This window comes from Ectopseudomonas guguanensis (assembly GCF_900104265.1).
Lineage (GTDB): Bacteria > Pseudomonadota > Gammaproteobacteria > Pseudomonadales > Pseudomonadaceae > Aquipseudomonas > Aquipseudomonas guguanensis.
Genome location: NZ_FNJJ01000002.1, coordinates 49370 through 163853, shown reverse-complemented (window position 1 = coordinate 163853; position 114484 = coordinate 49370). Strand labels below are relative to the sequence as shown.

The following is a 114484-nucleotide window of genomic DNA, read 5'->3' as shown; positions in this document are numbered from 1 at the left end:
ACTTGGAGGGCGGCCTGGCCTGGGGTGAGGCGAAGAACCGCCTGTACCAACTGCTTGAGGACACCCTGGGCGAGGCACGCGAGCGCTACAATGCGCTGATCGCCCGGCCGGCCGATCTGGAAGACATCCTCCTCGCCGGTGCGGCCAAGGCGCGCAAGATCGCCACGCCATTCCTCGGCGAGCTGCGTGAGGCCGTGGGCCTGCGCTCGTTCCGTGAGCAGGTGCAGGTGGCTGCCGGCGAGAAGAAGAAGGCCAGCAAGAGCGCACGCTTCGTCAGCTTCCGCGACGACGACGGTAGCTTTCGCTTCCGCCTGCTGGACGCCGATGGCGAGCAACTGCTGCTGTCGAAATCCTTCGCCGATGGCAAGTCGGCCGGGATGATCAACAAACGCCTGCAATCCGGCGAGCCGCTGGATGTGCGCGCCGAAGGTCTGGCGTTCTCGGTATGGATCGATGGCGAGAACGTGGCCAGCAGCCCGGAATTCGCTGATGGTCAGGCGCTGGAAGATGCCATCGCCCGTCTGCGTGAGGCGCTGGCGCCACAGGGGTGAAGAGGCTTTTGCTCCCCTCTCCCGCTTGCGGGAGAGGGGCTGGGGGAGAGGGTTGTCCGGTGCACCGCGTCGTCGGCCTGCCCTCTCCCCGACCCTCTCCCATAAATGGGAGAGGGAGTGTGCCTAGCTTGCACCGATTGCCAACCAACGGGGGCGTCGCTAAAGTGACGCCCCCGTTTTTACTTGCCCGGCTAACGAATCATGACCCCCTTAGAGCGTTATCAGGCCGACCTCAAACGGCCCGACTTCTTCCATGATGCGGCCCAGGAAAATGCCGTCCGCCACCTGCAGCGTCTGTACGACGATCTGATCGCGCGCGACCAGGGCAAGTCCGGGCTGATGGGCAAGCTGTTCGGCAAGAAGCCGCAAGGGCCGGTCAAGGGCCTGTACTTCTGGGGCGGCGTCGGGCGCGGCAAGACCTATCTGGTCGACACCTTCTTCGATGCGCTGCCGTTCGAGCAGAAGATGCGCACCCATTTCCACCGCTTCATGAAGCGCGTGCACGAGGAGATGAAGACCCTCAAGGGCGAGAAGAACCCGCTGACCATCATCGGCAAGCGCTTCGCCGACGAGGCACGGGTGATCTGCTTCGACGAGTTCTTCGTCAGCGACATTACCGACGCGATGATCCTCGCCACGCTGCTCGAGGAGCTGTTCAAGAACGGCGTGTCGCTGGTCGCCACCTCCAACATCGTGCCGGACGGCCTGTACAAGGACGGCCTGCAACGCGCCCGCTTCCTGCCGGCTATCGCCCTGCTCAAGCAGCACACCGACATCGTCAACGTCGACAGCGGCGTCGACTACCGCCTGCGTGCGCTGGAGCAGGCCGAGCTGTTCCATTTCCCGCTCGGCCCGGCGGCCGAGGACAGCCTGCGCAAGAGCTTCCAGAGCCTGCTGCCGGACTGCACCCATATGGTGGAGAACGAGGCGCTGATGATCGAGAACCGCGCGATCAATGCCGTGCGCGTGTGCGAAGACGTGGCCTGGTTCGAGTTCCGCGAACTCTGCGACGGCCCGCGTAGCCAGAATGACTACATCGAGCTGGGCAAGATCTTCCACGCGGTGATCCTGGCCAATGTCGAACAGATGGGCGTGGCCAAGGACGACATGGCGCGTCGCTTCATCAACCTGGTGGACGAGTTCTACGACCGCAACGTCAAGCTGATCATCTCTGCCGAGGTGGAGCTCAAGGACCTGTATACCGGTGGCCGCCTGAGCTTCGAATTCCAGCGCACCCTGAGCCGCCTGCTGGAGATGCAGTCGCACGAGTTTCTCTCGCGTCCGCACCGGCCCTGACCATTGCCGAACCGGAAAAAGGCGACCCGCGAGGTCGCCTTTTTCCTGTCCTGGGTGGTGCGTGCTTCACGTAAGGTGCGCCGCGCGCACCAAAGCCCCCCTTATCAAGGCCCTGCGTCGGCGCCTGTTTGTTGGTGCGCACGGCGCACGCTGCGCTATCTAGTTCTTCGCCAGCTTCTGCCGATACTGCGCCAGCATCTTCTGCGCATGAGCCACTTCCAGGGCCTCCATGGCATTGATCGGCTTGATCGCCACGGCACGCTCGAGGTGCTCGATGACCTTCTGTTCTTCATCGTCGCCATACACGTAGGTCAGCGCGTTGGCGTATTCGTAATGGCCGATGGGCAGGTCGTCGCGGGCCTGGAAGCTGCGCTGGAAGTACTTCTCCATGTTGTCGGCGCTGACCCCGTAGGTCATCTTGCCCACCAGCTTGCCCACCTTGCGGATCACGCCCGCTTCATAACCGCCATACAGCGCCAGGGCGAACGGCTGCTGCGGCTGCTTGGCCAGCAGGGCCTTGAGCTCGTTGGGAATCTGCGTGGTGTAGCCGCGCTTGAGCACCACCGGCACCGACAGCTCCTCGCCCAGGCGCGCCTTGGCGTAGACGCGGCCGAACTGCGCGACGGTATCGGCCTGCACCAGTTCGCCGGCTTCGTCGGTGTAGGCGATCACTTCCTCCAGCAGCCGGTGCTTCTCGGCCTGGTCCGGCACCAGGAACATGGCGTAGATGACCTGGGCGAACATCGCCGGTATCTGTCCGCCGATGCCCAGCGCCAGGCCCTGTTCCTTGGCCTGGGCGAAATCGCCGCGGAACATCAGGCGCCAGACGTCCTGCAGCTTCTGGGCGTAGAGCTCGGCCTCTTCGGGCTGGCCGGTAAAGCCGGTGCCCGCTGTTACGGTCTTTTCCAAAGCCTGCGGATGCTGGCTGGCCATGCGCACCACCCAGTCGGCGTCGGGGAAGGGGTAGTCGCCGAAACCGCGGGTCAGCTGCGGCCAGGCCTGGCGCAGCCTGTCGCCGCTGTAGTCGTAGGCGCTCTGGTCGAGTGGGAAGGGTTTCCAGTTATCGGCGGCTGCAGCGCTGAGGCTGCAGGTGGCAAGCAGGGCAATCAATAAGCGGCGCATGGCGGTGAACCTGTTGTTGTTATGTTCACCCTCGATCATAGGGCGCGCAGGTGATGCGCCAACCTAACCAAGGGTGGGCTGGCGTTTTGCTGCCGTGGCTGGTGCGTTCAGCCCTGCTGGTCCTTCTGCTGGAATTGTCGGCGGTACTGGTTCGGCGACAGCTCGGTGTGCTGGCGGAACAGGCGGGCGAAGAAGCTGGCGTCGTCGTAGCCGACCTCGTAGCTGATGGTCTTGATGCTCTTGCGCGTGGAGGAGAGCAGGCTCTTGGCGGTTTCGATGCGCAGGCGCTGCAGGTAGTGCAGCGGTTTGTCGCCGGTGGCGCCCTGGAAGCGGCGCATGAAGTTGCGGATACTCATGCCGTGCTCGCGGGCCACGTCCTCGAAGCGGAACTTGTCGGCGTAGTGTTCCTCCAGCCAGTGCTGAATCTGCAGCACGGTGACGTCCTGATGCAGCTTCTGCCCGCCAAAGCCGATACGCCCTGGCGTATAGCTGCGCTGCACCTCGTAGAGGATGTCGCGGGCCACACCCTGGGCCACGCCAGCGCCGCAGTAACGCTCGATCAGGTAGATGTAGAGATCGCAGGCCGAGGTGACGCCGCCGGCGCAATACAGGTTGTCGGCATCGGACAGGTGCTTGTCCTGGTTCAGCAGCACCTTGGGGAAGCGCTCGGCGAACTCGCGGAAGAAGCGCCAGTAGGTGGTCGCCTCCTTGCCGTCGAGCAGGCCGGCTTCGGCCATCCAGAACACCCCGCTGGCTTCGCCGCAGATCGCCGTACCGCTGGCATGCTGGAGCCTGAGCCAGTCCAGCACCTGCGGGTAACGACGGCTGAGCGCATCGAAGTTGTCCCAGAAGGCCGGCAGGATGATCACGTCGCAGGCTTCCAGGCCGCCATCGACCGGGACGCGGACGTTGCTGAAGCTGTTCACCGGTTGGCCGTCGGGGCTGACCAGCCGAATCTCGAACGGAGGTTGATCGCCAAGGCCCTGCTGCCTGGCGTAACGGATGCCGGCCATGTGGAAGAAATCCTTGGCCTGCATGAGGGTGGAAGCGAACACGCCGTCGGTGGCGAGAATGCTGACGCGCCGTAAGGCGCCTGACTGATGATTAACCATATGTTGTTTTTATAAAGGCTAAGTGGTCACTAGGCGGCTGGATCGTCTTATTTTTTGGCGCTTGTGTCCAGTGTAACCAAGCGTTTGCTTGGCTAAAGTCGAGGCCACTTTTCACGCAGTGACAGATGCAGGTGAGGCCATGATCCCCAGAACGATATTCAGCTCCGACCATGAACTGTTCCGCGACAGCGTGCGCAAGTTTCTCGAACAGGAAGCCGTGCCCTTCCATGCGCAGTGGGAGAAGGACGGCCATGTAGATCGCGCGCTGTGGACCAAGGCCGGCGAGGCTGGCCTGCTCTGTTCGCACATTCCCGAGGAGTACGGCGGCATGGCGGCCGACTTCCTCTACAGCACCGTGGTGATCGAGGAGATCGGTCGCCTGGGGCTGACCGGCATCGGTTTCTCGCTGCATTCGGACATCGTCGCGCCCTACATCCTGCATTACGGCAGCGAGGCGCAGAAACAGTACTACCTGCCCAAGCTGGTGAGCGGCGAGATGGTCACCGCCATTGCCATGACCGAGCCGGGTGCCGGCTCCGACCTGCAGGGGGTGAAGACCACTGCGGTGCTCGATGGCGATGAGTACGTGATCAATGGCTCGAAGACCTTCATCACCAACGGCTGGCTGGCCGATCTGGTGATAGTCGTGGCCAAGACCGACCCCAAGGCGGGTGCCAAGGGCACCAGCCTGTTCCTGGTGGAGGCCAACACGCCGGGCTTCTCCAAGGGCAAGCGCCTGGAGAAGGTCGGCATGAAGGCGCAGGACACCTCCGAGCTGTTCTTCCAGGACGTGCGCGTACCCAAGGAAAACCTGCTGGGCCAGGCCGGCATGGGCTTCGCCTACCTGATGCAGGAGCTGCCGCAGGAGCGTCTGACCGTCGGCGTTGGTGCGCTGGCCTCGGCCGAAGCGGCGCTGCAGTGGACGCTGGACTACACCCGCGAGCGCAAGGCATTCGGCAAGGCCGTGGCGGACTTCCAGAACACCCGCTTCAAGCTCGCCGAGATGGCCACGGAAATCCAGGTTGGGCGGGTATTCATCGACCGCTGCCTGGAGCTGCACCTGCAGGGCAAACTCGACGTGCCGACTGCGGCGATGCTCAAGTACTGGACCACCGATCTGCAGTGCAAGGTGCTCGACGAATGCGTGCAGCTGCACGGCGGCTACGGCTTCATGTGGGAGTATCCGATCGCACGCGCCTGGGCCGACGCGCGGGTGCAGCGCATCTACGCCGGTACCAACGAGATCATGAAGGAGATCATTTCCCGCTCGCTGGTGTAGTGGGGGGAGTGGTGCACGGGGCGAACTCAGACGTCGCCCCGCGGCTCCAAGGCAGAAATGCCTGGAGAGCCTCATGACTCGATTGAGCGATCTGGCTGCCACCCCGTTCGCCGATTGGGACGGCAGCCCGGCGGCCGCCCGCGAACTGCAGACGCACCTGGCCCGGCAAGTACGGCTGGAGGACGATTATCCGCCGCTGCGGCGTCTGGCGGGCGTGGATGTCGGCTTCGAGGAGGGCGGCGCCATCACCCGCGCGGCGGCAGTGCTACTGGATGCCGATACGCTGCAGCCGCTGGCCGAATGCGTGGCGCGTATCCCCACCAGCATGCCCTACGTGCCGGGGTTGCTCTCCTTTCGTGAATTGCCCGCCTTGCTTCGAGCCTTGGCTGATCTGCCGCAGGAGCCGGATCTGGTCTTCGTCGACGGACACGGCATCGCCCACCCGCGCGGCCTGGGTATTGCCGCGCACCTGGGCGTGGTCAGCGGTTTGCCGACCATTGGCGTGGCCAAGAAGATTCTGACCGGGCATCACGCCGAGCTGGATGAGGTGCGGGGTGCACGTGTGGAGCTGCTGAGCAGGAGGGGCGAGCGGATCGGCTGGGTGCTGCGCAGCAAGGATCACGTACGGCCACTGATCGTTTCGCCGGGCAATCGGGTCAGCCTCGAGCGTGCGCCGGAGCTGGTGATGGCCTGCGTCAGGCGTCACCGCCTGCCCGAGCCAACCCGGCTGGCCGATCGCCTGGCCTCGCGACGCGATGCCAGGAGCGATCAGCACTCTCTTTTTTAGGGCGCGGGGTTGGGCTGCGCCTTGTGAATCGCCTCGATGCCGGCGAGCACTTCCTCGGACAGCTTCAGCTCGGCGCTGGCCAGGTTGCTGTCCAGTTGCTCCAGGCTGGTGGCGCCGATGATGTTGCTGGTCACGAAGGGCTGCGCGGTGACGAAGGCCAGGGCCATCTGCGCAGGGTCCAGACCGTGCTCACGGGCCAGCGCCACGTAGCGTGAGCAAGCCGCTTCGGCCTGCGGGTTGGTGTAGCGGGCGAAGCGGCTGAACAGGCTGATACGTGCACCGGTCGGGCGGGCGCCGCCCTCGTACTTGCCGCTGAGCATGCCGAATGCCAGGGGCGAATAGGCCAGCAGGCCGCACTGTTCGCGAATCGCCACCTCAGCCAGGCCCACCTCGAAGCTGCGGTTGAGCAGGTTGTAGGGGTTCTGGATCGATACTGCGCGTGGCCAGCCGCGGCTCTCGGCCAGCTGCAGGAACTTCATGGTGCCCCACGGGGTTTCGTTGGACAGGCCGATATGACGAATCTTGCCGGCCTTGACCTGCTCGTCGAGCACTTCCAGGGTTTCTTCCAGCGGCGTGAAGTCCGCGTCGCGATGCTGGTAGCCAAGCTGGCCGAAGAAATTGGTCGGTCGCTCCGGCCAGTGCAGCTGGTACAGGTCGATCCAGTCGGTCTGCAGCCGCTTGAGGCTGGCATCCAGCGCCGCGACTATGTGCTCGCGGTTGAATTTCAGCTGGCCGTCGCGAATGTGGCTGATGCCGTTGCCGGGGCCGGCGATCTTGCTGGCCAGAATCCAGTCGGCGCGGTCGCCTTGGCGCTTGAAGTAGCTGCCGATGATCTGCTCGGTCCTGCTATAGGTTTCGGCGCGCGGCGGCACCGGGTACATCTCGGCGGTATCGATGAAATTGATGCCGCTGGCCTTGGCTCGCTCGATCTGGGCATGGCCTTCGCTCTCGCTGTTCTGCTCGCCCCAGGTCATGCTGCCCAGGCACAGGGCGCTGACGTCGAGATCGGTTCGGCCCAGTTTGCGGTATTCCATGGAGTGCTCCTTGGCTAAAAGAGTCATACAAGCAGGTTGATATTTTTTTCGCAATCAGGATAATCCGGCACCTCTTTCTGCGGTGGAAGTGATGCGCCGCCTGCCGAAGAATCTTGCCGTACTCTGGACGCGCTGACCCGAGCCCCCGATAGCGTCCGTATGCGGCTGCCTTTGACTTGTCAAAGTACGCACTATCCAGTAAGATCCGCCGTCTATTTTTTGCTGGGCGGCCCCTGAGGCTATAAAGAATGAAAACTTTTACTGCTAAACCGGAAACAGTAAAACGCGATTGGTTCGTCGTTGATGCTGCTGGTCAGACCCTGGGTCGTCTGGCCACCGAAATCGCGAGCCGTCTGCGTGGCAAGCACAAGCCTGAGTACACCCCGCACGTTGACACCGGTGACTACATCGTCGTCATCAACGCCGAGCAGGTGCGTGTAACTGGTGCCAAGGCCAGCGACAAGAAGTACTACTCCCACTCCGGTTTCCCGGGCGGCATCAAAGAGATCAACTTCGAGAAGCTGATCGCTCGTGCTCCTGAGCGCGTGATCGAGACCGCGGTCAAAGGCATGCTGCCGAAGAACCCGCTGGGTCGCGACATGTACCGTAAGCTGAAGGTGTACAAGGGTGCCGCTCACCCGCACACCGCTCAGCAGCCCCAAGAACTGAAGATTTAACGGAATAGTTCATTATGTCGGCGACTCAAAACTACGGCACTGGCCGTCGCAAGACCGCAACCGCGCGCGTATTCCTGCGTCCGGGCACTGGCAACATCTCGATCAACAACCGCAGCCTGGATACCTTCTTCGGCCGTGAAACCGCTCGCATGGTCGTGCGTCAGCCGCTGGAGCTGACCGAGACCGTCGAGAAGTTCGACATCTTTGTCACCGTAGCCGGTGGTGGTGTCAGTGGTCAGGCCGGTGCCATCCGTCATGGCATCACCCGCGCTCTGATCGAGTACGACGAGACCCTGCGCAGCCCGCTGCGTAAAGCCGGTTACGTCACTCGTGACGCCCGTGAGGTCGAGCGTAAGAAAGTCGGTCTGCGTAAAGCGCGCAAGCGTCCGCAGTACTCGAAGCGTTAATCGCGTCTACGCTTCCAAAAGCGCCCAGTTTCCTTACGGAGCTGGGCGTTTTTTATGGGCGTGGCAAAGTGCTGCGACAACGTGCCGCAGACGCGCAGGCCGCACGCGCCAAGGCTTTCGCCCGTCTCTTCGGGGGTAATTACCTTGTCAGAAAAGGGGCTTTTCTTTACCATTTGGCGAATTTTTTGCGCGGCCCGATTTTTACTTAGTAGAGGCCTGAACAACAGGCCACAAAGCTGATGGGAGACGACTGAATGAGCAATGACGGCGTGAATGCAGGCCGGCGTCGCTTCCTGGTTGCAGCCACCTCCGTGGTGGGTGCTGCAGGGGCGGTAGGTGCTGCGACTCCGTTCGTGGGGTCATGGTTCCCCAGTGCCAAGGCCAAGGCGGCCGGTGCACCGGTGAAGGTGAACGTCAGCAAGATCGAAGCAGGTCAGCAGATGGTTGCTGAGTGGCGCGGTCAGCCGGTGTTCATCGTGCGCCGTACCGAGGAGATCCTGGCCAACCTGAGCAAGATCGAAGGCAGCGTAGCCGATCCCGAGTCCGCTGCATCCGTGCAGCCGGAGTACGTGGACAAGAAAACCCGTTCCATCAAGCCCGAGCTGCTGGTTCTGGTCGGTCTGTGCACTCACCTGGGCTGCTCGCCGTCCTTCCGTCCGGAAGTGGCACCGGCCGACATGGGGCCTGATTGGGTAGGCGGTTACTTCTGCCCCTGCCACGGTTCGCGTTACGACCTCGCCGGCCGCGTTTACAAGGCCCAGCCTGCGCCGCTGAACCTGCCGGTACCGCCGCACACCTACGAGACGGATGATGTGATCATCATCGGTGTGGACCAGGAGAACGCCTGATGAGCAAATTCATGGAATGGGTGGATGCGCGCTTCCCCGCTACCAAGATGTGGGAAGACCATCTCTCCAAGTACTACGCCCCGAAGAATTTCAACTTCTTCTACTTCTTCGGCTCGCTGGCGCTGCTGGTGCTGGTCAACCAGATCGTGACCGGTATCTGGCTGACCATGAGCTTCGAGCCTTCGGCCGAAGGCGCCTTCGCCTCCGTCGAATACATCATGCGTGACGTCGAGTACGGCTGGATCCTGCGCTACCTGCACTCCACCGGCGCTTCGGCGTTCTTCGTGGTGGTCTACCTGCACATGTTCCGCGGTCTGCTCTACGGTTCCTACCAGAAGCCGCGCGAGCTGGTGTGGATCTTCGGCATGCTGATCTACCTGGTGCTGATGGCCGAAGCCTTCATGGGCTACCTGCTGCCCTGGGGCCAGATGTCCTACTGGGGCGCCCAGGTGATCATCTCGCTGTTCGGTGCCATCCCGGTCATCGGCGACGACCTGACCCAGTGGATCCGTGGTGACTACCTGATCTCCGGCATCACCCTGAACCGCTTCTTCGCCCTGCACGTGATCGCACTGCCGATCGTCCTGCTCGGCCTGGTCGTGCTGCACATCCTGGCGCTGCACGAAGTCGGTTCGAACAACCCGGACGGCGTCGACATCAAGAAGCTGAAGGACGAGAACGGTGTGCCGCTGGACGGTATCGCGTTCCACCCGTACTACACCGTCAAGGACATCGTCGGTGTGGTGGTCTTCCTCTTCGTGTTCTGCTTCGTGGTGTTCTTCTTCCCGGAGATGGGTGGTTACTTCCTCGAGAAGCCGAACTTCGAAGCGGCCAACCCGTTCAAGACCCCTGAGCACATCGCACCGGTCTGGTACTTCACCCCGTTCTACGCGATTCTGCGCGCGGTACCGGACAAGCTGCTGGGCGTAATCGCCATGGGCGCTGCCATTGCCGTGCTGTTCGTGCTGCCCTGGCTCGACCGCAGCCCGGTCAAGTCCATGCGCTACAAGGGTTGGCTGAGCAAGATCTGGCTGGTGATCTTCTGCATCTCCTTCGTCATCCTGGGCGTGCTGGGTGTGCTGGCACCGACCCCGGGTCGTACTCTGCTGTCGCAGGTGTGCACCTTCCTGTACTTCGCGTACTTCATCCTGATGCCGTTCTACACCAGGATGGAGAAGACCAAACCGGTTCCGGAAAGGGTGACTGGCTGATGAAAAAGCTCTTCGCTGCATTTGTTTTCGCTGCGCTGCCGGCTCTGGCCATGGGCGCTTCCAGCAACTACCCGCTGGACAAGGTCAACATCGACCTGACCGACAAGGCTGCCATGCAGGACGGCGCGCGTACCTTCGCCAACTACTGCATGGGCTGCCATTCGGCCCAGTATCAGCGTTACGAGCGCGTTGCCGATGACCTCGGCATTCCGCACGAGATCATGCTGGACAACCTGGTGTTCAACGACGCCAAGATCGGCGACCACATGAAGATCGGCATGAAGCCGGACGATGCCAAGGCCTGGTTCGGTGCGGCGCCGCCCGATCTGACCCTGGTCGCTCGTGTGCGTGGCAACGACTGGCTGTACACCTACCTGCGCACCTTCTACGCCGACCCTTCGCGTCCGCTGGGCTCCAACAACAAGGTCTTCCCGAACGTCGGTATGCCTAACGTGCTGGTCAGCCTGCAGGGCAATCAGGTCATCGGTTGCAAGCAGGTTCAGGTCGTCACCGACGGCAAGAAGCAGTTCGACCCGCTGACCGGTGCGCCGATCACGCACGAGGCCTGCGACCAGCTCACTGTCGAGCCGAACACCGGCAAGCTGAGCGAGGCCGAGTTCGACGAGAAGATCAAGAACCTGGTGACCTTCCTGGCCTACTCGGCCAACCCGGTCAAGCTGAAGTCACAGCGCATCGGCACCTACGTGCTGCTGTACCTGGCGTTCTTCTTCGTGTTCGCCTACCTGCTCAAGCGTGAGTACTGGAAGGACGTTCACTAAGGCGTTCGAGCTGTAGCAGATCTGCGCGCCCTGATGGGCGCGCAGGTTTTTCTACCCCGCCATTTCTGCGGTCACCTCCGGGTGCCGTCGTCTGCGACGAAGAAATTGCTCCGGCAATTTTTTCCTGTTTCTGGAAAACCAAAAAAAGCGAGGAGGATCGCCATGGCGGTGACCAACAGGTTGACCTGCTACTCCGACCCCGCCGACCACTATTGCCATCGCGTGCGTCTGGTGCTCGCCGAGAAGGGTGTCAGCGTCGAGATCGTCGATGTCGAGCAGGGCCGTTGCCCGCCCAAGCTCGCGGAGATCAATCCCTACGGCAGCGTGCCGACCCTGGTCGATCGTGACCTGGCGTTGTACGAATCGTCCGTGGTGATGGAGTATCTCGACGAGCGCTATCCGCATCCGCCGCTGTTGCCGGTCTATCCGGTGGCGCGCGCCAACAGTCGTCTGCTGATGCACCGCATTCAGCGTGACTGGTGCGTGCTGGTCGACCGGATTCTCGACAGGCGCAGCAAGGAGGCCGAGCGTCAGCTGGCGCGCAAGGAATTGCGCGAGAGCCTGACGGGGGTATCGCCGCTGTTCGCGGACAAGGCATTCTTCCTCAGTGAGGAGCTGAGCCTGGTGGATTGTTGTCTACTGCCCATTCTCTGGCGCCTGCCGGTTCTGGGTATCGAGTTGCCGCGTCCGGCCAAACCGCTGCTCGACTACATGGAGCGCCAGTTCGCCCGTGAGGCCTTTCAGGCCAGTCTTTCCGCTGCCGAGCGCGCGATGCGCTGAGAAGGAGGAAACCATGAATTCCAGTCGTCCCTATCTGGTTCGCGCCCTGTACGAATGGATCGTCGATAACGACTGCACGCCGCACCTGCTGGTCAATGCCGAGTACCCGGGGGTGCAGGTGCCATCCGGTTTCGCCAGCGATGGCCAGATCGTGCTCAATGCCTCACCCAGTGCGGTGCGTCATCTGCACATGGACAACCAGGCGGTCAGCTTCGAAGGGCGTTTCGGTGGTGTGGCGCACAGCCTGTATATCCCGGCCGCGGCGATCCTGGCGATCTACGCACGGGAAAATGGCCAGGGCATGGTGTTCGACATGGAGCCGCCAATGGCCGGCGGCCCGGAGGAGCCGGGGCCGGATGACGACGGTCCGTCCGGCGGCGAGCCGCCGCGACCCAGCGGTCGGCCGAGTCTGAAGGTGGTCAAGTAAGAGGCTACAGGCTGCAGGCTTCAGGCAAGAGCGATAGCGAGAGCGAGAGCACAAAAAACGGGCGCCATTGGCGCCCGTTTTTCATGATGGCCCGCAGCCTTGGCTCCTGCTTGCGGCTTGGAGCTTGAGGCTGGCGGTTCTGTTAGTTGGTGTACTCGAACAGGCGCACTACCCGCTGTACCCCGGAGACGCTCTGCACCACGCGCGTGGCGGCGTTGGCTTCTTCGCGCGTCACCAGGCCGAGCAGGTAGACGATGCCGTTCTCGGTGACCACCTTGACTCGTGCGCTCGGTACGCTGCTGTCGGCCAGCATCTGGGTCTTGATCTTGGTGGTCAGCAGCGAATCGTTGCTGCGCGCCAGCAGGGACGCCGGTTGCTGAACCTGCAGTTCGTTGTAGACCTTCTTCACGCCCTGTACGCCGCGTGCGGTCTGTGCGGCACGGTCCTTGAGCTCGCTGCGCGGGGTCTGTCCGGCGAGCAGGATCACGCCGTTGTAGCTGGTGACCACGATGCGCGAGGTCGGGCTGGACAGGTCGGCATGCGCGTTGCTGATGCGTGAGGCGACCTCCGGGCCGAGGAACTGGTCATCGATCTTGTTGCCGATGCTGCGGCTGCCGCAGCCTGCCAGGGTCAGGGTAACGGCCAGGGCGGCCAGAATCAGGGCGGAACGCTTCATTCTTCACTCCCAAACAATTGACTGTCGATCAGGTCGCAGAGGCAGTGGATAGTCAGCAGGTGGACTTCCTGGATGCGTGCGGTGACTTTGGCTGGAACGCGGATTTCGACGTCTTCCGGCAGCAGCAGCGAGGCCATGCCGCCGCCGTCGCGGCCGGTGAGGGCGACTACGGTCATCTCGCGATCATGTGCAGCTTGAATGGCCTGGATGACATTCGCCGAGTTGCCGCTGGTGGAGATCGCCAACAGTACATCGCCCGGTTGACCAAGGGCGCGGATCTGCTTGGAGAAGATCTCGTTATAGCTGTAATCGTTGGCGATCGAGGTGATGGTCGAGCTGTCGGTGGTCAGGGCGATGGCCGGCAGGCTGGGGCGCTCGCGCTCGAAGCGGTTGAGCAGCTCGGAGGAAAAATGCTGGGCATCGCCAGCCGAGCCGCCGTTGCCGCAGGAGAGAATCTTGCCCTCGTTGAGCAGGGACTGGACCATCACCAGGCTGGCGTGCTCGATATAGGGTGTCAGGACTTCCATGGCCTGCTGCTTGGTGTCGATGCTGGCTTGGAAGAGCTGGCGGATTCGGGATTGCATGTCCATCGGTTAAACCTTGAATGTACGGCCGTCAGGCATCGAAGGCGTTCTTGATCCAGTCGAGGCGAGTGGCGCCGTCAGTGCTGATGGCGACCACGTCGAAGCGGCAGGGGTAGCGGGCCCAGCGTGAGTGTTGCTGGAGGAAGAGTTCTGCGGCGATCACCAGCTTGCCACGCTTGCGCGCATCGATGCTCTCCAGGGCGCCGCCCCAGGCGCTGTGGCGGCGGGCGCGGACTTCGACGAATACTACTGTATCGCCGTCGAGCATGACCAGATCGAGCTCGCCACGCCGACAGCTCCAGTTCTGTTCGATCAGGCGCAGGCCGTTACGTTCCAGATGCTGCCGGGCCGCCTGTTCGGCGGCCCGACCCAGCTCGTTGTGTGCGCTCAATTGAGGCTGTCGGGAAGCCGCTGGACCTGGCCGCCGCGGAATTCGGCCCAGGGCAGCTGGCGCTCGATGCGCTGCGTGGCATTGAGGCTGAGGCTGCCGGACAGGCCATCGATGCGCGAATCAGGCAGCGCCTTGAGCTGGCCCAGGCGTGGCGCCAGGCGATAGGCGTCGACGCCCATGGCGTACAGGCGGCCCAGGCTGCCGCCGGCCTGCGGCCACTGGTTGCTGACCTGCTGGCGTAGAGGGGCGTGGGCATCCAGCAGCCAGGGGGTCTCGCAGAAGCGGATGCCTTCCAGGTCCTGATACTGAGCCTGACTGTGGGCGCCTGTGAACAGGTGCGAGGTGGCATACACCGGTACGTCGCCGGCGTACTGGAAGGCCAGGGTCGGCTTGATCTGCTGCGCCTGCTGCGGGGTGGCGGCGAGGAAGATGAAGTCGACGTCCTGGCGTCGCGCCGGCTGTGCATCCAGGCTGGTGCCGAGGGTGTTCTGCAGGCGGCGGGCGCGGGCTTCGCTCTCGCGCAGCTGGAACAGGTCGGCGATCTGCCTGGCCAGCTCCACCGGCTGGTCGACGTGCTCGGCGCCGATCAGGATGCCGCCCTGGGCCTGCCAGCTCTGGCGGAAGGCATCGAGTACGCGGTCACCCCAGTCGCCACGCGGTACCAGCGCCACGGCGCGGCGCATGCCGTCGTTCCAGGCGCGGCGAGCCACTTCGCGGGCTTCGTCCTCGGCGGCCAGGCCGAACTGGAACAGCTGCGCCGGGCCTTCCTGGCCTGCGTCGCTGTAGTTCAGGGCGAGGGTGGTGATGGGCAGTTGCTGGCGCTCGCTGAGCTGCTTGACCAGGGGTTTTTCCAGCGGGCCGACCACCAGCTGCACGCCGTCGGCCTGGGCCTGCTGGTAGAAGGCATCGAGTGAGCCGATGCGCGAGCTGTCATAGAGTTTGATGTCCGGCGGATTCTGGCCGGCCTGCTGGGCTTCGTAGTGGGCGGCGAGGAAGCCGTCGCGCAGGGCGCGGGCGACGCTGGCCAGCTGGCCTTCCTGCGGCAGCAGCAGGGCGACGCGGTTCAGTGGCTGGCTGGCCAGTTCGCGCAGTTTGCCCAGGGCCTCGGGCAGTTGCTCGGCGGCCGGATGCTCAGGGTTGCGGGCAACCCACTGGTCGATGGCGGCCTGCTGCTGTTCCAGGGTGGCGCTGCTCTTGGTCAGTTGGGCCAGCTCCAGCCAGCCGGCCAGGTCGCTATCGGCGCCGGCGGAGGTTTGCGCAGGCAGGTTGGAAACCAGTGCCCAGATGTTCTCGTGGTTGTCGCGAGCGGCCTGGCCGCTCAGCAGCGGTGCGATGAACACGCGCTCGCGGGCGGCTGCCAGGGCCTGGCCATCGGCTTCCAGGGCGCGCGCACGCACCAGCTGGGTGCGGATCTGTTGCTCCACCGGCAACTCGGCCAGACGTTCGAGGCTTGGGTGCTGCAGGGCCTTGAGCGCGCTCTTGGGTTGCTTGCGGGCCATGGCCAGCTCGGCTTTCAGCGTGCTGGCGAAGATCTGTTGCGCGGGCTGCAGGCTGGCGATGTCGACCTGCTCGAGGATGCGCGTGGCGCGTGCCACATCATTCTGCCGATAGCTCTGGTCGGCCGCCGACAGGCGTAGCAGGGCGGCCTGTTCCGGTTTGCTCTCGGTGGCTTGCTGGAGTATCTGCTCGATGCTGGCTTGTGGCGTGCGCGGCAGCTGGCCCAGGTTGTTGGAGGGCGAGCTGGCGCAGGCAGCAAGCAGGCCGGCCAGGAAAAGAGCGGAAAGAGGGCGCAGGCTAGCGATCATCGGGTCATCCTGATACTTGAGCAAATCAAGCGGCGATTGTACCCAAGCCCCGAGATCGGTGCGATGCCGCAGGGGCGGAACCGGCTAGAATGAGCAGCCATTCAATTAACGAGGTGTTTCCAGTGAGTCAGCCCGCAGTCGCAAGCGTCCAGCCAGGCAGCCTTTACGTGGTCGCCACGCCGATCGGCAATCTGGACGACATCAGTACGCGGGCCTTGCGGATTCTGCGCGAGGTGGCGCTGATCGCCGCGGAGGACACCCGGCATTCGGCGCGCCTGCTGCAGCATTTCGGCATCGAAACGCCCCTGGCGGCCTGCCATGAGCACAACGAGCGCGATCAGGGTGGCCGTTTTCTGGCGCGCTTGCAGGCCGGGGAGGATGTGGCGCTGATTTCCGATGCCGGTACGCCGCTGATTTCCGATCCGGGATATCACCTGGTGCGCCAGGCGCGTGCGGCCGGCTTCGCGGTGGTGCCGGTACCGGGGGCCTGCGCGCTGATCGCCGCGCTTTCGGCCGCCGGCCTGCCCTCGGATCGCTTCATCTTCGAAGGCTTCCTGCCGGCCAAGGCGGCGGGGCGGCGGTCGCGTCTGGAGCAGGTGCGCGAGGAGCCGCGCACGCTGATCTTCTACGAGGCGCCGCACCGTATTCTCGAGTGCCTGCAGGACATGCGCGAGGTGTTCGGCGGTGAGCGCCCTGCATTGCTGGCGCGTGAGCTGACCAAGACCTTCGAGACCCTCAAGGGCCTGCCGCTGGCCGAACTGTGCGAATGGGTGGCGGCTGACAGCAATCAGCAGCGGGGCGAATGCGTGGTGCTGGTGGCGGGTTGGCAGGCACCCGAGGGGGAGGAGGCGGTCAGCGCCGAAGCCTTGCGCGTACTCGATCTGCTGCTGGCGGAAATGCCGCTCAAGCGCGCGGCGGCGCTGGCGGCGGAAATCACCGGGGTGCGCAAGAACCTGCTCTACCAGGTGGCGCTGACACGCCAGGGGTGAGGCTGTCGTAGGAGCGAGCTCTGCTCGCGAACCCCTGCAGCGCAACAGCTTCGCGAGCAGAGCTCGCTCCTGCAGGGCGGCGTACCAGGCTGCTTTTTCTCGATGCGTGTGGCTTGCGGCTTGCCGCTTTGTTACCCTTGGCGGCGGAGAGTCGATCGGACAGTCGCTGCCTTCGCAAGAGGGGGGAGGAAAGTCCGGGCTCCATAGGGCAGAGTGCCAGGTAACGCCTGGGAGGCGTGAGCCTACGGAAAGTGCCACAGAAAATAACCGCCTAAGCGTTTCGGCGCCGGTAAGGGTGAAAAGGTGCGGTAAGAGCGCACCGCACGGCTGGCAACAGTCCGTGGCTAGGTAAACCCCACTCGGAGCAAGACCAAATAGGGTTCCATCGGCGTGGCCCGCGCTGGAACCGGGTAGGTTGCTAAAGGCGTGCAGTGATGTACGTCGTAGAGGAATGGCTGTCCTCGACAGAACCCGGCTTACAGATCGACTCTCCTCCTTTCTTCCTGCGCTTCTATTCCCCGCTCGTCTGATACCGAAAAATTCTTACTCTTAACAAATTACTTTAAGTTCGAATTTCAGCTCGCTGGAATGGCTGAAATTTACCCCTCAAAAGCCGGCTCCGGCATCCCCTTTTCCCTCGTCTTTGTTCGCTAAATCTCCGTCCTGTAAGGATTTTTCCCTTTCGGCGCGCCTTGACGGTGGGGCGTACGCATTCCTATAGTGTGCGCAAGTGGTGAAAAGTGGCATGAAGTGGGTTTTTATGGGCATGGATAGCTAATTACAGGGGAAGCGCAGCCGTGTTTCGCGGAGCTAACGCCATCAGTCTCGACGCCAAGGGGCGCCTCGCGATGCCGAGTCGGTATCGTGACGAGCTCGTTTCGCGTTGCGCAGGCCAGCTCATCGTGACCATCGACATCAATGACCCCTGTCTGAACATCTATCCCCTGGTCGAGTGGGAGCGGATCGAGGAAAAGCTCAGCGTGCTGGCTTCCCTGGATGAGAAGAACCGGATCCTGCAGCGCCTGCTGGTAGGCAATGCGGTGGATCTCGAGATGGATGGCAGTGCGCGCATCCTGATCCCGCCGCGCCTGCGTGAGCACGTCAAGCTCGACAAGCACGCGATGCTGGTCGGCCACCTGAACAAGTTCCAGTTGTGGGACGAAGAAACCTGGAACGCCCAAGCTGCAAACGACCTGGCCGCGATCAAGCAGCCGGGAGCCCTTTCCGATGAACTGCGTAGCCTGATCCTGTGACCATGACCGATAGCACCCTGCGCCATATCACCGTGCTGCTCGACGAGGCCGTCGAGGGGCTCGCCGTGCGCGCTGATGGCTGCTATATGGATGGCACCTTCGGGCGCGGTGGGCACAGCCGGCTGATCCTGCAAAAGCTCGGGCCGGGTGGGCGGCTACTGGGGTTCGACAAGGATCCCCTGGCGATAGCCACCGGGGAAGCATTGGCGGCCGAAGACGGCCGCTTTGTCGTTGTGCAGCGCAGTTTTGCGGAACTCGGCGACGAGGCGGTTGTCCGCGGCATTTCCGGCCGGGTCTCCGGCATCCTGCTCGATCTCGGCGTGTCCTCGCCGCAGCTGGACGATCCCGAGCGTGGCTTCAGTTTCCTCAATGACGGCCCGCTGGACATGCGCATGAATCCCGGCGCCGGCGTCAGTGCCGCCGACTGGATCGCCACTGCGGACGAAGATGAAATTGCCCGCGTGATGAAGGATTACGGCGAGGAGCGTTTCGCCAAGCGCATGGCGCGTGCCGTGGTGCAACGCCGCGCCGAGCAGCCGTTCACCCGCACCGCCGATCTGGCGAAGGTGCTGACCGAGGCCAACCCGGCCTGGGAAAAGGGCAAGAACCCGGCGACCCGTGCCTTCCAGGGCATCCGCATTTACATCAACAACGAGCTTGGTGATCTCGAGCGCGGCCTCGAGGCGGCGCTGGAAACGCTGGAGGTGGGCGGCCGTCTGGTGGTGATCAGCTTCCACTCGCTGGAAGACCGCATCGTCAAGCAATTCATGAAGCGTCAGGCCAAGGGCGAGGCGGACAAGCTGCCACGCGACCTGCCGATCATCCCGAAAGCCTTCGAGCCGCGTCTGAAACTGATCGGCAAGCCGGTCTACGCCGGTGAGGCCGAGCTCAAGGCCAATCCGCGCTCGCGTAGCGCGGTGATGCGCATCGCGGAGAAATTGCGGTGAACCGCCGGCTGATCAAGTCCATGCCCAACGGCAGCTTCCTGATGCTGCTGTTGTTCATTGCCATCCTGGTTTCCGCGGTGGCGGTGTCCTATAGCGCGCACTGGAATCGCCTGCTGCTCAATGAGCTGTACGGCGAGCTGAGCGTGCGCGACAAGGCGCAGGCCGAGTGGGGCCGGCTGATCCTCGAGCAGAGCACCTGGACTGCGCACAACCGCATCGAAGCGCTGGCCACCGAGCAGCTGAAGATGCATATCCCCGACCCTGCCGCCGTGCGCATGGTGCGACCATGATAGGTCTTGAAGGCGCACTCTATCCCTGGCGCTTCCGCCTGGTGCTGGCATTGCTGGCGCTGATGGTCGGCGCCATCGCCTGGCGCATGCTCGATCTGCAGGTGCTCGACCATGATTTCCTCAAGGCGCATGGCGATGCCCGCAGCGTGCGGCATATCCCCATCCCTGCACACCGCGGCCTGATCACCGACCGCAACGGCGAGCCGCTGGCCGTCAGTACCCCGGTCACCACCCTGTGGGCCAACGGCAAGGAGCTGCAGGCCGCTCGTGAGCAGTGGCCGACCCTGGCAGCCGCTCTGGGGCAGGATCCGGCCAACTTCGCTGCGCGTCTGGAGCAGAACAAGGAGCGCGAGTTCATGTACCTGGTTCGTGGCCTGACTCCTGAAAAAGGTCAGAGCGTGCTGGACCTGAAGGTGCCCGGCGTATACGCCATCGAGGAATTTCGCCGGTTCTACCCGGCGGGCGAGGTCGCCGCTCATGTTGTCGGCTTCACCGATATCGACGACCGCGGTCGCGAGGGCATGGAGCTGGCCTACGAGGACTGGCTGGCGGGGGTGCCCGGCAAGCGCCAGGTGCTCAAGGATCGGCGCGGCAAGCTGATCAAGGATGTGCAGGTCGCACAGAACGCCAAGGCTGGCAAGGCCTTGGCGTTGTCCATTGATCTGCGTCTGCAGTATCTGGCCCATCGCGAACTGCGCAACGCCCTGCTGGAGCACGATGCCAAGGCCGGCAGCCTGGTGATGGTCGACGTCAAGACCGGTGAAGTGCTGGCGATGGTCAACCATCCCACCTACAACCCGAACAACCGGCGCAACCTCACCCCGGCGGCCATGCGCAACCGCGCCATGATCGATGTGTTCGAGCCCGGCTCGACCATCAAGCCGCTGTCGATGGCCGCGGCGCTGGAAACCGGCCGCTGGAAACCCAGCGATATTGTCCAGGTTGGCAACGGTACCCTGCAGATCGGCCGCTACAGCATCCGCGACGTGTCCCGCACGCAGGGGCAGGCGCTGGATCTGACCGGTATTCTGATCAACTCCAGCAACGTCGGCATGAGCAAGGTCGCTTTCGATGTTGGCGGCGCGCAGCTGTTCGAAGTATTTACCAAGCTGGGCTTCGGTCGTGACACCGGTCTAGGTTTCCCCGGTGAGCGGGTCGGCAACCTGCCCAATCATCGGCAGTGGCGTCAGGCCGAAACCGCCACCCTGTCCTATGGCTATGGCCTGTCGGTAACCGCCGTACAGCTGGCGCATGCCTACGCCGCGCTGGGCAACGGCGGGGCCATGACGCCCCTGTCGATGATTCGCGTGGACAGCAAGCCCGGCACCATGCAGGTGGTGTCGGCGAACGTGGCCAAGACCCTGCAGGGCATGTTGCAGGAAGTGACCGAGTCTCCGCGTGGTGCGGTGCGTGCTCGGGTGCCTGGTTACCACGTGGCTGGCAAGAGCGGTACGGCGCGCAAGACCAGCGTTGGTACCAAGGGCTATCAGGCCAACTCCTACCGTTCGCTGTTCGCCGGTTTCGCGCCGGCCCAGGACCCACGCATCGCCTTGGTGGTGGTGATCGACGAGCCCGGCAAGGGCGCCTACTACGGCGGCCTGATCTCCGCCCCGGTGTTCAGCCGAGTGATGGCAGGCTCGCTGCGTTTGATGAACATTGCGCCAGACAATCTGCCGCTGCCCGAGCAGAAGCTGGCTGCCGCTGGCCAGGGAGGGCGTAACTGATGCCCATGCCGCTCAACCAATTGCTGCCTGTTGCCGAAAGCAGCGTGCTGATTCGCGAACTGACCCTGGATAGCCGCAAGGTGCGTCCGGGGGATCTGTTCCTGGCCGTGCCGGGTACCCAGCAGGACGGCCGCATTCACATTGCCGATGCCATCGCCCGTGGCGCCGCAGCCGTCGCTTTCGAGGCCGAGGGCGCTCCGGCCATGCACGCCGACAGCGCCGTTCTGGTGCCGGTCAAGGAGCTGGCAGGCCAGCTTTCGGCGATCGCCGGGCGTTTCTACGGCGAGCCGAGCCGTGCGCTGCACCTGATCGGCGTCACCGGCACCAATGGCAAGACCAGTGTCAGCCAGTTGCTCGCGCAGGCGCTGGACCTGCTCGGCGAGCGCTGCGGCATCGTCGGCACCCTGGGCACCGGTTTCCATGGCGCGCTGGAGCAGGGCAAGCACACCACGCCCGATCCGGTCGGCGTGCAGGCCACCCTCGCGTTGCTCAAGCAGACCGGTGCACGCGCCGTGGCCATGGAGGTCTCGTCCCATGGCCTGGATCAGGGGCGCGTCGCGGCACTGGAATTCGACATCGCGGTGTTCACCAACCTGTCGCGCGATCACCTCGACTACCACGGCAGCATGGAGGCCTACGGTGCCGCCAAGGCCAAGCTGTTCGCCTGGCCGAATCTGCGTTGCCGGGTGATCAACCTCGACGATGCCTTCGGCCGCGAACTGGCTGCGCAGGCGCACGACTCACGCCTGATCGGCTACAGCCTGAGCGATGCCGGTGCCTTCCTTTATTGCAGCCAGGCGCAGTTCGACGATCATGGCGTGCGCGCGCGCCTGGTCACGCCGCGTGGCGAAGGCATGCTGCGCAGCAATCTGCTCGGCCGCTTCAACCTGAGCAACCTGCTGGCGGTCGTCGGTGCGCTGCTGGGCATGGACTATGGCCTGGACGAAATCCTCAAGGTGCTGCCGCAGCTGCAGGGGCCGGCCGGCCGCATGCAGCGCCTCGGTGGCGGCGACAAGCCGCTGGTGGTAGTGGACTACGCGCACACCCCCGATGCGCTGGAGAAGGTGCTGGAAGCAATGCGCCCGCATGTCGAGGGGCGCCTGCTCTGCCTGTTCGGCTGCGGCGGTGATCGTGATCGCGGCAAGCGCCCGCTGATGGCGGCGGTGGCCGAACGCCTGGCCGATGTGGTGTGGGTGACCGACGACAACCCGCGCACTGAGGATCCGGCGCAAATCGTTGCCGATATTCGCGCCGGCTTCGTTTCGCCTGAGCAGGTGCAGTTCATTCACGGTCGAGGCGACGCCATCGCCCGGCTGATCGCCCAGGCCGAGGCCGCCGATGTGCTGGTGCTGGCCGGCAAGGGGCATGAGGATTACCAGGAAATCATGGGTGAGCGGCAGCCGTTCTCCGACCTGATCGAAGCGAGCAAGGCCCTGTCGGCCTGGGAGGCTGCTCATGCTTAAGCCCTGGCTGCTCAGTGAAGTCGCTGCCCAGCTCAATGCGCGTGTGATCGGCGACGATGTCGCCTTTTCCGCCGTGGGCACCGACAGTCGCACCATCACGTCCGGCCAACTGTTCGTGGCGCTGGCCGGGCCGCGTTTCGACGGTCATGACTACCTCGCCGAGGTCGCTGCCAAGGGCGCGGTTGCCGCGCTGGTCGAGCGTGAAGTGTCGAATGCGACGCTGCCGCAGCTGCTGGTGGCCGATACCCGCCTGGCCCTGGGTCAGCTGGGCGCTTTGAATCGTCAGGCCTTCACCGGCCCGCTGGCTGCGGTGACCGGCTCCAGTGGCAAGACCAGCGTCAAGGAAATGCTCGCCGCCATTCTCCGCGCCGGCCTCAGCGGTGCGGTGCTGGCCACCCGGGGCAACCTCAACAACGATCTGGGCGCGCCGCTGACGCTGCTGGAGCTGGCGCCGGAACACCGCGCCGGAGTGATCGAGCTGGGCGCCAACCATGTCGGCGAGATCGCCTACACAGTCAATCTGACCCGGCCGCAGGTGGCGATCATCACCAATGCCGGCAATGCCCACGTCGGCGAGTTCGGCGGCCCGGAAAAGATCGTCCAGGCCAAGGGTGAAATTCTCGAAGGCCTGCCGACCGATGGTGTGGCCGTGCTCAATCTGGATGACAAGGCCTTCATGACCTGGCAGCGCCGTGCCGCAGGCCGTCAGCTGGTGAGCTTCGCCCTGCGCGATACCCGCGCCGACTTCCACGGCAGCGACCTGGCCCGTGACGAGCGCGGCTGCCAGGGCTTCACCCTGCGCAGCCCTGCGGGCAGCGTACGCATTCAGCTCAACCTGCTGGGCGAGCACAACGTGGCCAATGCCCTGGCTGCCTGCGCCGCAGCCCATGCCCTGGGCATGCCGTTGGTCGCCATGGCCCAGGGGCTGGAAAGCCTGCAGCCGGTCAAGGGCCGCGCCGTAGCGCAGCTGGCGCCGAACGGCGTGCGGGTGATCGATGACAGTTACAACGCCAACCCCGTGTCTATGTGTGCGGCGGTGGATATACTCGCCGGCTTCTCCGGTCGCACCGTTCTGGTGCTGGGAGACATGGGCGAGCTGGGCGAGTGGGCCGAACAGGGTCATCGCGATGTCGGTCGCCATGCCGCCGGCAAGGTCGACGCGCTGTATGCGGTCGGCCCGCTGATGCATTTTGCGGTCGAGGAGTTCGGCTCAAAAGGCCGTCACTTCGTCGATCAGGCCGAGCTGATCGAAGCGCTTCGCGCCGAACAGGCCGGCAGCACACTACTAATCAAGGGATCACGCAGCGCAGCCATGGACAAGGTCGTGGCGGCGCTGTGTGACGTATCTGGGGAGAATCACTAAATGCTGCTGCTGCTGGCGGAGTACCTGCAACAGTTTCACAAGGGCTTCGCGGTCTTTCAGTACCTGACTCTGCGCGGCATCCTCGGCGTGCTCACCGCTCTGGGGCTGTCGCTGTGGCTGGGCCCCTGGATGATCCGCACCCTGCAGGTGCGTCAGATCGGCCAGGCGGTGCGCAACGATGGCCCGCAGTCGCATTTGTCGAAGAAGGGCACGCCGACCATGGGCGGCGCGCTGATCCTCACCGCCATCGCCGTCAGCACCCTGCTCTGGGCCGACCTGTCCAACCGTTACGTGTGGGTGGTGCTGGCCGTGACCCTGGCGTTCGGCGCCATCGGCTGGGTCGATGACTACCGCAAGGTGATCGAGAAGAACTCGCGTGGCCTGCCGAGCCGCTGGAAGTATTTCTGGCAGTCGGTGTTCGGCCTGGCTGCAGCGGCCTTCCTTTATATGACCGCGCAGAGCCCGGTGGAAACCACCCTGATCCTGCCGCTGCTCAAGGATGTCGCCATTCCCCTGGGCGTCGGCTTCGTGGTGCTGACCTACTTCGTCATCGTCGGCACCAGCAATGCGGTGAACCTGACCGACGGTCTCGACGGCCTGGCCATTCTGCCCACCGTGATGGTCGGCGGCGCCCTGGGCATCTTCTGCTATCTGTCGGGCAACGTGAATTTCGCCGAGTACCTGCTGATCCCCTACGTGCCGGGCTCGGGCGAGCTGATCGTGTTCTGCGCCGCGCTGGTCGGCGCCGGCCTGGGCTTTCTGTGGTTCAACACCTACCCGGCGCAGGTGTTCATGGGCGACGTCGGCGCGCTGGCGCTCGGCGCCGCGCTGGGCACCATCGCCGTGATCGTTCGCCAGGAAATCGTGCTGTTCATCATGGGCGGCGTGTTCGTGATGGAAACCCTGTCGGTGATCATCCAGGTCGCCAGCTTCAAGCTGACCGGCAAGCGTGTGTTCCGCATGGCGCCGATCCACCACCATTTCGAACTCAAGGGCTGGCCCGAACCACGCGTGATCGTCCGCTTCTGGATCATCACCGTGATTCTCGTGCTGATCGGCCTGGCCACCCTGAAACTGAGGTAATTGAGCGTGACCCTGATCGCTTCCGACCAGTTCCGCATCGTTGTCGGTCTCGGCAAGAGCGGCATGTCCCTGGTGCGCTTCCTGGCGCAGCAGGGCGTGCGCTTTGCCGTGGCCGACACGCGCGCGAACCCGCCGGAGCTGGAAACGCTCAAGCGTGACTACCCGCAGGTGGAAGTGCGCTGTGGCGAGCTGGACGTGGAGTTCCTCTGCCGCGCCTCGGAGCTGTATGTGAGCCCGGGCCTGGCCATTTCCAAACCGGCGCTGGCCGCAGCCGCCGCGCGCGGGGTCAAGCTGTCCGGCGACATCGATCTGTTCGCCCGTCATGCCAAGGCGCCTATCGTCGCCATCACCGGCTCCAACGCCAAGAGCACCGTCACCACCCTGGTCGGCGAGATGGCGGCGGCAGCCGGCAAGCGCGTTGCCGTTGGCGGCAACCTGGGCACGCCGGCACTGGATCTGCTGGCTGACGATGTCGAGCTGTACGTAATGGAACTGTCCAGCTTCCAGCTGGAAACCACCGATCAGCTCAACGCCGAAGTGGCTACCTGCCTGAACATCAGCGAAGACCACATGGATCGTTACAGTGGTCTGCCGGCCTATCACCTGGCCAAGCACCGCATCTTCCGCGGTGCCCGACAGGTGGTGGTCAACCGCGACGACGCGTTGTCGCGTCCGCTGATCGCCGATCAGGTGCCCTGCTGGGAGTTCGGCCTGGGCAAGCCGGACTTCAAGCGCTTCGGTCTGCTCGAAGAGAACGGCGAGAAGTGCCTGGCGTTTCGCTTCGAGGCGCTGCTGCCGGTGAGCGAACTGAAGATCCGCGGTGCGCACAATCAGTCCAACGCCCTGGCGGCGCTGGCGCTCGGCCATGCCGTCGGCCTGCCGATGGAGGCCATGCTCGCCACCCTGCGCCAGTTCGCCGGTTTGCCGCACCGCTGCCAGTGGGTCGGTGAGCGCGCTGGCGTGAACTACTACGACGATTCCAAGGCGACCAATGTCGGTGCCGCGCTGGCGGCCATCGAAGGCCTCGGCGCGGATATCGCCGGCAAGCTGGTGCTGATCGCCGGTGGTGATGGCAAGGGCGCCGACTTCTCCGCGCTGAAGGCGCCGGTGGCGCGCTTCTGCCGCGCGGTGGTGCTGCTGGGGCGTGATGCCGAACTGCTCGCCGCCGCCTTGGGCGATGCCGCGCCGCTGGTGCGGGTGGCCACTCTTGACGAAGCGGTACAGCGCAGCAGCGAACTGGCCGAGGCCGGCGACGCCGTGCTGCTGTCGCCGGCCTGCGCCAGCCTGGACATGTTCAAGAACTTCGAGGAGCGCGGGCGCCTGTTCGCCCAGGCCGTGGGAGGGCTCGTCTGATGCTGGCCTTCCTGCGCGTTCGCCCCTCGCCGCTGCTCGGTCGCGGCTTCGACGTCGATTTCCCGATGCTGGCCGGCTGTCTCGGCCTGCTCGGTCTGGGGTTGGTGATGATCACCTCGGCCTCTTCGGAAGTCGCTGCGGCGCTGTCCGGCAACCCGATGTATCACATGATTCGCCATCTGGTGTATCTGGTCATCGGCCTCGGCTCCGCCGGTATCGTGCTGATGATCCCGATGAGCTTCTGGCAGCGTTACGGCTGGATGCTGTTGCTGGCCGCCTTCGGTCTGCTGGTGCTGGTGCTGATCCCGGGTATCGGCCGCGAGGTCAACGGTGCGCGGCGCTGGATCGGCTTCGGCGCCTTCAACGTGCAGCCCTCGGAAATCGCCAAGGTCTTCGTCGTGGTCTACCTGGCCGGCTATCTGGTGCGTCGCCAGGAAGAGGTGCGCGAGAGCTGGATGGGCTTCTTCAAACCCTTCGTGGTGCTGCTGCCGATGGCCGGCCTGCTGCTGCTGGAGCCGGACTTTGGCGCCACCGTGGTGATGATGGGTTCGGCCATGGCCATGCTGTTCCTCGGTGGCGTCGGCCTGCTGCGCTTCGGCCTGATGGTGGCCCTGGCGGTCGGCGCCGTGTTCGTCCTGGTACAGACTCAGGAATACCGCCTGCAGCGCCTGATCACCTTCACCGATCCCTGGGCCGACCAGTATGGCTCCGGCTATCAGCTGACCCAGGCGCTGATCGCCTTCGGTCGCGGCGAGTGGTTCGGCGTCGGCCTGGGCAACAGCATCCAGAAGCAGTTCTACCTGCCGGAAGCGCATACCGACTTCGTCTTCTCGGTACTGGCCGAGGAGCTGGGCTTCGTCGGCGCGCTGGCGACCCTGGCGCTGTTCGTCTTCGTCTGCGTGCGCGGCCTGTACATCGGCCTGTGGGCAGAGAAGGCCAAGCAGTTCTTCTCGGCCTATGTGGCCTATGGCCTGTCCTTCCTGTGGATCGGCCAGTTCCTGATCAACATCGGGGTGAACACCGGTCTGCTACCGACCAAGGGCCTGACCCTGCCGTTCCTCAGCTACGGCGGTTCGTCGCTGGTGATCTGCTGCGTCAGCCTGGCGGTCCTGCTGCGTATCGAATGGGAGCGGCGCAACGTTCTGGGCAACGAGGATATCGAGTTCAGCGAAGAGGATTTCGCCGAGCCGAACAAGGAGGTCGCCCATGCGCGGTAATGTGCTGATCATGGCCGGCGGCACCGGCGGCCACGTGTTCCCGGCGCTGGCCTGCGCACGCGAGTTCCAGACCCGCGGCTACAGCGTGCACTGGCTGGGTACGCCGCGTGGCATCGAGAACGAGCTGGTGCCGCAAGCCGGCTTGCCGCTGCACCTGATCAACGTCAGCGGTCTGCGCGGCAAGGGCAAGCTGTCGCTGCTCAAGGCGCCGTTCCAGCTGCTGCGCTCGCTGTTGCAGGCGCGCCGCATCGTGCGTGAGCTGCAGCCGGTCTGCGTGCTGGGCATGGGCGGCTACGTCACCGGGCCCGGTGGTCTGGCCGCGCGCCTGGCCGGCGTGCCGCTGGTGATCCATGAGCAGAACGCCGTGGCCGGTACCGCCAACCGCCTGCTGTCGCGTATCGCCACGCGCATCTGCGAGGCCTTCCCGAATACCTTCGGCGCTTCCGACAAACGGCGTACCACCGGCAACCCGGTGCGTGAGGAGCTGTTCCTGGAAACGCCGCGCGAGCCGCTGGTCGGGCGCAAGCCGAAATTGCTGGTCCTCGGCGGTAGCCTGGGCGCCGAGCCTTTGAACAAGCTGCTGCCAGCGGCGCTGGGGCAGATTCCTGCCGACGTGCGTCCGCAGGTGTTCCATCAGGCCGGCAAGCAGCATGCAGAGGTCACCGCGGAGCGTTATCGCGATGCCGCGGTCGAAGCCGAGGTCGCGCCCTTCATCAAGGACATGGCGCGCGCCTATGGCTGGGCCGATCTGGTGGTCTGCCGCGCCGGCGCGCTCACCGTCAGCGAACTGGCCGCCGCCGGCCTGCCGTCGTTTCTCGTGCCGCTGCCGCACGCCATCGACGACCACCAGAGCCGCAACGCCGAATACCTGGCGAAGGAGGGCGCCGCCGTCCTTCTCCCGCAACATGCCACTGACGCGGCCAAGCTCGCCGCGCAGCTCACCGAGGTTCTGATGCACCTGGAAAAACTCAACGTCATGGGCGCCACCGCGCGTCGTCTGGCCAAGCCCGATGCCACCCGCACGGTGGTGGACATCTGTCAGGAGGTGATGCGTGGCTAAGTCGCCTGCCGCTGTCAAGGCCGAAGTCCGGCGCATGCGCCGCATCCGCCGCATCCATTTCGTCGGTATCGGCGGCGTGGGCATGTGCGGTATCGCCGAGGTGCTGCTGAACCTGGGTTACGAAGTGTCCGGCTCCGACCTCAAGGCTTCGGCGGTGACCGAGCGCCTGGAAAGCTTCGGCGCGAAGATCTTCATCGGCCACGCTGCCGAGAATGCCGAGCAGGCCGACGTGCTGGTGGTGTCCAGCGCGGTCAACACCAGCAACCCGGAAGTCGCCACCGCCCTGGAGCGCCGCATTCCGGTGGTGCCGCGTGCCGAGATGCTCGCCGAGCTGATGCGCTACCGCCACGGCATCGCCGTGGCCGGCACCCATGGCAAGACCACCACCACCAGCCTGCTGGCCTCGGTGTTCGCCGCTGGCGGTCTGGATCCGACCTTCGTCATCGGTGGCCGTCTGAACGCCGCCGGCACCAATGCCCAGCTCGGCTCCAGCCGCTTCCTGATCGCCGAAGCCGACGAGAGCGACGCCAGCTTCCTGCACCTGCAGCCGATGGTCTCGGTGGTCACCAATATCGACGCCGACCACATGAGTACCTATGGCGGCGACTTCAACAGGCTGAAGAAGACCTTCATCGAGTTCCTGCACAACCTGCCGTTCTACGGCCTGGCCGTGCTCTGTGTGGATGATCCGGTGGTGCGCGAGTTGCTGCCGCAGGTCGGTCGTCCGACCGTGACCTACGGCTTTGCCGAAGACGCCGACGTGCGTGCGATCAACGTGCGTCAGGAAGGCATGCGCACCTATTTCACCGTGCTGCGCCCGGACTGCGAGCCGCTCGACGTGTCGGTGAACATGCCGGGTAATCACAACGTGCTCAATGCCCTGGCGACCATCGCCATCGCCACTGACGAAGGCATCGACGATGCCGCTATCGTCGCCGGGTTGTCGGGTTTTCAGGGTGTCGGCCGGCGCTTCCAGGTCTACGGCGAACTGCCGGTGGACGGCGGCAGCGTGATGCTGGTGGACGACTACGGTCATCACCCGCGTGAAGTGGCCGCGGTGATCAAGGCCGTACGTGGCGGTTGGCCGGAGCGTCGTCTGGTGATGGTCTACCAGCCGCACCGCTACAGCCGCACCCGCGATCTGTACGACGACTTCGTGCAGGTGCTCGGCGAAGCCAATGTGCTGCTGCTGGTGGAGGTCTACCCGGCTGGCGAGGAGCCGATTCCGGGCGCCGACAGCCGGCAGATGTGCCACAGCATTCGCCAGCGCGGCCAGCTCGATCCGATCTATGTCGAGCGCGGTGCCGACCTGGCGCCGCTGCTCAAGCCGCTGCTGCGTGCCGGCGACATCCTGCTGTGCCAGGGCGCGGGCGATATCGGCGCGGTGGCGCCGCAACTGATCAAGCACCCACTGTTCGTGGGGGAGTCGAAATGAGTTTGCACAGTAGCCTCGATCCCAGGGCTTTCGGCCGCGTCGCGGTGCTGTTCGGCGGCAAGAGCGCCGAGCGCGAGGTATCGCTGAAATCCGGCAATGCCGTACTCAGCGCCCTGCAGGCGGCCGGCGTGGACGCCTTCGGCATCGACGTGGGCGATGATTTCCTGCAGCGCCTTGCCAGCGAGAAGATCGATCGCGCCTTCATCGTGCTGCACGGCCGCGGTGGCGAGGATGGCTCCATGCAGGGCCTGCTCGAGTGCGCCGGCATTCCCTACACCGGCAGCGGCATCCTCGCCTCGGCGCTGGCCATGGACAAGTTGCGCACCAAGCAGGTCTGGCACAGCCTCGGCCTGCCGACGCCGCGTCACGCCGTGCTGACTTCGCAGGCCGACTGCGAAGCGGCGGCTACCGAACTGGGCTTCCCGCTGATCGTCAAACCGGCCCATGAAGGTTCGAGCATCGGCATGGCCAAGGTCGAGAGCGTCGAGGCGCTGATCGCGGCCTGGCAGGACGCCGCGCGCTATGACAGCCAGGTACTGGTCGAGCAGTGGATCGCCGGTCCCGAGTACACCGTGGCCGTGTTGCGCAGTGAAGTGCTGCCGCCCATTGGTCTCGGTACACCTCATACCTTCTACGACTACGACGCCAAGTACCTGGCTAATGACACCCAGTACCGCATTCCCTGCGGCCTCTCTCCCGAGAAGGAGGCGGAACTGAAAGAGCTGACCGCGCGCGCCTGCGAGGCCGTGGGCACCCAGGGCTGGGCGCGCGCAGACGTGATGCAGGACGCCAGTGGCCAGTTCTGGCTGCTGGAAGTGAACACCGTACCGGGCATGACCGATCACAGCCTGGTGCCGATGGCCGCGCGCGCCGCCGGCCTGGATTTCCAGCAGCTGGTGCTGGCGATCCTGGCTGACAGCGTCGAGGCGAGGGGTTAAGTCATGACAGTGGCTTTGCGTCACCAGGACACGCTGAGGGCTCCGCTGCGCGGCAAGCCCGCGCCGCGTGGCGCCAGCCGTCTGGTGGCCAAGGAGCCGATGCGCCTGCGTCTGCCCAAGCCGGATTTCTCCTGGGTCGGGCGTCTGCTCTGGCCGCTGCTGCTGGTCGGACTGGGTTTTGGCGCCTACGAAGGCGCGCAGCGTCTGCTGCCCTACGCCGACCGGCCGATTGCGCGTATCAGCGTGCAGGGTGATCTGGCTTACGTCAGCCAGCAGGCGGTGCAGCGGCGGATCGCGCCGTTCATCGAGGCGAGCTTCTTCAGCGCCGATCTGCGCGGCATGCGCGAGGAGCTCGAGCGCATGCCCTGGATCGCCCATGCCGAGGTGCGCCGCGTCTGGCCGGACCAGATCGACGTGAGTCTGGAAGAACAACTGCCCATCGCCCGCTGGGGCGACGAGGCGCTACTCAACAACCAGGGGCAGGCATTCGCGCCGCAGGAGCTGGACAACTATCAGCATCTGCCGCAGCTGTCCGGCCCGAAACGGGCGCAGCCCAAGGTGATGCAGCAGTACCAGATGCTCAGCCAGCTGCTGCGGCCGATGGGCTTCACCGTGGTCGGGCTGCAGCTGCGCGAGCGCGGCAGCTGGTTCCTCTCGGCCACCGAGAACGCCAGCGGTCAGCGCATCGACATCCTGCTTGGGCGCGATCACGTGGTGGAAAAAATGCGTCGGTTCGCCGCCATCTACGAGCGGGAACTGAAAGAACAGAGCGCGAACATCGCGCGCATCGACCTGCGTTACGCCAACGGCCTGGCCGTGGCCTGGCGCGAGCCGGTGGAGCCGGCCGCGGCCGAGCAGAAAGTGAATTGAGGAGAGGCAGGACTAATGAGTAGCGCGCAGAGCGGCAAGATGATCGTTGGCCTGGACATCGGCACCTCCAAGGTGGTGGCGCTGGTGGGCGAGGTGACGGCCGACGGCCAGCTGGAAATCGTCGGTATCGGCACTCATCCTTCGCGCGGGCTGAAGAAGGGCGTGGTAGTCAATATCGAGTCCACCGTGGCCTCGATCCAGCGCGCCGTGGAAGAGGCCCAGCTGATGGCCGGTTGCCGCATCCACTCGGCCTTCGTCGGCGTGGCCGGCAATCACATCCGCAGCCTCAACAGCCATGGCATCGTCGCCATTCGTGATCGCGAAGTGAGCCCCGCCGACATCGAGCGCGTGCTCGACGCTGCGCAGGCGGTGGCCATTCCGGCCGACCAGCGCGTGCTGCACACCCTGGCGCAGGACTACGTGATCGACAACCAGGAGGGCGTGCGCGAGCCGCTGGGCATGTCCGGCGTACGTCTGGAGGCCAAGGTGCATGTGGTCACCTGCGCGGTGAATGCCGCGCAGAACATCGAGAAGTGCGTGCGCCGCTGCGGCCTGGAAGTCGACGACATCATCCTCGAACAGCTCGCATCTGCTTATTCGGTGCTGACCGAAGACGAGAAGGAGCTGGGCGTGTGCCTGGTGGACATCGGTGGTGGCACCACCGATATCGCCATCTTCACCGAAGGCGCGATTCGCCACACCGCGGTGATCCCGATCGCTGGCGACCAGGTCACCAACGACATCGCCATGGCCCTGCGTACGCCGACCCAGTACGCCGAAGAGATCAAGATCCGCTATGCCTGCGCCCTGGCCAAGCTGGCCGGTGCCGGCGAGACCATCAAGGTGCCCAGCGTCGGTGATCGTCCGCCGCGCGACCTGTCGCGCCAGTCCCTGGCCGAGGTGGTCGAGCCGCGCTACGACGAGCTGTTCACTCTGGTGCAGGCCGAGCTGCGTCGCAGCGGCTACGAAGACCTGATTCCCGCCGGCATCGTCATGACCGGCGGCACGGCGAAGATGGAAGGCGCGGTCGAGCTGGCCGAGGAAATCTTCCACATGCCGGTGCGCCTCGGCGTGCCGCACAGCGTCAAGGGCATGGCCGATGTCGTGCGCAACCCGATTTATTCCACCGGTGTGGGTTTGTTGCTGTACGGGCTGCAGAAGCAGAACGACGGCACCTCCATGTCGGTGGGCAGTCCTTACCAGGACGAGAGCAAAACCCCGGTACTCGAACGCATCAAGCGTTGGGTGCAAGGCAATTTCTGAATTTGCAGTAGGCGTTACAACTAGAAAGGAAGGAGAGGGATCATGTTCGAACTAGTAGACAACATTCCACAAAGTGCGGTGATCAAGGTCATCGGTGTCGGCGGTGGCGGCGGTAACGCGGTCAACCACATGGCGGCCAGCAACATCGAGGGCGTCGAGTTCATCTGCGCCAACACCGATGCGCAGGCGCTGAAGAACATCGGTGCGCGCACCGTGCTGCAACTCGGCCCGGGCGTGACCAAGGGCCTGGGTGCCGGTGCCAATCCGGAAGTCGGTCGTCAGGCCGCGCTGGAAGATCGCGAGCGTATCGCCGAAGTGCTGGCCGGCACCGACATGGTTTTCATCACCACCGGCATGGGCGGTGGTACCGGTACCGGCGCTGCGCCGGTGATCGCCGAGGTGGCCAAGGAGCTGGGCATTCTCACCGTGGCCGTGGTCACCCGCCCGTTCCCGTTCGAAGGCAAGAAGCGCATGGTCATCGCCGATGAAGGCATCCGCGCGCTGGCCGAGAGCGTCGACTCGCTGATCACCATCCCCAACGAAAAACTGCTGACCATCCTCGGCAAGGACGCCAGCCTGCTGTCCGCCTTCGCCAAGGCTGACGACGTGCTGGCCGGCGCCGTGCGCGGTATCTCCGACATCATCAAGCGTCCGGGCATGATCAACGTCGACTTCGCCGACGTTAAGACCGTGATGAGCGAGATGGGCATGGCCATGATGGGCACCGGCTGCGCCAGCGGTCCGAACCGTGCACGTGAAGCCACCGAGGCGGCCATCCGCAACCCGCTGCTGGAAGACGTCAACCTGCAGGGCGCGCGCGGCATCCTGGTCAACATCACCGCAGGTCCCGACCTGTCGCTGGGCGAGTACTCCGACGTGGGTAACATCATCGAGCAGTTCGCCTCCGAGCAGGCCACCGTCAAGGTGGGCACCGTGATCGATCCCGACATGCGCGACGAACTGCACGTCACCGTGGTGGCCACCGGCCTCGGCGCGCGCATGGAGAAGCCGGTCAAGGTGGTCGACAACACCGTTCAGGTCGCCGTCAGCCAGCCGGTTGTCCAGCAGAGCGCCGCGCAGCCGCGCAGCGAGCAGTCGGTCAACTACAAGGACTACGAGCGCCCGACCGTACAGCGCCAGAGCCACAGCGGTGCGGCCACTGCAGCCAAGCTCAATACCCAGGACGATCTCGACTACTTGGATATTCCGGCTTTCCTGCGTCGCCAGGCTGATTGATGGAATGTATCAGGAGTATATGGGTGATTGGTGTTCAGCAAAGGTCGGTTCTGCTATCATTCCCGACCATTGTTGAAAACAGTTCGCAACTAGCGATATAGCGGCCAAGCCATGATCAGACAACGCACCCTGAAGAACATCATCCGTGCCACCGGCGTTGGCCTGCATTCGGGGGAGAAGGTTTACCTCACCCTGAAGCCGGCTCCGGTGGACACCGGTATCGTGTTTCGTCGTACCGATCTCGACCCGATCGTGGAAATCCGCGCATTGGCCGGGAATGTCGGTGAAACCACCATGTCGACCACGTTGATCAATGGTGATGTCAAGGTGGACACGGTAGAGCATCTGCTTTCGGCCATGGCAGGCCTGGGCATCGATAACGCCTACGTCGAGCTCTCCGCGTCCGAAGTGCCGATCATGGATGGCAGCGCCGGTCCCTTCGTATTCCTGATTCAATCCGCCGGCCTGCAGGAGCAGGAAGCGCCGAAGAAGTTCATCCGCATCCTGCGTGAGGTGACCGTGGAGGAGGGCGACAAGCGCGCCACCTTCGTGCCTTTCGACGGTTTCAAGGTGAGCTTCGAGATCGACTTCGATCACCCCGTGTTCCGCAATCGCACACAGAGCGCCAGTGTGGATTTCTCCAGCACGTCTTTCGTCAAGGAAGTCAGCCGGGCCCGCACCTTCGGCTTCATGCGTGACATCGAGTTCCTGCGTTCGCAGAACCTGGCGCTCGGTGGCAGCGTGGAAAACGCCATCGTGGTCGACGAATATCGCGTGCTCAACGAAGACGGCCTGCGTTACGAGGACGAATTCGTCAAACACAAGATTCTCGATGCCATCGGCGACCTGTATCTGCTGGGTAACAGCCTGATCGGCGAGTTCAAGGGCTTCAAGTCGGGCCACGCACTGAACAATCGTTTGCTGCGCACCCTGATCGAGCAGACCGATGCCTGGGAAATGGTGACCTTCGAGGACGCCAAGCTCGCGCCGATCTCTTACATGCGCCCTGTTGCGGCGGTGTAAACCTACTCTCTTTCCAGCGTTATTTGAGGCCACCTTCGGGTGGCCTTTTTTATGGTTCTTCGCATGTTTTGGGGAAAGTGCGGGTTGACGCCGGACTGGCAATAACGTGTTAGCTGTCGATGACTTGGCACTATCCCTTAGCGTGTCGTCTGATCTGCTGGGTTTCGCCCCTTACGGGCGACTCACTTTCTTTGCTTGTGCAAAGAAAGTAAGCAAAGAAACACACCCCTGCATCCGGCCCCGGCTACGCCGGGGTTCCCTCGCTCCATCACCGCTCCAGGGGCACGCTGCGAAGGGCCATCCCTGGCCCATCGCAGCTCTCGCGACATCCATGTCGCTCAACCCCTTCCACGGCGATTCCACTCGGCCTCCTGAAGGGGACTTGGGCGTCGTCTGTTCCATCGCAGTTGAGGAGCAAGGGCAAAGGCAAAGGCAAAGGCAAAGGTCAGACGCCGCCAATTTCAACTTCGCAAAGATTATGCAAGCTCGCGACCCGGTCCCCTTCAGGAGGCCGAGTGGAGGTGTTGCGTAGGGGGACGAGCCGCATGGATGCGGCGAAATACCGATGGCGGCCCCGCTTAATGGGCCAGGGATGGCCCATGTAAGCCGGCCCCCGGAGCAGCACCGGAGCGAGGAAACGCAGCGAAGCGGAGTAACAGCCACAGGCTGGCCCGAAGGGTGAGCGCAGCGAATCAAGGTGTGGCGCCCGTAAGGGGCGCAACCCAAACGCTCAGTACACGCGGTAATGGATATTGCTAAGTCAGTAAGCGGTACGCACACAAACTTGCCAGTCCGATGTCAAGCGTATCTTCCCCGCGATAACGCGAAGAACCTTTTTTATGCTGTGACGGTTTGGGGAGGGCGCGGCGCAGGAGAATTTATGGCGCCATCTACCTGGCGAGTGCGGCGAAGTGAAGCAGGCCGACGAACGGGAAGGAGGACGTTATTCGCTTTTCTGCGTATGACTGGCCAGGCGTTCCAAGGCGGCGCGCAGCCTGGGATCGCTGATGCCCTCGGCGGCCGCCTGGATGCTTTGTGCGGCGCTATTGGACAAGTGCACGGCGCGATCCGTTCCACGATTCTGGCCACCTTGAGGTTGCACCTTGAACAGGATTTTCGTTAAGGTCGCGAACTCTTCGAGCGCCTGCAGTTGTCGTTGCAGCCTTCTTTGCTGATAACGCAGGCGTGTTGCCCAGTGGCCATCGGTCACGATCAATAGCAGACAGCCGTCGCGCCAGGACGCTACATGACAGTGTTCGCGGGCGGCCGGTTGCAGCTGGCTTTCGACAAGACGCTGCAGGTTGGACAGGCGTTGCGCCTGACCGAACAGCGCTTTCAGGGGCTTGGCTTCGCGTAGCAGCGTAGCGGGTGCCTGGGCCGGCAAGGGACGAAACGTCATGGCAGGAGGCCTTTGGTTGCAGAGCCGTCATGGTAGCAGAGCGTGCTGCCGGCCTGTGTTCTGCGAAATGGGGAAGCCATGCATATCATCTTGCTCAACAGCCGTCACGGTTCGGCTCGAACCATCCATCTAGACCTGCGCTGGCTGCTGCTGTCGGCGGTTCTGGCGCTGGTCCTGAGCCTGGGCGCCGGCGCTGCTCTGGGGGCCAAGTGGTTGACTGCCGAGCCCGTGGTAGATGCCTCGCTGGTCGAAGCGCTCGATCAGCAGCGCGAGCAGGTTGGCGCCGTGCGCGAGGACGCCCAGCGCCAGCTCGATGCCTTCGCCGTGCATGTCGCCGAGTTGCAGGCGCGCCTGACCCGGCTCGATGCCCTGGGCGAACGCCTCACGGAACTGGCAGAGCTGGACGCCGGCGAGTTCGACTTCTCGCTCAGCGTTGGCCAGGGTGGTGCCGAGGATGCGCTGGGCGCCTCGGCTTATGCGCCACCGCCTTTCATGAGTGCGCTGGATGAACTGGCGCTGCGCGTGGAAAGCCGAGAACAACAGCTGGAAGTGCTGGAACAGCTGCTTGGCGAACGCCGCCTGAGCGAGGCCGAAACGCTCTCCGGGCGTCCGGTCTTGCAAGGTTATGTGTCGTCGCCGTTCGGCCGTCGCGTGCATCCGCTGACCGGTCGCGCCAGCGTGCACAAGGGCATGGATTTCGCCGCCAAGCCCGGCAGCGATGTGGTCGCAGTCGCAGCCGGCGTGGTGACCTTCTCCGGCAAGAAGAGTGGCTACGGCAACACCGTGGAGATCAGCCACGCCGACGGCTACGTCACGCTCTACGCCCACAACCAGAGCAATACCGTGCAGATCGGTGATCTGGTGCAGCGCGGCCAGACCATCGCCAAGGTCGGCCGCAGTGGCCGCTCCACCGGTTATCACGTGCATTTCGAAGTCAGCAAGGATGGCCGTCAGGTCAATCCGGCGCTGTACATCGCGCATGCCAACGGCGTCGAGTGAGTGGTCCGTTTCCGCGACGCCCTTGAATTGCCGGCATTGACCCTCATATAAGCTTTCACGCCGCGCCTCTGGCTTGTCAGGGGCGTGGCCTGCGCCATCACGCGGCAGCAATGGGCTGACAACGTCACTTTCCTCCCTGGGTTTTCCGGGTAGAATGCCCCCTTCGCCCGCAGCCATGCAGGCTGCCAGGTCGCGATTTGCGCCGACCTCCATCCATTCGCCGGAAGATCCTGTCGATATGTTTGCGCCTCTGTTTAAAAAACTTTTCGGAAGCAAGAATGAGCGTGAAGTCAAACGCATGCTCAAGGCGGTGCAGTCCGTCAACGTCCTCGAAGAGCAGATGATCGCCCTCTCGGACGAGCAGCTGCGTGGCAAGACCGAAGAGTTCAAGGCCCGTCTGGCCAAGGGCGAAACCCTCGACAAGCTGCTTCCCGAAGCCTTTGCCGTGGCCCGTGAGGCCGGCAAGCGAGTGATGGGCATGCGCCACTTCGATGTGCAGCTGATCGGTGGCATGACCCTGCACGAAGGCAAGATCGCCGAGATGCGTACCGGTGAGGGCAAGACCCTCGTGGGTACCCTGGCGGTCTACCTCAACGCACTGTCCGGCAAGGGCGTGCACGTGGTCACCGTCAACGAATACCTGGCCCGCCGCGACGCCAACTGGATGCGTCCGCTGTACGAATTCCTCGGCCTGTCCGTCGGCATCGTCACCCCCTTCCAGCCGCCGGAAGAGAAGCGCGCCGCCTACGCTGCCGACATCACCTATGGCACCAACAACGAATTCGGTTTCGACTACCTGCGCGACAACATGGCGTTCAGTCTGGAAGACAAGTTCCAGCGCGAGCTGAACTTCGCCGTGATCGACGAAGTCGACTCCATCCTCATCGACGAAGCCCGTACCCCGCTGATCATTTCCGGCCAGGCCGAAGACAGCTCCAAGCTGTACATCGAGATCAACAAGCTGATCCCGCGCCTCAAGCAGCACATCGAGGAAGAGGAGGGCGTGGTCACCCAGGAAGGCCACTTCAAGGTCGACGAGAAGACCCGCCAGGTCGAGCTGAACGAGGCCGGCCACCAGTACGTCGAGGAGATGCTCACCGCTGCCGGTCTGCTGGCCGAGGGCGAGAGCCTCTACTCCGCGCACAACCTTGGCCTGCTGACCCACGTGTATGCCGGCCTGCGCGCGCACAAGCTGTTCCACCGCAATGTCGAGTACATCGTGCAGAACGGCCAGGTGATCCTGATCGATGAACACACCGGCCGTACCATGCCGGGTCGTCGCCTGTCCGAAGGCCTGCACCAGGCCATCGAGGCCAAGGAAGGGGTGAACATCCAGGCCGAGAGCCAGACCCTGGCCTCGACCACTTTCCAGAACTACTTCCGCCTGTACAACAAGCTGTCCGGCATGACCGGTACCGCCGACACCGAGGCCTTCGAGTTCCGCCAGATCTACGGTCTGGACGTGATGGTGATCCCGACCAACAAGCCGATCGCGCGCAAGGACTTCAACGACCTGGTCTACCTGACCCAGGAAGAGAAGTACCAGGCGATCATCGCCGACATCAAGGAATGCCAGGCCCAGGGCCGGCCGATCCTGGTCGGTACCGCCACCATCGAAACCTCCGAGTACGTCAGCCAGCTGCTGAACAAGGAAGGCATCGAGCACAAGGTGCTCAACGCCAAGTTCCACGACAAGGAAGCCGAGATCATTGCCCAGGCCGGCCGTCCGGGGGCGCTGACCATCGCCACCAACATGGCCGGTCGTGGTACCGACATCCTCCTCGGTGGCAACTGGGAAGTGGAAGTCGCCGCGCTGGAAAACCCCACCGACGAGCAGATCGCGCAGATCAAGGCCGAGTGGCAGAAGCGTCACCAGCAGGTGATCGAAGCCGGCGGCCTGCACGTGATCGCCTCCGAGCGTCACGAATCGCGGCGTATCGACAACCAGCTGCGTGGCCGTGCCGGCCGCCAGGGTGACCCGGGTTCCAGCCGCTTCTACCTGTCGCTGGAAGACAACCTGATGCGTATCTTCGCTTCGGATCGGGTGAAGAACTTCATGAAGGCTCTGGGTATGCAGTCCGGCGAGGCCATCGAACACCGCATGGTCACCAATGCCATCGAGAAGGCCCAGCGCAAGGTCGAAGGTCGCAACTTCGACATGCGCAAGCAACTGCTCGAATTCGACGACGTGGCCAACGAGCAGCGCAAGGTGATCTACCACATGCGCAACAGCCTGCTGGCTGCCGAGAACGTCGGCGACACCATCGCCGAGTTCCGCGAGGAAGTGCTGACCGCCGCCATCAATAACCATATTCCGCCGCAGTCGATGCCGGAGCAGTGGGACGTCGCCGGTCTGGAGTCCACCCTGCAGAGCGATTTCGGCCTGAAATTGCCGATCCAGCAGTGGCTGGACGAAGACGACAAGCTGTACGAGGAAACCCTGCGCGAGCGCATCCTCGCCGAGTTGCTGGCGGCCTACAACGAGAAGGAAACCCAGGCCAGCGCCGAGGCCCTGCGTACCTTCGAGAAGCAGATTCTGCTGCGCGTGCTGGATGACCTGTGGAAAGACCATCTGTCGACCATGGATCACCTGCGTCACGGCATTCACCTGCGTGGCTATGCGCAGAAGAACCCCAAGCAGGAATACAAGCGCGAGTCCTTCGCCCTGTTCCAGGAACTGCTGGAGTCGATCAAGCGCGACACCATCCGCGTGCTCAGCCACGTTCAGGTGCGCCGCGAAGACCCGGCCGAAGAGGAAGCCCGTCTGCGTCGCGAAGCCGAAGCTCTGGCCGAGCGTATGCAATTCCAGCACGCCGACGCCTCGGCGCTGGCGGCTGAACAGAACAATGGCGAAGAGGGCGACGTTGCCGTGGCCGCCGCGCCGGTGCGTGCCGAGCCGAAGGTCGGCCGCAACGAGCCGTGCCCTTGTGGTTCGGGCAAGAAGTACAAGCACTGCCACGGTCAGATCAACTGATCACCGGTCCGCATGGACCGCTTGCAGTAGAGGGCGCATCAGCTATGCTGCCTGCGCCCTGACAACGCCGCGACGGCTCTGCCGCTCGCGGCGTTTTACCATTTCACCGGCCGCCGCTGCGGTCACTGCACACATGAAGGAGCGCTCTCTATGGCTGTTGGTCTTGGTCCGCTGTCTACCCTGCATCCGGTACCTGGTTTCGAGCTGGGCATCGCCTCGGCCGGCATCAAGCGACCCGGGCGCAAGGATGTGGTGGTGATGCGCTGTGCCGAGGGTTCGCGTATCGCCGGGGTGACCACCACCAACGCTTTCTGCGCAGCGCCAGTGCTGATCACTCGTGAACGCCTGGGCGGCGAGGTGCGTTACCTGCTGACCAACACCGGCAATGCCAACGCCGGCACCGGCGCTGACGGCCTGGCTCGTGCGCGCCGCGCCTGCGGCCGCCTGGCCGAACTGACCGGCGTGGCGGAAAGCGCCGTGCTGCCGTTCTCCACCGGGGTGATCGGCGAGCCGCTGCCAGTGGAGAAGATCGAATCCGCGTTGCAGGCCGCGCTGGATGATCTGAAGGAAGACAACTGGATCAATGCGGCTACCGGCATCATGACCACCGACACCCTGCCCAAGGGTGCCAGCCGCCAGTTCCAGCACGATGGCGTGACCGTCACCGTTACCGGCATCAGCAAGGGCGCCGGCATGATCCGCCCGAACATGGCCACCATGCTCGGCTATATCGCCACCGACGCCAAGGTCGCCCAGGGCGTGCTGCAGGATCTGGTGCGCGACGCGGCGAACAAGTCGTTCAACCGCATCACCATCGACGGCGATACCTCCACCAACGACTGCTGCATGCTGATCGCCACCGGCCAGGCTGCACTGCCGGAAATCATCGAGGCTTCCGGCGAGCTGTTCACCAAGCTCAAGCAGGCGGTGTTCGAGGTGTTCATGGAAGTGGCGCAGGCCATCGTGCGTGACGGCGAAGGTGCGACCAAGTTCGTTACCGTCCAGGTCAATGGCGGCGGCACCCATCAGGAGTGCCTGGACGTGGCCTATGCCGTGGCCCACTCGCCGCTGATCAAGACCGCGCTGTTCGCCTCCGACCCCAACTGGGGGCGCATCCTGGCCGCTGTGGGCTATGCCGGCGTGCCGCAGCTGGATGTGAGCAAGATCGACGTGTTCCTCGGTGAAGTCTGCATCGCCAGCAAGGGCTGCCGTGCCGCCACCTATACCGAAGAGCAGGGCGCCGCGGTGATGGCCCGCGAGGAGATCACCATCCGCATCGAACTGGGTCGCGGTGCCTGCAGCGAGACCATCTGGACCACCGACCTGTCCCACGAGTACGTCAAGATCAACGCCGAATATCGCACTTAAGCGGCGGCAGGCGGCAAGCTGCAGGCCTCAGGCTAAGAGCCTTTAGCCTTTAGCCTTTAGCCTGCAGCTGCTTTTCTCATTCCCGTGCCTCATGCCCCCATGACGCGCGGGAATTTGCTATTCGGGGTGCGCGCTTTTAACGTCGGACGACTTCTGGGCATTTCGGGAAACTAGGCGAGGAGACGCAAGATGACCCTGCAACTGGTGATTGGCGACAAGAACTATTCTTCCTGGTCGCTGCGTGCGGCGCTGGTGGTCGATCTGGCCGGCGCCCAGTGTGAAGAGCTGCTGGTACGCCTGTATCAGCCGGGCAGCCGCGCTCAGTTGCTGCGTCATTCGCCCACCGGCAAGGTGCCGGTTCTGCTGACCGAGCAGGGCGCGGTGTGGGATTCCCTGGCGATTGCCGAGTATCTGGCCGAGTGCTATCCCGAGGCCCAGCTGTGGCCGCAGGAGCGTCAGGCTCGCGCGCTGGCGCGCAGTATCTGTGCGGAAATGCACAGCGGCTTCACGGCGCTGCGCAGTCATCTGCCCATGGACCTGGCACGGGACAAGGCGCTGGCCGAGCTGCCCGACGAGGCGCAGGCCGATATCAATCGCATCTGCGCGATCTGGGCCGATTGCCGCGAGCGCTATGCCAGCTCGGGCAACTATCTGTTCGGCCAGGCCAGCATCGCCGATGCCTTCTACGCGCCGGTGGCGGCGCGCCTGCGCAGCTATCATGTGGCCCTGCCGACAACGGCAGCGGCCTATGTGGAAACCATCTACCGCTGGCCGGCGTTTCAGCGCTGGTATCAGGTGGCATTGCAGGAGGTGAAGGGGTGAAGCGTGTTCATGTCGCAGCAGCGGTGATCCGGGGTGTCGATGGACGCATCCTCATCGCCAGGCGACCCGAGGACAAACACCAGGGCGGCCTGTGGGAGTTTCCCGGCGGCAAGGTGGAGGAGGGCGAGGCAGTGCGCGTCGCCCTCGATCGCGAGCTGGAGGAGGAGCTGGGCATTCGTGCGCAGGCGGCGCGCCCGCTGATCCGGATTCGCCACGACTACCCGGACAAGCAGGTACTGCTGGACGTCTGGGAGGTCTCGGTCTTCAGTGGCGAGCCGCATGGCGCAGAAGGCCAGCCCCTGGCCTGGGCCAGCGAGCGGCAGTTGCTGGAATACCAATTCCCCGCCGCCAACAAACCCATAGTCGCCGCCGCGCGGCTGCCGGATCGCTACCTGATCACCCCCGATGGCTTGGAGCCGAGTGAATTGCTGGCCGGCATCCGCAGCGCCCTGGCGCAGGGCGTGAGGCTGATCCAGCTGCGCGCGCCGAACATGTTCGACCCGCAGTACCGCGACCTGGCCGTCGACGTGCAGGGCCTGTGTGCCGGCAAGGCCCAGCTGATGCTCAAGGGCCCGCTGGAGTGGCTGGGGGACTTTCCCGCGGCCGGCTGGCACCTGACCGCCGCGCAGCTGCGCAAGTACGCCGCTGGCGGCCGGCCGTTCCCGGAGCAACGCTGGCTGGCGGCGTCCTGCCACAGCGCAGAGGAGCTGGCGCTGGCCGCGCAGATGGGCGTGGACTTCGCCACCCTGTCGCCGGTACAGACGACCGCGACGCATCCCGAGGCGCAGCCGTTGGGCTGGGAGGCTGCAGGCGAGATGCTGAGCCATTTCAATCTGCCGGCCTATCTGCTGGGCGGCGTCGGCCCAGGCGATATCGAGCGCGCCTGGCAGATCGGCGCGCAAGGTGTGGCCGGCATCCGCGCATTCTGGCCTTCTAGCGCCCTGTAGGAGCGAGTTCTGCTCGCGAACATCGGCAATGTCCAAGAAACTTCGCGAGCAGAGCTCGCTCCTACCGTCTATATCTGAGGTATCGGACACGCTGGAGGCAAGGAATGCCCCATTACCATACGTCTCATCTGCGGAGCGGGCGCTTTTCTGAACCTGGCCGTATCTACTCGATTACAACCGTTACCCACTGTCGACATCCTTGGTTTCACGATTTTTTTGTGGGACGGCTTCTGATCGACGAATTACGTCTCGCTGAAAAACAAGGCCTCGCCACCTCGTTGTGCTGGGTTGTGATGCCGGATCACTTTCACTGGTTGCTTCAATTGGGGCAGTGCGACTTGGAGAAGCTGTTGCAGCAGGTCAAGTCACGCAGTGCCAAGGCAATCAACCAACGCTTGCAACGCAGCGGTAAGGTCTGGCAGTCCGGCTACCATGACCGGGCTTTACGCCGGGAGGACGATGTACGTGACATCGCTCGGTATATCGTCGCCAACCCTTTGCGCGCCGGCCTGGTCAAGCAGCTCACCAATTATCCTTTGTGGGACGCCGTATTCCTGTAGGAGCGAGCTCTGCTCGCGAACGTCGGCGAGTCTATGAAGCTTCGCGAGCAGAGCTCGCTCCTACCCGCTCCACATTTGAGGTTTCAGGCGTATCGGGCCATGCCTACGGCTTGTCAGCAGCCTGCCACAACACTTCGGCCACGCCCTGGCGCCTGGCGATCAGGCGGGCGGCGACGAACAGCAGGTCGGAGAGGCGGTTGACGTAGGCCAGGCCCTCGGCGCGTAGCGGCTCGACCGCGTTGAGGTGCTGGCAGCGGCGCTCGGCGCTGCGCGCCAGGCTGCGGCAGACGTGGGCCTGTGCGATCAGGCGCGAGCCGCCCGGCAGGATGAAGTTCTCCAGCGGGCCGACTTCCTCGTTCCAGCGGTCGATGGCGGCTTCCAGGCGTTCGATTTCCACCGGCTGCAGGGCCTGGTACTCGGGCATCGCCAGTTCGCCGCCCAGGTCGAACAGGCGATGCTGACAGGGGCTCAGCACCTCGCTGATTTCCTCGAGGGCTGGCCAGGTCGTGGCGGCTTCTTCCAGATCGGCAAGCAGCAGGCCGAGCTGGCTGTTGAGCGTATCCAGCTCGCCGATGGCTTCGATGCGCGGGTGGTCCTTGCCGACGCGGCGGCCGTCGGCCAGGCCGGTTTCGCCCTTGTCGCCAGTGCGGGTGTAGATCTTCGAGAGGCGCATGCCCATGACTCAGAGTCCTGTGTTTTCCGGCAGGGAGGCCAGCGGCAGGCGCAGGGTGAAACAGGTGCCCTGGCCCGGCGTGGAGTGCACTTCCATCTGCCCCTTGTGGTTGTTGGTGATGATGAAATAGGAGACCGCCAGGCCCAGGCCGGTGCCCTGACCGACCTCCTTGGTGGTGAAGAAGGGCTCGAAGATGCGCTTGCGCACCGCTTCGCTCATGCCGGTGCCATTGTCCTCCACCTGCACTTCCGCCCAGTTGCCGGCCTGCCGCGTGCGCAGGGTGATGCGGCCGGGCTCGGCCTGCGCGTCACGCTGATGGATGGCCTGCGCGGCATTCTTCAACAGGTTGAGCAGCACCTGCTCCAGCTCGTTGGCGGTGCCGGCCACCGGCCCGAGCAGCGGGTCGAACTGGCGCACGATTTCCAGCTTGCGGAAATCGAAGCTGTCGGCCAGGTCGAAGTCGTTGCCGGCGATCTCCAGTGCCTGATCGATCAGTGCCGGCAGGTCGCAGGGCGACAGCTGGCGGTCGCTGCGCCGGCTGAAGCTGAGCATGTGGCTGACGATCTTGGCGGCGCGCTGGCCGGCCTGCTGGATGCCATCGAGCAGGCGCGGTATATCGCGCGCGGCCATGTAATTCTGGATGGCGGCCAGGCTGACGCCGGCCTGCTCGGCCTGTTCGAGGTTCTTTTCCAGATCCGGCGACAGGCGCCGGCGAATGTTCTGTACGTTGTGCAGGATGGCGCCGAGCGGGTTGTTGATCTCGTGCGCCATGCCGGCAGCCAGGCCGCCAACGGAGAGCATCTTCTCCGACTGCACCATCATTTCCTCGAGTGCCAGGCGCTGGGTGATGTCGTCGATACGGATCACCACACCGCGTCCGGCGCTGCCCATCAGCGGGTAGAAGGTCAGGGCGTAATGATGGGGCTCCTCGTCCTTGTGCCAGGTCACGCGCTCGATCTTTTCCACCTTGTGCTGTTCGGCGGTGCGCTTGAGCTGTGAGAGAAACGGCTTGAGCGGCGGGAAGGCGAGAAAGATCGGCTGGTTCAGCGCCTCTTCCAGGCGCGTGCCGGACAGGGCGCTGGCCTCCTGATTCCACTGCGTCACGTAGAGCTGTTCGTCGAGGGCGATCAGCGCCGAGGGCATGGAGTCGATGATGCTGTTGAGGTAGTTCTGGAAGCCGGTGAGCTTCTTCTCGATCTTGCTGCGCACCTGCACTTCCAGCTCCAGCTTGCGGTTGGAGTGGCGGGTTTCCTCGGCCAGGCTCTGCGCCTGATCGAAGGCCTGCTGGGCGTCGTCGCGGGCGCGCTTGAGCTGCTGTTCGCGCGCCTCCATGCGCATCAGCATGGTGTTGAAGGCGTCGGCCAGGCTGCCGATTTCATCCTGGTTGCCGCGGTTGGCGCGCAGCGCATAGTTCTCTTCGCGGGTGACCTGGCGTGACAGCTCTTCCAGGCGGCGAATGGGTTTGGTCACCAGGCGTTTGATCTGTCTGGCCACCAGCAGCCAGAGCAGCACGCTGAACGCCAGAATCACCAGGCTGGCGGTCAGGGTGCCGGTATAGAAGACACTGGGCAGTTCGCTGGAGGCCACCAGCAGCAGAGCGCCGGGACGGCCGCTGGGATGGGGCAGATCGACCAGCAGGTTGGTGCGAAAGGCGGTTTCGCGCCAGTGTGACAATTGGCTGAGCTGCTGCGGCAACTGCAGTCTTTCGCCGCGCTGCAGCTGCGCCAGGCTGTTGCCGTTGCTGTCGTAGATGACCGCTGCACGCAGCGGCGCATAGTCATCCAGACGCCTGAGCAGGGCTTCGGCCGAGCTCGGCGAGTGCAGCGCCTCCTTGCTGAGCGTGGGGCTGGCGATAAGCCGGCCAAGGGTGTGCAGGGCCTGAGGCGCCATGCTTTCCTGGGTGATCCAGTAGGCCGCGCTGATGAACGCCAGATTGGCCACCAGCATCACCGCGGCGAGCAACACCAGCAGTGCAGCGAGCAGCTTGCGGCCAACCGGCAGGTTTTCGAGGCGCTGACGCAGTCTCATGGATGGATCGCTATGGCATATGGAAGCGGCAGGTTAGCGCGGCCCGCCGGCCATTGCCATGCCGGGGGCGCGCGCAATTATCCGGGCTGCGCCGGCCGTAGGGTGCGCCGTGCGCACCGCCAGCGGTGCAACGGTTCGAGACCCTCGGCTAATCCAGCGGCAAGCCGCGCGCGGCGAGGTGCGCCAGCAGGCGCTGCTGCAGGTGTTGCAGGTGCGCCAGGTGCAGGCCGTGGCGTTGCGCCGCGGCGCAGGCGTAGCCAAGCAGGTAGCTGATCTCGGTGCGGCGGCCCTGGGCCACGTCCTGATGCATGGAGGAATAGTTCGCCGCCGTGGCCTCAATCACGCGCTGCACGTCCTCGTGCAGATTGCCCGCCGCAGCCGGTTGACCACAGCGCTGCAGCAGTTCGGTGAGTTCGACGCACAGGGTGGCGACTTCGGCCGGGTGTTGGCTCAGGCCGCCGTTGCGGCAGTCGTGCAGCACGGTGAGCGGGTTGATCGCGCAATTGAGTGCCAGCTTGCGCCACAGGCGCGTGAGGATGTCCGGGCTCCACTGGTGGGCGATGCCGGCGCGCTGCAGCTCGTCCAGCCAGGTTGGTGGCCGCGGGTCGCTCGGGTCGCCCAGCCAGTTGTGGCCGTTGCCGGCGAACACCACCTGAAAGTCGGCAGGGCGAAACGCACCTTCGGTACTGGAGACGAACAGGCAGCGTTGTCCGGGCAGGGACCGGGCGACTTCGTCCTGACTGCCCAGGCCGTTTTGCAACAGCAGCAGTTCGGCACCAGGGGCCAAGCGCTCGGCGATGCTCGCCACCGCGTCCTGCGCGTCATAGGCCTTGCAGGCAAGCAGCAGGCGCCGGATCGGCGCAGGCTCCTGCGGCAGCTCCGCGGGGATGGCGTAGAGCATGGGTTGGCCCGCTTCGATCAGCGTCAGCCCCCCGGCCTGGCGATAGGCTTCGAGGCGTTGCCGGTCGCGCAGGATCAATCTGACCGGCAGGCCGGCACGGGCCAGGCGAGTGGCCCACAGACTGCCGAGGCTGCCGGCACCGAGGATGTGCCAGGTCACGGCAGGGGCAGGCGCATGGCGGCGACCCGACCGCTGCTGTGGGACTCTGCCAGGAGTTTTTCCGCATGCTGGATCAGTTGCTCGGGATCGGTGGGCAGTGCCTTGGCGTCCAGGCCGACCAGGCTGATGCCGGCCTTGAGGGTGATGAAGCCCTCGCTGGTCTTGAACGCCTTGAGATTGAGCCCCTCGTGCAGGCGCTTGAAGCTGCTCGGCGAGCATTCGTGCAGGTCTTCGAGCAGGGTGATCAGACCGAAATGGTTGTCGTCCAGGCGGGTCAGCACGTCCAGCGGCCGTACCAGTTGCTGCAGGCGGCGCGCGACGCCGTGCAGCAGCTCGTTGAAGAAGCGGTCGCCGTACTGGCTGCGCAGCTGGCTGGCGTCCTGCAGGCCGATCAGCAGGTAGCAGACGGCGCCGCCGCGCGATTCGATCTGGCGCAGGCTGTCGCCGAGCTTCTGCCGCAGGTAGCGCGGGTTGCCCAGGCCGGTGAGCGGATCGACCAGGTTGCGCCGCTCCAGGCTGGCGATGTTCTGCGTCAGCATGCGGTTTTCGTGCAGCAGGCGCTGCAGGGTATTGCACAGGCGATCGGCGGCGTAGACGCGCGGCACCAGTTGCTCGTTCATCGCCGCCTTGCTGATGAAGTCATCGACGCCGCGGTCGAAGGCTTCGCCCAGCACGTTTTCGCCTTCCTTGCCGGTGAGCAGGATGATGTAGGTGTAGTGATCGGCCGTCTCGTCCAGCTGGCGCACCCGCGCGGTCAGCTCCAGGCCGTCGATCTCGGGCATCAGCCAGTCGGCCAGCAGCACGCTGGCCGGGCGCTGCTCGAGCAGCTGCAGCGCTTCGCTGGCACTGCTGGCGAAGCGCACATCCTGATAGCCAGCCTGGCTCAGTGCACGGCCGATCATGGCGCTGGAGAACTTGGCGTCGTCCACCACCAGGATACTGAGATGGGGGTTGGGCATGGTGCAGGCTCGCAGGCAGGGAGGAAGGACGCCAAACGGCGTATATCAGTCTGGTTATAATGGGCTCGCCATAGTTATCGTCAAGTCAGGCGCGTTCACTCCGTGAAGAGTATCGCGCCGTCCATCAGGAGCCCACTCATGCCTTCGTTCGACGTCGTGTCTGAACTGGACAAACACGAACTGACCAATGCGGTCGACAATGCCATCAAGGAACTCGATCGCCGTTTCGACCTGCGCGGCAAGTGCAGCATCGAGAGCAAGGACAAGGCGCTGACCTTGACCGCCGAAGCCGAATTCATGCTCGAGCAGATGCTCGACATCGTGCGCAGCAGCCTGGTCAAGCGCAAGATCGACTGCCAGTGCATGGAAACCAAGGAACCCTACGCCTCCGGCAAGGTGATGAAGCAGGAAGTCACCTTCCGCGAGGGCATCGACAAGGAGCTGGCGAAGAAGATCGTCGCCCACATCAAGGACGCCAAGCTCAAGGTGCAGGCCGCCATTCAGGGCGAGCAGGTGCGTATCACCGGCAAGAAACGCGATGACCTCCAGGAAGCCATCGCCCTGCTGCGCGGCCACGAGTTCGGCATGCCGCTGCAGTACAACAACTTCCGCGATTGAACCTTTGCGGCGCCAGGGCGTCGCAGGCTAGGTTGATAGCACTCTGACCGCCATGGCCTGCCATGGCGGTTTCGTTTCATGTACAGGAAAACCGGAGTCCCCATGGAGATGAACGTCGACGAACTGGTCAAGCTGTCCGAGGCCTGGCTGCCTGTGGTGCTGGAGTACAGCGGCAAGCTCACCCTGGCCTTGATCACCCTGGCCCTGGGCTGGTGGCTGATCAGCAAGCTCACTGCCAGCATCGGCAGGCTGCTGGAGGCGCGCAAGGTCGATCGCGCCCTGAGCAGCTTCATCGGCAGCCTGGTCAGCATCGTGCTGCGCATCCTGCTGCTGATCAGCGTGGCGTCGATGATCGGAGTGGAAACCACCTCCTTCATCGCGATGATCGGTGCGGCGGGCCTGGCCATCGGCCTGGCGTTGCAGGGCAGCCTGGCGAATTTCGCCGGCGGTGTGCTGATCATGCTGTTTCGTCCGTTCCGTGCCGGCGACTGGATCGAGGCGCAGGGCGTATCCGGCAGCGTCGACAGCATCCAGATCTTCCACACCACGCTCAAGACGGGCGACAACAAGGTGGTGATCGTACCCAACGGCGCGCTCTCCAATGGGCATATCACCAACTTCTCGCGTGAGCCGCGCCGGCGTGCCGACATCAATATCGGTATCGACTATTCCAGCGATATCAAACGTGCCCGTGAGGTGCTGCTGGAAATCGCCCAGGACCCGCGCGTGCACCTCGAGCCTGCGCCGGTGGTGTTCGTCACCGGCCTTGGCGACAGCGCGGTGAACCTGTCGCTGCGCGTATGGGTGGCCAACGGTGACTTCTGGCCGGTGACCTTCGCCTTCACCGAGCTGGCCAAGGAGCGCCTGACCGAAGCCGGCATCGGTATTCCCTTCCCGCAGCGGGTGGTGCATCTGGCCAAGGCCGAGTAAAGGCGCGATGCAATGAAAAGCCCCGGTCGAACCGGTGCTTTTTGTTGCCTGACAATCAGGCCTTCTCGACTGTCGGTGGCGCCGTTTCGAGCGCCGGCTGGAGCTTGTCGCGGCGCCACTGGATGACGATCAGCAGCAGTGTCGGGATGCCCATCAGCGCCGTGGCGAGGAAGAAGTGGGCGTAGCCCAGGCTTTCCACCATCACCCCCGAATAGCCGCCAATCAGACGCGGCAGCAGCAGCATGATGGAGCTGAGCAGGGCGTACTGGGTGGCCGAGAACTTCAGGTTGGTCAGGCTCGACAGGTAGGCGACGAACGCCGATGTGGCGAGGCCGGCGCTGAAGTTGTCGCAGCTGATGGTGACGACCAGCATGTTCAGGTGCGGGCCCATGCCCACCAGCAACATGAACAGCAGGTTGGTCGCCGCCGATGCGGTCGCGCCGATCAGCAGGATCGGCATGATGCCGAAGCGCACGATGAGCAGGCCGCCGACACCTGCGCCGAGCAGGGTCATCACCAGGCCGAAGACCTTGCTGACGCTGGCGATCTGCTCCTTGGTGAAACCCTGGTCGATGTAGAACACGTTGGCCATCACGCCCATCACCGTATCGGACAGGCGATAGGTGGCGATCAGGCTCAGCAGCAGCAGCGCCTGCCAGCGATAACGCACGATGAAGTCGTTGATCGGCGTCAGCACTGGCGCCATGCCGCCCCAGAACAGGCTGGAGATCGACAGGCCGGTGAGCAGGGTATAGAGCAGCGCGCGCAGGAAGGCGCGGTCGTAGTACAGCAGTTCCCGCAGACTCGACTGGCCCTGGAACAGCAGCACCAGGTCACTTTCATAGAACTGGGTGACCATGGCCGGGATGGAGATCAGCAGGATGATCAGCAGCAGCACGGAAAGCAGCTGGTGGAAGAAGCCGTACTTCGCCGCGGCGGTTTTCAGCACCGGTGCCAGGCCGCCCCAGAACAGGCCGGATGCGCACACGCAGGCCAGGGTGCTGTAGAGCATGGCGCGCAGGAAGGCGCGGTCGTTGTAGAGCAGTTCCTGCATGCTGACGTCGCCCAGCAGCATGGGCACCAGGTCGCTTTGGTAGAACTGGATGAACATGGTCGGCACGGCGATGATCAGCACGATCACCGCGCTGATCGCCAGCAGCTGGTGGAAGAAGCCGTGCTTGGGCGGCGCGACATGGATATGTGGCGGGGCGGGCGGCTCGCGCATCCAGATGGAGGTAAGCAGGCCCGGCAGCATCAGCAGCGCGAACACCAGATAGGTACCGGTCCAGGCACTGAACTGGTAGTTCTTGGCGGTCGAGCCGAAACCTTCGGCGAAGTACAGCGCACCGGCGGTGGCCAGCAGCGCAGCGACGCGGTAGCCGGTCATGTAGGCTGCGGCCAGCGCGGCCTGGTGTTCGTCGCCGAGAATTTCCAGGCGGTAGGCGTCGACGGCGATGTCCTGGGTGGCCGAGGCGAAGGCCACCAGCACGGCCAGGGCGATCAGCGAGGACAGGTGCGTTTGTGGATCGAAGTTGGCCATGCCGACCAGGCCGATGGCGACCAGCCCCTGCGACAGTACCAGCCAGGAACGGCGACGACCGAGCTTGCCGAGCAACGGCAGGCGCCACTGGTCGAGCATCGGCGCCCACACCCACTTGAAGGCGTAGGCCAGGCCGATCAGGCTGGCGAAGCCGATGGTCTCGCGCGCCACACCGGCTTCGCGCAGCCATACCGAGAGGGTGGAGAACACCAGCATGTAGGGCAGGCCGGCGGCGAAACCCAGAAGCAGAAGAGCCAGTGTGGCGGGGTTGGCATAGGTGGCGAGGGCTTCTCGCCAGGATTTGCGTGGCATCAGGCTCGAATCTGGGGAGGACGAATGAATAGCGCGCACTCTAACTGCTGTGCTCCATCGGGCGCCAGCCGTGACGACGCATATCCACCCGTTCGTTCAGGATGCCGATGCCTTCCGCGCGCAGGCGCGCCCGTTGTTCGGCCCCTGAAGGGCTCCCGGCGGCCAGGCTGAGGCGGCCCCCGGCGGCGATCACCCGATGCCAGGGCAGGCTGGTGCCGTCGGGCAACTGGCTCAGGGTGCGACCGACCCAGCGCGCGGCGCGGCCCAGGCCAGCCAGTTGCGCCAGCTCGCCATAGCTGACGACCTTGCCCTCGGGTATCTGCGCCAATACCAGATACAGCGCTTCGCGACGGGCGTCGGCGCTTGCCGCTGGGGCCGCCGGCCATGCAGACTCTGACGGTTTCGTCTTGCCCATAGAGTGCGTCCTTATCATGCGCGCAGTGATCGCCCTGTTCCTTTTTACCCTGGCCGCCCCGCTCTGGGCCGACACCGTCTGGCTGGACAACGGTGATCGCCTCAGTGGCGAGATCGTCCTGCTCGACGGCGGCAAGCTGGCGCTCAAGACCAAGTATGCCGGCCAGGTACTGATCGACTGGAAGGATATCGATACCCTCAGTTCGGACAAGCCCCTACTGGTGCGCCGCAGCGGTTTCGACAGCGAGCGCGGCGAAAGGTTGGCCGCCGCCGGCAGCGGCATGGTACGGGTGCAGGGCGACCGTGAGTACCTGCTGCCGCTGGCGCAGATCACCCGCCTGGTGCCGCCGCGCCTGCTGCTGGAGGACCGCGTCTGGGAGGGCAATCTCGACGCCAAGCTGGACATGAAGCGCAACCAGAACGACATCGACGAGTGGAAGCTCAAGGGCAATACGCGAGTCGAGCATGGTCGTTGGCGCCACGTGCTCAGTGGCGAGCTGGAACGTGAAACCAAGAACGACAAGAAGGTCGAGGACAACTGGGAGCTGGAGTACGACCTCGACCGCTTCTTTACCGAGCACTGGTTCTGGCGGGTCGGGCTGGAGCAGAGCGAGGATGCGTTCGAAACCATCGAGCGCCAGCGCATCCTTGGCACGGGGCCGGGCTATCGCTTCTGGGACAACGAGCTGGGACGCTTCGACCTGATCGGCCAGTTCAACCGTGTGCGTCTGGAGTCGGACGTCGCCGATCTGGCGTTCAATACCACCTCAATCGAGTTGGACTACAAACGCCTGCTATGGGGTACACGGCTGGAGTTCTATGCCAATGCCGAATTGCAGATTCCCCATATTGACCAGATCGACTACGTGCTCGATAGCGAGATGGGGCTGCGCTATCGCCTCAATCAGTGGGCGCGCCTGTCTTTGCTTTACGAGCTGGATCAGCTGCGCGGCCAGGGCCAGACGGTTTCCGACCGCCATTACCTGCTCGGCGTCGGGATCGGTTGGTAGGCCGGTAAACCCCTTCGCCAGCCGCGCCACGCGGTGCCGCTCGGCGGAAAACGCTGAACTCCGCGCTGCGTCGTCTGTCAGCTCTTGCTCTAGTGCCGGGCTTGCGCATAATGCCCGGCTTTTCGCCCCATCAGAGCCTTACTGACTTGCCATGTTGCGTTCCACATCCCTCTCGCTGCTCGGTCTGAGCCTTGCCGCGCTCAGCTCCACCGCCGTTGCCGACACCGTCTGGCTGACCAATGGTGATCGCCTGACCGGCACCATTCGCTTCTTCGATGGCAGCAAGCTGCTGCTGGAAACCGACTACGGCGGCTCCATCCCGCTCAGCTGGAGTAAGGTCGCCACTCTGGAAAGTGACCACGAGCTGCTGGTCAAGCTCGGTCCGGTCAACGGTGAGCGGGCCAAGGCGCTGCTCGCCGCCGAACCGGGCAAGGTGACCCTGGCAAACGGCGATGTCCCGACCACCGTCGAGCTGACGCAGATCGAGCAGATCATGAAGCCCAAGCCACTGGTGGAGGACTTTACCTGGAAGGGCAATATCGACGTCGGGCTGGACTACAAGCGCGGCGAGCGTGATTCCGATGACTACGATGTGGACGTCAAGACCCAGGCGCGTCATGGCCTGTGGCGGCACAACGCGCAGGCCGATTACAACCGCGAGTTGAAGGACGACGTGGTCAGCACCGACAACTGGAGCGCCGAGTACGCGCTCGACCGCTTTCTCACCGAGCAGTGGTTCTGGCAGGGGCGTTTCGAGTACAAGCGCGATCGCATCGAAGAGGTCGAGCGCCAGCGTACCCTGGGTACCGGCCCGGGTTATCAGTTCTGGGATAACGAGCTGGGCGCTTTCTCCATTGCCACCCTGGCCAACCGCAGCGACTACCGTTACAGCAACGGCGAGCAGGACCGCTTCTATGCCATGAGCGTGAAGTGGGATTACAACCGCTACCTGATCGGCAAGACCGTCGAGCTGTTCAGCGTCGGTGAGCTTGGCAAGCCGCTGGAGGGCGTGGCGGATTACACGCTGGATGCCGAAGTGGGTCTGCGCTACAAAGTGACCGACTGGGCTTCGCTGAACATGAAGGCCGAGAAGGACGTCGTAAGCGGCGCCGAGGGTGATCTGGACGAAACCCGCTATACCCTGGGCTTCGGGGTCGGCTGGTAAGTTCCCGCGCCGCTGCCCATGCAAAAAGCCCGCGATTCACTCGCGGGCTTTTTGTTGGCGCAGGGACTCAGACTTCTTCCAGGTCCCGCTTGCGCCAACCGGAGCCACCGGGCAGCACCAGATTGAGCAGCAGGGCGCTGATCGCGCAGAGGGAAATCCCCGACAGGGCGAATTCCTTGCCGCCGATCACCATGCCGCCGATGCCGAACACCAGGGTCACCGAGACGATGATCAGGTTGCGCGCTTCGGACAGGTCGACCTGGTGGCGAATCAGGGTGTTGAGGCCGACCACGGCGATGGAGCCGAACAGCAGGCAGAGAATGCCGCCCATCACCGGTACCGGAATGCTCTGCAGGGCCACGCCGAACTTGCCGATGAAGGCCAGGGCAATGGCGAATACCGCGGCCCAGGTCATGATCTTCGGGTTGTAGCTCTTGGTCAGCATCACCGCGCCGGTCACTTCGGCGTAGGTGGTGTTGGGCGGGCCGCCGAACAGGCCGGCTGCCGAGGTGGCCAGGCCGTCGCCGAGCAGGGTGCGGTGCAGGCCGGGCTGTTTGACGAAGTTCTTGCCGGTGACGTTGCCGATGGCGACCACGCCGCCGATATGCTCGATGGCCGGCGCCAGGGCTACGGGCACCATGTACAGAATCGCGCCCCAGTGCAGCTCCGGTGCGATGAAGTTCGGTACGGCGAGCCAGGAGGCCTGGCTCACGGCGCTGGTGTCGATCACGCCGAGCATAGCAGCGATGGCGCAACCGACCGCGATGCCGGCGAGGATCGGCACCAGGCGGAAGATGCCGCGGCCCAGCACGGCCACCAGCAGGGTGGTGACCAGTGCCGGCATCGAGATCATCATCGCGGTGCCGTAGGGCACCAGCTCGACGCTGCCATCTCCGGCCTTGCCCATGGCCATGTTCACCGCCACCGGCGACAGCGCCAGGCCGATGGAGATGATCACCGGCGCAATCACTACCGGTGGCAGCAGGCGGTCGATGAAGTTGGGGCCGCGCAGTTTGACCAGTACCGAAAGCAGGATGTAGACCAGACCGGCAGCGATCACGCCGCCCATCACCGCGGGCAGGCCGAACTCGCCCTTGGCCGCCAGGATCGGCGCGATGAAGGCGAAGCTGGAGGCCAGGAACACCGGCACCTGGCGCTTGGTCACCAGCTGGAACAGCAGGGTGCCGATACCGGCGGTGAACAGCGCGACGTTGGGGTCCATGCCGGTGATCAGCGGCATCAGCACCAGGGCGCCGAAGGCCACGAACAGCATCTGAGCGCCGGAAATGCCCTGGCGCCACAGCGGGTCGTTGAATTCCGTTTGCGACATGTCAGGCGTCCTTCTGCTTGGTGCCGAAGATCTTGTCGCCAGCATCACCCAGGCCCGGAATGATGTAGCCGTGTTCGTTCAGCCGCTGATCGATGGAGGCGGTGAAGATGGTCACGTCCGGGTGCGCCTGCTCGACCGCCTTGATGCCCTCGGGGGCGGCGACCAGCACCATGGCGCGAATGTCCTTGCAACCGGCTTTCTTCAGCAGGTCGATGGTGGCGACCATCGAGCCGCCGGTGGCCAGCATCGGGTCGATGATCAGGGCCAGGCGCGAGTCGATTTCCGGCGCGAGCTTCTCCAGATAGGTGTGCGCTTCGAGGGTTTCCTCGTTGCGCGCCACACCCACGGCGCTGACCTTGGCGCCCGGAATCAGGCTGAGCACACCGTCGAGCATGCCGATGCCGGCACGCAGGATGGGCACCACGGTGATCTTCTTGCCGGCGATCTTCTCCACCTGCACGGTGCCTGCCCAGCCCTCGATCTCGTAGCTTTCCAGCGGCAGGTCGTTGGTGGCCTCATAGGTCAGCAGCGCGCCCACTTCCTGGGCCAGCTCACGGAAATTCTTGGTGCTGATATCGGCGCGGCGCATCAGGCCGATCTTGTGACGGATCAGCGGATGGCGGATCTCGCGAATGGGCATGGGCTGGGATCTCCAACGGGGCTCTGGGAAAAAATCGGGTTAGATTAAAGCATTGCTCATGCCAAGTGGTTGGTGACTGATTGGTCACGGTGTGCTGCGCCATGTATCGGCTACGCTGGTCAGTCGAGACTTGGCAAGCGCTGCGCGGGTCTGTACCTTTGCCCGCTTTTATTTGACGGGTCGATCAGTTTCCGGCTCGCCATTCATCAGCCCTTTGAGAGAGAACGCCCATGTCCGCCGATCTCGCGCATATCCGTCAAGTCATGGCGGAAGCCGATTGCCTGTTCACCGAAGCCGAGGTGGAAGCGGCCATCGACAAGGTCGCCAGCCAGATCAACGCCGAACTGGCCGAGCGCAACCCGGTGGTGTTCTGCGTGATGAACGGCGGCCTGATCTTCTCCGGCAAGCTGCTGACCAAGCTGAACTTCCCGCTGGAAGCGTCCTACCTGCACGCTACCCGTTACCGTAACGAAACCAGCGGTGGCGAACTGTTCTGGAAGGCCAAGCCGGAAGTTTCCTTCATCGACCGCGACGTGCTGATCATCGACGACATCCTCGACGAAGGGCATACGCTGGGCGCGATCATCGATTTCTGCCGCCATGCCGGCGCGCGCGCCGTGCACACGGCGGTGCTGATCGACAAGGAACACGAGCGCAAGGCGCGCCCCGACCTGAAGGCCAACTACGTGGGCCTGCAGTGCATCGACCGCTACATCTTCGGCTACGGCATGGACTACAAGGGCTACTGGCGCAACGCCGCCGGCATCTACGCGGTCAAGGGACTTTAAGCGGTCTTGACGCGTAGGGTGCGCTGCGCGCATCGGCTTTTCTGGTGCTTTCCCCGGTGCGCACGGCGCACCCTACGTGGCTGCTTTTCGTAGGAGCCCCGCCTCGGGGCGAACTTTGCGAGCTGCTGCCACCGGGTTCGCGGCGGGGCGCCGCTCCTGCATGCCCGCGCCTGTCCAGCAATCGACGCCTGACGTGTAGCCGGATGAAACGACGGTCTCAGGCCTCTCCCAACCAGCGCAGTGCCTTTTCCCGCGCTTGCGGCAGGTCCCGCACGTACGCCAGCTCGCCCTCGCGGCGCTGTACGCCGGCACGCCGCAGTTGCAGGCGGACCTGGGCGGTGGGGCCGCTGAGAATCAGTGCCACACCCTGCTGGCGATAGTCGCGCAGCACGTTGTCCAGCGCCGCCAGGGCGGTCATGTCCAGCAGCGGCACGGCGCTGATATCGACCACCACCACTTTCACGCCGGGCGTGAAGCGGCGCAGCACGCTCAGCGCCTTCTCTGCCGCGCCGAAGAACAGCGGGCCGCGAATGGCGTAGGCCAGTACGTGCTCGGGCAGGTCTTGCAGTGCTTCTCGCTGCTGGCGGTTCAGGGCGGCCGTATCGGTCAGCTCGCTCATGCGCTTGATGAACAGGCCGGCAGCCAGCAGCAGGCCGACGCCAACGGCCAGCACCATGTCGAACAGCACCGTCAGCACCAGACAGGTCAGCAACACCAGCACATCGCTGCGTGGGGCGATGCGCAGGGTGTGGGCAACATGGTGGGGTTCGCTCATGTTCCACGCCACCATCAACAGCAGCGCGGCCAGAGCCGCCATCGGCAGGTAGCTGAACAGCGGCGCGAGCAACAGGATGGCCGCCAGTACCACCCCGGCATGAACCAGAGCCGCCACTGGCGAAAACGCACCGGCGCGCACGTTGGCGGCCGTACGGGCGATGGCGGCGGTGGCGGTGATGCCGCCGAAGAAGGGCGCGGCCAGATTGCCCAGTCCTTGGCCGATCAGTTCGGCGTTGGGATCGTGCTTGCTGCCGGTCATGCCATCGGCCACCACGGCGCACAGTAGTGACTCGATGGCGCCGAGCATGGCGATGGCGAATGCAGGGGCGAGCAGTTGGCGAATCAGCTCGAAGGACAATACCAGCGGCTGGCCGTCAGGACCTGGCAGGCTCCAGGGTAGCGCGAGGTCCGGCAGGAAAGGCGGAATGCCGGGTTGATCGATACCGTCGAGCTGATAGCTGAAGCGCTCGCCCAGTGTCGCCACCGGCAGCCCCAGGCGTTCCAGAGCGAGCGCGAGCAGCGCGCCAACCGCCAGGGCTACCAGATGCGCAGGGATCTTTGGCATCAGGCGCGGCCAGATCAGCAATGTTGTCAGGCAGGCGAGGCCAACCAGTGTGTCGCCGGGTTGCAGGCCGGGCAGGGCGCGCACCAGAAGATTCACCTGCTCCAGCAGATGTTGCGGCGCGCCAGCCAGGTGCAGGCCGAACAGATCCTTAATCTGCAGAATGGCGATGACGATGCCGATGCCGGCGGTAAAGCCCAGGGTCACCGGATAGGGCACGAATTCGATCAGACGGCCGGCGCGCAGCAGGCCCAGGCTGATCAGGATCAACCCGGCCATCAGCGTGCACAGCAGCAGGCCGCCGAGTCCGTACTGCTGGGTGATCGGCAGCAGAATCACCACGAAGGCTGCGGTGGGGCCGGAGATGTTGAAGCGCGAGCCGCCGCACAGGGCGATCAGCGGTGCGGCGATCAGCACGGTGTAGAGCCCGTGCTGCGGCGCAACGCCCACGGCGATGGCCAGTGCCATGGCCAGCGGAATGGCGATGATGCCCACCGTCAGGCCGGCGCTCAGGTCTCCGCGCAGGGCCTTCCACGAATAACCGGCGCGCAGCGTCTGGCGCCAGGCGGCGAACAGCGGTAACGATGGACGTGACATGCTGGCTCCCTAATGGCTTGGCGCATTATAGGAGCACCACCATGGGCTGCGGCATGACCTAGGTCGGCTGTCGTGTCGATTGTTCGCGTGTTAGCCTGCGCGGCTGCGCGTTGAGCCGCGCGCGGCGCGGCGGTACACTGTCGGCCCTCTGTAATGCTGGCGGGAGCGGGCGATGCGTAAAGACAAGAAGCAGGTGATTGGCGAAGAAATCAGCGATGACTCGATCAAGCTGTTCCTTGCGGTGGAGCCGGCGGACGCCACGCCGCCTTCGCTGCACAAGCTGATCAAGGCTTACCGCGGTCTGCGTATCGATGATTTCGAGCGTTTCGTGGGCTTCTTCGTCGCCGAGGGCTACGACCTCTCCGCCACCGATGCCCAGGGCAACGATTTCGTCGCGCTGATTCAGGATCAGCGCAATGCAGAGCCGTACATTGAGGTGATCAAGGCCGCTCGCGGCTGACTCTCGCAGGCGGCAGAAATGCCCGCACTCCGTTGAGGAGGCGGGCATTTTTTATGGCCTGCCGTCCGTGGTGGTTACCTGCGGGCCGTAAAAAATGGCGCCCGACCATTTTTATGATCTGCGGACCTGGGCTCGGGACAATAAAAAACCGGCCTCCAGGGCCGGTTTTTTCAAGAACCTGTCGCGATTAGGCGGCAGCAGCTTCGCCCAGCGCCTTGATGTGCGCGTTCAGGCGGCTCTTGTGACGAGCGGCTTTGTTCTTGTGGATGATGCCTTTGTCAGCCATGCGGTCGATGACCGGAACGGCTGCAGTGTAAGCGGTCTTGGCAAGCTCGAGATCCTTGGCAGCAATAGCCTTGACCACGTTCTTGATGTAGGTACGAACCATCGAGCGCAGGCTGGCGTTATGGCTACGGCGCTTCTCAGCCTGTTTGGCGCGTTTTTTGGCAGAAGGTGAGTTGGCCACCGTCAAGCTCCTCGAAAACTGGGGGGTTACGACAAATAAGGCCGCGAATCATGCCGATCCATCTGCCTGCTGTCAAGTCTGATGACGCTTTCCTGTGCTGGCCTGACCAGTGGTGGCTCGCTACACTCGTCGCCTTCGTTGGGCGGCGGATTGTCCGCTACTGCACCTCTTTATGGAAGCCGAAACACCCCATGAATCTGCTCAAATCCCTGGCTGCCGTCAGCTCTCTGACCATGGTGTCGCGCGTGTTGGGGTTCGTGCGCGACACCATCATCGCCCGTACCTTCGGTGCGGGGGTGGCATCGGATGCCTTCGTGGTGGCGTTCAAGCTGCCCAACCTGCTGCGCCGGATCTTCGCCGAGGGCGCCTTCTCCCAGGCCTTCGTGCCGATTCTGGCCGAGTACAAGATGCAGCAGGGCGAGGAGGCCACGCGCACCTTCATCGCCTACGTGTCCGGTTTGCTGACCCTGGTGCTGGCGCTGGTCACGGCCATCGGCGTGCTCGCCGCGCCCTGGATCGTCTGGGCCACCGCGCCGGGGTTCGCCGATGAGGCCGAGCGTTTCGATCTGACCGTCGATCTGCTGCGGGTGACCTTCCCTTATATATTGCTGATTTCCCTGTCGTCGCTGGCTGGGGCCATTCTCAATACCTGGAACCGCTTCTCGGTGCCGGCCTTCGTGCCGACCCTGCTCAACGTCAGCATGATCGTCTTCGCGCTGTTTCTGACGCCCTATTTCGACCCGCCGATCATGGCGCTGGGCTGGGCCGTGCTGGTTGGTGGGCTGGCGCAGTTGCTCTGGCAACTGCCGCACCTGAAGAAGATCGGCATGCTGGTGCTGCCGCGCCTGAGTTTCGGCGACCTGGGCGTCTGGCGCGTGCTCAAGCAGATGGGGCCGGCGATCTTCGGCGTGTCGGTCAGCCAGATTTCCTTGATCATCAACACCGTATTCGCCTCGTTCCTGGTGGCCGGCTCGGTGTCCTGGATGTACTACGCCGACCGCCTGATGGAGCTGCCCTCCGGCGTGTTGGGTGTGGCGTTGGGTACCATCCTGCTGCCGGCGCTTTCCAAGACCTACGCGAGCAAGAACCGCGACGAGTACCGCCGCCTGCTCGACTGGGGGCTGCGTCTGTGCTTCCTGCTGGTGCTGCCCTGCACCCTGGCGCTGGCGATTCTCGCCGAGCCGCTGGTGGTGTCGCTGTTCCAGTACGGCAAGTTCACCGCTAACGACTCGCTGATGACCCAGCAGGCGCTGATGGCCTACGCGGTCGGCCTGCTGGCGCTGATCCTGGTGAAGATTCTCGCGCCGGGTTTCTACGCGCAGCAGAACATCAAGACGCCGGTACGCATCGCGGTGATCAGCCTGCTGGCGACCCAGGCGATGAACGCGCTGTTCGTCTTCGGTCTGGAGATGGCGCACGTCGGCCTGGCGCTGGCGATCAGCCTGGCGGCCTGCCTGAACGCCGGCCTGCTGTACTGGCAACTGCGCCGCGCCGATATCTTCCAGCCGCTGCCGGGCTGGGGGCTGTTCCTGTTCAAGCTGGCGGTGGCGGTGGCAGTGATGGTGGCGGTGCTGCTGGGGCTGCTGCAGATAATGCCGGCCTGGGCCGAGGGCGAAATGCCGCTGCGTCTGCTGCGCCTGGGCGCGCTGGTACTTGCCGGCGTGCTGGTCTACTTCGGCACGCTGCTGCTGTTGGGGTTTCGTCTGCGCGACTTCGCGCGCAGGGCGCTATAGCTGTTGTAGGGTGCGCCGTGCGCACCAGCAGCTCGCGGCGGGACCGGTGCGCACGGCGTACCCTACGACTCCCGGCTTCGCGATGCCTGTTGTGCATGGCCTGCTGTGCGTATAATCGGCCACTTTGTGAACAAGAAGCGTGCTATGCAGCTGGTTCGAGGTCTTCATAACCTGCAGCCCCAGGCGCGGGGCTGTGTGGTCACCATCGGTAATTTCGACGGCGTTCACCGTGGGCACCAGGCCATCCTGGCGCGCCTGCGCGAGCGTGCCGCGGAATTGGCCGTGCCCAGCTGCGTGGTGATCTTCGAGCCGCAGCCGCGTGAGTTCTTCGGCCCGGACACTGCGCCGGCGCGTCTGACCCGTCTGCGTGACAAGCTCGCCCTGCTGGCCGCCGAAGGCGTCGACCTGGTGCTGTGCCTGGCCTTCAACCGCCGCCTGCGCGAGTTGTCGGCCGCCGAGTTCGTCCAGCGTGTGCTGGTCGACGGCCTGGGCGTGAAGGATCTGGAGATTGGCGACGATTTTCGCTTCGGCTGCGACCGTGCCGGGGATTTCGAATTCCTCAAGGCCGCAGGCTTGCGTCACGGCTTCAGCGTCGATGCCTCGACCACAGTCGAAGTGCTCGGCGGCCGGGTCAGCAGCACGCGCGTGCGCCAGGCGCTGGCCGATGGCGATTTCGAACTGGCCGAAGCCTTGCTCGGCCGGCCGTTTCGCATCGCCGGGCGCGTATTGCATGGGCAGAAGCTCGGCCGCCAGCTCGATGCACCCACTGCCAACATCCAGCTCAAGCGGCGCAAGGTGCCGCTGACCGGGGTCTATCTGGTGAGCTGCGAAATCGATGGCGTGATTCAACCGGGCGTCGCCAATATCGGCGTGCGCCCCAGCGTTGCCGGTGACGGCCGCGCCCATCTGGAAGTGCACCTTCTGGATTTTGCCGGCGATCTGTATGGCCGGCGCCTCTCGGTGGCTTTCCACCACAAGCTGCGTGATGAGCAGCGTTTCGCCTCGCTGGAGGCCTTGAAGGCGGCGATTGCCGCTGATATCGCCGCTGCCCGTGAATATTGGCAGAGCCACCCGCTGATGAAGAGCCCGAAATGACCGACTACAAAGCTACGCTGAACCTGCCCGATACCCAGTTCCCGATGAAGGCCGGCCTGCCGCAACGCGAGCCGCAGACCCTGCAGCGCTGGAACGAGATTGGCCTGTATAGCAAGCTGCGCAAGATTGGCGAAGGTCGGCCGAAGTTCGTCCTGCACGACGGCCCGCCCTATGCCAACGGCAGCATCCACATCGGTCATGCGGTGAACAAGATCCTCAAGGACATCATCACCCGCTCCAAGACTCTGGCCGGCTTCGACGCGCCCTACGTGCCGGGCTGGGACTGCCACGGCCTGCCGATCGAGCACAAGGTCGAAACCACCTTCGGCAAGAACCAGCCGGCGGACCTGACCCGCGAGCGCTGCCGCACCTACGCCAGCGAGCAGATCGAAGGGCAGAAGGCCGACTTCATCCGCCTCGGTGTGCTGGGCGACTGGGACAATCCGTACAAGACCATGGATTTCGCCAACGAGGCCGGCGAGATCCGTGCCCTGGCCGAGATGGTCAAGCAGGGCTTCGTGTTCAAGGGCCTGAAGCCGGTGAACTGGTGCTTCGACTGTGGCTCGGCGCTGGCCGAGGCCGAGGTGGAGTATCAGGACAAGAAATCCGATGCCATCGACGTTGCCTTCCCCATCGAAGACGCAGACAAGCTGGCCGCCGCCTTCGGCCTTAGCGAGCTGAGCAAACCGACCGCCATCGTCATCTGGACCACCACGCCCTGGACCATCCCGGCCAACCAGGCGCTCAACGTCCATCCGGAATTCACCTACGCCCTGGTCGACACTGGCGAGCGCATCCTGCTGCTGGCCGAGGAACTGGTCGAGTCCTGCCTGCAGCGCTACGGCCTGCAGGGCCAGGTGATCGCCACCGCGCCGGGCGCGGCGCTGGAGCTGATCCGCTTCCGTCATCCGTTCTACGAGCGTTTCTCGCCGGTGTACCTGGCCGAATACGTCGAGCTGGGCGCCGGTACCGGCATCGTCCACTCGTCGCCGGCCTACGGTGAGGACGACTTCCGTACCTGCAAGGCCTACGGCATGAGCAACGACGACATCCTCAGCCCGGTGCAGAGCAATGGCGTCTACACCCCGGACCTGCCGTTCTTTGGTGGCCAGTTCATCTGGAAGGCCAACCCGGCCATCGTCGAGAAGCTGGCCGAAGTCGGTGCGCTGCTCAAGCACCAGCCGATCCAGCACAGCTACATGCATTGCTGGCGCCACAAGACCCCGCTGATCTACCGCGCCACCGCACAGTGGTTCGTCGGCATGGACACTCAGCCCAAGCAGGGCGGCCCCCTGCGTGAGCGCGCGCTGGCCGCCATCGAGCAGACCCAGTTCGTGCCGGCCTGGGGCCAGGCGCGCCTGCACAGCATGATCGCCGGCCGTCCCGACTGGTGCATCTCGCGTCAGCGCAACTGGGGCGTGCCGATCCCGTTCTTCCTGCACAAGGCCACCGGCGAGCTGCACCCGCGCACCGTCGAGCTGATGGAAGAGGTCGCCAAGCGTGTCGAGCAAGAGGGCATCGAAGCCTGGTTCAAGCTCGACGCTGCCGAGCTGCTGGGTGCTGAAGCGGCTGACTACGACAAGATCAACGACACCCTCGACGTCTGGTTCGACTCCGGTACCACCCACTGGCATGTGCTGCGTGGCTCGCACGGCCTCGGCCACACCACCGGCCCGCGCGCCGACCTTTATCTGGAAGGTTCGGACCAGCACCGCGGCTGGTTCCATTCGTCCCTGCTGACCGGCAGCGCCATCGATGGTCACGCGCCGTACAAGGCGCTGTTGACCCACGGCTTCGTGGTCGATGAGAACGGCCGCAAGATGTCCAAGTCGCTGGGTAACGTGGTTGCGCCGCAGGAGGTCAACGACAGCCTGGGCGCCGACATCATGCGCCTGTGGGTCGCCTCCACCGACTATTCCGGCGAGATGGCCGTGTCCAAGGTGATCCTGCAGCGCAGCGCCGATGCCTACCGCCGCATTCGCAACACCGCGCGCTTCATGCTGGCCAACCTCAACGGCTTCGATCCGGCCAAGGACCTGCTGCAGCCCGAGCAGATGCTTGACCTCGACCGCTGGGCCGTCGACGCAGCCCTGCGTCTGCAGGAAGAGATCATCGAGGCGTACGCCGACTACCGCTTCTGGAACGTCTACTCCAAGGTGCACAACTTCTGCGTGCAGGAGCTGGGCGGCTTCTACCTGGACATCATCAAGGACCGCCAGTACACCACCGCCGCCGACAGCGTGGCGCGTCGTTCCTGCCAGAGCGCACTGTTCCACATCAGCGAGGCGCTGGTGCGCTGGATCGCGCCGATCCTGGCGTTCACCGCCGAGGAAATCTGGCAGTTCCTGCCGGGCGAGCGCAACGAGTCGGTGATGCTCAATACCTGGTACACCGGTCTGCAGCGCCTGCCGGAGGGCTTCGAGCTGGACCGCGCCTATTGGGACCGCGTGATGGAGGTCAAGGCTGCGGTCAACAAGGAGCTGGAGAACCTGCGCACGGCCAAGGCCATCGGCGCCAGCCTGCAGGCCGAGGTCACCCTGTTCTGCGACGACGCCAAGCAGGCCGACCTGGCCAAGCTCGGCGACGAGCTGCGTTTCGCCCTGATCACCTCGGCGGCGCAGACCGCGCCGCTGGCCGATGCGCCGGCCGATGCGGTGGTGACAGAGGTCGAAGGCCTGAAGCTGAAGATCCTCAAGTCTGCCCACGCCAAGTGCGGCCGTTGCTGGCACTTCCGCGCCGATGTCGGCAGTCATGCCGCGCATCCTGAGCTGTGCGGCCGTTGCGTGAGCAACATCGAAGGCGAAGGTGAGGTGCGCAAGCATGCCTGAGTCCTCGCGTTTCGGGCATCTGCCCTGGTTGCTGCTGAGCGTGCTGATCCTGGTCGTCGACCGGGTGACCAAGGACATCTTCGAGGGCACGCTGAGCATGTACCAGCGCATCGAAGTGATCCCGGGCTACTTCGACTGGACCCTGGCCTACAACACCGGCGCGGCATTCAGCTTCCTGGCCGATGCCGCCGGCTGGCAGCGCTGGTTCTTCGCCGCCATCGCCATCGTCGTCAGCGTCGTGCTGGTGGTCTGGCTCAAGCGCCTCAAGCGTCACGAGACCCTGCTGGCCGTGGCGCTGGCCATGGTCCTGGGCGGCGCGCTGGGCAATCTGTATGACCGCGTAGTGCTCGGCCACGTGGTCGACTTCATTCTGGTGCACTGGCAGAGCCGCTGGTTCTTTCCGGCGTTCAACCTGGCCGACACCTTCATCACCATCGGCGCCATCCTGCTGGCGCTGGATATGTTCAAGAGCGACAAGTCCGCGAAGGAGGCTGCGCAATGACAGACGTACGCATCGGTCCGGACAGGGAAGTGACCCTGCATTTCGCCCTCAAGCTGGAAAACGGCGATGTGGTCGACAGCACCTTCGACAAGCAACCGGCGACCTTCAAGGTCGGCGACGGCAACCTGCTGCCCGGTTTCGAGCAGGCGCTGTACGGCTTCAAGGCTGGCGACAAGCGCAGCGTGCAGGTGCAGCCGGAGCAGGGTTTCGGCCAGCCCAATCCACAGAACGTACAGATCATGCCGCGCAGCCAGTTCGAGGGCATGGAGCTTTCCGAAGGCCTGCTGGTGATCTTCAACGACGCCGCCAACGCCGAGCTGCCGGGCGTGGTCAAGGCGTTCGACGACAAGCAGGTGACCATCGACTTCAACCATCCGCTGGCCGGCAAGACGCTGCAGTTCGACGTTGAAATCATCGAGGTCAAGGCGCTCTAGCCCGTGCTGCCGCTCTTGTAGGAGCGGCTTCAGCCGCGAAGCTCTTGTTGCAGCCTGCGCTTATCCCGAGCAGGCTGTATCTTCCGGGAACGACCCATAGTGATGGTTCGATCCCCGATCAATACCGAGACAGCCAGCATGCATATCAAACTCGCCAATCCCCGTGGCTTCTGCGCCGGCGTCGATCGCGCCATCGAAATCGTCAACCGTGCGCTGGAGGTCTTCGGCCCGCCGATCTACGTGCGCCATGAAGTGGTGCACAACAAGTTCGTGGTCGAGGACCTGCGTGCCCGCGGCGCGGTATTCGTCGAAGAGCTGGATCAGGTGCCGGACGACGTCATCGTCATCTTCAGTGCCCACGGCGTGTCCAAGGCCGTGCGCGACGAGGCGGCCCGGCGTGGCCTCAAGGTATTCGACGCCACCTGCCCGCTGGTGACCAAGGTGCATATGGAAGTGGTGCGCTACAGCCGTGAGGGCCGTGAGTGCATCCTCATCGGCCACGAAGGCCACCCGGAAGTCGAAGGCACCATGGGCCAGTACGACGCCAGCAACGGCGGCGCCATCTACCTGGTGGAAGACGAGGCGGACGTCGCCGAGCTGCAGGTGCGCAACCCCGAGAACCTGGCGTTCGTCACCCAGACCACCCTGTCCATGGACGACACCAGCAAGGTGATCGACGCCCTGCGCAGCAAGTTCCCGGCCATCGGCGGCCCGCGCAAGGACGACATCTGCTACGCCACGCAGAATCGCCAGGATGCGGTCAAGCAACTGGCCAGCGAGTGCGACGTGCTGCTGGTCGTCGGCAGCCCCAACAGCTCCAACTCCAACCGCCTGCGCGAGCTTGCCGAGCGCATGGGCACTCCGGCCTACCTGATCGACGGCGCCGAAGACCTCAAGCACGAGTGGTTCGAAGGGGTGAGCGGTATCGGCATCACCGCGGGTGCCTCTGCGCCTGAGGTGCTGGTGCGTGGGGTGGTAGAGCAATTGCGCGCCTGGGGGGCGGCAGGGGAGACGGAGCTGGATGGTCGGCCGGAAAACATTACGTTCTCGATGCCGAAGGAGTTGAGGGTCAAGGCGCTATAGCGGCTTGACGCGGATGACAAATAAAAAGGTCGGCGATTGCCGACCTTTTTATTCTAGGGATTAACGCCTCCAACAGTCCGCCATGGTGGCTCCCGTCGCTTGGCCTTTTGCCCCAGTGTTAGTCAGCGTCAGCGTGCCGCATTTGTCGCCCGCCATACTATTTTTCGGAGTTGCTTGCAGGGTGTAGCTATTTGCCGTGGGCGAGCTCGCGGCGAAGGCCAGGTCGTAAGACTTGCTCGCCCCGTCCTTGGGCGCTTCGGTGAAAGGTAGAGTAGGCGCAGCGTTGGCACTCGTCAGGTATCTACCATTGGCGGTGTAGTGGCGTTCCATGAATTGCGCCAACTCCATCAACGCGGTTTGAGCGTCGGCACGCCTGGCTTTCCGCACGTGTTCCTGATAGGAGGGGTAGCCGATAGCGGCGATGATGCCAATGATCGCTACAACGATCATGACCTCGATCAGAGTAAAGCCAGCGCTTTTAGCGCCCCAGCCTGTGCCATGGTTATTCTTGGCAAACATTATTCATTCCCTCACTTCGCGCCAGGAGTGGCGGCCAAAACGTTGCGATCCGGCAACAGGTACACATTGCGGAGTGGCGCCGCTGGAGCCAGCGAAGCACAGCCATTTGTAGAGAGGTGTTACGCCCTTGACCACCCCGTCGTTGGTGTCGGAGATACCGGACCAGGGGATATTCTGGTCGTCGCCGATCGTGGTGGTGTCGCCTGCGTTCAGAGCCCCGTCACGGTTGCTATCAAAATAGACGTAGTTCAAGCGTGAGCCGCTGGACAGGTTCATGGCCATGATGAAGCTGGAACCGCCAAATGCACAAGGATCTGCAGAGGGTGTCATGGTGGTGAAGATCACCCGGTCGGTGCGCAGGGTTGCCTTGCTGATAACACGCTCTCCCTTGGCGCCAGTTGCGTTTGTGCCCTCGAGCCAGCCGAGATCAATGTACCAGCCGTTCTGGGTAGTCAGAGCATTATTGGTGATGGCACGTACTCGATTACCGTTGACAGTATCCTCCTTGAGCACGGCCTGTTTGAGCAGCGTGCTGCGTCCATCAATAGCTGTGCCTCGATCGATAACACCATAGAAACTGTCAACTGGTGGGTTGGTGGGTATTTCATTATCGCCGTTGCGGTAGAAACTACCGGTACCAAAGAACACCATGTGCTCGTTCTTGTCGTTGAATGCCGACGAAAGAGGCGCAGTGATGGCCTGGCGGTTGCCGCTGCCGTCTTTGGCGATGAAGAGCGGACTGCTACCCAAGGTGCTGGGGGTTCCCCAGGCTGACGGTGTGCTTCCGTTCAGGTCGATGCGCCAGACGTTGCCCAGGGTATCGCCAATATAGATGCGGTCCGCGACCTGATCGTAATCGGTGTCGGCGGCCAGTGGTGAGCCCAGGTTGCCGGTGGTGGGCAACTGAAATTGACGGATGATGCTGCCGTCAGCGGCATCGAGGATCCATACCTTACCGTTTGCTGGTGCGCTATTGTGATAGCCGCTGCTGACGATTACGCCAAACTTCTGGTTGGGCAGGGCAACCAGGGCTGGTTGGCCCATGGTGTAACCCATATCAGGGTGGCTGAACTCCCACATGAAACTACTGCTGCTCATGTTGCTGGGGTTGGTGATATCGAGAGCGAAGACGCTCTTGCCACCTGCGCCTGTGGTGCCGACGGCCATCGTTTTCCACGCGTTATTTATGTAGACGTCGGAGGCACGGGGCGTGCCGTCTACATAATAAAGGTGCGAATAGGCCGGATCGGTCAAATTGATGAGGTTACTGAACACGCTGTTAGGAACGTAGGCGAAAAGCTCGTTGCCGCCATTGGTAGTATCGGTGGTGCCCACCCGGGCATCGAAGCCGTGCAGCATGCCATCGTTGGCGCCGACTAGAACCATAGGCGTGCGCGCTCTATAGGCGGCGCTGGCACGGAAGGTCGTGTAGGCGGAGCCTACTGCGCCATTGCTCCAACTAAGCCGTGAATAACCAAAGTCCTGATTATGAATGTACTGCGGGTCCGAGTTCACGATATCGCCGAGGCGGCTACCGCGCTGACGGAAGGGCTTGGTGCGGTCTTCTGTGGTGATTTCATTTCTGCGGTCGCCCCGCAGATAGGCCAGGCGATTTTCTGCGATTGTCGTTGTGGATTCACCTGTGCGCTGAAGCAGAGCTCGCTGAGCGTTGCTTAAAGCGCTCCAGGTGAAGTTGACTCCCGTAGTCGTGATCAGCTCATTCGAAGCCCCTGCGGTAGTGGCAGGAGTGGACGTGAAAATCTTGCGTGAGTCGACGGAGCTGAGACTGTCGAGCTTTTGAGCTGCACTCCAGGCTGCATTGCTCTCCACTACGCCATTACTGCCGACTCGCCGGGCCAGCAGATCACCACTCCAGAAGCGGCTATCCAGGCGAGACTGGAAGACTGCCGTATCGGTTTCCAGTCGGGTGGAGTTGGTCGCCAAAGAGGCTGTAGTGCTTTGCACCTCGTTGGAGATCTGGGCGAAGGCCTTTCTCAGACCTTCAACCATGTTGGTTGCGTCACTGGCAACGAAGAAATTATCAGGGCGCCTTTCGGTACCGCCGTTGCCATCGAGACCCAGTGCCAGCATATCGCTGGTGGTGTACCACCAGGCTTGATTCAGTGCAGAGGAACGAGACAAAGCTGCGCCAAAATCGGTAGGGACCTTGAAGCCACCATACTTGGCGGCCAACCAGTATTGGTTGTTAGCTTTGCCCTCCAAAGTTCGATCTTCACGTACGTCAACCCAATAGGTAGACACGGTCTGTTTGCCAGCGATGTTACTGCGAATATCTGTGGTATTGGCATAGTAGGCTAGGCCGGCTATATAAGCAGAGTTTCCACGCCCAGTGAATACACTGTTGGCTGTTTTGCTAACACCTTCTAGGTCGAATACTTTCTGCGTGTAAGCATTGACGTTTAGAGTGTCATCCGAATGGGGAAGGTCCCGGTCCTCGTGGGTGTTTACGTCGCCAATGCCCAGGATGACGTTTTTCTGGCAAGCATACTGGATAGGGTCCGACCAGTCGGTTATGACGGGGAATTTATCCTTCTGTGCTTCATCGGTCGTATTTGAATAGGCAGCAATGTTTCCCTGGTTCTTGAAGTAGCGGAGTGCTGCATAATAGAGCTCGCTAACCGGATCGTTTGACTTGTGAACGTTGGTTAGCTCGCCAAATTTATTGATATAGTTTATTACGCCGCTATTGCCGGTGGCATCGTTATGGGGATTTGCATAGATGATCCCGGTTGTGGGGCTCCATTCTGCGTCAGGATTGGTTGACACTCCGGATACGCCGGGAACGCGCATGTTTTGCCCGACATATTTTTGCTGGGCGCGCAATACGCCACCATTGCGGGTATTGCCGTCAATGTTCAAATAGCTGAACGCGCTGTAGCGAATGTCATTGGCATAGCGTTGGATAAGCCCTTCAGGCTTCCAGATGTTGCCATAACGAACGCAGTTGGCTTCAAGCAATGCTTCATTCTTGCAGACTTCCACCCGGACAGAGAAGTAAGCAGTATTAGTGCCGTTGGTGATTCTTAGGGTCTTATTCCTCTGATAATTTTGAACGGCGCTGCTGGCATTACTGTTGGCGCTAGTAACAGAGCTTGCCAAGGTGCCACTGGTATAGGGTGAGATATTAGTGATCGTGGCGTCCCCAGTTACCTGTCTGTTAGGGAAATAGTTGGTCCGGCCTGCGCGGGTCGCTTTTTCCAATATGGTCTGGGATGTTGTGTCCACTACCCTATAGCCACCGGTCAGGGCCATGCGGAATGGATCAATGGTCTGGGTGGTGGCCCAGTTCAGGTAGTTTCCACTCCATTCCTGAGCGCCGTTGCAAGTTCGACTCCAGCGCGTTGGGGTAAAGTAACCCCCGCCGTCATTGCCACTGATGGTTCCAAAGAAAACATGTGATATCTGCTGGCGATTATATTCGTAGCATTTTTCACTGTCGAAGTAGCCTGTATACGTAGCGCTATGGCTATAAGTGTTGCTGATGTTAGCCACGCTGATGACTGTTGGGAATTCAACCGATGGCACCAGAGCCAGGTTGCCAGGCACGTTACCGCCTCCGAGTAGCAAGGGGGCCTGAGCTACGGTGGCTTGGGCAGGTGTTGCAGCTATAGCGATGCAAAGTGTCAGTAAGAAACTGGCGTTGGTTTTCAACGTGTTCAGTGTTATTTGGCGAGAATTCATTATAGAAACTCCGTTAAATATTGTTCGAGCAGAGTGGATTACTGCTCGACCAGAAAGGTGGAGCGGAGTCGGGTTTGTGCGCTTGGGGTGTTGTCACTCTTGGTGCTGCGTCCGTAGCCGTCCGACTCAACCCTGACCAATGCACCTTCATCGTCGATGGGGGCGCCCGCCTCGGTACTGGTGCGAATCTTGGCTAGTAGCGTTATTCGGTATCCGGGAGTCTGGGCCGTATCCGTAAAGTCCGCATAGGTTCCCGTTTGTGCGGCTGTTTCCAGGGTATTCAGCGAGCCTGCGAGAAACTTGTTGACTACCACTTCTTCACCTTTTCGAAGCGCGGCCTCGGAAGCCTGCAAGGCCAAGTTGCTATCGCGCATGTTGCCGGCCATGTTTTCCTGAAGTGATGTGCCACGCATGCTGCTCAGGCCGATGATGGTAAGCAGCAGCAACATGATCAGGGCGACGATCAATATTGCGCCTCGTTGCTGTCGAGGAGAGTAATGGAAACTATTCATGGCAGACGGTTCCGGATGCCGATGGTGGTGGAGAAAACCTGAGCCAGACGGCGATTGGCAATCGTGACGTCGGCCCCGTTGAAGGCGATGACCTGATTTTCGGGTACTACGTTGGTATCTGCGCTTACCACCAGCAGGTTGATGCGAACAGCTACGACGTTGTCCCAGTTAGTGACGTTGTTGGCTGTTACATAGTCGGTAACTTGGCGATTGGCTCCGGCGATACCGTAAAGAATCTGCATGTCCTGAACGCCATCAACCAGCTCTTCCGTGACCCACTCCGGGGCGGTTGTGCTGGCGGAAAGTCTTTGCCTGACGAGCGAGTTGGGGCGTCCGGCATTGGCTCTTATGTAATAAGTAGCGTTCTGCAGGGGCAGCACCTCGGTGATACCTGTGTAGTTGTGTGTCCAGTTAACGCCGGCTGCTTTTGCAACTGATGTAGCGTTGCTAGTGGCGGTATTTTGGAATAGGTCGCAATTGATGGCATCGGATATCAGAGTGATCGCGTGCCGTGCGATGCCCGAAGGATTGGTGCCTAGGCTGATAGTATTGTTGGTTGCAGTGTTTCCGCTTGCGGCCTGAACTTCAACAGGGCCGGCCGCGAGCTTGATCCTAATGGTATCGGTATCAGTCACGGGGGTGTCTGTGAGGTGCGTAGGTTGCTTGCCGGAGACGTTATTCCAGCCCTCGATCGGATTATCCAGGCGCCAAAGTATATCGATTGTACCGTGGGTCAGCGGTTGTCCAAGACACTGACCTTTATAGCCGGTATTACGGATATCCTGTGTCAAGAAGTCCATGGCAAAGCGACCGCTTTCCTGAACCCGCGATAGGGCATTGTTGGTACTGTAGGTCTGCTTGCTGGATAGAAATATCTGCAGGACGCCAGCGATCAGCAGCAGGCTCAGGGTGATTGCGATCATCAGTTCGACCAGCGAGAGTCCCGCCTGGCGTTTGGGAAAAGTGCTGATCATATTTCTGTCCGGTAGGTGAAAATCATATCGCCATCCGCAGCTGCATCGCTCTTCGCGATGCGACCGCGATTGTCATTCCAGCGCACTTCGATGGTGACCAGATTGCCGGTTTTCTGGACCCTTCCGGTGCCATTGGGAAGGCTGCGAGCGAGGTTGTTGAGCCATTCGGCTTTGTCTTTCGCTGCTTGTGTTCCGGTTACAGCGTTACTGCTGGAGGACGTAGGGAAGGTTGAGCTCACGTAAGCGTTGGTCAGGGCTTCTGTGCGATTGGCACGCATGCGGTCAGCCATGTCGTAAGCCAGCAAGGTTGCTTGCGAACGTTGGTAGGCACTGTGATTGCTCTGCACGCTGGTGACTTGTAATCCGGCAAGCCCTAGTAAGCCTATGGACAGCACTACGATGGCTATCAGGACTTCGATCAGAGTGGCGCCCTCTTGGCGCCGGGCAATGGGCTTGGTCATTTAGCAGTCGCCTTTTGCAAGGGTGGTGCTGCCGGTCGCATTAACGGAAATGGTGCGTTTCTGCTGACCGGTGCAGGAGGAGTGGGTAACCGTCCAGCTTTGCGCGGATGCCATACCGTTGCTGCGAAAGACAATCCCGCTGTTCGGGCCGGTAACTACGGCTCCTTGGATGGGATCCCAGACTTTGAGAACCTCGGTTCCGGCGATCATCATCCAACCTCCGGTCGCCCAGTCGGTTCCATTGGAGCAGGCGGTCTGGGTCGTGTTGCTACGACACAGGGTGACGTTTGCGCGGCGCCTGACTGCTTCCGATCTGGCGAGCTGCAATGCCCCCTGCAGTTCGCTGCTCATGGCGGCTAGCCGATTTTCCTGCAACATGTTGCTGAATGATGGTGCGGCGAGACTTATGACCACTGCCAGCACGGCAAGCGTGACCATGAGCTCTATCAGGGTGAAGGCTCTCGAATAATGCATGACCGGTCCCGGAAATATCGACCAGTAAAGCATCTCAAGGCTTTTGCCCGGTAAGAAGCAAACCGTGATATCTGGTCGCTTCGTCAGGGTGAACGGCTATCCCTGACATTTGTCGGGATCGGCTTGCTGGCTGGTTATCGCTCTGCCTGTGATGTTGATCACGAGGCCTCTGATCGCCAATTGCTGGTCGCACAACGTGAAGGTGCCGTTTAGGCTATGGGTCATGCCGTCGGGGCGAAAGCTCATGTAGGGCTGTTGACGGAAATTGCTCCAGTGCCATCTATGACGGGGATTGATATCAACGGCCTTGAGCAATTGCTCGTTGTCATCCAAGACGCCATTTCGGTTTTTATCGACGAAGATCAGAATTCTGCCTTGCCAGTTGCGTGAGCCTTCGCAGGACTGCTCTCCAGCGCAGAGGCTGACCATCGTGCGCGTTTGTATTGCCATGCTACGGGCAAAATTCAGGCTTGCATGTAGCTGATTGATTTCACTGATGTGTCTGTTTTTCTGCAGTAGGGAGCCAACGGCAGGCGTAACGAAACCGATGAGGATTGCGAGTATGCTCAGCGTAACAAGTAGCTCGGGCAGAGTTTGGGCGTGCTGGTTTTGATTTCGGAGCATGGCAATTTTCCTTTTGCATGGGATAGAAGCCTTCCTGGCCCTAGATTTGTTTAGCCCAGACTGAGGCTATGTCAAACAGCCTGCATAAAATCTTTGAAAAGGATTGGTTGTGAATCGAGTGGTGATAGTGGGTGGGGGCGTGGCGGGGCTTCTTAGTTGCCACCTTCTGGCAGCTAAAGGAGTCAGCGTAGTTCTGCTCGAGTCGGCCGAACGTGTCGGCCGCGAATCCTCCTGGGCTGGTGGCGGCATCGTTTCGCCGCTCTACCCCTGGCGCTACAGCGCGGCGGTGACGGCGTTGGCGCATTGGTCGCAGGATTTCTATCCGGGGTTTGCGCGGCAGTTGCTGGAAGACACCGGCGTCGATCCCGAGGTGCATGTCACCGGGTTGTATTGGCTGGATCTGGATGACGAGGCCGAGGCGCTGGCTTGGGCAGCGCGTGAGCGGCGTCCGCTGTTTTCGGTGGATATTGCCGCGGCTTATCGGGATGTGCCGGTGCTGGGCGGCGGGTTCGGACGCGCAGTGCATATGCCGGGTGTCGCCAATGTGCGTAACCCCAGGTTGGTCAAGGCGTTGCGCGCGTCCTTGGCGGCCATGCCCAATGTGGAGTTGCGTGAGCATTGCCCGGTCACTGGTTTCATTCAGGAGAATGGGCAGATTCGTGGCGTGGTTACCGCTGGCGGTGAGATTCGCGCTGATCGCGTGGTGCTTGCTGCTGGTGCCTGGAGCGGCGAGCTGCTCAGGACGCTGGGTCTGGAGTTGCCGGTGGAGCCGGTGAAGGGGCAGATGATCCTCTACAAGTGCGCCGAGGATTTTCTACCGAGCATGGTGCTTGCCAAAGGGCGTTATGCGATCCCGCGGCGCGACGGGCATGTCCTGATCGGCAGTACGCTGGAATACGCCGGTTTCGACAAGACGCCGACCGATGTTGCCCTGGAAAGCCTCAAGGCTTCCGCGGAAGAACTGCTGCCGGCGCTCAAGGATGCCGAAGTGGTCGGACATTGGGCCGGTTTGCGGCCCGGCTCGCCGGAGGGCATTCCCTTTATCGGCGAACTGCCTGCGCATCCCGGGCTTTGGCTCAATTGCGGACATTTCCGCAATGGCTTGGTGTTGGCGCCGGCCTCCTGCCAGCTGTTGGTCGACCTGATGCTCGGGCGCGAGCCGATCATCGATCCGGCGCCTTATGCCCCGGCAGGGCGGCTGGGCTGAACTGAGCTTGGGGCGGGTGCGCACAGCGCACCCTGCCACGTCCACCAGGGTCGGGTGCCTCAGTCGATGCCCAGCTTCTTCAGCCTGTAGCGCATCGAGCGGAAGGTCAGCCCGAGGCGCTGGGCGGCGGCAGTGCGGTTCCAGCGCGTTTCCTCCAGTGCCTGCATGATCAGCTTGCGTTCGATGTCCTCGAGGTAATCCTCGAGGTTGTCGATCTGCGCCAGGCTGGCTTCGCCGCCCTCGTTGCTTGGCCCGCTGGCATCGGCCAGGCGCAGGTCGCTGGGCGTGATCTGATCGTCTTCGCAGAGGGTGTAGGCGCGTTCGAGCATGTTTTCCAGCTCGCGCACATTGCCCGGGAAACGGTAGTTCTTCAGTTTTTCCAGCGCGTCGGGGTGCAGCTTGGCAGCGGCCAGGCCAGTGCCTTCGGCCAGGCGCGCGAGCATCACCTCGGCCAGCTGGGCGATGTCCTCGCGGCGCTCGCGCAGTGGCGGCACGCGCAGTTCGATGACGTTGAGGCGATAGTAGAGATCCTGGCGGAAACGGCCGGCAGCGACTTCGGCGGCCAGGTCCTTGTGGGTGGCGCAGAGGATGCGTACATCGACCACCACTTCCTGCTGGCCGCCGACCGCGCGCACGGCTTTTTCCTGGATGGCGCGCAGCAGTTTGACCTGCATCGGCAGCGGCAGGTCGGCAACCTCGTCGAGGAACAGGGTGCCGCCATTGGCGGCCTGGAACAGGCCCTGCTTGTCTTCGATGGCGCCGGTGAAGCTGCCTTTCTTGTGACCGAAGAACTCGCTTTCCATCAGCTCCGAGGGAATCGCGCCACAGTTGACCGGAACGAAGGGCTGCTCGACGCGCGGGCCCTGTTCGTGGATCAGGCGGGCCACCAGTTCCTTGCCGCTGCCCGATTCGCCGCTGATGTAGACCGGCGCCTGGCTGCGCGAGAGTTTCTGGATCTGCTTGCGCAGCGACTTCATCGGCGGGGAGTCACCGAGCAGGCGGCTGTCGACCGGGGTTTCCTCGCCTTCGGGCGAGCGAATGCGCAGGGCGGTGGCGACCAGTTCGCGCAGCCGGCCGAGGTCCACCGGTTTGGTGAGGAAGTCGAAGGCCCCGGCCTTGAGCGAGTTGATCGCGGTATCCAGGCTGCCGTAGGCGGTGATCATCGCCACCGGAACCTGTGGATGACGCTGCTGGATGTACTGCACCAGATCCAGGCCGGTGCCGTCGGGCAGGCGCATGTCGGTCAGGCACAGGTCGAAGGGCTCGCGCGCCAGCCACTCGCGCGCTTCCTTGACGTTGCGGGCGCTGCGGGTGTCCAGCTTCATGCGTCCGAGGGTGATTTCCAGCAGTTCGCGGATATCGGGTTCGTCGTCGACGATCAGGGCTCTCTGACGGTTCATGTTCAGCTCAGTTTGCGCGGGTGGGCGAAGGTGATGCGGAAGCAGCTGCCGCCCCCTTCACGAGGTTTATAGTCGAGGCGGGCCTGGTTGCCCTGGCACAGCTCGCGGGAGATATACAGGCCGAGGCCGGTGCCCTTGTTTTCGGTGGTGTAGAAGGGCTCGAAGATGTGCTGTTCCTGCTCGGGCGGCACGCCGGGGCCGTCGTCGAGCACTTCCAGTACCGGCAGGTCGCTGACCTCGTCGCGGAACAGGCGCAGCCAGACCTGGCCGAGCCGGTGCTTCTGCGCGCTGTAGCGCAGGCCGTTCTGCACCAGGTTGGTCAGCACCTGGGTCAGCTGGTGCGGGTCCATGCGTGTTTGCAGGCTGCCGCCCTGGGTTTCCAGATGGATCTGCCGGTCAGCCGGGGCCGAGCTGCGGAACTCGCTGGCGAAACGGTGCAGCCAGTATTTCAGATCCAGCAGTTGCGGCTCGGCCTGGCGCCGGCGGGACAGCTGCAGGACGTTCTCGATCACCAGGTTCATGCGCTTGGAGTGGTCCTGGATGATCTGCGCCAGGCGCTGATCCGGGCCTTGCAGGTCTTCCGATTCCTGCAGCAGCTGGGCGGCGTGGCTGATGGCGCCGAGCGGGTTGCGGATCTCGTGGGCGATGCCGGCGGTCAGGCGGCCGAGGGAGGCTAGCTTGAGTTGCTGCGCCTGCTGGGCGATTTGCGAAATGTCGTCGAGAAATACCAGGGTATGCTGCTGCTCGCCGCGTTGCAGGGAGATGAAGCTGGGCTGCAGCATCGGACCGTCGGCCTGCGCCTGCAGGCTGTCCGGGCGCAGAGTCGGGTTGTGCAGCCACTGCTGCAGGCGTTTGACCAGCTCGGGGCAGTGCGGGTCGATGATCTTGCCGGTCAGTTCGCCGCGGCCCAGCAACTGGGTGGCGCCCTGGTTGGCCAGCAGCACGCGGTGCTGGGTATCGAGTACCAGGATGCCGGTGCGCATGCGCTGCAGGATCTGCTCGTTGAGCTCTTCCAGATTGGCCACATCGGCTGCGCGCTGTTCGGCCAGGCTCTCGCTCACCTGCAGGCGGCGCGTGATGCCCTGGATGAACAGCGCACCGGCGAAGCACAGTGCGCCAAGGGCGCCGGCCTGCACGTACTGGGCGGCAGCGGCCGGGCGGCTGAGGCTGAGGTAGAAGGTCAGGTAGATCAGCGCCATGGCGGCGATGGCGGCGATCAGCAGGCCTATGCGTCCGCGCAGCAGGATATTGGCGATGGCTACGGCGATCACCAGCAGGTTGCCGATGCCGCTGGGTGTGCCGCCGGCGGCGTAGAACAGCGCGGAGAGGAAGATCACGTCCACCAGCGCCAGGCTGAACAGCTGCATCAGGTGCTTGGGCTTTTGCACCAGCACGGCGATGAAGATGTTGAGGATCAGGTAGACCCAGCTGCCCGTTCGAAACAGGTCGATATGCACGACATCCAGCAGTTGCTCGTCGAGGTTGCTGGAGATCATCAGGATCAGCGCCAGGCCGATGCTCAGGCGATAGAAATGATAGAGCCTGAGGATGCGTCGCCCCTGGGTGCTGCCCTGCACGCTGAGATCAGCGGTCACCGGTATGCGGGCCTCGTTCGAGGTGGGGCTGGCTGCAGTACCAGTGCTGGTCCTGGTTCAGGGCCTGGGCCTTGGGAACGTGCACGCCGCAGTGCGCGCAGCGCACCATGGGCGCGGCCGCGTCTTCGGGGGGGCGAGTGCTCTTGGGTGTGCTGATGAAGCGGCGCCAGATCCAGATCGCGGCGAAGATGACGGCGACCCAGAACAGCAGGCGAAAAAGACCCATATCGTGCTCTTTTGTTCGTTCAAAGTCGGCAGTTTAGCCAAGCCGGGGGCATCGGCACAGTAGCGGCGTGACAGCCTGTGCGCTGCTTCCGGGCGGCCCGGCTCGCGCCGCTGGCCGGACAGGGGCGGCAGAAAACGCCAGGCAATAAAAAGGGAGGCCGTGGCCTCCCGTTTCGGTGACGCATCGATCAGTCGAACAGACCGAAGGTCAGGTAGCTCCAGATCGAACGCTTCTTCGCGGTTTCGCCAGTTCTGGCGTCCTGCTGCAGTTCGGCCGGGATCTGTTGCTCGGCGTCTTCGTACTGGCGGATCACATCCTGGCTGGCGCGGGTTTCGCCCGGCGGCAGCGGCGTGTCGGTTTCGATCAGGCCCAGGGTGGCCTTGGCCAGCCAGGAGCGGTTGTCGGCTTCTTCTTCGCGCGGGACGAACTCACCGTTCTCCAGGCTCGGGTGATCGGGATAGTTGAGCTTGAGGGTTTCCAGGCTGCTGGCGGCCAGGTCGTTCAGCGACAGACGCTGATAGGCCTCGGTCATGATCGCCAGGCCGTCGCCGACCGCGGGCGTCTCCTGGAAGTTTTCCACCACGTAACGGCCACGGTTGGCGGCGGCGACGTAGGCCTGACGGGTCAGGTAGTAGTGGCCGACGTGCACTTCATAGGCGGCCAGCAGGTTGCGCAGGTAGATCATGCGCTGCTTGGCGTCCGGGGCGTAGCGGCTGTTCGGGTAACGGCTGGTGAGCTGGGCGAACTCGTTGTAGGAGTCGCGCGCGGCGCCCGGGTCACGCTTGGTCATGTCCAGCGGCAGGAAGCGCGCCAGCAGGCCGCGATCCTGGTCGAACGAGGCCAGGCCCTTGAGGTAGTAGGCGTAGTCGACGTTGGCATGCTGCGGGTGCAGGCGGATGAAACGCTCGGCCGAGGACTTGGCAGCTTCCGGCTCGGCATTCTTGTAGTAGGCGTAGATCAGCTCAAGCTGTGCCTGCTCGGCGTAGCGACCGAACGGATAGCGCGATTCCAGTGCTTTCAGTTTGGCGATGGCCTGGGTGTAGCTGCGGTTGTCCAGGTCGGCCTGGGCCTGCTGGTACAGCTCCACCTCGCTGAGGTTTTCATCGACCTCCGGCTGCTTGGAGGAGCAGGCGGCGGTAAGGGCGAGGATGGCGATCAGCAGCAGGTGTTTCACTTGCATGGCGGCTTGCGTCCCTGTGACGGCCGCGCGGCCGTCCTGTTATGATGAGTGCCCCCGGAAACCCCTGGGGCAAAGACGACGTATTTAACCACAAGCCTGTCGCCGAAACCAAAGGCCAGGCTCCCGCCGTTGCCGAACATGACCTCTATAAATAAGCAGCTGATCCAACTTCAGGCCATTGTCCCCTTCGAACAGGGCGGTCAACGCCTCGACCAGGTGGCTGCGCAGCTGTTTGGCGAGTACTCCCGTTCGCGCCTTTCCACCTGGATCAAGGAAGGTCGCCTGACCGTCGATGGCGCCGTGGCCCGTCCGCGCGACACCGTGCATGCCGGCTCGACCCTGGTACTGGATGCCGAGCAGGAAGCGCAGGGCGAGTGGGTGGCGCAGGACATCGAACTCAATATCGTCTATGAGGACGAACACCTGCTGGTGATCGACAAACCCGCAGGCCTGGTCGTGCACCCGGCTGCCGGGCATGCCGACGGCACGCTGCTCAACGCCCTGCTGCACCACGTGCCGGATATCGTCAATGTGCCGCGCGCCGGCATCGTCCATCGCCTGGACAAGGACACCACCGGCCTGATGGTGGTGGCCAAGACCCTGCAGGCGCAGACCAATCTGGTCGAACAACTGCAGAAGCGCAGCGTCAGCCGCATCTATGAATGCATCTGCATCGGCGTGATCACCGCCGGCGGCACCATCGATGCGCCGATTGGCCGCAGCTCCAGCCAGCGTCAGCGTATGGCAGTGACCGATGGCGGCAAGCCGGCGATCAGTCACTACCGCGTGCTCGAACGCTACCGCTCGCACACCCATGTACGGGTCAAGCTGGAAACCGGGCGTACCCACCAGATTCGTGTGCACATGACCCACGTTGGCTACCCGCTGGTGGGCGATCCGGTCTACGCCGGCCGTTTCCGCATTCCGCCAGCCGCCAGCCCGACACTGGTGCAGAGCCTCAAGGAATTCCCGCGTCAGGCGTTGCATGCACGCTTTCTCGAGCTGGATCATCCGGCTACGGGCAAGCGCATGAAGTGGGAGTCGGAGCTGCCGGATGATCTGGTCTGGCTACTGACCCTGCTGCGCCAGGATCGTGAGGCTTTCGTCGGGTGAGTCTTCACGACTGGCTGACGCCCGACTGGCCAGCGCCGGCCAATGTACGCGCCTGCGTCACCACCCGCAGCGGCGGCGTCAGCGCGGCGCCGTTCGATACCTTCAATCTCGGTGATCATGTCGATGATGATCCGGCTGCGGTGGCGAGCAATCGTGCCCATCTGGTCGATGCGCTTGGATGTCAGCCGGCCTGGCTGCGCCAGGTGCACGGCATCGTCGTGGCAGAGGCCGACCCGGCCGTGGTCATCGAGGCCGATGGCAACTGGACGGCCACGCCCGGTATCGCCTGCACGGCGATGACGGCCGACTGCCTGCCGGCACTGTTCTGCGACCGCGCCGGTACCCGCGTGGCGGCGGCCCATGCCGGCTGGCGCGGGTTGGCCGGTGGTGTGCTGGAAGCGACCGTACAGGCGCTGGACGTGGCGCCGGAGGAACTGCTGGTGTGGCTCGGCCCGGCCATCGGCCCGGCCGCTTTCGAGGTGGGCGGCGAGGTGCGCGAGGCCTTCATAGGGCAGCACGCGGAGGCGGCCAGTGCATTCCTGCCCAGCGTCAATGCCGGCAAGTTCATGGCCGATATCTACCAGCTGGCGCGCATTCGCCTGGCCGCCATCGGCGTGACTGCGGTCAGCGGTGGCGGGCTTTGCACCTACTCCGATCCGCGTTTCTATTCCTATCGCCGCAACCCCCGCACCGGGCGCTTCGCTTCGCTGATCTGGCTGCAGTCCTGAGCTTGAGTAGGGCGGGTGCAGCCCGCCAGACCGGCTAGCGGCGGTTGCACCCGCCCTACGTTTTCTAATCCTCAATCACCATCATCAATAGTGCTGTGCCGAGCGAGACGACCGGTCATATGCTCGGCGCCATGAACAGCATTCGACTCGACAAGCGCGACCTGATCCTCAGCAAGGGCTCGGCGGTGATGACCCGGCGCGGTTATCACGGCACCGGCGTGCTGGAAATCGTTCAGGCGGCCGGGATTCCCAAGGGCAGCTTCTATCACTACTTCGCCAGCAAGGAAGACTTCGCCCTGCAGGCGCTGGCCTTCATCTATCGGCCGCGCCTGGCGCGCTATGCCCAGGCGCTGAACGATCCGGCGTTGAGTCCGCGGGCACGCATCCTCGCTTATTACCGCGACCTGCTGGCGCACTTCGCCCGGCAGGAGACGCCGCAGTACCACTGCTTCATCGGCAGCCTGAGTTTCGAGATGAGCGAGATGCTCCCGGCCATCGGCGCCGAGGTCGCGGCTATCCAGCAGGCCTCGGTGGATATCCTGCGCGACTGCCTGGAGCAGGCGCAGGCTGCCGGTGAACTGCCGGCCGACGAGGACTGCGGCAACCTCGCTACCTTCATCAGCGACGCCTGGCAGGGCGTGCTCGCCCGCCTCAAGGTGGGCCGCACTCTGCAGCCGCTGGAAGCTTTCGTCACCCGCCTGGAGCGCTTGCTGCAGGCCTGATTACCCTTCAACCCCAGAGGAAAGATGATGAGCGCTCCCGTTCAAGCCCTGTTCGCCCCGTTCCGCCTCGGTAACCTGGAGCTGCCGACACGTGTGGTCATGGCGCCGATGACCCGATCCTTCTCGCCCGGCGGCGTGCCCAACGCCAAGGTCATCGAGTATTACCGTCGCCGTGCGGCTGCGGGCGTTGGCCTGATCGTCACCGAGGGCACCACGGTCGGCCACAAGGCCGCCAACGGCTACCCGAACGTGCCGCGTTTCTACGGCGAAGACGCCCTGGCTGGCTGGAAGCAGGTGGTCGAGGCGGTGCACGCCGAAGGCGGCAAGATCGTCCCGCAGCTCTGGCACGTCGGTAACGTGCGTCGTCTGGGCACCGAGCCGGACGCCAGCGTGCCCGGCTATGGTCCGATGGAGAAGGTCAAGGACGGCGAGGTGGTGGTGCACGGCATGACCCAGGCCGATATCGATGAAGTGATCGCCGCCTTCGCCCAGGCTGCGCGCGATGCCAAGGCCATCGGCATGGATGGCGTGGAGATCCATGGCGCCCACGGCTACCTGATCGACCAGTTCTTCTGGGAAGGCAGCAACCAGCGCTCCGACCAGTACGGTGGCGACCTGGCGGCGCGTTCGCGTTTCGCCATCGAGCTGATCCAGGCGGTGCGCGCTGCGGTCGGTCCGGACTTCCCGATCATCCTGCGCTTCTCGCAGTGGAAACAGCAGGACTACAGCGCGCGCCTGGTGCAGACCCCGGAGCAGTTGGAGGCCTTCCTCAAGCCGCTGTCCGAGGCCGGCGTGGACATCTTCCATTGCTCGACCCGCCGCTTCTGGGAGCCGGAGTTCGAAGGCAGCGACCTCAACCTGGCCGGCTGGACGCGCAAGCTCACCGGCAAGCCGACCATCACCGTCGGCAGCGTCGGCCTGGATGGCGAGTTCCTGCAGTTCATGGTCAAGACCGACAAGGTGGCGGCGCCGGCCAGCATCGAGAACCTGCTCGAGCGCCTGAACAAGGAGGAGTTCGATCTGGTCGCCGTAGGTCGTGCGCTACTGGTCGACCCGGATTGGGCAGTGAAGGTGCGTGAAGGCCGCGAGCAGGACATTCTGCCGTTCAGCCGCGAGGCGCTGACCTCGCTGGTCTGAGTCTTTTCTGGCGGGCGTCGCGATCCGGCGCCCGGTTTTCAGCCCCGGCACATCGGGGCTTTTTTATGCCTGCCTGTTTTGAGCGGGGGGCTGGCGTAGGGCGGGTGAAACCCGCCGACCTTCAATGGCGGGTTTCACTCGCCCTACCGGCAAGCTCTGCTTCGACGCTCACCTGAGGCAGCATGGCGCTGCGCAGGTGCTGCTCGAACAGCGCGACGATGCCGTCCCAGCTGAGGTGGCTGGCATGGCGGCGGGCATTGAGGCGGATGCGTCGCAACACCTCTGCATCCTCCAGCAGTTCGCAGGCTGCTTCGCAGAAGCCCGCCTCGTCACCCGGGCGCGCGAGCATGCCGTTGTGGCCATGGTGGATATGCTGGGCCGCCGCAGCCTGGTCGAAGGCCACCACGCCCAGGCTCGACGCCAGGGCCTCTAGCACCACGTTGCCGAAGGTTTCCGAAAGGCTGGGAAAGAGGAACAGATCGCCCGAGGCATAGTGCCTGGCCAGCGCTTCGCCACGCTGCAGGCCGCAGAACAGAGCATCCGGTAGTTGCGCCTGGAGGCTGGCGCGCAGCGGCCCGTCGCCGACCAGGATCAGGCGCATGTGTCGTTGCGGGTGCGCCTGCTGCAGGGCGCGGAAGGCCTTGACCAGCAGGCCGAGGTTCTTTTCCGCTGCCAGGCGGCCGACATGCACCACCGCCAGATCCTCAGGACCCAGGCCCCAGCTTTCGCGCAATTCGTCGCTGCGCCTGCGCGGGTGAAACAGCTGGCTGTCGACGCCACGGGCGAGCAGGGCCAGGCGCTCGAAGTCGCGGCGTTGCAGCTCCACCTGCTGGCCGATGCTCGGCACCAGGGTCAGCTGCGTGCGGTTGTGGAACCAGCGCAGGTAGTTGGTCAGCACACGGGTCAGCAGGCCGAAGCCATAGTGCCCGGTGTACTGCTGGAAATTGGTGTGGAAGCCGCTGACCACCGGGATCGCCAGGCGCCTTGCCGCGCGCAGGGCAGAGAGCCCCAAAGGACCCTCGGTGGCGATGTAGAGCACGTCCGGGCGCTGGCGTTTCCAGCGGCGCAGCAGCTTGTGCAGCGACGACTGACCCCACTGCAGACCCGGGTAGCCGGGCAGCGGCCAGCCGCGGGTCAGCAGCAACTCGGGATCGGGCTGCGGCGCGTCGTCGTGCGCCTGCCGCGGGCGCACCAGTTGTACGCGATGGCCTCTGCTGCGCAGACCATCGACCAGGCGACCGAGGGTATTGGCCACGCCATTGATTTCCGGCGGGAAGGTTTCGCTGATCAGGGCGATATGCAGAGTGGGAGCGTTCATGTACGCAGTCTCCGCCCCGGTTATGTAGTGAAAGTGACGATTTTGTTGCGCTTATATTTCAGGCGTGCGGGCCGTGCCCCGGTTCACGCGGCCAACGGCGCTCGGGGCCTGCTGCCAGTTGGGCGATTGCCCGGTCCGCGCCTAGACTGCTGTCGATCAGAGGAGAGCGCCATGGCCTACGACAATGACAATGCCCAGGCTTTTCGCCGCGATTACCGCGCTGCCGTCCATCCACTGTACAACCCCTGGCTGCACGCCGGGTTCGTGCTGGCTTACGGCCTGCTCTGGATTGGCTGGCTGTGGCACACCCTGGAAGCCGTAGCGCCCTGGCAATGGTTGCTGGTACCGGCCACGCTGGTGTTCTTCAGTTGGGGCGAGTATCAGGTGCACAGGCGCCTTGGCCATAACCGGACGCGCCTGGGCAGGCTGTTCTACAAGCGCCACACCGGCGATCACCACAGCTTCTTCGTCGAAGCGCTGATGCCCTACGAAACGGCGCGTGACTGGCGGGTGATCCTGTTTCCGGCCTGGCTGATCGTGCTGTTCAGTCTGCCTACCTTCGCCGCCTGGTGGCTGCTGTCTCATGTCGATGGCAACCTTGCCGCGCTGTTCGCCGGCAGCATGCTGCTGGGCTACATGAGCTATGAGCTGGTGCATGCCTGTGAGCATCTGCCGGCCGAGCACCCGCTTTCGCGCTTGCCGTGGATTCGCCAGATGCGCCGCCTGCATGCGCTGCACCACCGCCGCGAGCTGATGCATTCACGCAACTTCGGCATTGTCCATCCGCTGATGGACTGGCTCCACGGTACCCTGCACTGGGAGCCTGAGGCGATTCACCTGCAGAACCGCCAGCAGCACCGCGTGCGCATCGCGCGCCCTGCCGAGCAGGTGCTGGCCTACGCCGCGGCGCCGTCCCACTGGCCCGAATGGCATCCTTCTTCGCTGCGCATCTACGGGCGCGAAGGCGCCTTGATCGCCAGCGAGCGCTTCGAGGAAGACATTCATGCCGGCGGTCGCGCCGGGCATCTGCGCTGGGACGTGCTCGATCATCAGCCGGCGCGCCGCTGGCAGGCCAGTGCAAGGGGCGAGCATGGCCTGCAGTTGCTGCTGACCTACGAGTGCGTGGCGGTCGAGGGTGGCTGCGAGTTCGTGCGTACCCTCGAATACGGTTTCGCCAGCTGGCCGATGCGTCTGGCCAACCTGCTGCTGATGCGCAGGCGTATCGAACGCGAGTCGCAGGCGTCGATGCAGGCGTTACACGATGTGCTTGTGCGTAGCTGATGGCGGGCACCGGTGTGGTTGGTCAGCGGCGCTGAATGATGGCCTTCCAGACGCAGATGCAGGTCGTGCGCTCGGATGGCCACCCCACTTGGCCCGCCAAGCGATGGATCGCGTTGCGCCAATGGTGAATTACGCCGCCGCAGTGGGTGGTGAACGATCAGTCCATGTGAAAGGCGGCTAACCCAGCCTACGAGTTCTGCTCGCCGCGCTCGCGCACCCAGAACAGCGTGGCGCCGGCCACTGCGGCCGGCATCATCAGGATGTTCAGCCCCGGCACCAGCAGGGCAGCGTAGGTGATGCCGCCGAAACTCAGGCTCTGCCAGCGCTTCTCGCGCAGCCAGGCGAGCATGTCCTGCCAGCTCATCTTGTGGTTATCCGCCGGGTAGTCGATGTACTGCACCGCCATCATCCACACGCCGAACAGCAGCCACAGCGGCGCGGCGATCAGGTTCACCACCGGGATGAAGCTGAGGATCAGCAGGGCCAGCGCACGCGGCAGAAAGTAGCCCAGCTTGCGCAGCTCGCGGCCGAGCGTGCGCGGCACCAGGGCCACCAGCTCGGCCCAGCTGAAGGCGGGAAAGTTGTCTTCGCCGCGCACCACCACCTCCACCTTCTCGGCGAGAAAGCCGTTGAACGGCGCGGCGATGATGTTGGCCAGCAGGGTGAAGGTGAAGAACACCATCAGCAGTACCAGCACCACGAACAGCGGCCAGAGGATGTACTGCAAAAAGCTCAGCCAGCTTGGCAGGCTGGGCATGAAGGTATCGACCCAGCCGCTGAACTGCTGCACGGCGAAGCCGATCATGCTGGCGAAGAGTATCAGGTTGACCGCCAGCGGCAGCAGTACGAACAGGCGCAGGCCGGGGCTGAGGACCAGTCGCAGACCTTCGCGCAGGTATTGCGGACCGGACAGGACGGGAGCGGCGGGCATTGGTGATCTCCTGGAGGGTGGTTGCGCGCGACCATACCGACTTCGCGGGCGCGACGAAAGTTCAGCGACGTGAGCATGCTTTGCCCTGGTGGCGATAGGCGGATTCTATGCGCGGAATTGGCAATGGATATTTCCGCTTCGCCGGTGGCCTGGATAGCCTTGCGCGCAGTCCCGTTTGCGGGGCTCTCATCCTTCCCAAGCCTTCCCCTAGTGCTTAGAGAGTCCCTTTTTATCCCGCCTGCCGGCCCTCTGGGCCAGTGAGGAGTTAGCCATGTCTGTCGTTCGTCATGCCCGCGTCATCATCCTGGGGTCCGGACCCGCCGGTTACAGCGCCGCTGTGTATGCCGCGCGTGCCAACCTCAAGCCGCTGCTGATCACCGGTATCCAGGCCGGCGGTCAGCTGACCACCACCACCGAGGTGGACAACTGGCCGGGCGACCCGCATGGGCTGACTGGCCCGGTGCTGATGCAGCGCATGCAGGAGCACGCCGAGCGTTTCGATACCGAGATCGTCTTCGACCACATCAACGCCGTGGACCTGGCCGGCAAGCCCTTCACCCTGGTCGGTGACAGCGCCACCTACAGTTGCGACGCGCTGATCATCGCCACCGGTGCCAGCGCGCGCTATCTCGGTCTGCCCAGCGAAGAGGCGTTCATGGGCCGCGGCGTGTCGGCGTGCGCCACTTGCGACGGCTTCTTCTATCGCGGTCGCGAGGTGGCGGTGGTCGGTGGCGGCAATACTGCTGTCGAAGAGGCGCTGTACCTGGCCAACATCGCCAGCAAGGTGACTTTGATCCATCGTCGCAACGCCTTTCGCGCCGAGAAGATCCTGCAGAACAAGCTGCAGGAGCGTATCGCCGAAGGCAGGATCGAGCTGCAGCTCAATGCCGAGGTCGATGAGGTGCTGGGCGATGCCAGCGGCGTCACCGGTGTGCGCCTGAAGCAATACGGCGGCGCTTATCGAGAGCTGAAGGTGGACGGCCTGTTCGTCGCCATCGGCCATACGCCCAATACCGCTCTGTTCGACGGCCAGCTGGCGTTGAAGGACGGTTACCTGGTGGTCAACGGCGGACGCGAGGGCAATGCCACCGCCACCAGCATCCCCGGCGTGTTCGCTGCCGGCGATGTGGCCGACTCGGTGTATCGCCAGGCCATCACCTCGGCCGGTGCCGGCTGCATGGCGGCGCTGGATGTGGAGCGCTATCTCGACGGGCTTTGAGTTCGATCTGGGCTGTGGGAGCGGCTGGGCGGCATTCCGCTTCAGCCGCGAAAGCGCTGATAAACCTCCCCCGGATTTGATCCGGGCTACGCTGCAGCAGGGGTAGGGGGCGCTGTGCGCACCGCGCTCTTCCGGACCGTAGCGGATAGCGAGCAGAAGCCGGTGCGCGCGGCGCACCCTACGTGCGTCCGTATCAATCCACAGGTTTCAATCCGGCCAATGCCAGGGCGGCTCGTCCAGCATGCCCTGGCCGCGGATGCTGGTCTGGCCGAGCTGCTTGTCCAGTTCCAGTGTGTTGCACTGCGGGCTTTCCCTGAGCGTGGCGATCAGCCGGCTGGCGTGCGACACCACCCATACCTGGGTCTGCTTCGAGGCGGCCATGATCAGGCGGCCGAGTGCCGGCAGCAGGTCCGGGTGCAGGCTGGTTTCCGGTTCGTTGAGCACCATCAGTGACGGCGGCCGCGGCGTGAGCAATGCAGCCACCAGCAGCAGGTAGCGCAGGGTGCCGTCGGACAGTTCGGCGGCGCTCAGGGGGCGCAGCAAGCCTTCCTGGCGCAGCTCGACGGCAAAGCGTCCGCCGGCCTGGAAATCGATATGCAGGCGGCTGCCGGGAAAGGCGTCGTCGATGGCGACGTCCAGCGCGGCGCGGTCGCCGATCTCGCGGATGGTCTGCAGCGCCGCGGCCAGGTCGCGGCCATCGTGGTGCAGCACTGGCGTGCGTGTGCCCAGTTGCGGCTGGCGTGCCGGCGCTTCGGCATCGCTGCGAAAGTGATCGTAGAAGCGCCAGCGGCGGATGGTTTCGCGCAGCTGGAACACCTCCGGGCAGTTCGGATCGTTGCCGATCTGGTCGAACAGGCTGTCGTAGCTCGGCACGTGCTGGGCCAGCACCTGCCAGCTGCGGCCTTCGCGCAGGCGCACCAGCGGCCCGGCACGATCCACCAGCAGCGAGGCGGGGCGATAGCTGGCGCCGGCCCAGATGCACTCGCGCTTGATCTCCGGGTCGAGGGAAAAGGCCGAGTTGCTCGGCTCGGGCAGACCAAGGGAAATCGCATAGCCGAAATCCTCACCGGCAAAGCCCAGGCGCAGGCGCATGACGTTCTGCCGTGGGCCGCCCTGCACCGGCACCTCACCCTTGAGCATGCGCCGGGAAATCTTTTCCGGCCCGGCCCAGAAGCTCGATTCCAGCCCACCTTCGCGGGCCAGGGCGTTGACCACGCCGCCCTGGGCGGTTTCCGCCAGCAGGCGCAGGGCGCGGTAGAGATTGGACTTGCCGCTGCCGTTGGCGCCAGTGATCAGATTGAGCCGGCCCAGCGGCAGGATCAGGTTGTTGATCGAGCGGTAGTTGGCGACGGCGAGGGTATGCAGCACGGCGAAGTCATCCTGACGAAACGATCAGCGGCCATGGCGTGGCGACAATGCCAGCCAGGCCAGCACGGGGTAGCACAGGTAATGCAGGCTGAAGAGAAACAGGCCCATGGGGCTGGGCGTGTCCTGCAGGACCATCATGCCCAGCAAGCCCAGATAGAGCAGGCCGAGCATGCCGCCATAGAGCAGGGTGAGGCGCCAGCGTTCGGCGTTGCTCGGCGCGCGCCCGGTGCGCCAGTAAAACGCCAGCGCCAGGCAGGCGGCGATGGCGGCAGCGATCAGCAGGGTGGTGAACACGCCGCCCAGGCGCACGAAGGTGCGCAGCAGCAGGTTCAGTACGATGGCCGCGATTACCCCGGCAGCCGCGTAGTAGCGCAGTTGCACGTCCTGGCTCACAGGCTTTGCACCAGGCCGAAGCGTTTGCGCAGCACGCGCTCGAGTAGCGCCTTGGGCAGCAGCGTGGCGAGCAATGGCAGGGCGCGACTGCCGTTGCCCAGGCGTAGCAGGCGCGGGCGTTTGTCGCGCTGCACGGCGGCCAGCAGTTGCGTGGCGAAGTCGCTGGCCGGCGTCGGGTTGTCCTGCGAGGCATTGGCGCGGGCGCGGATGCCGTCGCGCAGCGGCCACCAGGGCGAGTCCTGGCGGATCAGCGCCTCGGCCTGCTGGCTGGCGTTGGCGCCGAAGCTGGAGGCGATGGCACCGGGCTGCACTTCCATCACCTCGATGGAGAAGGGCGCCAGCTCCATGCGCAGGGCATCGCTCAGGGCATGCACCGCGGCCTTGGAGGCGCAGTAGGCACCGGCGAAGGGCGTCACCAGCAAGGCGGATACGCTGCCGATATTCACCACCAGGCCGCGGCTGCGGCGCAGCAGCGGGAAGAAGGCACTGGTCACACCGACGATGGAGAACACGTTGGTTTCGAACTGCCTGCGCATGGCCTCCACGCCGCCATCGAGCAGCGGGCCCATGGCGCCGTAACCGGCGTTGTTGATCAGCACGTCGAGGCCGCCGAGCTCTTCGTTCAGGCGCGTGGCCAGTCGCTCCAGAGCTGCATTGTCGTTGACGTCCAGTTGCACGGCATGGAACCCGGCCTGTTCGAGCGCGGCCAGGTCGCTGTCCTTGCGCGCGGTGGCCCACACCGCGAAGCCGCCAGCCTTGAAGGCATCGGCCAGGGCGCGGCCGATGCCGCTGGAGCAACCGGTGATCAGAACGCTGGGTTGTGGCATGCGCGGGACTCCCTGAGACGCGAATGGGATTGCAGCTTAGCAGGCTTGGCTTGAAGTGATGGCGGACTGTTCGCCTGGGCTCCTGAGTCCGCCCTACGCGCTTGATCCCGTAGCCCGGATGCAATCCGGGAACAGTCACAGGCAGATGCCCCGGATTGCATCCGGGCTACGAAGCTGACCAGGCCGAGCGCACCGCCGTGTCGATTCAGCGGTGCGCACGGCGCACCCTACCATCAGCGGATGAACTTGCCCTGCAGACGCTCGGCGCGAAACTCCAGCGTGGCCGGGCGATAGCCGCTACGCAGGTCGGGCAGGGGCATGCAGTCGTTCCAGTTGGCGCCCGGCAGCAGTTCACCCGGGCCGCTGTAGCGTGGCGATTCGTACAGGCGCTGGGCCAGGTTGGTGGCATTGCCGGGGCGGTAGGCGGCGACTTCCCAGCGCAGCTCCAGCAGGGCGGCGTCGCTGCCGTTCTTCAGGTCGATGGCCAGCGGGCGGTCGGCGGGGCAGCGCTGCGGGTCGTAGCTCAGGCGCAGTTCGAGATGGGCGAGGTAGCGCTCGTCCTGGCTTTCCTGCCAGAGCACCCAGCTGGCGACCAGGCCGAGGCCGACTAGCGCGGCCATGGACACCGGTAGCGCCTTGGTCGGGTAGCGGATCAGCAGAATCAGCCAGGTGATGACGAGTACGATACCGAACAGCATGCGGGCAGCCCTTGTGGAAGTCTGCATTCATCCTACACAAGGTGTCAGTTGAGGGTAACCGCGTGGGCTGTCGCAGGGTGTGACAGCTTCCCTGGCGGGAAAGGGGAGGGGAAGGCAGAGCCTTCAATGGCGTGGGCGTATTCTGCCCTCTCCCGCAACCCCTCTCCCATGAATGGGAGAGGGGAGCTCACGGCGTGCGCCCCGGATGAACAAGGGCGTAGCCCGGATGCAATCCGGGGCTGGGCTCGGCCCTGATTGCATCGCTCAGTGGGCGGCGCCGGCGGCTACTGCATCGCTGCGGCCGTACACGTCTTCCAGGCGCTCGATATCGTCCTCGCCGAGGTAGGTGCCGGACTGCACCTCGATAATTTCCAGCGGGATCTTGCCCGGGTTGGCCAGGCGGTGCACCGAGGTCATCGGGATGTAGCAGGACTGGTTCTCGGTGAGCAGGAACTCTTTATCGTCGCAGGTCACCTTGGCCGTGCCGGACACCACGATCCAGTGCTCGGCGCGGTGGTGGTGCATCTGCAGGGAGAGCTGCGCGCCCGGCTTGACGGTGATGTGCTTGACCTGGAAACGGCCGCCCATGTCCACCGAGTCGTACGAGCCCCACGGGCGGTACACCTCGCAGTGGTTCTGGGTTTCGCAGCGGCCCTGCTCGTCGAGCTTGCTGACCAGCTTCTTGACGTCCTGCACACGGTCCTTGTGCGCCACCATCATGGCGTCCTTGGTTTCCACCACGACTATGTCGTCCAGGCCGAGCACCGAGACCAGCTTGCCGTTGCCGTGGATCAGGCAGTTGCGGCTGTCCTCGACCACCACGTCGCCCTTGGTGACGTTGCCGGCCTCGTCCTTGTCGTGCACTTCCCAGATCGACGACCAGCTGCCCACGTCGTTCCAGCCGGCGGCCAGCGGGACCACGCAGGCACGACTGGTCTTCTCCATCACGGCATAGTCGATGGAGTTGTCCGGGCAGCAGGCGAAGGTGGCCGGGTCGATGGCGATCTGCATGCCGTCGCGCTGGCTGCGCTCGAGGGCCAGCAGGCAGGTGTCGTAGATGTCCACGTCGTGGTGCTTGAGCTCCTCGAGGAAGCGACTGGCGCGGAACAGGAACATGCCGCTGTTCCAGTAGTAGTCGCCGCTCTTCACGTACTCGGTGGCGCGCTGGGCATCGGGCTTCTCGACGAAGTTGGCGACGCGGGCCACGCCATCGGGCAGGTTGCCGTCGACCTGGCCGCGGATATAGCCGTAGCCGGTTTCCGGGCGGTCGGCCGGTACGCCGAACAGCACCATCTCGCCCTTTTCGGCGGCCACGGTGGCCAGCGCGAGGGCCTGGCGGAACGCCTGCTGATCGTCCAGCACGTGATCGGCCGGCAGCACCAGCATCAGCTCGTCACGACCTTCGGCGAGCAGTTGCAGGGCGGCCATGGCCACAGCCGGGGCGGTGTTGCGACCGAAGGGTTCGAGCAGCAGCATCTGCGCCTGCTGGCCGATCTGCTCCAGCTGCTCGAGGACGATGAAGCGGTGCTCCTGGTTGGCCACCAGCACCGGCGGCTGCATGCCCTCGATGGAGAGGCGCTGCAGGGTCTGCTGGAACAGGGTTCGCTCGCCGGTCAGGGCGAGGAACTGCTTGGGATACAGCTTGCGCGAAAGAGGCCAGAGTCGGGAGCCGCTGCCACCGGAAAGGATGATGGGGGTCATGATGTGTCTCTCCTTAACGTTCATTTGCGAGATGGATGCCCGTGTCGTGTCGGTGCGGCGTGTGCCCGCCGTTTCCTTGTTCTAGAAGCTCAACTGCATCAACCGTCGATGGGGCGCTTGACCCACACCGGCGAAAACTTGCCCTGACCGCCAGTGACGAACAGGCTGACCACTTCGCCGCGTTCCAGCGTCACCGGTTTCAGATCGGCGACCTTGCGTTCACCGTCGAACAGCGCCAGGCCCACCTTGACCGGGTTGATCTCGCGATCGCCGCGGCCGTCCGGCTTCACGTCGGCGACCACCGCGGTCTTGCCGTCGGCGGTCTTCAGGCTGAGGGTGCTGTCGGTCAGGTTCTGCACGCGCAGCAGGGCCTTCTGCCGGCTGGTGAAGGGCGGCTCCTCGACCAGGCGCGGCTCGGCGCCGGTCTGGCTGACCAGGGTGTAGTAGTGCTCGGCCTCCAGCTGCACCGGCATCTGCGTGTTGCCGACCTGGGCCTGATAACTGCCGGCCGGCAGGAACTTGAAGTCGCTCGAAGCCAGCGGCGAGATCTGCTTGAGGTGGGTCTGGCCGACGCTGACATCGAGTTCGGTGCTGCTGGCGTTGTAGGCGCGAACGAAGGCCGAGCCCTTGGGCGCCTTGGGCCCGTAGAGGGCCGCGTCGTTGGCATGCGCCTGGAGCATGCCGAGGCCCAGGGCCAGGGCGCAGGCGCCAAGCGTGAAGCGGCGAAGGGTGGTTTGAGTGCTCATCGGTTGGTCCTCCTTGGGGGATGAATCAGTGGCTGGCAGCCGCCAGCCCCTGGCGCTCGCCGCTGTCTTTGAGGGCGGCGAGCCATTGCGGGTCGAAATCGGTGAAATCGCTGGTCATCGGCAGGTAGCGCTCGGGGAACTCCCAGATCACCAGCTGTGGCGGGTTGTTCTCGAAGTCCTCGCTCTGCAGGTACTTGAGCATGGGCACCAGCGGGCCGCCGCCTTCCTCGGCGTGGTTGGCCAGGTCGCGCTGCAGGTGCTCACGCAGGGCGCCGGCGAAGTTCCAGGCCGGGTTGGCGCTGTAGCTGGTGCCGACCAGCGTCACCGGCAGGTCGCGGTCGCCGAACAGGTCGTCGCTGTCCGCGTCGGCGGCGCGGGTTTCGCGCTGTTGCAGGCGGTCGGCCTGCGGCATCAGGCTGGCGAACAACGGCGCCAGCGGCAGGAAGCGGGTCAGGTCGCCTTCGTGCGCGCGGGTTTCCACGGTTTCGGTGACGAACTGCTGCGGCTCGCCGCGCAGCTGCATGGCGCTGCGCACCACCTCGCTCAGGGCGCGGGCAGTGACGTCGGCGCCGTCCGGGGTCCAGTGGGTGTCGGTACGCAGGAACATCGGCGCCTGGTTCTTGGCCGCCTGCAGCGGCTCGAGCAGGTCCGGTGCGGCGATCCCGGCGTTGCGCACCGCGCGGTGAAAGCGCGGGTACAGGCTGCGCTGCAGGGCGCTGGGGCGATGGCTGCCGGTGTGCTCCGGGTACAGGCGGGTCTTGGCCGGGACGATGGCCAGCAGCAGCTGGATGTCGCGTTCCTGCAACTGGCGCTGCACGCCGCGGATCAACGCCAGGTTGTCGCGCATCTGGCGCTGGCCGTCGGCCAGCGGGGCGAATTCCTCGTCCGAGTACAGCCAGCCGTCCTGGCCGATCACCAGGCCGCTGCGGCCTTCGCCGAACAGCAGGTATTCCACCGCCGCCCAGAGGTTGATGCCGGCCTGCTTGAGCGGGAAGTTCTCGTCGTAGTGACGCTCGATGCTCTTGGCCAGGCCGCCGTCGAGCACGCTCGGCTGTTCCGGCACGCGGTAGTCGGCGAGCCTGGTCAGGGCGAGCAGGCTGATCGGCAACAGCAGCAGGGCGAACAGCACGACGTACAGGGTCTTGATGGGGCGGGTCATGGTCGGCCTCCGCTCAGAACTGGAAGTAGAGGAAGGGGGAGTAGCTCTGCGCCGAGAGCTTGAGCAGCGACACGCAGAACAACAGCAGCAGGGCGCCACGCAGGGCCACCATGCGCAGGTCGATGGCCTGCAGGGCGACGCCGGCGCTGGCCAGGGTCAGCCCCGGCTCGTGGTGGCGGCTGGCGAGGAACTGGCGGGCGCCGTTGACGGCGATCACTACCCAGGCCAGCGCCAGGGTCGCCATCTGCAGCCCGGTGATGTGCGCCTGGGTCAGCTCGCTCAGGCGCCAGTCGCCGAAGGGCAGCAGGGCGGCGTACATGCGTCCGGCAACTTCCAGGTTCTCGGCGCGGAAGATCACCCAGCCGAGCATCACCAGCAGCAGGGTGAAGGCCCACTTCAAGAGGTTGAACGAGGTCGGCGCGGCCTTCACGCCGAGGGCGCGTTCGATGGCCAGCCAGGTGCCGTGCCAGGCGCCCCAGATCAGGAAGGTCCAGTTGGCGCCGTGCCAGAAACCGCCCAGCAGCATGGTCAGGAACAGGTTGCGGTAGGTGTTGAAGGTGCCGTGACGGTTGCCGCCCAGCGGCACGTACAGGTAGTCGCGCAGCCAGGTGGACAGACTGATGTGCCAGCGCCGCCAGAACTCGGTGATCGACTGGCTGATATAGGGCTGGTTGAAGTTCTCCATGAAGCGAAAGCCCATCATCAGGCCCAGGCCGATGGCCATGTCGCTGTAGCCGGAGAAGTCGAAGTACAGCTGCGCGGTGTAGGCGATCATGCCCAGCCAGGCGTCGCCGGTGCTGGGGTTTTCCAGGGCGAAGCAGTGGTCCACCAGCGGCGCCAGGCTGTCGGCGATGAACACCTTCTTGACGAAGCCCTGCATGAAGCGCGTGGCGCCTTCGCTGAACTTGTCCAGGCTGTGGGTGCGGTCGGTGAACTGGTCGGCCAGGTCCTTGTAGCGCAGCACGGGGCCGGCGATCAGCTGCGGGAACAGGGCGATGAAGGCGGCGAAGTTGATCAGGTTGTGCGTCGGCTCGGTATCGCGGCGGTACACGTCGATCAGGTAGCTGATGGACTGGAAGATGTAGAAGGAGATACCGATCGGCAGGATCACCGCCGTAAGGACGAAGGGCTCCATCCCCATCGATTCGAGCACGGCATTGATATTGGCCACGCCGAAGTTGGCGTACTTGAAATAGCCCAGCGTGGCCAGGTTGCCGATGACCCCGGCCACCACCCAGCGGCGCGCCGCCTGGGTACCGGCGTGGGCATGGATGCGCAGGCCGAAGACGTAGTTCCACAGCGTCACGGCGGCGAACAGCAGGAGGAAGTCCACCCGCCACCAGGCATAGAAGGTGTAGCTGCCGATCAGGATCAGCAGGTTGCGCCCGCGATTCGGGCACAGGTAGTACAGGCCGAGGAAGATCGGCAGGAACAGAAACAAAAAGACGTTGGATGAAAAGACCATCCGTGCTTCTCCGTGAGCAGCCGGGGCAGCGCCCCCTTTTCCCTCCGCGAACGGAGGTTTGTTTTGTGCCCTGCTGAGAGGGCGGTGGAGTAGGTTTTGCCCTCTCCCCCGACCCCTCTCCCACAAGTGGGAGAGGGGAGAAACAGTCCGGCGTGCAGGTTCTGGCCGAGGACCTCGATCAAGCTCCCTCTCCCGTTTACGGGAGAGGGTTGGGGAGAGGGTGCCTCAGCCGCCGCCGAATACCTGGGTCACCTCGCCACCGAGGCGGAAGCTGTTGAACGGCCCCTTCTCCTGGTTCAGTTCGCGGGTTTCCTCACTGCAGGCGTAAAGGCTGCAGTAGGGCGCCAGCCAGGCGTACTTGAAGTTCTTGCGCAGCTCGCCCATGTCCTGCTTGGCACCGGTGCGCTGGGCGAATGCGGCCGGGTCGCGTGCGCCTTGCAGCACCCGTTCGGCCAGGCGTTGCAGTGCGCCGTGGTTCTCGCCGCGCAGGTCGACTTCGTTGGCCTTGGCGAACGCGGCGATCATCGCCAGCGGCGGCAGGGCGTAGTTGTGGTAGGCCAGGGCGCGCTGGCTGCGGCGCATTTCGTTGGCCAGGTAGCCTTCGTCGTCGACCTGGTTGGCAGCGATGCGGAACTGGCCCACGGACCAGTCGAACAGGTCGCGACGATCACTGATCACCGCCACCGCCATGACCGACCAGGCGGCCCAGTAGCTGTGGTTGTTGATCTTCTTCAGCGGCAGATCGCTCCACTCGCGCACCGTGTGCTCGGCCAGGCGCACGAACCAGGCTTCGATGCGTGCGCTCTGCTGCGGGTAGTCGGCCAGCGGCTGCGATTCGGAGAACTTCAGGCGCAGCCAGGCGCCGGCCAGGCTGCCGAGGGCCCATTTGCGCATCGACTTGCCGGTGTGGTTGTACTGCTCGGACTCCAGCGCATTGGCGCTGGCCCAGCGGTCCAGCCACTGGATGGCGCATTCCAGGCGCTCGGGCTGGCCGGTGCGCATGTAGCCGGTGATCATCCGCCCGGCTTCCTTCTCCAGGCGGGTGATGTGGGCGGTCTGCTTGCGGAAGTTCTTCTCCGCCCTGCGGTTGAGCGTGGCGCGTGCGCTGTCGGAGCCCTCGTACTTGCTGGTGAACTGCAGCTCGCCGGTATAGGGCTGCGGCACCGCGGGGCAGACGGGCGCCTTGCCGTCGCGCTGGCCAACGGCGGCATAGTAGCCGGCCGGTGGTTTGAGCTCGGCGAAGGCCGGGGCGCTGAGCAGCAGGGCCATGAGGGTAAGGGGAGCGAGTCGTGTGAGCATGCTGGCCTCCTCAGTCGTGCGCGCGGTGCTGCGCGACCTGCTGACCCGGCCCGCTGGGGCGTTGGCACAGGCTGGCCTGGACCTTCAGGTCGTCGTCGCTGTCTTCGGGCTTCTCGATTTCCAGGGCGAAGAAATTCTGCTCGCCCCAGCCCGGCTCGTCGCGCAGCTCCACGGCGAAGCGCCCGTCTGTGTCGACCGTGTGCGGTTTTTCCAGCTTGAGCTGTTCGCGGCGACCGTTGAGGTACCAGATGGTGGCGTCGACGCGCTTGACCGACGGATCGCTGAAGCGCAGGTCGAGCTGGTGACGGTTACCGGCCAGGGTCAGCAGATTGTTCTCGCCATTGACCAGCACCTCGTTGCTGCCCGGGTGCAGCCGCGTTTCCTTGCTGAGCAGCTCGGTCTGGCCGCTGCAGCCGTTGTTCAGGGTGGCCATCAGCTGACGGTGGATCTTGTCCGAGGCCAGGTCGTAGAGCGGCGAGAATTCCCAGATGAGGATCTTCGGCGGGTCGTTCTGGAAGGCATCGCTGGCCAGGTACTCGAGCATCGCGCCCTCCAGGCCGCCACCGGGGAAGGCGGCGTTGAGGATGTCGGTGCCCAGGTACTCTTCGAGGAAACCGCCGAAGTTGTAGTTCTTGCCGCTGTGGCTGGTGCCGATCAGGGTGATCTGCGGGCTGCTGTCGTCGCCGAACAGGGCATCGCCATCGCTGGCATCCTTGGGCTCGGTGACGAACTGGTCGACGTACTGCACCGCATAGCCGGTGCCGCACAGCTGGCTGGCGACGTTTTGCATGGTGCCGGTCTTGCCCATCAGGCCGACGCGCTCGGTGACGAATTCCTTGCGCGGGATGTCCTCGAAGCCGGGGATGCGCTTGACCGTTTCGGCCACCAGGCGCGCGGTGCGCTCGGCGCCGTAGGGCGTCCAGTGCTGGTCGCGGCGGAAGTAGAACTCCTTGTCGGTGCTCTCATCGGTCAGCGGGGTCAGGTCCGGCACCCAGATGCCCAGCTGTTCGAAACGGGTCAGCGCCTGGCGATAGTTGCGCAGCGCCTTGTCGTAGTCGAAGCGCTGGTAGTCGGCCGGGCGCAGCTTGCTGCGGTTGACCAGGCCGCGGGTCGGTTGGTAGACCACCACCAGTTCCACGCCGCGCTGCTTGAGGCCATCGCGCAGTTCCTTGAGGCGCTGGTAGCCGACCTCGGTGGTGCCGAACTCGGTGCGCAGGTCTTCGACGCTGCGGAACAGCCAGCCCTCGTCGGCATCCATCAGGGTGATGAAGTTCTTCATGTAGTTGGTGGTGTACAGGCTGGCATCGTGCGCAGCCGGGCACAGCGAGCAGCACTCTTCCACCTGGTATTGCGGCGCCTGGCGCTCTTCGGCCTGCAACGCGCTGCCGAATGCGGCGCAAGTCACTGCCAGGGCCAGGGTCTTGAGTTTGAATGCAGTCATGGGAGGCCTCGTCAGTTGGTCATCGGCTCGGGCTCGATCGGATCGATCAGCACGGGCAGGCGCTGGCGCAGCATGAGGTCGAGGATTTCGTCCTGTTTCTCGCCGAGGATGCCGGCGAGCTGGATACCGGTGCTCTTGCTCGGAGCGAGCATCTTCACGCGGTACAGCTCGACCGACAGTGGCGAGTCGATGCTGATCGGGCTGGAGCCGTTGCCGGCCAGGGTGCCGCCGACGATGATCATCGACACCTTGGTGTCGAACGGGTCCAGCTTGAGGTCGCGGTCGGTGTCGGACAGATCCCTGATGTGGCCGTACACGCCGGTGAGCTGGTTCATCGCCGAGAGGTTTTCGTAGAGGCGGATGTTCTCGCTGTTGCGGATGCGGATGCCGTGGCGGCGGTTGCCCAGCACCTGATTGCCCCACAGCAGGTTGTCGCCGCTCTCGTACAGGGTGATGCCGTCGGAATGGTTGCCGTGCACGCGGTTGTAGGCGATCAGGTTGCGCTCGCTGTTACGGTCGATGACCACCCCGGAGAGCTTGTTGTCGTAGCTCTCGTTGTTGATGATCCAGCTGTCGTTGACCTCGCGCGAGATGATGATGCCGTGCTTCTTCTTGGTGCCGAAGACCTTGTTCTCGGCGATGATCAGGCCGTGCGAGCGGTCGTGCGGGTCGATGCCGTAGACGATGTTGTCGCGGTAGGTGTTGCCCTTGATCACCACGTTCTGCGCTTCGTAGCAGTAGAAGCCGTACCAGTGGTCGACGAACTCCGAATCGATCAGCCAGCCGGTCGGCTCCTCGCGCTTGAGGCGCGCGTGCATGTTCGGCGTGTACTGGGTGATCGACACCCCGTAGGACTTGGAATTGTCGTAGCCCAGACTGGTGATCACGCTGCTGGCGATGTACAGCTCGCTGCCGCCCCAGGACACCAGGAACGGGCGGAACTCCTTGCCGTCGTCGCGCATGGTCGCCGGGCCGTTGTCGGCCTCGCGCCATGCGGTGACGCGGGTGTCGGTGAGGAACATCAGGCCGTCGTTGACCAGGAACGAGCCGCGCTCCTGCGACAGGCGCAGCTCGCGGGTTTCCTTGCCGACGTGCAGCGCCGCGCCCTGGGCGACGACGATGGGCAGGCGGGCGATGTACACGCCCGGCTCCTGCTCCTGGAACTGGCTGTCGGGCAGCGCCTTGGCCAGGTCCTGGGCGGTGACCAGGCCACCTTCGATGAAGATCGCCTGGGGCATGCCCTGCTGGCGCTCGATCCATTCGCGCAGGCGCTCGTTGCCGCCGGTGAAGTCCTTCAGCGCGTCTTCGCGCAGCATGCGCCGCACCACCACCTGGCCGCGTTTTTCACGCGGAATCTTGGCCAGCACGGCCTCCTTGGTGTAGCCGGACAGGTCCGGCAGCTGGGGTGCTTCCATGTGCAGCTCGTCGGCCGGTGCGCTGCGCACGCGGTAGTCGAACTGGTGCTGCGTCGGGTTGGCCTGGGCCAGGGGCGCGGTGAGCCAAAGCGCACCGAGCAGCAGGGGTAGGGCTAAGCCGTTGGGTTGCATGGTCCGGTCCCTCAGAAGCGCCAGATGAAGTCGACGAAGGCGCGGTGCATCACCGAGTCGGTGCCGCTGCCGTAGGCGTCGCCCGGTCGGAACACGCCGGCACGCAGGCGCACCAGGGCCGAGCGGTCCTCCAGCCTTTCGGCGACGCTGGCCGGCAGCAGGCCCTGCTTGAAGTAGCGGGTCAGCACCAGATCGACTTCCTGGCCGATGTCTTTCTCGCCGGCCACCAGCGGTGCGGTGATGCCGCTGTCGCCGACGTCCTGATCGCCATCGACGCGCCAGAAGCGGTGATAGACGACGCTGGCGTCGTAGTCCTGGCCCAGTTGCCAGGAGCTGAACGCGCTGGCCACCTGCAGGTTGGAGAGTTCGCCGCGGAAGGCCTCGCCATAGCGGTGCAGGCGCGATTCGACGCCGGTGAAGTTGGCGCGGTTGCTCTGCAGGCCGGTCTGCATGAACTGGCGCGACTTGTCGTCGTCGCCACCGCCGCTGCCACGGGCATAGGCGGCGCCGATCTTCCAGTTGTCGTCGAGGCTGTAGCGCAGGCCCAGGTCCATGGCCCAGGCGTCGACGTCCTGGCTGCGCGAGTCGGTGGCGATGCGCTCGCTGCCAACCACTTGCTGTTGCAGCTGGTCGGTGTCGCCCTTGAGCCAGGTCAGCTGCGCCCAGTAGTTGAGGCGGTTGCGCGAGTTGCGCTCGAAGAAGCCGCCGTCAGCGTGCAGGCCGAGCCAGGTGAGGTCGCCGGTGTAGCGCTTGCTCAGCTCGTCGACACGCTCGCCGGCGTTCGGCAGGCTACCGTCATCGCGGCTGTGGTGCAGTTTGGCGCCGACGCGGTGGCCGGGCGTCCACTGGTAGTCGAGACCGGCGAAGAAGTGGCGGCGGTCCTCGTCTTCCGGCGCCAGGTCGTCGAGGTCGGTGCGGTACTCGGAGAAGCGCTCGGCGACGCCTACGGTGGCTTGTAGCAGGGTGGTGTCGAAGCGCCAGTTGACCGCTTCGATATTGGTGTCCCACCAGGTGCCCTCGTCGCTGCGCAGGCGCTGGCGGCCGAAACGCAGGTGCTCGCCGGGGTAGGCGGTGAGGCCGCTGTAATCGACCCAGAACTCGCGCATGGCCAGGTAGCTCTTGTCCGGCTGACGGGCGTCGCTGCGCTGGGCGCTGCTTTCGTCATCGCTTTGCAGCGGGTCGGTTTCGATGGTGTCGGTGGCGGTGACCGCCTGGCCCATGGCGAAGGCGCTCCAGGCGCCACGCTCGCCGTAGGCCCAGGGACGCAGGTCGAGACCGATGCCGCTGACGTCCCCGCCGCTGCGGGTGCCGAGGTCACGGTCGTCTTCCGATTGCGCGGTGATCTTCACATCCAGACCGAAGTTCTTCGGTGCATCCGCCGCCCAGGCGGCGCTCGCTGCCAGCAGGCTGGCACTGAGCCCCAGCTGACTAACGATACGATTTAGCTGCATGCGTGCATCCTTGTTCATTGCTGGCTGACCTGTAGGGCGGCCTGTTGCTGCAGGACGATGCCGCGGGCATCGCGCTCCTCGCGCAGCAGGCGCTGGCCCTCGGCCAGTTGTGCCGGGGTCAGGCTGGCTTCCACCTCGTGTGCCAGCTCGAAGGTCGGCGGCGTGTTGCGCGGCAGGGCCAGCTGGCTGAAGACATAGGCGTTGACCGGGTTGGGCTTGACCCCGCGGCCCTGGCTGAACATCTGCGCCAGGGCGAAGTCGGCGCTGAGCTGGCCGGCGCGCGCGGCGCTGAGCAGGTGGTCGAGCGCCTGCTGGGCGTAGACCTCGCCGAGGTAGCCGCGCAGGTAGATCTGCCCCAGGTAGTAGTTGGCGCTGGGCTCGCTGGGCGCCGCCTTGCGCAGGTGCTCCTCGGCCTTCTTCGGCTGCTGGGGCAGCAGCTTGCCTTCGTAGTACAGGCGCCCGAGCAGCAGTTCGGCGCGCGGCAGGGCCGCCTCGCGGCCCTTTTCCAGGTAGCCGAGCAGGGTCTCGATGTCGCCCTGTCCCGGATAGTCGTAGAGCAGGCGCGCGAGGCTGACCCAGGCGGCCGGGTAGTTCGGCGCGATGGCTTCCAGCAGGTCCTGGGCGAGCTGCGGTTGCGGCTGGCCCAGCTCGGGGTTGCTGAGCACTTGGGCCACGGACTCGACCTGGTTGGGCGAAACCTTGCCGGCGCGGTAGCCCGCCAGCAGCTGCTCGATCAGCGCCTGGCGGTCGTCTTCGCGATTCTGCTTCTGGTACACCGTGGCCAGCTCGGCGTAGCAGGCGTCGTTGCTGGCCAGGCGTGCCTGGCAGATGCGCTCGATCTCGGGCAGGTGCTGGTCGTAGGTGCCGTCGGTGCGGTACAGGAGAATCTGCGCCAGTTCTGCCTGCGGCAGGCCCTGCTGGCGCCAGTCTTGGATACGTTGCGCGAGGTTCATGGCGGGAAAGTCCTGTGGGTAGAACAGGTAGAGTTCGGTCAGCGGCAGCAGCGCGCTCGGCTCGCGGGCCTGGACGGCGCTTTCCAGCAGCTCGGCGGCCTCGCGGCGCTCGGCCAGGGTGCTGCCGGGCTTGCGCACCAGCAGCTTGCCCAGGCGTGCCTTGGCCCGCGGTGAGCCGTCTAGGGCCTGGCGATAGATGCGCTCGGCCTCGGCCAGATCCTGGCTCTGGCCGCCTGCCGCGTAGATGTCGGCGAGGCCGATCTGCGCGTCGCTGTAGCCCATCTCGGCGAGCTGGCGGAAATGCCATTCGGCGGTCTGCTGGTCGCCGCTCTGCAGGGCCTCGCGGGCCAGGCGCTGGTCCGGCAGGCCGGCACAACCGGCCAGCGCGGCGCTGACGGCGAGGCCGAGCAGGGCGGGGCGAAGAAGGGGCATGCTCACGGCGTGATCTCCTCAGCGACCTGCCGCGACGGAGCGATCGACCAGCCAGCTCAGCGACGGGCCGCGGTCGATGACCACGTCCACCGGCTGCCCGGCGAGGCTGGCCGGCAGGGTCTCCTCGGGCTTGATCACCACGCGGATGTCCGAGCTCAGGCCGCCGTCATGCAGGGCGCTGCTGACGATCTCGCCATGGCGCGCCTGGTCTTCGCCGGCCACCTTGAAGGTCACCGAGGTGCCGGGGCGTGCCTGCTCCAGGTGACGGTAGGGGAAGCTGGCGCTGACGGTGGCCACGCCGTCCTGCGGCACCAGTTCGAAGATCACGTCGCCCTTGCTGGCGAACTGGCCGTCGGCCACCAGCTGGCGGGCGATCTTGCAGTTGCACGGGCTGGTCAGGGTGCCCTGCATCTCGCGGGCGAACAGCGCTTCGATCTGGCTCGGCTCGAGCTGCTCGTCGCCCAGGTGACCCTTGAGCATCTCCAGCATGCTGGTGGTGAAGGTGGCGATCGGCGCACCCTTTTCCACGATGCCGTCAGGCTGCACCAGGGCCTGCACGCTGCCCTCGCGCGGCATGGTGACCTGCAGGGCGGGCAGGCTGATCTGTGCCGACTGCGCGTGGGTGACGAAGTACAGGCCGTAGATCGACTTGCCGATGTAGCCGAAGGCGGCCAGGCCGACGACGAAGATGGCGGCGCTGAAGGTCACCGCGCGCAGGCGGTCGAACATGCCCATGCCGCCGGCCGAACCGTTCTTGCGCGCCTTGGTGAAGTTGTCGCGCTGGAGGATGTGCAGCACTTCGCCGACGTTGACCAGCTCGCCGGCCAGGTGGGCGCTGATCAGGTGGCGCAGGGCGGCGGCTTCGCGTGCGCCGAGGCCGTGGAACTGGCAGCCGACGCGGTGGTGCTCCGGCTGTACCGAGTTGACCTGGAACTCGACGTCCAGGCCCAGCACCAGGCTGTCGAGCTGGAACTGCAGTTGGCCGCGATGGAAGTCCCCGACCTTGTGCGTGGTCTTGTCGTTGCTGAAGCTGAAGCCGCCGGCAGAGATATCCTGCAGGCGCGCGTCGATGCGCTCGCCCTTGGCATTGGTGAAACGCAGACGCCCCGGCAGCTTGACGCGGGCGTGCTGGCGCTGGGCCTCGGACTCATGGACGACGTTGTGATTGGCGACGGAGTTCATGGTGGCTAATTCCTATTCGAGTACGGTCACACCAGCGCCAGCAGCGCGGCGATGAAGACACAGGAGGCAGAGAAGGTCATGGCGCGCGACGACCAGCTGTTGAACCAGTTGGCGAAGCTGGACAGGCCGCGGTTGAGCTTGGTGTTCTGGCGCGTCCAGGATTGCTGGTCGAGGCGGAAGAACACGTAGATCTTCACCAGGGCGCCGACGATCTGGTTGTAATAGAGCAGCGCCGGGTAGGCCGGGCCGATGCGGTGCCCGGAGAGCATCAGCAGCAGCGTCAGGATCAGGCGCGTGCAGCCGATCCACAGGAGGTAGATCAGCAGGTACATCACGCTGTACTTGAGGCTGGCGATGATCGCCACGCACAGGCCCAGCAGGCAGGTCCACATCGACACGCGCTGGTCGAACAGCACCAGGGTGGTGAAGCCGCCGAGGCGACCGAAGCCCAGGCGCAGGGCCCGTGAGTTCTGCCGCAGGTTGTTGCCGTACCAGCGGAACATCAGCTTGCGGCTGGCCTTGATGAAGCTCTTCTCCGGCGGATGCTCGACCGTGTTGATCGCCGCATCGGGCACGTAGAAGGTGTCGTAGCCCAGGCGCATCAGGCTGTACCAGCTGGACTTGTCGTCACCGGTGAGGAACTGGAAGCGGCCCAGGCGCCAGTGCTCCAGGTGGTCGCTTTCCACGTCACGGATGAACTCGGGGTCGGTCACCACGCTGGCGCGGAACACCGACATGCGCCCGGTCATGGTCAGCACGCGCTTGGAGAGTGCCATCGAGCACATGTTGAGGTGGCGCTGGGCGAAGCGCAGCTTGTGCCACTCGCTCATCAGGTAGCTGCCGCGTACCTCGCAGAACTCGTTGGTGGTCAGCCCGCCGACGTTGGGGAAGAGCTTGAACCAGGGCACGCTCTTGCGTACCACACCCGGCTCGAGCACGGTGTCGCCGTCGATGACCGCCACCACCGCATCGCGGTCCGGCATCTGCCGGGAGATGGCGCGGAAACCGTGGGCCAGGCCATCACGCTTGCCGGTGCCGGGGATGCGCACGATGTCCAGGGTGACATGCGCCGGCGGCTGGGCCTGGGCCCAGAGGTTCTTGATCAGCAGCTCGTCGGAGAGCTCGACGATCGAGCACACCACGGTGCAGGGATAGCCGCAGTCGATGGCTTCGCGAATCACCGAGCGATAGACCATGGCGGTGGTCAGCGCCTCGATGCGAAAGCTGGTGACCAGCAGGAACACATGAGAGGGGTCGGCGTCCTTGCCGAGTTTGGTCACCTTGCGGCGATACCAGGGGTAGACCAGATAGAGGAACAGGCAGCCACGCACGAAATGCATGGCGCCCATGGAATAACGCCAGATGCCGACGATGCCGATCAGCAGCAGGAAGTGCCGCGATTCCGGGTCGAATACCGAGCGCGGCAGCGCCAGTGCCAGGAGCATCAGCAGGCTCAGATAGAGCATCCAGCCGCTGGCTTGGTTGAGGCCGTTCTTGAGCTTGTCCATACGCGTCTCCGGGTACCTGCACGCGCGGGGCGTGCAGGTACGTCGGGTCCTTACCAGCAGATGCCTTCGGCCACGCCGTTGCTGGCGTGGGGCATGAAACCGACCAGGTCGATCACCCGCTTGCCGCTCGGCGCCTGCTCGGCCAGCTTGGCGAAGCGCTCGTCGCTGTTGCCCAGGACGATGATGTCGGCCTTGGCTACCACATCATCCAGGTCGCTGTTGAGCAGCGAGGAGACGTGCGGGATCTTCGACTCGATGTAGTCCTTGTTGGCGCCGTGCACGCGGGCGTACTCGACGTTGCGGTCGTAGATGCTCAGGTCGAAACCCTTGCCGATCAGCATCTCGGCCAGTTCCACCTGCGGGCTTTCACGCAGGTCATCGGTGCCGGCCTTGAAGCTCAGGCCGAGCAGGGCGACCTTGCGCGACTCGTGACTGGCGATGATGTCGAAGGCCTTCTGCACCTGGGCGGCGTTGCTGCGCATCAGCGAACCGATCAGCGGCGCTTCCACGTCCAGGCTGTTGGCGCGGTAGTTCAGCGCGCGCACGTCCTTGGGCAGGCAGGAGCCGCCGAAGGCGAAGCCGGGCTTCATGTAGTACTTGGACAGGTTCAGCTTGTGATCCTGGCAGACCACGTCCATCACCTCGCGACCGTCGACGCCGACCGCCTTGGCGATGTTGCCGATCTCGTTGGCGAAGGTGACCTTGGCCGCGTGCCAGACGTTGCAGGTGTACTTGATCATCTCGGCGACTTCGATGTCCTTGCGGATGATCGGCGCGTCCAGTTCGCTGTAGATGCTTTCCAGCAGGTCGCCGGAGGCCTTGTCCAGCTCACCGATGACGGTCATCGGCGGGAAGTCGTAGTCCTTGATCGCGGTGCTCTCGCGGAGGAATTCGGGGTTTACCGCCAGGCCGAAATCGACGCCGGCCTTCTTGCCCGAGCAGTCCTCGAGGATCGGCAGCACCACGTTCTTGGCCGTGCCCGGCAGCACGGTGCTGCGTACCACCACGGTGTGGCGCTCGTTCTTGTCGCGCATGGCCATGCCGATTTCGCGGCACACGCCTTCGATGTAGTTCAGTTCTAGGTCGCCGTTCTTCTTGCTCGGCGTACCGACGCAGATGAACGACACATCGCTCTCCAGAACGGCAGCAGCGACGTCGGTGGTGCCACGCAGGCGACCCTGACGCAGGCCCTGTTGCAGCAGTTCTTCCAGGCCCGGCTCGACGATGGGCGATTTGCCGTTGTTGATCAGGTCGATCTTGTTCGCGGAGATGTCCACGCCAATCACGTCGTGCCCCCGTGCCGACAAACAGCCGGCACAAACGGCACCTACATAACCCAAACCGAAGATACTGATTCGCATGGTATTCACCTCGTCCGTTCGATGCAGTTTCAAATACTGGCCTTTTGGCCAAAACTAGTCCGTGAACTTGCTTTATGCGGGTAGGCAAGTTCATTCAGGCATAAGTAGAAGGTGACGCCGGAATATGGCGCCAAGTGTGGGCCTTTATAGGGAAGTGGCCCTTCGATGTTGTCGCTGTGCCTAGCTTGAGGCCTCTGTTTCGGTGCTTTGCCGGGTGTCGCTGGTCTCCCTCTGAACTACATGAACTTTTCTCGAGGTGAAGTTGTCCGGCGAAAGTTAATTCGCTACCGAGCAGTTTCAGTCGTTGAAAAGTTGTGTATTGAAATCGGCTACGGGCTGTATGAGTAGTGGCTCTTTCGGATAGTTCCTACCGTTCGTCCTGAAGCTGAACTGAAGCTGAATGGTCAAGTTGATCGCAAGATGATGGCAACTTGCAAAATGCACGATGGCACATTGCAAGTTAGCGATTGCGAAACTATCGGATAACTAAGTAGCACAATAAGTTCTGTAGAAACTGCCGTTACGCTTAAACTGTGATGCCAAACAGGTTTTTGAGAATCAAACGCAACGGCGAAGGAATTTTTGCCAGGCGAAGCGCTCTGGCGCGGGCAGGCGGGAGGTGTAGGCGGGGGCTCGCGGCGGCGCAGCGAGCAAACCCATGCGGCATCCGATGAACGGTGCATGGGTTTGGCGGGTTGGGCGATCAGTCCTGCGGCTGGTCGCGCAGGAAAACCAGGCTGTCTGCCTTGGAATGTTCGGCCGAATAACGGTAGCCCTGGTAGTTGAAGTCCTTCAGGCCCTCGGGGTTGGTCAGGCGCTCCTTGATCACGTAGCGCGCCATCAGGCCGCGAGCCTTCTTGGCATAGAAGCTGATGATCTTGTACTGGCCGTTCTTCAGGTCCTTGAACTCGGTGTCGATGATGCGGGCGTTCAGGGCCTTGCGCTTGACCGCGCCGAAGTACTCGTTGGAAGCCAGGTTGAGTAGCACGTCATCGCCCTGGGCGGCCAGCGCTTCGTTGAGCCAGCCGCTGATGCGCTCGCCCCAGAAGGCGTACAGATCCTTGCCGCGGCCGTTGGCCAGCTTGGTGCCCATCTCCAGGCGATAGGCCTGCATCAGATCCAGCGGGCGCAGTACGCCATAAAGGCCTGAGAGCATGCGCAGGTGTGTCTGGGCGAAATCGAAGTCGTCTTCGGAGAAGTCCTCGGCATTCAGTCCGGTATAGACGTCCCCCTTGAACGCCAGCAGCGCCTGCTTGGCGTTGGACGGGTTGAACGGCCGCTGCCAGCTGCCGAAGCGTGCGGCGTTGAGGCCGGCGAGCTTGTCCGACAGGCCCATCAGCTCGGCGATCTGCGCCGGCGTGAAATCGCGCAGCTGCGCGATCAGCTCCTGGGCGTGGTCGAGGTGTTCGGGTTGGGTGAAGCGCGGGGTGGCGGGCGGGGTCTCGTAGTCGAGCGTCTTGGCCGGTGAAATCACCATCAGCATGTGCAAGGTCTCCAGAAAGCGTGACGGCGATTCTAGAGGCCGGGGATCGGCAAGACCACCTATCGGGGTGATTGAGAGGAACCGAGGCGCTGCTGTTATAGGAGCGAGCTCTGCTCGCGAAGCGGTTGCCAGCAATGAGCAGGGGCGAAGCGTTACCTGCACCTGATTGGCGCGACGTGCTGCAAGTGGGGGCGGGCAAGCGAAGCGGATTGGCGCGGGTAGGACTTCGGACTGTAACGGGCAGCCGGCGACACGCCAAGCGTTATCTGTCGCCCGTGCAAATAAACCTGCATGCCGAGAAAAAAACGTTTTTCTGTCATGTGAATTGGAGTAATAAAAAAGCAAGACCGCCGAAACCTGCAGACAGGTGGCGGCCATTGGCCCTCACCTTGCTTGCCACCTTTCGGCCCCGATCTGAAAAATCGGCGGTCTCTGTCCGGCGCAGCACCGCCCCTGGTATTGCGTCGCCTGGCTACTACAAGAAGGTGACCGAGTATGGATGACCACGGACGCTCCAAGCCCACCGCTCCAACCCTCTACGCCCTCGACACCAACGTCCTGATTCACGATCCCAACGCCTTGCTCAACTTCGAAGAACACCACGTCGCCATCCCGATGACGGTGTTGGAGGAACTCGACAAACTGAAATCCGGCAAGCATGGCGTCGCCGCCGAATGTCGCCAGGCCATCCGCCTGATCGATCAGATTCTCGCCGGTGCCGAACCCGAAGACGTGGAACTCGGCGTCCCCATCCAGCGTGGCAAGAGCGGCCCCTGCGGGCGTCTGTCCATCCTCATGAGCAAGCGCGCCGCCCCTGTCACCTGGCTGCCCGAGGACCTCAACGACAACAAGATCATCAACCAGCTGGTGGAGCTGAAAACCCGCAATCCCGGTCTGTCCGTGGTGCTGGTGACCAAGGACATCAACATGCGCCTGAAGGCGCGCGCCTGCGGTATCGACGCCGAGGACTACCACACCGACCAACTGGTCGACGACGTCTCGCTGCTGTCGAAGGGCTACCACGACCTGCCCGGCTCGTTCTGGGATCGCGTGAGCAAGGTCGATACCCGTCAGGACCACGGTCGTACCTGGCATCGCGTGCAGCTCACCGACAACCTGCCGGCGGTGCACATCAACGAGTTCATCCTCGATGAGCAGGGCTTCGTCGGCTGGATCAAGGCCATCAAGGGCGACGAGCTGGTGATCCTCGACATGCACCAGGAGCCGCTGCTGCATCAGGAAGCCTGGGGCCTGAAACCGCGTGACATCCACCAGGCGCTGGCGCTGTTCGCGTTGCTCGACCCGGACATCCACCTGGTCAACCTGTCCGGCGCTGCTGGCTCCGGCAAGACCATCCTGGCGCTGGCCGCGGCCATCGAGCAGACCATGGTCAGCAAGCGCTACCGGCGCATCATCGCCACCCGCAGCGTGCAGGGGCTGGATCAGGAGATCGGCTTCCTGCCCGGCACCGAGGCGGAGAAGATGGAGCCCTGGCTCGGCGCAATCACCGACAACCTCGAGGCGCTGCACATGGAGGACGAGAGCACCCACGGCAGCGTCGACTACATCCTGCAGAAGGTGCCGCTGCAGTTCAAATCCCTCAACTACATCCGCGGGCGCAGCTTCCAGCAGAGCCTGATCCTCATCGACGAGTGTCAGAACCTCACCCCGCACCAGATGAAAACCATCATCACCCGTGCCGGCAGCGGCTCGAAGGTGGTCTGTCTGGGCAACCTGGCGCAGATCGACACCCCCTACCTGTCAGCGCCCAGCTCGGGCCTGACCTACCTCACCGAACGCTTCAAGGACTTCCCCCACGGCGTTCATATCACCCTGCAAGGCGTACCGCGCTCGATCCTGGCGGAATACGCCGAAAGCCACATGTAACCCTCGGGCTGTGAAAACACCCGCGCCCCTGCTCGCAAGAGCCGGGGCGTTTTTGTCGGTATGCGCCGCGTTCTGTGGGAGCGGCTTCAGCCGCGATGATCGCGGATAAATCCGCTCCTATAGTTATGTCGCCGGATGCAGTCAGTAGCCCGGATGAAATCCGGGGATGTTTGCCGCCCTGGCCCCGGATTTCATCCGGGCTACGAAATCCTGACCTGCAGGTTTACAATCGACCGATTCCCGCCAGGAGCTGTCCCGTGCTGACCCACCTCGATTCCCAAGGCCGCGCGCATATGGTCGACGTCACCGACAAGGCGACCACCTTCCGCGAGGCCACCGCCGAAGCGCGCGTGCGCATGCTCCCCGCCACCCTGCAGATGATCGTCGCCGGCGAGCACCCCAAGGGCGACGTGTTCGCCGTGGCGCGCATCGCCGGCATCCAGGCGGCGAAGAAAACCAGCGATCTGATCCCCCTGTGCCACCCGCTGATGCTCACTGGCGTCAAGGTCGAGCTGAGCGCCGACGGCGATGACTGCGTGCATATCACCGCGCGTTGCAAACTGTCCGGGCAAACCGGTGTCGAGATGGAGGCACTGACTGCCGCCAGTGTCGCCGCGCTGACCCTCTATGACATGTGCAAGGCCGTGGATCGCGGCATGGTCATCGAGCAGGTGCGCCTGCTGGAGAAGCTCGGCGGCAAGAGCGGTCACTACAAGCTGGAGGAGCAAGCATGATCCGCGTGCAGTATTTCGCCCGCTACCGCGAAGCCCTGGGCCGTGACGACGAACAACTCAGCGGCGACTTCGCCACCCTCGACGACCTGCGTTTGCATCTGGTCGCCCGTGGCGGCGAATGGGAAGTGCTGGGCGAGCAGAACCTGATGTGCGCGCGCAATCAGGAACTGTGCAGCCTCGACGAGCCGCTGGCCGAAGGCGACGAAGTGGCCTTCTTCCCCACCGTCACCGGCGGCTGATATCCAGCCGTAGGATGGGCGTAGGGTGGGCTTCAGCCCACCATCAACCCACCAACCGACTCTGAAAACGCCCCATCAAACGAGACACCACCGCATGACCATCCGCGTCCAGCCCCAGCCCTTCGACCCCGGCACCGAGCTCAACGCCCTGCATGCCGCCAACCTCGGTATCGGTGCGGTGGTCACCTTCGTCGGCTACGTGCGTGACTTCAACGACGGCCGCGAAGTCGGCGGCATGTTTCTCGAACACTTCCCCGGCATGACCGAGAAGGCCCTGGCCAAGATCGCCGATGAGGCGCGCGAGCGCTGGCCGCTACTGGGCATCGAGATCATCCACCGCATCGGCCGCCTGGAGCCGGGCGAGCCCATCGTCTTCGTCGGCACCAGCAGCGCCCACCGCCAGGCGGCGTTCGACGCCTGCAACTTCATCATGGATTACCTGAAGACCCGCGCGCCGTTCTGGAAGAAGGAAGACACCGCCGAAGGCCCGCGCTGGGTCGAAGGCCGCTGCAGCGACCAGAGCGCCGCCGAGCGCTGGAAACGGTAGGGCGTCGTCGACCTTCCGCGAACCACGACGCCCCGGTGCGCATGGCGCACCCTACGATGTGCATGCAACCACGCGACCGTAGGATGCGCCGCGCGCACCAGCTTTGCGCAGCGCCGCGCCGAATGAATCGCGACACCCTCAATATCGCCCGGTGCGCATGGCGCGCCCTACGATGTGCATGCAACCACGCGACCGTAGGGTGCGCCGCGCGCACCGGCTTTGCACAACGCCGCGCCCGAACGAATCGCGACACCCTCAATATCGCTTGGTGCGCATGGCGCACCCTACGATGCGGCGTTCAACCACGCGACCCGTAGGGTGCGCCGCGCGCACCAGCTTTGCGCAGCGCCGCGCCGAATGAATCGCGACACCCTCACTATCGCCCGGTGCGCAT

At 64.0% G+C, this 114484-nt stretch carries 105 protein-coding genes and 1 other RNA gene (1 of these 106 only partly in view); 58 read left to right on the top strand and 48 right to left on the bottom strand.

Annotation, left to right across the window (positions count from 1 at the left end; all coding sequences use genetic code 11):
* Positions 1-551, top strand: the 3' portion of a protein-coding gene (locus tag BLS61_RS03280) for a tryptophan--tRNA ligase (RefSeq protein ID WP_090427270.1). 796 nt of this gene lie to the left of the window's left edge; 551 of the gene's 1347 nt are visible here — the last part of the coding sequence; its start codon lies beyond the left edge, outside the window; it ends in the stop codon at positions 549-551.
* 201 nt (positions 552-752) lie between these two features.
* Complete coding sequence (gene zapE, locus BLS61_RS03275; protein ID WP_090427267.1) at positions 753-1847, top strand: cell division protein ZapE; 1095 nt, start codon at positions 753-755, stop codon at positions 1845-1847.
* A 159-nt stretch (positions 1848-2006) separates the two neighbouring features.
* Here zapE and BLS61_RS03270 read toward each other — a convergent pair whose 3' ends face one another.
* A complete protein-coding gene (locus BLS61_RS03270; RefSeq protein WP_090428051.1) occupies positions 2007-2969 on the bottom strand; it encodes a hypothetical protein in 963 nt (320 codons plus the stop codon).
* A 107-nt stretch (positions 2970-3076) separates the two neighbouring features.
* Entirely contained in the window at positions 3077-4081 is a 1005-nt protein-coding gene (locus tag BLS61_RS03265) for a GlxA family transcriptional regulator (protein WP_090427263.1), read from the bottom strand.
* Positions 4082-4220: 139 nt separating this feature from the next.
* Here BLS61_RS03265 and BLS61_RS03260 point away from each other — a divergent pair, with 139 nt between their 5' ends.
* Both BLS61_RS03260 and nfi read left to right on the top strand, forming a co-directional pair.
* Positions 4221-5360 (top strand): acyl-CoA dehydrogenase family protein, encoded by a 1140-nt coding sequence (locus tag BLS61_RS03260; protein WP_090427260.1) that lies wholly within the window; start codon positions 4221-4223, stop codon positions 5358-5360.
* A 73-nt stretch (positions 5361-5433) separates the two neighbouring features.
* Positions 5434-6147: a deoxyribonuclease V gene (gene nfi, locus BLS61_RS03255; RefSeq protein WP_090427257.1), complete on the top strand. Its 714-nt coding sequence runs from the start codon at positions 5434-5436 to the stop codon at positions 6145-6147.
* On the opposite strand, the gene BLS61_RS03250 is transcribed toward nfi, so the two are convergent.
* Entirely contained in the window at positions 6144-7181 is a 1038-nt protein-coding gene (locus BLS61_RS03250) for an NADP(H)-dependent aldo-keto reductase (protein WP_090427256.1), read from the bottom strand. The two genes, nfi and BLS61_RS03250, sit on opposite strands and share 4 nt — an antisense overlap.
* A 248-nt stretch (positions 7182-7429) precedes the next feature.
* Here BLS61_RS03250 and rplM point away from each other — a divergent pair, with 248 nt between their 5' ends.
* The 7 genes from rplM to BLS61_RS03215 all read left to right on the top strand — a co-directional run bounded on the left by rplM (position 7430) and on the right by BLS61_RS03215 (position 12310).
* Positions 7430-7858 (top strand): 50S ribosomal protein L13, encoded by a 429-nt coding sequence (gene rplM, locus BLS61_RS03245; RefSeq protein WP_003242947.1) that lies wholly within the window; start codon positions 7430-7432, stop codon positions 7856-7858.
* A 14-nt stretch (positions 7859-7872) separates the two neighbouring features.
* The gene (rpsI, locus tag BLS61_RS03240) at positions 7873-8265 is read left to right on the top strand and encodes a 30S ribosomal protein S9 (RefSeq protein ID WP_013714129.1); all 393 of its coding nucleotides are present in this window, start codon (positions 7873-7875) and stop codon (positions 8263-8265) included.
* A 254-nt stretch (positions 8266-8519) separates the two neighbouring features.
* Positions 8520-9113 carry a ubiquinol-cytochrome c reductase iron-sulfur subunit gene (gene petA / locus BLS61_RS03235; RefSeq protein WP_090427253.1) on the top strand — a complete coding sequence of 198 codons (594 nt, stop codon included), beginning with the start codon at positions 8520-8522 and terminating at the stop codon, positions 9111-9113.
* A complete protein-coding gene (locus BLS61_RS03230) occupies positions 9113-10324 on the top strand; it encodes a cytochrome b (protein ID WP_090427250.1) in 1212 nt (403 codons plus the stop codon). The genes petA and BLS61_RS03230 overlap by 1 nt, the downstream gene beginning before the upstream one ends.
* Positions 10324-11103: a cytochrome c1 gene (locus BLS61_RS03225; protein ID WP_090427249.1), complete on the top strand. Its 780-nt coding sequence runs from the start codon at positions 10324-10326 to the stop codon at positions 11101-11103. The genes BLS61_RS03230 and BLS61_RS03225 overlap by 1 nt, the downstream gene beginning before the upstream one ends.
* A gap of 162 nt (positions 11104-11265) precedes the next feature.
* Positions 11266-11883, top strand: a complete 618-nt coding sequence (locus BLS61_RS03220; RefSeq protein WP_090427246.1) for a glutathione S-transferase N-terminal domain-containing protein — start codon at positions 11266-11268, stop codon at positions 11881-11883.
* Positions 11884-11896: 13 nt separating this feature from the next.
* On the top strand, positions 11897-12310 hold the full coding sequence (locus tag BLS61_RS03215) for a ClpXP protease specificity-enhancing factor (protein ID WP_090427244.1): 414 nt from the start codon (positions 11897-11899) through the stop codon (positions 12308-12310).
* A gap of 142 nt (positions 12311-12452) precedes the next feature.
* Here BLS61_RS03215 and BLS61_RS03210 read toward each other — a convergent pair whose 3' ends face one another.
* From BLS61_RS03210 to BLS61_RS03195, 4 genes are read right to left on the bottom strand one after another with little or no spacing between them, the layout of a single operon-like run.
* A complete protein-coding gene (locus BLS61_RS03210; RefSeq protein WP_090427241.1) occupies positions 12453-12986 on the bottom strand; it encodes a BON domain-containing protein in 534 nt (177 codons plus the stop codon).
* The gene (locus tag BLS61_RS03205) at positions 12983-13576 is read right to left on the bottom strand and encodes a phosphoheptose isomerase (RefSeq protein ID WP_090427238.1); all 594 of its coding nucleotides are present in this window, start codon (positions 13574-13576) and stop codon (positions 12983-12985) included. Before BLS61_RS03205 ends, BLS61_RS03210 begins: the two co-directional genes overlap by 4 nt.
* A gap of 25 nt (positions 13577-13601) precedes the next feature.
* Positions 13602-13961, bottom strand: coding sequence for a YraN family protein (locus BLS61_RS03200; protein ID WP_090427235.1), 360 nt, complete (start codon positions 13959-13961; stop codon positions 13602-13604).
* Complete coding sequence (locus BLS61_RS03195; RefSeq protein ID WP_090427232.1) at positions 13958-15766, bottom strand: penicillin-binding protein activator; 1809 nt, start codon at positions 15764-15766, stop codon at positions 13958-13960. The genes BLS61_RS03200 and BLS61_RS03195 overlap by 4 nt, the downstream gene beginning before the upstream one ends.
* Before the next feature lie 89 nt (positions 15767-15855).
* On the opposite strand from BLS61_RS03195, the gene rsmI reads away from it, so the two are divergent.
* The 18 genes from rsmI to lpxC all read left to right on the top strand — a co-directional run bounded on the left by rsmI (position 15856) and on the right by lpxC (position 35273).
* Entirely contained in the window at positions 15856-16755 is a 900-nt protein-coding gene (rsmI, locus tag BLS61_RS03190; protein ID WP_090427230.1) for a 16S rRNA (cytidine(1402)-2'-O)-methyltransferase, read from the top strand.
* A 147-nt stretch (positions 16756-16902) separates the two neighbouring features.
* Positions 16903-17250, top strand: an RNA gene (gene rnpB / locus BLS61_RS03185) — RNase P RNA component class A.
* A gap of 302 nt (positions 17251-17552) precedes the next feature.
* Complete coding sequence (gene mraZ, locus BLS61_RS03180) at positions 17553-18008, top strand: division/cell wall cluster transcriptional repressor MraZ (RefSeq protein WP_026041944.1); 456 nt, start codon at positions 17553-17555, stop codon at positions 18006-18008.
* A 2-nt stretch (positions 18009-18010) separates the two neighbouring features.
* On the top strand, positions 18011-18955 hold the full coding sequence (rsmH, locus tag BLS61_RS03175; protein WP_090427228.1) for a 16S rRNA (cytosine(1402)-N(4))-methyltransferase RsmH: 945 nt from the start codon (positions 18011-18013) through the stop codon (positions 18953-18955).
* Positions 18952-19245, top strand: a complete 294-nt coding sequence (ftsL, locus tag BLS61_RS03170; protein ID WP_090427225.1) for a cell division protein FtsL — start codon at positions 18952-18954, stop codon at positions 19243-19245. The genes rsmH and ftsL overlap by 4 nt, the downstream gene beginning before the upstream one ends.
* Complete coding sequence (locus BLS61_RS03165) at positions 19242-20969, top strand: peptidoglycan D,D-transpeptidase FtsI family protein (protein ID WP_090427222.1); 1728 nt, start codon at positions 19242-19244, stop codon at positions 20967-20969. The genes ftsL and BLS61_RS03165 overlap by 4 nt, the downstream gene beginning before the upstream one ends.
* Positions 20969-22432, top strand: a complete 1464-nt coding sequence (locus tag BLS61_RS03160) for a UDP-N-acetylmuramoyl-L-alanyl-D-glutamate--2,6-diaminopimelate ligase (protein ID WP_090427218.1) — start codon at positions 20969-20971, stop codon at positions 22430-22432. Before BLS61_RS03165 ends, BLS61_RS03160 begins: the two co-directional genes overlap by 1 nt.
* Entirely contained in the window at positions 22425-23795 is a 1371-nt protein-coding gene (locus BLS61_RS03155) for a UDP-N-acetylmuramoyl-tripeptide--D-alanyl-D-alanine ligase (RefSeq protein ID WP_090427215.1), read from the top strand. The genes BLS61_RS03160 and BLS61_RS03155 overlap by 8 nt, the downstream gene beginning before the upstream one ends.
* Positions 23796-24878, top strand: a complete 1083-nt coding sequence (mraY, locus tag BLS61_RS03150; protein WP_024307026.1) for a phospho-N-acetylmuramoyl-pentapeptide-transferase — start codon at positions 23796-23798, stop codon at positions 24876-24878.
* The gene (murD, locus tag BLS61_RS03145) at positions 24879-26231 is read left to right on the top strand and encodes a UDP-N-acetylmuramoyl-L-alanine--D-glutamate ligase (protein ID WP_394328128.1); all 1353 of its coding nucleotides are present in this window, start codon (positions 24879-24881) and stop codon (positions 26229-26231) included.
* Positions 26231-27448 carry a putative lipid II flippase FtsW gene (ftsW, locus tag BLS61_RS03140; protein WP_090427212.1) on the top strand — a complete coding sequence of 406 codons (1218 nt, stop codon included), beginning with the start codon at positions 26231-26233 and terminating at the stop codon, positions 27446-27448. Before murD ends, ftsW begins: the two co-directional genes overlap by 1 nt.
* Complete coding sequence (gene murG / locus BLS61_RS03135) at positions 27438-28508, top strand: undecaprenyldiphospho-muramoylpentapeptide beta-N-acetylglucosaminyltransferase (RefSeq protein WP_090427209.1); 1071 nt, start codon at positions 27438-27440, stop codon at positions 28506-28508. The genes ftsW and murG overlap by 11 nt, the downstream gene beginning before the upstream one ends.
* 34 nt (positions 28509-28542) lie before the next feature.
* The gene (gene murC, locus BLS61_RS03130; RefSeq protein WP_244157906.1) at positions 28543-29943 is read left to right on the top strand and encodes a UDP-N-acetylmuramate--L-alanine ligase; all 1401 of its coding nucleotides are present in this window, start codon (positions 28543-28545) and stop codon (positions 29941-29943) included.
* Complete coding sequence (locus BLS61_RS03125) at positions 29940-30881, top strand: D-alanine--D-alanine ligase (protein ID WP_090427201.1); 942 nt, start codon at positions 29940-29942, stop codon at positions 30879-30881. The genes murC and BLS61_RS03125 overlap by 4 nt, the downstream gene beginning before the upstream one ends.
* Before the next feature lie 3 nt (positions 30882-30884).
* The gene (locus BLS61_RS03120; protein ID WP_090427198.1) at positions 30885-31751 is read left to right on the top strand and encodes a cell division protein FtsQ/DivIB; all 867 of its coding nucleotides are present in this window, start codon (positions 30885-30887) and stop codon (positions 31749-31751) included.
* A gap of 15 nt (positions 31752-31766) precedes the next feature.
* Positions 31767-33014, top strand: a complete 1248-nt coding sequence (ftsA, locus tag BLS61_RS03115; protein WP_090427196.1) for a cell division protein FtsA — start codon at positions 31767-31769, stop codon at positions 33012-33014.
* Between the two features lie 42 nt (positions 33015-33056).
* Positions 33057-34250 carry a cell division protein FtsZ gene (ftsZ, locus tag BLS61_RS03110; protein ID WP_090427192.1) on the top strand — a complete coding sequence of 398 codons (1194 nt, stop codon included), beginning with the start codon at positions 33057-33059 and terminating at the stop codon, positions 34248-34250.
* A 111-nt stretch (positions 34251-34361) separates the two neighbouring features.
* The gene (gene lpxC / locus BLS61_RS03105) at positions 34362-35273 is read left to right on the top strand and encodes a UDP-3-O-acyl-N-acetylglucosamine deacetylase (RefSeq protein ID WP_024307034.1); all 912 of its coding nucleotides are present in this window, start codon (positions 34362-34364) and stop codon (positions 35271-35273) included.
* 943 nt (positions 35274-36216) lie between these two features.
* Here lpxC and BLS61_RS03100 read toward each other — a convergent pair.
* Positions 36217-36672 (bottom strand): DciA family protein, encoded by a 456-nt coding sequence (locus BLS61_RS03100; RefSeq protein WP_090427189.1) that lies wholly within the window; start codon positions 36670-36672, stop codon positions 36217-36219.
* Positions 36673-36750: 78 nt separating this feature from the next.
* Between BLS61_RS03100 and BLS61_RS03095 the strand changes: the two genes are divergently transcribed.
* From BLS61_RS03095 to BLS61_RS03070, 6 genes are all read left to right on the top strand, one after another.
* The gene (locus BLS61_RS03095; RefSeq protein ID WP_090428045.1) at positions 36751-37671 is read left to right on the top strand and encodes a M23 family metallopeptidase; all 921 of its coding nucleotides are present in this window, start codon (positions 36751-36753) and stop codon (positions 37669-37671) included.
* Between the two features lie 238 nt (positions 37672-37909).
* Positions 37910-40645, top strand: a complete 2736-nt coding sequence (gene secA / locus BLS61_RS03090; protein ID WP_090427186.1) for a preprotein translocase subunit SecA — start codon at positions 37910-37912, stop codon at positions 40643-40645.
* Positions 40646-40795: 150 nt separating this feature from the next.
* Positions 40796-42013, top strand: coding sequence for a bifunctional glutamate N-acetyltransferase/amino-acid acetyltransferase ArgJ (gene argJ / locus BLS61_RS03085; RefSeq protein WP_090427182.1), 1218 nt, complete (start codon positions 40796-40798; stop codon positions 42011-42013).
* A gap of 189 nt (positions 42014-42202) precedes the next feature.
* Positions 42203-42835, top strand: a complete 633-nt coding sequence (locus BLS61_RS03080; protein ID WP_090427179.1) for a glutathione S-transferase family protein — start codon at positions 42203-42205, stop codon at positions 42833-42835.
* A complete protein-coding gene (locus tag BLS61_RS03075; RefSeq protein WP_090427176.1) occupies positions 42832-43782 on the top strand; it encodes a Nudix family hydrolase in 951 nt (316 codons plus the stop codon). The genes BLS61_RS03080 and BLS61_RS03075 overlap by 4 nt, the downstream gene beginning before the upstream one ends.
* A 104-nt stretch (positions 43783-43886) precedes the next feature.
* The gene (locus tag BLS61_RS03070) at positions 43887-44342 is read left to right on the top strand and encodes an REP-associated tyrosine transposase (RefSeq protein ID WP_090427173.1); all 456 of its coding nucleotides are present in this window, start codon (positions 43887-43889) and stop codon (positions 44340-44342) included.
* Positions 44343-44445: 103 nt separating this feature from the next.
* Here BLS61_RS03070 and BLS61_RS03065 read toward each other — a convergent pair whose 3' ends face one another.
* The 4 genes from BLS61_RS03065 to BLS61_RS03050 form a co-directional block, all read right to left on the bottom strand.
* On the bottom strand, positions 44446-45021 hold the full coding sequence (locus BLS61_RS03065; RefSeq protein WP_090427170.1) for a cob(I)yrinic acid a,c-diamide adenosyltransferase: 576 nt from the start codon (positions 45019-45021) through the stop codon (positions 44446-44448).
* Positions 45022-45024: 3 nt separating this feature from the next.
* A complete protein-coding gene (locus tag BLS61_RS03060) occupies positions 45025-47043 on the bottom strand; it encodes a HAMP domain-containing sensor histidine kinase (RefSeq protein ID WP_090427167.1) in 2019 nt (672 codons plus the stop codon).
* Between the two features lie 148 nt (positions 47044-47191).
* The gene (locus tag BLS61_RS03055) at positions 47192-48103 is read right to left on the bottom strand and encodes a putative 2-dehydropantoate 2-reductase (protein WP_090427164.1); all 912 of its coding nucleotides are present in this window, start codon (positions 48101-48103) and stop codon (positions 47192-47194) included.
* Positions 48100-49062, bottom strand: a complete 963-nt coding sequence (locus BLS61_RS03050; protein WP_090427162.1) for a GGDEF domain-containing response regulator — start codon at positions 49060-49062, stop codon at positions 48100-48102. The genes BLS61_RS03055 and BLS61_RS03050 overlap by 4 nt, the downstream gene beginning before the upstream one ends.
* A gap of 138 nt (positions 49063-49200) precedes the next feature.
* On the opposite strand from BLS61_RS03050, the gene BLS61_RS03045 reads away from it, so the two are divergent.
* On the top strand, positions 49201-49680 hold the full coding sequence (locus BLS61_RS03045; RefSeq protein ID WP_090427159.1) for a YajQ family cyclic di-GMP-binding protein: 480 nt from the start codon (positions 49201-49203) through the stop codon (positions 49678-49680).
* A gap of 102 nt (positions 49681-49782) precedes the next feature.
* Positions 49783-50610, top strand: coding sequence for a mechanosensitive ion channel family protein (locus tag BLS61_RS03040; RefSeq protein ID WP_090427156.1), 828 nt, complete (start codon positions 49783-49785; stop codon positions 50608-50610).
* Between the two features lie 55 nt (positions 50611-50665).
* Here BLS61_RS03040 and BLS61_RS03035 read toward each other — a convergent pair whose 3' ends face one another.
* Both BLS61_RS03035 and BLS61_RS03030 read right to left on the bottom strand, forming a co-directional pair.
* Positions 50666-52462, bottom strand: coding sequence for an AmpG family muropeptide MFS transporter (locus BLS61_RS03035; RefSeq protein WP_090427153.1), 1797 nt, complete (start codon positions 52460-52462; stop codon positions 50666-50668).
* A 40-nt stretch (positions 52463-52502) separates the two neighbouring features.
* Positions 52503-52877 (bottom strand): MGMT family protein, encoded by a 375-nt coding sequence (locus BLS61_RS03030; RefSeq protein ID WP_090427150.1) that lies wholly within the window; start codon positions 52875-52877, stop codon positions 52503-52505.
* Positions 52878-52893: 16 nt separating this feature from the next.
* Here BLS61_RS03030 and BLS61_RS03025 point away from each other — a divergent pair, with 16 nt between their 5' ends.
* Both BLS61_RS03025 and BLS61_RS03020 read left to right on the top strand, forming a co-directional pair.
* Complete coding sequence (locus tag BLS61_RS03025; protein ID WP_090427147.1) at positions 52894-53886, top strand: DUF481 domain-containing protein; 993 nt, start codon at positions 52894-52896, stop codon at positions 53884-53886.
* A 151-nt stretch (positions 53887-54037) separates the two neighbouring features.
* Complete coding sequence (locus BLS61_RS03020; RefSeq protein ID WP_090427144.1) at positions 54038-55051, top strand: DUF481 domain-containing protein; 1014 nt, start codon at positions 54038-54040, stop codon at positions 55049-55051.
* 67 nt (positions 55052-55118) lie between these two features.
* Here BLS61_RS03020 and BLS61_RS03015 read toward each other — a convergent pair whose 3' ends face one another.
* On the bottom strand, positions 55119-56381 hold the full coding sequence (locus BLS61_RS03015) for a uracil-xanthine permease family protein (protein ID WP_090427142.1): 1263 nt from the start codon (positions 56379-56381) through the stop codon (positions 55119-55121).
* Position 56382: 1 nt separating this feature from the next.
* The gene (gene upp, locus BLS61_RS03010) at positions 56383-57021 is read right to left on the bottom strand and encodes a uracil phosphoribosyltransferase (protein WP_090427139.1); all 639 of its coding nucleotides are present in this window, start codon (positions 57019-57021) and stop codon (positions 56383-56385) included.
* Positions 57022-57251: 230 nt separating this feature from the next.
* Here upp and BLS61_RS03005 point away from each other — a divergent pair, with 230 nt between their 5' ends.
* Positions 57252-57809: a hypoxanthine-guanine phosphoribosyltransferase gene (locus BLS61_RS03005; protein WP_003243028.1), complete on the top strand. Its 558-nt coding sequence runs from the start codon at positions 57252-57254 to the stop codon at positions 57807-57809.
* 217 nt (positions 57810-58026) lie between these two features.
* Here the strand turns inward: BLS61_RS03005 and dauA are convergent, their stop codons facing one another.
* Positions 58027-59745, bottom strand: coding sequence for a C4-dicarboxylic acid transporter DauA (gene dauA / locus BLS61_RS03000; RefSeq protein ID WP_090427136.1), 1719 nt, complete (start codon positions 59743-59745; stop codon positions 58027-58029).
* Between the two features lie 172 nt (positions 59746-59917).
* Between dauA and BLS61_RS02995 the strand changes: the two genes are divergently transcribed.
* Positions 59918-60205, top strand: coding sequence for a PA4642 family protein (locus BLS61_RS02995; protein ID WP_024307054.1), 288 nt, complete (start codon positions 59918-59920; stop codon positions 60203-60205).
* A gap of 187 nt (positions 60206-60392) precedes the next feature.
* Here BLS61_RS02995 and rpsT read toward each other — a convergent pair whose 3' ends face one another.
* On the bottom strand, positions 60393-60671 hold the full coding sequence (gene rpsT / locus BLS61_RS02990; RefSeq protein ID WP_003243036.1) for a 30S ribosomal protein S20: 279 nt from the start codon (positions 60669-60671) through the stop codon (positions 60393-60395).
* A 191-nt stretch (positions 60672-60862) separates the two neighbouring features.
* Between rpsT and murJ the strand changes: the two genes are divergently transcribed.
* From murJ to ispH, 6 genes are all read left to right on the top strand, one after another.
* Entirely contained in the window at positions 60863-62404 is a 1542-nt protein-coding gene (gene murJ, locus BLS61_RS02985) for a murein biosynthesis integral membrane protein MurJ (RefSeq protein ID WP_090427133.1), read from the top strand.
* Between the two features lie 144 nt (positions 62405-62548).
* On the top strand, positions 62549-63499 hold the full coding sequence (gene ribF, locus BLS61_RS02980) for a bifunctional riboflavin kinase/FAD synthetase (RefSeq protein WP_090427130.1): 951 nt from the start codon (positions 62549-62551) through the stop codon (positions 63497-63499).
* Complete coding sequence (ileS, locus tag BLS61_RS02975) at positions 63496-66327, top strand: isoleucine--tRNA ligase (RefSeq protein ID WP_090427127.1); 2832 nt, start codon at positions 63496-63498, stop codon at positions 66325-66327. Before ribF ends, ileS begins: the two co-directional genes overlap by 4 nt.
* On the top strand, positions 66320-66829 hold the full coding sequence (gene lspA / locus BLS61_RS02970; RefSeq protein WP_079784513.1) for a signal peptidase II: 510 nt from the start codon (positions 66320-66322) through the stop codon (positions 66827-66829). The genes ileS and lspA overlap by 8 nt, the downstream gene beginning before the upstream one ends.
* Positions 66826-67263 carry an FKBP-type peptidyl-prolyl cis-trans isomerase gene (locus tag BLS61_RS02965; protein ID WP_003243044.1) on the top strand — a complete coding sequence of 146 codons (438 nt, stop codon included), beginning with the start codon at positions 66826-66828 and terminating at the stop codon, positions 67261-67263. Before lspA ends, BLS61_RS02965 begins: the two co-directional genes overlap by 4 nt.
* Positions 67264-67401: 138 nt before the next feature.
* Positions 67402-68346, top strand: coding sequence for a 4-hydroxy-3-methylbut-2-enyl diphosphate reductase (gene ispH, locus BLS61_RS02960; protein ID WP_090427124.1), 945 nt, complete (start codon positions 67402-67404; stop codon positions 68344-68346).
* Between the two features lie 60 nt (positions 68347-68406).
* Here ispH and BLS61_RS02955 read toward each other — a convergent pair whose 3' ends face one another.
* The 7 genes from BLS61_RS02955 to BLS61_RS02925 form a co-directional block, all read right to left on the bottom strand.
* Complete coding sequence (locus tag BLS61_RS02955) at positions 68407-68865, bottom strand: type IV pilin protein (protein ID WP_090427121.1); 459 nt, start codon at positions 68863-68865, stop codon at positions 68407-68409.
* 3 nt (positions 68866-68868) lie between these two features.
* Positions 68869-72567 carry a pilus assembly protein gene (locus BLS61_RS23800; protein ID WP_244157903.1) on the bottom strand — a complete coding sequence of 1233 codons (3699 nt, stop codon included), beginning with the start codon at positions 72565-72567 and terminating at the stop codon, positions 68869-68871.
* Positions 72568-72605: 38 nt separating this feature from the next.
* Entirely contained in the window at positions 72606-73034 is a 429-nt protein-coding gene (locus BLS61_RS02945) for a pilus assembly PilX family protein (RefSeq protein WP_244157902.1), read from the bottom strand.
* Positions 73035-73075: 41 nt separating this feature from the next.
* Positions 73076-74053, bottom strand: a complete 978-nt coding sequence (locus BLS61_RS02940) for a PilW family protein (protein WP_090428039.1) — start codon at positions 74051-74053, stop codon at positions 73076-73078.
* Complete coding sequence (gene pilV, locus BLS61_RS02935; RefSeq protein WP_090427114.1) at positions 74050-74514, bottom strand: type IV pilus modification protein PilV; 465 nt, start codon at positions 74512-74514, stop codon at positions 74050-74052. The genes BLS61_RS02940 and pilV overlap by 4 nt, the downstream gene beginning before the upstream one ends.
* Positions 74515-74988, bottom strand: coding sequence for a GspH/FimT family pseudopilin (locus tag BLS61_RS02930; protein WP_090428036.1), 474 nt, complete (start codon positions 74986-74988; stop codon positions 74515-74517).
* Positions 74989-75084: 96 nt separating this feature from the next.
* Complete coding sequence (locus tag BLS61_RS02925; RefSeq protein WP_090427111.1) at positions 75085-75612, bottom strand: GspH/FimT family pseudopilin; 528 nt, start codon at positions 75610-75612, stop codon at positions 75085-75087.
* 109 nt (positions 75613-75721) lie between these two features.
* Between BLS61_RS02925 and thiO the strand changes: the two genes are divergently transcribed.
* Positions 75722-76819: a glycine oxidase ThiO gene (gene thiO / locus BLS61_RS02920; RefSeq protein WP_208598767.1), complete on the top strand. Its 1098-nt coding sequence runs from the start codon at positions 75722-75724 to the stop codon at positions 76817-76819.
* A gap of 59 nt (positions 76820-76878) precedes the next feature.
* Here thiO and BLS61_RS02915 read toward each other — a convergent pair whose 3' ends face one another.
* The 4 genes from BLS61_RS02915 to BLS61_RS02900 all read right to left on the bottom strand — a co-directional run bounded on the left by BLS61_RS02915 (position 76879) and on the right by BLS61_RS02900 (position 81220).
* Positions 76879-78219: a sigma-54-dependent transcriptional regulator gene (locus tag BLS61_RS02915; RefSeq protein WP_090427106.1), complete on the bottom strand. Its 1341-nt coding sequence runs from the start codon at positions 78217-78219 to the stop codon at positions 76879-76881.
* 2 nt (positions 78220-78221) lie between these two features.
* On the bottom strand, positions 78222-79814 hold the full coding sequence (locus tag BLS61_RS02910) for a sensor histidine kinase (RefSeq protein WP_090427103.1): 1593 nt from the start codon (positions 79812-79814) through the stop codon (positions 78222-78224).
* On the bottom strand, positions 79804-80040 hold the full coding sequence (locus BLS61_RS02905) for a PP0621 family protein (protein ID WP_090427100.1): 237 nt from the start codon (positions 80038-80040) through the stop codon (positions 79804-79806). Before BLS61_RS02905 ends, BLS61_RS02910 begins: the two co-directional genes overlap by 11 nt.
* Positions 80041-80227: 187 nt before the next feature.
* Positions 80228-81220, bottom strand: coding sequence for an outer membrane protein assembly factor BamD (locus BLS61_RS02900; RefSeq protein WP_090427097.1), 993 nt, complete (start codon positions 81218-81220; stop codon positions 80228-80230).
* Between the two features lie 138 nt (positions 81221-81358).
* On the opposite strand from BLS61_RS02900, the gene rluD reads away from it, so the two are divergent.
* From rluD to BLS61_RS02880, 4 genes are all read left to right on the top strand, one after another.
* A complete protein-coding gene (rluD, locus tag BLS61_RS02895; protein WP_090427094.1) occupies positions 81359-82333 on the top strand; it encodes a 23S rRNA pseudouridine(1911/1915/1917) synthase RluD in 975 nt (324 codons plus the stop codon).
* Positions 82330-83061, top strand: coding sequence for a peptidoglycan editing factor PgeF (gene pgeF / locus BLS61_RS02890; RefSeq protein ID WP_090427091.1), 732 nt, complete (start codon positions 82330-82332; stop codon positions 83059-83061). The genes rluD and pgeF overlap by 4 nt, the downstream gene beginning before the upstream one ends.
* A 131-nt stretch (positions 83062-83192) precedes the next feature.
* Entirely contained in the window at positions 83193-83783 is a 591-nt protein-coding gene (locus BLS61_RS02885; protein WP_244157901.1) for a TetR/AcrR family transcriptional regulator, read from the top strand.
* A gap of 27 nt (positions 83784-83810) precedes the next feature.
* The gene (locus BLS61_RS02880) at positions 83811-84920 is read left to right on the top strand and encodes an NADH:flavin oxidoreductase (protein WP_090427086.1); all 1110 of its coding nucleotides are present in this window, start codon (positions 83811-83813) and stop codon (positions 84918-84920) included.
* Positions 84921-85041: 121 nt separating this feature from the next.
* On the opposite strand, the gene BLS61_RS02875 is transcribed toward BLS61_RS02880, so the two are convergent.
* The gene (locus tag BLS61_RS02875) at positions 85042-86238 is read right to left on the bottom strand and encodes a glycosyltransferase family 4 protein (protein ID WP_090427083.1); all 1197 of its coding nucleotides are present in this window, start codon (positions 86236-86238) and stop codon (positions 85042-85044) included.
* Positions 86239-86409: 171 nt separating this feature from the next.
* On the opposite strand from BLS61_RS02875, the gene BLS61_RS02870 reads away from it, so the two are divergent.
* Complete coding sequence (locus BLS61_RS02870; protein ID WP_090427080.1) at positions 86410-87519, top strand: SRPBCC family protein; 1110 nt, start codon at positions 86410-86412, stop codon at positions 87517-87519.
* Positions 87520-87706: 187 nt separating this feature from the next.
* On the opposite strand, the gene cysZ is transcribed toward BLS61_RS02870, so the two are convergent.
* Positions 87707-88450 carry a sulfate transporter CysZ gene (gene cysZ / locus BLS61_RS02865; protein ID WP_090427077.1) on the bottom strand — a complete coding sequence of 248 codons (744 nt, stop codon included), beginning with the start codon at positions 88448-88450 and terminating at the stop codon, positions 87707-87709.
* Between the two features lie 271 nt (positions 88451-88721).
* On the opposite strand from cysZ, the gene trxB reads away from it, so the two are divergent.
* A complete protein-coding gene (gene trxB, locus BLS61_RS02860) occupies positions 88722-89669 on the top strand; it encodes a thioredoxin-disulfide reductase (RefSeq protein ID WP_090427074.1) in 948 nt (315 codons plus the stop codon).
* 207 nt (positions 89670-89876) lie between these two features.
* On the opposite strand, the gene BLS61_RS02855 is transcribed toward trxB, so the two are convergent.
* The 17 genes from BLS61_RS02855 to yaaA form a co-directional block, all read right to left on the bottom strand.
* A complete protein-coding gene (locus tag BLS61_RS02855; protein WP_090427071.1) occupies positions 89877-91037 on the bottom strand; it encodes an AAA family ATPase in 1161 nt (386 codons plus the stop codon).
* Positions 91038-91061: 24 nt separating this feature from the next.
* Positions 91062-91430 (bottom strand): hypothetical protein, encoded by a 369-nt coding sequence (locus tag BLS61_RS02850; RefSeq protein ID WP_090427068.1) that lies wholly within the window; start codon positions 91428-91430, stop codon positions 91062-91064.
* Complete coding sequence (locus BLS61_RS02845) at positions 91427-92257, bottom strand: SDR family oxidoreductase (protein ID WP_090427066.1); 831 nt, start codon at positions 92255-92257, stop codon at positions 91427-91429. Before BLS61_RS02845 ends, BLS61_RS02850 begins: the two co-directional genes overlap by 4 nt.
* 233 nt (positions 92258-92490) lie before the next feature.
* Positions 92491-92955 carry a multidrug transporter gene (locus tag BLS61_RS02840; RefSeq protein WP_090427063.1) on the bottom strand — a complete coding sequence of 155 codons (465 nt, stop codon included), beginning with the start codon at positions 92953-92955 and terminating at the stop codon, positions 92491-92493.
* 264 nt (positions 92956-93219) lie between these two features.
* Positions 93220-94656, bottom strand: coding sequence for a mannose-1-phosphate guanylyltransferase/mannose-6-phosphate isomerase (locus tag BLS61_RS02835; RefSeq protein ID WP_090427060.1), 1437 nt, complete (start codon positions 94654-94656; stop codon positions 93220-93222).
* 98 nt (positions 94657-94754) lie between these two features.
* Positions 94755-95402, bottom strand: coding sequence for an alginate O-acetyltransferase AlgF (locus tag BLS61_RS02830; protein ID WP_090427057.1), 648 nt, complete (start codon positions 95400-95402; stop codon positions 94755-94757).
* A 25-nt stretch (positions 95403-95427) separates the two neighbouring features.
* A complete protein-coding gene (locus tag BLS61_RS02825; RefSeq protein WP_090427053.1) occupies positions 95428-96561 on the bottom strand; it encodes an alginate O-acetyltransferase in 1134 nt (377 codons plus the stop codon).
* 13 nt (positions 96562-96574) lie between these two features.
* On the bottom strand, positions 96575-98026 hold the full coding sequence (locus BLS61_RS02820) for an MBOAT family O-acyltransferase (protein ID WP_090427050.1): 1452 nt from the start codon (positions 98024-98026) through the stop codon (positions 96575-96577).
* 225 nt (positions 98027-98251) lie between these two features.
* A complete protein-coding gene (locus tag BLS61_RS02815) occupies positions 98252-99325 on the bottom strand; it encodes a mannuronate-specific alginate lyase (RefSeq protein ID WP_090427047.1) in 1074 nt (357 codons plus the stop codon).
* A gap of 10 nt (positions 99326-99335) precedes the next feature.
* A complete protein-coding gene (locus BLS61_RS02810) occupies positions 99336-100766 on the bottom strand; it encodes an alginate O-acetyltransferase AlgX-related protein (protein WP_090427044.1) in 1431 nt (476 codons plus the stop codon).
* An 11-nt stretch (positions 100767-100777) separates the two neighbouring features.
* The gene (gene algG, locus BLS61_RS02805) at positions 100778-102313 is read right to left on the bottom strand and encodes a mannuronan 5-epimerase AlgG (RefSeq protein ID WP_090427042.1); all 1536 of its coding nucleotides are present in this window, start codon (positions 102311-102313) and stop codon (positions 100778-100780) included.
* Between the two features lie 11 nt (positions 102314-102324).
* Positions 102325-103764, bottom strand: coding sequence for an alginate export family protein (locus tag BLS61_RS02800; protein WP_090427039.1), 1440 nt, complete (start codon positions 103762-103764; stop codon positions 102325-102327).
* A gap of 14 nt (positions 103765-103778) precedes the next feature.
* On the bottom strand, positions 103779-105155 hold the full coding sequence (gene algK / locus BLS61_RS02795) for an alginate biosynthesis TPR repeat lipoprotein AlgK (RefSeq protein ID WP_090427036.1): 1377 nt from the start codon (positions 105153-105155) through the stop codon (positions 103779-103781).
* Positions 105156-105167: 12 nt separating this feature from the next.
* Positions 105168-106331: an alginate biosynthesis protein Alg44 gene (locus tag BLS61_RS02790; protein WP_090427033.1), complete on the bottom strand. Its 1164-nt coding sequence runs from the start codon at positions 106329-106331 to the stop codon at positions 105168-105170.
* Between the two features lie 26 nt (positions 106332-106357).
* Positions 106358-107839 (bottom strand): glycosyltransferase family 2 protein, encoded by a 1482-nt coding sequence (locus tag BLS61_RS02785; RefSeq protein WP_090427030.1) that lies wholly within the window; start codon positions 107837-107839, stop codon positions 106358-106360.
* Between the two features lie 50 nt (positions 107840-107889).
* On the bottom strand, positions 107890-109200 hold the full coding sequence (algD, locus tag BLS61_RS02780; protein ID WP_090427027.1) for a GDP-mannose 6-dehydrogenase: 1311 nt from the start codon (positions 109198-109200) through the stop codon (positions 107890-107892).
* Between the two features lie 703 nt (positions 109201-109903).
* A complete protein-coding gene (gene yaaA, locus BLS61_RS02775) occupies positions 109904-110683 on the bottom strand; it encodes a peroxide stress protein YaaA (RefSeq protein ID WP_090427024.1) in 780 nt (259 codons plus the stop codon).
* A 495-nt stretch (positions 110684-111178) separates the two neighbouring features.
* Here yaaA and BLS61_RS02770 point away from each other — a divergent pair, with 495 nt between their 5' ends.
* The 4 genes from BLS61_RS02770 to moaE all read left to right on the top strand — a co-directional run bounded on the left by BLS61_RS02770 (position 111179) and on the right by moaE (position 114090).
* Positions 111179-112570, top strand: a complete 1392-nt coding sequence (locus tag BLS61_RS02770; RefSeq protein WP_090427022.1) for a PhoH family protein — start codon at positions 111179-111181, stop codon at positions 112568-112570.
* A gap of 257 nt (positions 112571-112827) precedes the next feature.
* On the top strand, positions 112828-113304 hold the full coding sequence (moaC, locus tag BLS61_RS02765; RefSeq protein WP_090427019.1) for a cyclic pyranopterin monophosphate synthase MoaC: 477 nt from the start codon (positions 112828-112830) through the stop codon (positions 113302-113304).
* Positions 113301-113543 (top strand): MoaD/ThiS family protein, encoded by a 243-nt coding sequence (locus BLS61_RS02760; RefSeq protein ID WP_003459467.1) that lies wholly within the window; start codon positions 113301-113303, stop codon positions 113541-113543. The genes moaC and BLS61_RS02760 overlap by 4 nt, the downstream gene beginning before the upstream one ends.
* Positions 113544-113637: 94 nt before the next feature.
* On the top strand, positions 113638-114090 hold the full coding sequence (moaE, locus tag BLS61_RS02755; RefSeq protein WP_090427017.1) for a molybdopterin synthase catalytic subunit MoaE: 453 nt from the start codon (positions 113638-113640) through the stop codon (positions 114088-114090).
* Positions 114091-114484: the final 394 nt, after the last annotated feature.

Bases quoted from the DNA above. Each gene is read 5' to 3' on its own strand.
- upp (WP_090427139.1), bottom strand. From the start codon at position 57,021: ATGCCCATTCGCGAGATCCGCCATCCGCTGATCCGTCACAAGATCGGC.
- BLS61_RS02885 (WP_244157901.1), top strand. From the start codon at position 83,193: ATGAACAGCATTCGACTCGACAAGCGCGACCTGATCCTCAGCAAGGGC.
- zapE (WP_090427267.1), top strand. From the start codon at position 753: ATGACCCCCTTAGAGCGTTATCAGGCCGACCTCAAACGGCCCGACTTC.
- BLS61_RS03195 (WP_090427232.1), bottom strand. From the start codon at position 15,766: ATGATCGCTAGCCTGCGCCCTCTTTCCGCTCTTTTCCTGGCCGGCCTG.
- BLS61_RS03095 (WP_090428045.1), top strand. From the start codon at position 36,751: ATGCATATCATCTTGCTCAACAGCCGTCACGGTTCGGCTCGAACCATC.
- BLS61_RS23800 (WP_244157903.1), bottom strand. From the start codon at position 72,567: ATGAATTCTCGCCAAATAACACTGAACACGTTGAAAACCAACGCCAGT.
- yaaA (WP_090427024.1), bottom strand. From the start codon at position 110,683: ATGCTGATGGTGATTTCACCGGCCAAGACGCTCGACTACGAGACCCCG.
- rluD (WP_090427094.1), top strand. From the start codon at position 81,359: ATGACCTCTATAAATAAGCAGCTGATCCAACTTCAGGCCATTGTCCCC.
- BLS61_RS03030 (WP_090427150.1), bottom strand. From the start codon at position 52,877: ATGGGCAAGACGAAACCGTCAGAGTCTGCATGGCCGGCGGCCCCAGCG.
- mraY (WP_024307026.1), top strand. From the start codon at position 23,796: ATGCTGCTGCTGCTGGCGGAGTACCTGCAACAGTTTCACAAGGGCTTC.
- BLS61_RS03070 (WP_090427173.1), top strand. From the start codon at position 43,887: ATGCCCCATTACCATACGTCTCATCTGCGGAGCGGGCGCTTTTCTGAA.
- BLS61_RS03100 (WP_090427189.1), bottom strand. From the start codon at position 36,672: ATGACGTTTCGTCCCTTGCCGGCCCAGGCACCCGCTACGCTGCTACGC.
- BLS61_RS03265 (WP_090427263.1), bottom strand. From the start codon at position 4,081: ATGGTTAATCATCAGTCAGGCGCCTTACGGCGCGTCAGCATTCTCGCC.
- ribF (WP_090427130.1), top strand. From the start codon at position 62,549: ATGCAGCTGGTTCGAGGTCTTCATAACCTGCAGCCCCAGGCGCGGGGC.
- BLS61_RS02930 (WP_090428036.1), bottom strand. From the start codon at position 74,988: ATGCATTATTCGAGAGCCTTCACCCTGATAGAGCTCATGGTCACGCTT.
- cysZ (WP_090427077.1), bottom strand. From the start codon at position 88,450: ATGCCCGCCGCTCCCGTCCTGTCCGGTCCGCAATACCTGCGCGAAGGT.
- BLS61_RS02790 (WP_090427033.1), bottom strand. From the start codon at position 106,331: ATGAACTCCGTCGCCAATCACAACGTCGTCCATGAGTCCGAGGCCCAG.
- lspA (WP_079784513.1), top strand. From the start codon at position 66,320: ATGCCTGAGTCCTCGCGTTTCGGGCATCTGCCCTGGTTGCTGCTGAGC.
- BLS61_RS02880 (WP_090427086.1), top strand. From the start codon at position 83,811: ATGAGCGCTCCCGTTCAAGCCCTGTTCGCCCCGTTCCGCCTCGGTAAC.
- algD (WP_090427027.1), bottom strand. From the start codon at position 109,200: ATGCGAATCAGTATCTTCGGTTTGGGTTATGTAGGTGCCGTTTGTGCC.
- BLS61_RS03015 (WP_090427142.1), bottom strand. From the start codon at position 56,381: ATGTCGCAAACGGAATTCAACGACCCGCTGTGGCGCCAGGGCATTTCC.
- BLS61_RS03230 (WP_090427250.1), top strand. From the start codon at position 9,113: ATGAGCAAATTCATGGAATGGGTGGATGCGCGCTTCCCCGCTACCAAG.
- murJ (WP_090427133.1), top strand. From the start codon at position 60,863: ATGAATCTGCTCAAATCCCTGGCTGCCGTCAGCTCTCTGACCATGGTG.
- BLS61_RS03225 (WP_090427249.1), top strand. From the start codon at position 10,324: ATGAAAAAGCTCTTCGCTGCATTTGTTTTCGCTGCGCTGCCGGCTCTG.
- BLS61_RS03165 (WP_090427222.1), top strand. From the start codon at position 19,242: ATGATAGGTCTTGAAGGCGCACTCTATCCCTGGCGCTTCCGCCTGGTG.
- rsmH (WP_090427228.1), top strand. From the start codon at position 18,011: ATGACCGATAGCACCCTGCGCCATATCACCGTGCTGCTCGACGAGGCC.
- BLS61_RS03050 (WP_090427162.1), bottom strand. From the start codon at position 49,062: ATGCCCAACCCCCATCTCAGTATCCTGGTGGTGGACGACGCCAAGTTC.
- ispH (WP_090427124.1), top strand. From the start codon at position 67,402: ATGCATATCAAACTCGCCAATCCCCGTGGCTTCTGCGCCGGCGTCGAT.
- pilV (WP_090427114.1), bottom strand. From the start codon at position 74,514: ATGACCAAGCCCATTGCCCGGCGCCAAGAGGGCGCCACTCTGATCGAA.
- BLS61_RS03060 (WP_090427167.1), bottom strand. From the start codon at position 47,043: ATGAGACTGCGTCAGCGCCTCGAAAACCTGCCGGTTGGCCGCAAGCTG.
- BLS61_RS03215 (WP_090427244.1), top strand. From the start codon at position 11,897: ATGAATTCCAGTCGTCCCTATCTGGTTCGCGCCCTGTACGAATGGATC.
- petA (WP_090427253.1), top strand. From the start codon at position 8,520: ATGAGCAATGACGGCGTGAATGCAGGCCGGCGTCGCTTCCTGGTTGCA.
- BLS61_RS02830 (WP_090427057.1), bottom strand. From the start codon at position 95,402: ATGAGCACTCAAACCACCCTTCGCCGCTTCACGCTTGGCGCCTGCGCC.
- BLS61_RS03025 (WP_090427147.1), top strand. From the start codon at position 52,894: ATGCGCGCAGTGATCGCCCTGTTCCTTTTTACCCTGGCCGCCCCGCTC.
- BLS61_RS03155 (WP_090427215.1), top strand. From the start codon at position 22,425: ATGCTTAAGCCCTGGCTGCTCAGTGAAGTCGCTGCCCAGCTCAATGCG.
- BLS61_RS03040 (WP_090427156.1), top strand. From the start codon at position 49,783: ATGGAGATGAACGTCGACGAACTGGTCAAGCTGTCCGAGGCCTGGCTG.
- BLS61_RS03250 (WP_090427256.1), bottom strand. From the start codon at position 7,181: ATGGAATACCGCAAACTGGGCCGAACCGATCTCGACGTCAGCGCCCTG.
- BLS61_RS02940 (WP_090428039.1), bottom strand. From the start codon at position 74,053: ATGATCAGCACTTTTCCCAAACGCCAGGCGGGACTCTCGCTGGTCGAA.
- BLS61_RS03205 (WP_090427238.1), bottom strand. From the start codon at position 13,576: ATGGACATGCAATCCCGAATCCGCCAGCTCTTCCAAGCCAGCATCGAC.
- BLS61_RS02770 (WP_090427022.1), top strand. From the start codon at position 111,179: ATGGATGACCACGGACGCTCCAAGCCCACCGCTCCAACCCTCTACGCC.
- BLS61_RS03270 (WP_090428051.1), bottom strand. From the start codon at position 2,969: ATGCGCCGCTTATTGATTGCCCTGCTTGCCACCTGCAGCCTCAGCGCT.
- trxB (WP_090427074.1), top strand. From the start codon at position 88,722: ATGTCTGTCGTTCGTCATGCCCGCGTCATCATCCTGGGGTCCGGACCC.
- BLS61_RS03045 (WP_090427159.1), top strand. From the start codon at position 49,201: ATGCCTTCGTTCGACGTCGTGTCTGAACTGGACAAACACGAACTGACC.
- BLS61_RS02965 (WP_003243044.1), top strand. From the start codon at position 66,826: ATGACAGACGTACGCATCGGTCCGGACAGGGAAGTGACCCTGCATTTC.
- BLS61_RS02825 (WP_090427053.1), bottom strand. From the start codon at position 96,561: ATGACCCGCCCCATCAAGACCCTGTACGTCGTGCTGTTCGCCCTGCTG.
- BLS61_RS02925 (WP_090427111.1), bottom strand. From the start codon at position 75,612: ATGCTCCGAAATCAAAACCAGCACGCCCAAACTCTGCCCGAGCTACTT.
- BLS61_RS03210 (WP_090427241.1), bottom strand. From the start codon at position 12,986: ATGAAGCGTTCCGCCCTGATTCTGGCCGCCCTGGCCGTTACCCTGACC.
- ftsZ (WP_090427192.1), top strand. From the start codon at position 33,057: ATGTTCGAACTAGTAGACAACATTCCACAAAGTGCGGTGATCAAGGTC.
- BLS61_RS02955 (WP_090427121.1), bottom strand. From the start codon at position 68,865: ATGTTTGCCAAGAATAACCATGGCACAGGCTGGGGCGCTAAAAGCGCT.
- BLS61_RS03120 (WP_090427198.1), top strand. From the start codon at position 30,885: ATGACAGTGGCTTTGCGTCACCAGGACACGCTGAGGGCTCCGCTGCGC.
- BLS61_RS02900 (WP_090427097.1), bottom strand. From the start codon at position 81,220: ATGCAAGTGAAACACCTGCTGCTGATCGCCATCCTCGCCCTTACCGCC.
- nfi (WP_090427257.1), top strand. From the start codon at position 5,434: ATGACTCGATTGAGCGATCTGGCTGCCACCCCGTTCGCCGATTGGGAC.
- BLS61_RS02820 (WP_090427050.1), bottom strand. From the start codon at position 98,026: ATGGTCTTTTCATCCAACGTCTTTTTGTTTCTGTTCCTGCCGATCTTC.
- BLS61_RS02760 (WP_003459467.1), top strand. From the start codon at position 113,301: ATGATCCGCGTGCAGTATTTCGCCCGCTACCGCGAAGCCCTGGGCCGT.
- BLS61_RS03125 (WP_090427201.1), top strand. From the start codon at position 29,940: ATGAGTTTGCACAGTAGCCTCGATCCCAGGGCTTTCGGCCGCGTCGCG.
- lpxC (WP_024307034.1), top strand. From the start codon at position 34,362: ATGATCAGACAACGCACCCTGAAGAACATCATCCGTGCCACCGGCGTT.
- ftsA (WP_090427196.1), top strand. From the start codon at position 31,767: ATGAGTAGCGCGCAGAGCGGCAAGATGATCGTTGGCCTGGACATCGGC.
- BLS61_RS02875 (WP_090427083.1), bottom strand. From the start codon at position 86,238: ATGAACGCTCCCACTCTGCATATCGCCCTGATCAGCGAAACCTTCCCG.
- BLS61_RS02835 (WP_090427060.1), bottom strand. From the start codon at position 94,656: ATGACCCCCATCATCCTTTCCGGTGGCAGCGGCTCCCGACTCTGGCCT.
- BLS61_RS02800 (WP_090427039.1), bottom strand. From the start codon at position 103,764: ATGCAGCTAAATCGTATCGTTAGTCAGCTGGGGCTCAGTGCCAGCCTG.
- BLS61_RS03080 (WP_090427179.1), top strand. From the start codon at position 42,203: ATGACCCTGCAACTGGTGATTGGCGACAAGAACTATTCTTCCTGGTCG.
- rsmI (WP_090427230.1), top strand. From the start codon at position 15,856: ATGAGCAGCCATTCAATTAACGAGGTGTTTCCAGTGAGTCAGCCCGCA.
- BLS61_RS02905 (WP_090427100.1), bottom strand. From the start codon at position 80,040: ATGGGTCTTTTTCGCCTGCTGTTCTGGGTCGCCGTCATCTTCGCCGCG.
- BLS61_RS03160 (WP_090427218.1), top strand. From the start codon at position 20,969: ATGCCCATGCCGCTCAACCAATTGCTGCCTGTTGCCGAAAGCAGCGTG.
- BLS61_RS03035 (WP_090427153.1), bottom strand. From the start codon at position 52,462: ATGCCACGCAAATCCTGGCGAGAAGCCCTCGCCACCTATGCCAACCCC.
- BLS61_RS03020 (WP_090427144.1), top strand. From the start codon at position 54,038: ATGTTGCGTTCCACATCCCTCTCGCTGCTCGGTCTGAGCCTTGCCGCG.
- ileS (WP_090427127.1), top strand. From the start codon at position 63,496: ATGACCGACTACAAAGCTACGCTGAACCTGCCCGATACCCAGTTCCCG.
- ftsW (WP_090427212.1), top strand. From the start codon at position 26,231: ATGCTGGCCTTCCTGCGCGTTCGCCCCTCGCCGCTGCTCGGTCGCGGC.
- algG (WP_090427042.1), bottom strand. From the start codon at position 102,313: ATGCAACCCAACGGCTTAGCCCTACCCCTGCTGCTCGGTGCGCTTTGG.
- murC (WP_244157906.1), top strand. From the start codon at position 28,543: ATGCGCCGCATCCGCCGCATCCATTTCGTCGGTATCGGCGGCGTGGGC.
- rplM (WP_003242947.1), top strand. From the start codon at position 7,430: ATGAAAACTTTTACTGCTAAACCGGAAACAGTAAAACGCGATTGGTTC.
- murG (WP_090427209.1), top strand. From the start codon at position 27,438: ATGCGCGGTAATGTGCTGATCATGGCCGGCGGCACCGGCGGCCACGTG.
- BLS61_RS02810 (WP_090427044.1), bottom strand. From the start codon at position 100,766: ATGACTGCATTCAAACTCAAGACCCTGGCCCTGGCAGTGACTTGCGCC.
- argJ (WP_090427182.1), top strand. From the start codon at position 40,796: ATGGCTGTTGGTCTTGGTCCGCTGTCTACCCTGCATCCGGTACCTGGT.
- BLS61_RS02785 (WP_090427030.1), bottom strand. From the start codon at position 107,839: ATGGACAAGCTCAAGAACGGCCTCAACCAAGCCAGCGGCTGGATGCTC.
- BLS61_RS03260 (WP_090427260.1), top strand. From the start codon at position 4,221: ATGATCCCCAGAACGATATTCAGCTCCGACCATGAACTGTTCCGCGAC.
- BLS61_RS03065 (WP_090427170.1), bottom strand. From the start codon at position 45,021: ATGGGCATGCGCCTCTCGAAGATCTACACCCGCACTGGCGACAAGGGC.
- BLS61_RS02840 (WP_090427063.1), bottom strand. From the start codon at position 92,955: ATGCTGTTCGGTATCGTACTCGTCATCACCTGGCTGATTCTGCTGATC.
- BLS61_RS02870 (WP_090427080.1), top strand. From the start codon at position 86,410: ATGGCCTACGACAATGACAATGCCCAGGCTTTTCGCCGCGATTACCGC.
- dauA (WP_090427136.1), bottom strand. From the start codon at position 59,745: ATGTCACGTCCATCGTTACCGCTGTTCGCCGCCTGGCGCCAGACGCTG.
- BLS61_RS03220 (WP_090427246.1), top strand. From the start codon at position 11,266: ATGGCGGTGACCAACAGGTTGACCTGCTACTCCGACCCCGCCGACCAC.
- BLS61_RS02995 (WP_024307054.1), top strand. From the start codon at position 59,918: ATGCGTAAAGACAAGAAGCAGGTGATTGGCGAAGAAATCAGCGATGAC.
- BLS61_RS03005 (WP_003243028.1), top strand. From the start codon at position 57,252: ATGTCCGCCGATCTCGCGCATATCCGTCAAGTCATGGCGGAAGCCGAT.
- BLS61_RS02845 (WP_090427066.1), bottom strand. From the start codon at position 92,257: ATGCCACAACCCAGCGTTCTGATCACCGGTTGCTCCAGCGGCATCGGC.
- rpsI (WP_013714129.1), top strand. From the start codon at position 7,873: ATGTCGGCGACTCAAAACTACGGCACTGGCCGTCGCAAGACCGCAACC.
- BLS61_RS02815 (WP_090427047.1), bottom strand. From the start codon at position 99,325: ATGCTCACACGACTCGCTCCCCTTACCCTCATGGCCCTGCTGCTCAGC.
- secA (WP_090427186.1), top strand. From the start codon at position 37,910: ATGTTTGCGCCTCTGTTTAAAAAACTTTTCGGAAGCAAGAATGAGCGT.
- moaE (WP_090427017.1), top strand. From the start codon at position 113,638: ATGACCATCCGCGTCCAGCCCCAGCCCTTCGACCCCGGCACCGAGCTC.
- BLS61_RS02915 (WP_090427106.1), bottom strand. From the start codon at position 78,219: ATGAACCGTCAGAGAGCCCTGATCGTCGACGACGAACCCGATATCCGC.